The following is a 115,343-nucleotide window of genomic DNA, read 5'->3' on the forward strand; positions in this document are numbered from 1 at the left end:
GCGCTTTATACGGAAAAGGATACTTAAAAGCCTACCTGGACCAGAAAGCCAATATATCCATCCACTGGATATTATTTGTTGTATTGCAAATGGCAATGCTATGGGTCTGCATGGCCCAGCAAGGTTTGGTTTTCCTTATAGCCTGGGAAATCATGTCGTTGTCCGCCCTGTTACTGCTCATGTTTGAACATGAAAAAATTGAAACTTTAAACGCGGGAATCAGGTACCTGGTGCAAACGCACCTTGGGGTAATACTGCTTACAACTGGTTTTATATGGCTGTATTCCGCAGAAGGCTCATTCGAATTCAGTGCGATTGATAAATTCTTCAGGCATCACCCAAACCAATGGCTTTTCCTGCTCTTTTTCCTTGGATTTGGTTTTAAGGCCGGGATTGTCCCCCTGCATACCTGGCTGCCTTATGCGCACCCTGCCGCACCATCACATATATCCGGAGTAATGTCTGGTATCCTGGTAAAAATGGGTATTTATGGGATTTTAAGAATTACGACCTTTCTGCATACAGGTTTTTTTCAAATAGGGACCGGCATCCTCCTTGTTGCCATAATAACCGGACTTTACGGGATCCTGAATGCGGCAATGCACCGTGACCTTAAACGAATGCTTGCGTATTGCACTATTGAAAATATTGGCATCATCTTCCTTGGTATGGGTATAGGATTAATTGGAAAAGCAACAGGAAATCTGGTACTGGCTTCCATTGGATTTGCCACTGCCTTATTGCACACCCTTAACCATGCCCTGTATAAATCCCTATTGTTTTTTACAGCAGGTAATATTTACCAGCAAACACATACACGCGACATGGAGAAATTGGGAGGGCTGATAAAAAACATGCCTGGATCGGGCCTTATGTTTCTTATTGGCAGTATTGCAATTGCAGGGCTACCGCCTTTTAATGGTTTCGTTTCTGAATTTCTTTTATATACCGGCATTTTTATTGGCATCAAATCAATTGGTGTACACTATGTAACTATAATGATCACCTCCTTTGCCAGCCTGGCCCTTATCGGTGGTATCTCTATGCTAACATTTACAAAATCTTTTGGCACTATTTTCCTCGGTAATCCACGAACAGAATTTCACCGGCAACCCCGTGAGGTTTCACTGGCCATGTTATTACCCTGCTTCCTTATTATTTGCATAATGCTTTCCATTGGACTCCTGCCGCAATTCTACTTTTCATTGGTCCAAAATGTCGTTCAGTTATTTGTACCGGTGGTCTCAACGGAAATTAATTTCATTCCTGCCGCCCTGACTTACAGTTTAGCCGCCATTGGAAAATATGCCCTGCTATTTATATTGCTTTCTATTACCATACTTATTATAAGGAAAATAATTTCCCGCGAAAACACAAAGCCGGCTGTAACAACATGGGCCTGCGGATATCCGGCCCCCACCCCAAAGATGGAATACACCGGCAAATCTTTCTCAAAGTCACTTGGCAAATTGTTAAACTTCATAGTACCTGAGGGGAAAAAATACAAGGAAATTCAAACAGGTGAAATCTTCCCCAAAAAAAGAAAGTATGCTTCACATTACATGGATGTCATTGAAACGAAAATATTTAACAGTATCATCGACAGGATGCTGTATTCCCTGAATTATTTCAAGTTTATCCAGAATGGAAAAATACAGGCCTATATTTTATACGGCATCTTTTTTATAGTACTGGTTTTTATAGGAACAATATTCAAACTAATCTGATGGGCATCCTTTCGGGGTTCATAGTAATTCTCCTTTTAGCGGTCCTGCTGGTTCCATTTATGGAGGTTCAGCGGAAAGGATTAATTTCTGTGGCAGCCGTAATCATTTTAGCCATGCTCTCCGGCATTCCGGCTATACGGGCACTTGCCGGGCATGATCTCGAATATATATTTCCGGGATCATTGGCAACAGGCAGGATTCCAATCAGGATTGATGCCTTATCAGGCTGGTTTATCCTGGTTATCAATTTCACTTTTATAACCGGTGCCATTTACGGCCTGCAGTATATGAAAGCATACCGCACACAAAAAGCCAGCCTGACCCTTCATTGTATTAGTTATGTATTGGCACACGCAGCATTAATAAGTATATGCGCAATTCAAAATTCAGTCATATTCCTGGTCGCATGGGAAATAATGGCATTATCTTCTTTCATATTGGTAACCTTTGAAAGTAAGAAAAACGAAACCCTGAATGCAGGAATAAATTTCCTGATACAGTCACATGCCTGCATTATGCTGCTTACAGTGGGCTTTATCTGGGTGGCATCAAAAACAAACTCGTATGACTTTACAGCTTTCACATCATTCACCAGATCGAATACACAACTAACAGGACTTGCTTTATTTCTCTGTTTCCTTACCGGCTTTGCTATAAAAGCCGGCTTTGTGCCCTTCCATACCTGGTTACCCTATGCCCACCCTGCCGCACCCTCACATGTATCTGGTGTAATGTCTGGCGTAATTATTAAAATCGGGATTTATGGCATCCTGCGAATGCTGCTGCTGATTAAAAATGATTACGTGGTAATTGGCTATATAATTTTATTCCTTTCAATAATTTCCGGCATTTATGGTGTAATGCTGGCCATTATACAGCACAACCTGAAAAAACTATTAGCCTACCACAGCATTGAAAACATCGGTATAATAGGAATTGGAATAGGCCTTGGATGTATAGGGATTGGAAAGGGCAATAACCTTTTAACTTATTTAGGATTTGCAGGGGCTTTACTGCATACACTTAATCATTCCCTATTCAAATCACTGCTATTTTATGGAGCTGGTAACATATACCAGTCAGCGCACACCGTGGATATAGAAAAACTGGGCGGGTTGGGTAAACAAATGCCGCATACCTCATTGCTGTTTTTATTGGCCTCCTTAGCCATTTGTGGATTACCCCCTTTCAATGGCTTTGTTTCCGAATTCCTGATTTACAATGGGATGTTCAAGGGATTACAGGGATTTGACAAACCAATGCTCTCATCATTTATTTTCGGCATATTCGCACTGGCACTGATTGGAGGGCTGGCCATGTTATGCTTCACAAAAGCATTTGGCACCATATTTTCAGGAAGGCCCCGCCATCATTTTCAACAGGCTCCGCAAGAGGGCCATTCCTGGAAATTAATTCCCATGTATGCTGTTGTACTGTTGATTTTGTTGATCGGATTGTTTCCCGCAATATTTATAGCGGCTATTTCAAAACCACTTGAATTATTCACACATATCCAGGATTTAAATAATCACCCGCAAATAGTAAAACTCTCCGGGTCAATATCCATGATAGGAATAAGTGCGGCATGTTTCCTACTCCTAACCGGATTAATCTTACTAATCAGAAATCGCATATCCAATGCTGCAAAGCAAGAACCAGGCATTACCTGGGGCTGCGGGTATGCTGGCAATACTCAAAAAATGCAATACACGGCAAGTTCTTTTATCCGCACATACAGGAAACTGGCTGAGCCAATGCTTTCCATACAAAAAAGGAAAACGGAGCTAACCGGAATATTCCCACAAAAAGGCGCACAGGAAACCAGGCCTTACGATAAACTTGAAGAATGGATAATTGATTACCCTTTACACCAGTTAAAGTTATTTTTCAACCGATTTACTTTTTTACAGAACGGGGACATACAGTTTTATATATTGTATGGGATCGCTTTTATCACCCTGGTCTTATTGGTTCCGCTGGCATTTGATTTCCTGAAAGGATTCATTAATTTTTTAAATACGATTTAAAAAATGACAAGTTTTATACTGATACTACTCGCAAGCATATTCTTTACAGGAATAGTCAACCGGGTAAAGAGCATAACATCAGGCCGCAAAGGCCCAGGGATTTTACAGCCTGTAAAAGATGTAATCAGGCTGTTTAAGAAAAAACCGATTTACAGTAAAACAACCAGTTTTGTCTTCCAGGTAGCACCAGGCATATATTTCGCATCTGTAATTATGGCTATCATGATAATACCACTTGGTGAATTAAAAGGGATCATATCATTTGATGGCGACTTTGTGTTTTTCGCGTACATACTGGGCATTGGGAAATTCTTCAACATCATCGGTGCTTTGGATACAGGCAGCAGTTTTGAAGGAATGGGAGCCAGCAGGGAGGCATTATTTTCCATGTTTGCCGAACCAGCATTTTTCATCCTTATGGGGTCATTTGCATTACTTACAAACCATAGCTCATTCCAGGAAATATTCACTTCCATGCATTTCGGTTCTTCCATTACCTATGTCCTAGGCGTACTTGCAACAATAGTACTGGTCATGATTGCACTGGTAGAAAACAGCAGGATGCCCTTTGATGACCCCAAAACCCACCTGGAACTAACAATGGTTCATGAAGTAATGGTACTTGATAACAGCGGCTTTGACCTCGGCCTTATTTCACTTGCCACAAATTTAAAATTCGCCATGTATGGCGCTTTGATCGCCAATCTTTATATGGGGAATTTCCCACTGTACCTTACAATACCGATTTTCCTTGGTATCCAGTTTATGTTTGCAATCAGCGTCGGAATACTGGAATCATTTACAGCCAGGTTCCGGATGAACCGTAACCCTCAATATATACTGGTTCTATCGTCTGTTTCATTACTGATTTTTTTAGGTGTTTTACTGGTGCTGGGAGAGTTCAGATAATAATTACCTAATTTAAAATATTATGACAAATGCCTTATTGATCATATTCACGATAACCCTGTTATACCTGGGCATTGCCCACCGGTTGCTTACTTATATCAAGATCCTTGCATTCCAGGGTATTTTACTATTCGGTATAGCTTTTATTTCACTTATAGAAATCAATGCCCTGAACCTTGCTTTTGTTTTATTGGAAACCATCATTTTCAAAACTATCGCCATCCCGCTATTCCTTAACTATATTATCCAGAGAAACAGGATTACAAGAGATGCCGAACCTTACCTGCCCAATTTCATTTCATTGATCATAATTACATTAATAATTATATCCACCTTCCTTTTATCGAATGAAATTGCCGATTCCAGGATCAGTAAAATCTATTTCGTGGTTGCACTGTCAACATTATTTGCAGGACTTTATATAATTGTTACCCGGAAAAAGATCATTACCCATGTAATGGGTTACCTGGTAATTGAAAACGGGGTATTTATCTTATCCCTGGCCGTTGGCAATGAAATGCCTATGCTGGTGAACCTGGGCATATTACTGGACATCTTTGCCAGCGTTTTCATACTGGGCATATTCGTAAACAGGATCGGGGATATCCTGAAGGATGTAGACGTTGATCAGTTAAAAAGCTTAAGGGACTAAAATTAATAACACAAAGGATGACGGGAATTTATTTAATTGGCGGATTCAGCTTAAGTGTGTTAATATTCCTGAACAGGAATAAGTTTATAAATTACTTATTGGTGATTGCTTTCCTGTTTTTACAAATTGGTTTCACGATTTATGAATACCTGCATATCGATGAAACTGAACTGAATTACTTCAGCGCCGATTCACTGGGAATATTGCTGCTGGCTACCTTAACAATTATCAGCATTCCTGCTATGTACCACAGTTATGTATACCTTGGGAGTAAACAGGATAACCCAAGGCACACAGCCATATATTTCGGTGCCATGGTAGCATTACTAACAGCGATAAGCGCTGCTTACCTGTCCAACCACATTGCAGTTACCTGGATTTTTGTAGAACTTACCACACTAAGCGCTTCCGCCTTAATTTATCACCGCAGGAACAACAGGTCCCTTGAGGGAACCTGGAAATACGTTTTTGTTTGTGCCATCAGCATTACCCTGGTGTTTATCGGTATTTTATTTTTAAGCTTTACTTTACAGCAGGCAGGGACCGATGACCTCTCGTTTAGTAACCTTTTGAAAAATGCCACCGGGTTAAATGTATTCTGGTTAAGACTGGCATTCATATTCATTTTTACCGGGTTTACCGCAAAATTCGGACTGGTTCCGATGTACACGGCAGGAATTGATGCAAAAGACAAGGCGCCATCACCGGCAGGCGCTTTGATGTCAAGCGTTTTGATGAATGTGGGATTTGTAGGCATTTTTCGTTTTTATACCATCGTTTCACGTACTTCCATTCATAGCTGGGCCAATCATGTAATACTGATAGCAGCCATCCTGTCCATTTTCGTAGCTACTGTTTATATGACCAAAATGAAAAATATCAAACGCATGTTTGCTTACTCCAGTATCGAACATGCCGGTATCGTCATGCTGGGATTGGTAGCAGGTGGGGTTGGGTATTACGCTGCAGTTTTACACATAATAATACATGCCTTTATTAAATCAAGCTTATTCTTCCAGCAAGGGCAGATTTACCGCATCTATAAAAGCAAAAGTATTTATGATGTGGGCAATTATTTTAAATACAACCTTACCGGATCCGTTGTGATGCTGGTAGCTTTCTTTTTCGCAACGGCCATGCCGCCATCCGGACTATTCATTAGTGAATTCATGATCTTCCGTTCCTTATTCGATGCCAGCTACCTTTGGTTATTGATTATAGTTATGCTATTACTGACTGTAATCATCTGGGCATTTGCAAAAAATATCTTTAAATTATTGTTTTCTCCCCCGGTTGGATTTAATGAAGAAGGGATTGAAAGAATTAGTCCGGCTGAATCTTTGTCACAGTTTATTTTACTTGGTTTGTCTGTTTACCTGGGACTAAACCCGCCGCAGGAATTTGTTACACTAATACAGGAATCCATTAAAAACCTACCACATTAACATGAGCCATATCAGTATCAGTAATAATGAAACCATTCCCCTGTCATCCATCCCCGAGCTGGATTACCCGGCATTCCTGGAACAAAATATCCTTTCCCTGAAAAACAGTGCCGGCTCACACTGTGTGAACTATTATGGCATTCCCTGGAACGACAATGTCAGGTTAATCTGCTGTATTGCCAATGATGAATTAAGCTCCATCAACATTTCATCAGCTTTGGTGGAAACAGGTAAACCATTTAACACATTCTCCAAACAGAATCCAGCATTTGAAAAATTTGAACGGGAGATCCACGAAAATTTTGGCATTCAATATACAGACCACCCCTGGTTAAAACCAGTCCGTTACCCTTTTAACAGGTATAATAAAAACGAAAATATTACTGACTACCCATTTTTTTCAATCGACAGTGAAGAGCTGCATGAAGTTGGTGTTGGACCAATACATGCAGGCATCATTGAGCCGGGACATTTCCGTTTTATATGCAATGGTGAGCAAATCCTTCATCTCGAAATCCAGTTGGGCTACCAGCACAGGGGAATAGAACAATTATTTATAGAAAAGAAGAAATTACTGCAACGCGCTACCCTGGCTGAAAACATAGCAGGTGATTCTGTCGCCGGCCACACAGTCGCTTTTACAAACCTGTGGGAAAGTATGTGTAATTACCAGCCGGGGAGGGACTTGCAATTATCCAGGACACTGGCTTTGGAACTCGAGCGGATTGCTGTACACACAGGAAATTTAAGCGCCATGTGTACTGATATAGCTTATCAACTGGGTAGTGCTGTTTATGGCAGGCTGAGGACACCAATCATAAATTTCTTCCAGCGATGGTGCGGTAACCGGCTGGCAAAAGGATTAATCCGTGCAGGGAAAACCAATTTCCCTCTTACCAATGAACTGGCTGCTGAATTAACAACTTTATTGAATGCATACGAACGGGACTTTGAAGAAATCTCAGAGGAATTATTCAATTTGCCCAGCGCTTTGGCAAGATTTGAAAAAACCGGGGTCTTAACCAGGGAACAGGCGGAAAATTTAGGCACAGTAGGTATCTCAGCCCGGATGAGTGCCCTTGAAAGAGATATCCGCTATTCACATCCCCATGATTTATACCGGGAATTAAACCATCAGTTACTGCTAAAAAATCATGGTGATGTTCATTCAAGGGCCCGCTTACGGAAAAGGGAGATCGATCAGTCGATAGCCTATATCCGAACGCTTATTCAATCAATTCCAGGTGCCGGCACCCAAAGCGTTCAATTAGCAAGTCCAAGTCCAAATAGTTTTACCCTCTCCCTTGTTGAAGGCTGGAGAGGGGAAATTTGTCACGCTGCTGTTACCGGGGAAAACGGGGAACTTATCCATTATAAAATAAAAGATCCTTCCTTTCATAACTGGATGGGATTAGCCCTGGCCGTGAGGAATAATGAAATTTCTGATTTCCCGATTTGTAATAAAAGTTTTGACCTCTCCTATTGCGGTCATGACCTGTAACTAAAAATGAGGAATTAACATGTTAGATAACCTGAAAATACTTTTTCACCAGGGTAAACAATACATCCCGGATATTACCACCGCGGAATTACCCGGCATATTCAGGGGCAGGCCGGAAATCAGCACAGAAAAAGTCAATGAAGCTGAATTAGTGGACATATGCCCTACCAATGCAATAACCGCAGGCCCGGTGTGTATTGATTTAGGAAAATGTACTTTTTGCGGGGAATGTTCATTTTCATTTCCCAATAAAATCCAATTTTCCCGTGATTATAAAATCTCGGCCAATGAACGCAGCAAACTGATCATCCGGGAAGGCATCAATGAACCGGTTGAACTGAATCCTGCAGTAATAAGAAAAGAAATTTCAGACTATTTCAGCGGTTCCCTGAAGTTAAGGCAGGTGTCAGCCGGTGGGGATAATAGTTGTGAAATGGAATTGAATGCCTGCGGTAATGTGAATTTTGATATGGGCCGTTTCGGGATAGAATTTGTCGCCTCCCCCAGGCATGCCGACGGAATTGTAATAACTGGCCCCATTACCGAAAATATGGCCCAGCCACTGCAAATTTGTTATGATGCTATACCGGAACCCAAAATAATTATCCTGGCCGGTGTTGATGCCATCAGTGGAGGGATATTTGAAGGAAGCCCTGCATTAAACAGAAGTTTTTTGTCTGCCTATACCATTGACCTGTATGTTCCAGGCAATCCTGTCCACCCACTCACTTTCATTAATGGCGTGCTTGAACTGATCAAAAAAAGAAACTGAGTTGAATTTAAACAAAATACCAAATTATTTAGCATTTCTCCTACCTTTACCGGCACTATCATTGCCAACATGTACCTCAATTGCAAAACCTATTTCAGCCTTCGATACGGCACTTTCAACACCGAAGAACTGGTCAAAACTGCCGTAGAAATGGGAATTGGCGCACTGGCCCTCACCAATATCAACAATACCAGTGACGCCTGGGACTTTTACCAGCATTGCAACACATATTGCGTAAAACCTATACTGGGCGTGGAAATAAGGAATGAAGAAAAAACCTGTTATATCCTGCTTGCGGTTAACGGGAACGGATTCGCCTGGATTAATGAATTTTTATCTACCCACCTGCAACAACAGGTACCCTTCCCCGAAACCGCAAGTGGCAACCCATTTTTTAATGACCCCTCCGATGGATTTGTTATTTATCCTTTCACAGCAACACCTCCGGACAACTTATTGGAAAATGAATATATCGGGCTTCAAATGGCCCATATTACTAAATTATTTAGCTATCCGGTGGCTGCTTTCCGTCATAAACTTGTAGTACTGCACCCGGTAAGTTTCCAGGATAAAAAGCATTTCAATGCCCACCGGTTACTCCGCGCCATCGAACACAACACACTCCTGTCTAAACTCAGCAAATCCCAGCAGGGCGATGCCGGAGAAGTATTTGTGCCACCCGCAAAGATCCTTGAATCATTTGCTCAGTATCCCTTCATTATCACCAATACTTACAGGCTCATGGAAGCAGTACAACTGGACATGGACCTGCACACCGACAAGAACAAAAAAAACCTGAGTGCGACGCTTGAAGATGATAAAATTTTCCTGGCCAAACTGGCTACAGACGGGTGTATGAACCGCTACGGCAAACGCAACAGGGTTGCCCAGGAAAGGGTTAAAAAAGAACTGGCTATAATTGACCAGTTAGGATTTAACGCTTATTTCCTGATTACCTGGGATATTATCCGCTATGCGCAAAGCCGGGGCTATTATTACGTGGGCAGGGGCAGCGGCGCCAATTCCATCGTTGCCTATTGCCTGCAGATAACCGATGTTGACCCGATTGAGCTGGACCTCTATTTTGAACGGTTTCTAAACCCATACCGAACATCCCCACCAGATTTTGATATCGATTTTTCCTGGCTGGACCGCGATGATGTTATAGATTATGTGTTTAAGCGCTATGGCAAAAAACAGGTGGCACTTCTTGGCATGGTCACCACTTTCCAATACAACGCATTAATCCGCGAACTGGGAAAAGTTTTCGGGTTACCAAAGGCGGAAATCGACCAGCTTGCGGTGAAAGGTTATTATTCCCGCAACAGCAAATTCGAACCCAATAAAGCGGAAGACCAGATCCAGCGGCTCATATTGCAATACGGCAAACTATTGGTGAATTTCCCAAACCACCTCAGCATCCATCCGGGTGGCATGCTCATCAGTGAAGCGCCAATTTACCAGTACGCTGCAGTTTATATGCCGCCCAAGGGTTTTCCCACTACCCAGATCGATATGTTCGTGGCCGAAAATATTGGCCTGTACAAACTGGATATACTCAGTCAGCGCGGGCTCGGGCATATCAAAGAAGCGCTTAGGCTTATCCGGGAAAACCAGCAGGTGAGTGTCAATATCCATGATATCGAGTATTTTAAAAAAGATAAAAAAGTTAAAGACCAGATCCGGAACGTTGACACCATCGGGTGTTTTTATATTGAGAGTCCGGCGATGCGACAGTTATTGAAAAAACTGGAATGCGATGATTACCTGACCCTGGTTGCTGCCAGTTCCATAATTCGTCCGGGTGTTGCCAGCAGCGGTATGATGAAAGCCTATATCGAGCGCTACCATAAACCCGATTCTTTCGAATATATCCACCCCGTGATGAAAGAACTGCTGCAGGAAACATACGGGGTAATGGTGTACCAGGAAGATGTGATCAAAGTGGCACATCATTTTGCCGGCCTCGATATGGGGGAAGCCGATATCCTGCGCCGGGCAATGAGCGGCAAATACAGGGGTAGCAAAGAGATGGACCGTATCCGGGAAAAATTCTTTGTAAACTGCCGGGAAAGAGGTTATGAGGATGCTATAAGTAAAGAAGTATGGCGACAGATAGAAAGCTTTGGAGGCTATAGTTTTTCAAAAGCACATTCCGCTTCCTTTGCGGTTGAAAGTTACCAGAGCCTGTTTTTGAAAACCTATTACCCCAAAGAATTCATGGTGGCAGTGATTAATAATTTCGGTGGATTTTACCGCACGGAATTGTATTTCTATGAATTGCATAAAACCGGTGCATGTATTCACCCACCCTGTATTAATAATAGCGACTGGCTAACCAATATTAAGGGAAATGATGTTTATACCGGCTTCGTTCACCTGAAATCACTGGAACGTACAGCCGCAGATAAACTGGTAGAGGAAAGAAAGAAAAATGGCCCCTACCTGCATTTGCAGGACCTGATCGAAAGGACAGCGTTGGGAAAGGAAAGCCTGAATATACTGATCAGGATTAATGCCCTTGCTTTTACCGGGAAACCAAAGAAAGAGTTACTATGGGAGGCAAATTTCCTGCAGTCGCACCAGCAACAAAAAGTCCCGCCAGAACCCCGACTATTCCGGGAACCACCCCTTAGTTTTTCTTTACCTGAATTGCCGGTTTACCCACTGGAAGACCTGTATGACCAAATGGAATTAATGGATTTCCCTTTACACAGCCCTTTTCCCATGGCTGACGATGATCCGGCGAAATATACTGCGGCGGCTGATATGCACTGCTACCTGGGACAGAATATTACCATGATGGGTTACCTGATCACTTATAAGCCGGTACGCACCATTAAAGGTGATACGATGTGCTTCGGCACTTTTATAGACGCTTCCCTGAACTGGATCGACACCATTCATTTCCCGGATAGCCTTTCCCGTTACCCCCTGAATGGCAATGGATTTTACAGGCTCACCGGCAAAGTGGTACAGGATTTTGGCGTGTACAACCTTGAAGTGCAGCAGCAAAAGAAAATCGGTTTAAAAAAAAGGACTGAAGAAATGAGTTATGCTGGCTAACCCCGACAGACATATTGCCCACTTCGACCTGGATGCTTTTTTTGTATCGGTAGAATGCCTGAAAAACCCGGTACTTAAGGGCAAGCCGCTAATTGTTGGCGGATCCGGCGACCGGGGTGTTGTTGCAGCATGCAGCTACGAAGCAAGGCAATTTGGCATCCACAGTGCCATGCCCATGAAACTGGCCCGGCGGCTTTGCCCCCATGCCCTTATCATCAGTGGCGATATGGAAGACTATAGCAAATATTCCAGACTTGTTACCGAGATCATTGCCGAAAAAGTACCCATTTTTGAAAAATCATCCATTGATGAGTTTTATATCGACCTCAGTGGTATGGATAAATATTTTGGGTGCCGGCTCTTTACCACTGAACTCAAAAAAACAATCACCAGGGAAAGTGGGTTACCCATCAGCTGGGCATTAGCGAGTAATAAGCTGGTCAGCAAAGTAGCTACCAATGAAGTAAAGCCGAATGGCCAAATGGAAATCCCCTTCGGAGGGGAAAAATATTTCCTGGCTCCACTTCATATCGGAAAGATTCCCGGCATCGGAAAAGAAACATCTGCCTTACTGGAAAAGATGGGTGTAGAAACCGTACGCACGCTAAGTGAAATACCTGTTGTTATGCTCCACAATTTATTAGGCAAAACCGGTATAGAATTATCAAGGCGGGCTAATGGCATTGATGAAACACCGGTTGTCCCTTACCGCGAGCAGAAGTCCATTTCAACAGAACAAACCTTTCCTTCCGATACTATTGATATGCATTTCCTGCAATCGCAACTGGTCAGAATGACGGAAAGCATTGCTTTTGAACTGAGAAAGCAAAACAAGCTGACCGGTTGTGTTACAGTAAAACTTCGATATGCAAATTTTGATACGGTCACAAAGCAATGCAGTATAGCTTATGCAGCTGCAGACCATATACTGTTATCAACCGCCCGGTCACTTTTTGAGCAATTATATGATCGGCGGATGCTTGTCCGGTTGCTGGGCATCCGGTTCACACACCTCATACCCGGCAATTACCAGATCAGCCTTTTTGATGATACACAGGAAATGATCAGGCTATACCAGGCCATCGACAGTGTTAAGATCCGTTTCGGGGAATCAAAGCTAAAGCGTGCCGGTGGAGCCTGATGCCTTAACCTTCAGGTTCATCCAGCCGATAGACACAAAAAGGCAAATAGCAGCGCCCAGTAAAAATTCATTGGTCCGTGGAATAGATACATAAAACATAGCGGTAATCCCCTGGGCCATTAAAGTTAATTCAGTCAATAAAATACCTGCAATAAATAATACCACCGAAACAGGCAACTGGTCCTTCCTGAGGGGAAAATTATTATGCTGCATCAACCAGCCTATCGCAAAGAGGGAAACGAATCCCAGTAAAACCAGGTGAAGGTAACCAATCACCACAGGCCTGTAAGCAAACGCATAAGGGCTGAGGGCCGGGATTACCGATAAAGCCTGAAGGGTAAACTTTATAGTCAGAGCGGTCAGGGATAGCATCCAGATAGCCTTAACTGCACTGGAACCAATAGCTGAACGTGTAACAGGATATACATGGATGGCAATTCGCAAAAAAGCTATCATCTGAACAGCTGCAGCAATGCAGGCCGTTGCATACATCCAGCCCGGCAGTTGCATCCATAAAGCCGATAAAAAAAAGGCGGGAATTGTAGCCAGTGCCAGGTACAATAAGGGCTTCTGCAATTCCTGGTGCATCTCCAATGGCATAAGGTGTAAAAAAAGGGCAATGATGGCAAAGAAAAACCAGCCATTATACTGGAAGTGCAGGTAGAAATAAACTGACCCGAAATACAGATCGGGGTGATTCACTTTATTGGCCATTAACCAGGCCAGGAAGAAGGTACCCACTGCAGAAATCACCAGGAATACCAGCGACCATTTTGTAGCCAACCTGATCATTGGGCTGATTTCCCCGATCATGCTATCCTTCCAGTATAAAACCGCAAACCACCAGCCCAGGAAAACAGAGATAGTTGAAAAACAGATAGATACAGGACCATATCCCTGGAATGGGAAACTGCAGAACATACCGTATGCAGATAAAAAATTAAATAACAACAGCCGGTCATATTTCGGGGCCAGGTTATCCGGCAATTTGCCCACCAGTGCGGCCATCAGGAAAAGGCTGACCCATCCTGCAAAAGCAAAATGCGAATGGGCATGCAACATAAATTTGAAATTCAGCCAGGGAATTGAAATCAGGATTTTTAATCGTAGTAAAACGCCAGCAGCAGAAACCAGGAAGAAATTGAATAAAGCCAGCCTGCACCACTTTTGTCCGGTTGCATTCATGAGCATACTTTGTCACAAATCAACCAAATCCATGCCCGGCTAAAGATGATTGAAATCAGGTTTAATAAAAAACTTTACCCCTTTGTATTTTCAGGGAGCCTCTTTCGTGCAGGTGCCTGATGGTCCTGATTACCGTTTCCACCCTTAATCCCGTCATATCAGCCAATTGCTGCCTGGTTAAATGGAGTTTGCACAAGCTATTACCGATTCCACCCCTTGTCCTTTTATAATAATTGAGCATGGTGGAAATCCTTTGCTCGGGGTTATTATACGCTAATTCGCGAAGTGTCTGGAACTTAAAGCGCAATCGCGATACCAATAACTTTGTGAAGCTGAAATGGATATCAAAACTGGATTTGATCATTTGAAGGAAACTTGATTTACACAAACGCAGTAATACACAGTCTTCATCAGCAATTGCTGTGGCTGCATATGGCTTGTCATCAAATAGGGGCAACTCGCCAAAACATTCCCCCGATTCTATCATTACCTGGATAAACTCCCGGCCTTCCTCATTAATATTTACCCACCTAACCCTTCCTTCAATTATTTGATAGTAAAAACTGGCATTAGTACCCTCAAGAAAAATAATCTCGCCTTTTGCCACCTTTTTATAAGTAGCTCCCCAAGTCAAAAGCACATCTTCAGGAACAATTGGTTCAGCAATCATTGGTATTATTTTATGTTCCAAAATTAACCAAACTTGTTACCTGGCAAATGACGGCGATAAGTCCTAAAGATGAATATGAACAGGCACCTTACATGAGTAAAATCAATTAGCCCTATGATAATGATCAGTCTGGCAAACCTTCTGCCAATTTATGCGCAGAATCATATTTGCTCTTTCGGCGTCGGTTTAATCTTGTACCAGTAAATTCATCAAAACTCCTATTATGAAAAAGTTTTTATTGCTGGCAGGTATGGTTTCCTTAATATATGCCTGCGGAGGCGGTAACAAGGAAGAGAAAAAAGAGACCCCGGCTACAGCGGAAAGCACAGAAAGCGCACCTGCTGCCCCTGCCGATGAAAAAGGGATCGGCAAATTCACAAAAGTTGATTTGGGTGATAAACTGGATGCCGGTATGGCCCAGGCCGGGAAAGGCATTTTTGATATAAAATGCTCTGCCTGCCATAAACTAACCGAAGAAAAACTGGTTGGTCCGGGTTGGAAAAATGTTACCCAGAGGCGTAAGCCGGAATGGATCATGAATTTCGTTACCAACGTTGATGAAATGCTGAGCAAAGACCCAAAAGCCCAGGCCCAGCTTGAAATTTGCCTGGTGAGGATGCCCAACCAAAACCTCACCGATGATGACGCCCGCCATATTCTGGAATTCATGAGAATGAATGACGGAGTTAAATAAAGAAGCCCTAAAACAATCAATATATGACCCATATTTTAAAACAACCGATTCTCTTGCTGGCCGTATTGCTGGGTATCAGCTTTCAGTCCTGCAAGCCCAAAAGCACCACATCAGCCGTTAGCGGCGATGCAGCTGTAAAAGCCTATGTACCACCTGGCAAATACGACGAATTCTACAATTTCCTCTCAGGTGGATTCAGTGGACAAATGAGTGTGTACGGATTGCCCTCCGGCCGGCTTTTCAGGGTTATCCCGGTATTCTCTGTTGACCCGGAAAAAGGCTATGGTTACAGTGAAGAGACAAAACCCATGCTGAATACATCCCATGGTTTCATTCCCTGGGACGACCTTCACCATACTGAGCTGTCACAAACCAACGGAGAAATTGATGGTCGTTGGATTTTCGGTAACGCGAATAACACGCCAAGGGTAGCCAGGATTGACCTGACTACATTCCGTACCGCCGAAATCATTGAATTGCCAAACAGTGCAGGAAACCACTCCTCTCCCTTTACTACAGAAAATTCAGAATATGTAGTAGCAGGAACCCGTTTTAGCGTACCGGTAGATTATGTTAACGGCGATGTGCCCATTAACACCTATAAGAAGAATTTCAAAGGCACGCTCAGCTTTATCAGCGTAAGCAAGGAAGGCGCAATGGATATTGCATTTCAGTTGCTGTTACCCGGTGTAAACTTTGACCTTAGTCATTCCGGGAAAGGCCCCAGCAGTGGTTGGTTTTTCTTCAGCTGTTACAATAGTGAACAAGCCAATACACTTTTGGAAGTAAACGCTTCACAAAGGGATAAGGACTTTATCCTGGCAGTTAACTGGAAAAAAGCCGAAGAGTACCTGAAAGCAGGCAAAGGCGTAAAACAAAAAGTACGCTATGCACATAACACCTATGATGAAAATACCCACAGCGCGAAAAGTGAAATCAGGGAAGAAGTAACTGTACTTGATGCCGTTGCGCTTAAGGATATTTGTTATTTGATCCCTTGTCCGAAGTCGCCGCACGGTTGCGACGTAGACCCAACCGGTGAATACATTGTTGGTAGTGGAAAACTTGCCGCACTGATTCCTGTTTTCGCTTTCTCAAAACTCCAGAAAGCCATTGCTGATAAAACTTACGAAGGTGAATATGAAGGTATCCCTGTAATTAAGTATGAAGCCGCATTATACGGTGAAGTTAAGAAACCGGGATTAGGCCCATTGCACACAGAATTTGATGGAAAAGGAAATGCCTACACCTCATTCTTTGTGTCATCTGAAATCGTAAAATGGAATATCAAGGATCTTAAGGTACTGGACCGCGCACCTACTTTCTATTCAATCGGCCACCTTTGCATCCCTGGCGGTGATACAAGAAAACCAAATCCAAAATATGTGATTGGTTATAATAAAATCACCAAAGACCGCTACCTGCCAACTGGCCCTGAACTATCCCAGAGTGCACAGATCTATGACATCAGCGGCGACAAAATGCAGTTGATCAACGACTTCCCGACAATAGGGGAACCACACTACGCACAGGCAGTAGCTGCAGACCTGCTTATGAAAAATTCCAGGAAGATCTATAAGATAGAAGAAAACAAAAATCCTTACGTTTCCAAAGGTGAGAAAGAAACCAAAGTGGTGCGGGAAGGCAATAAAGTACATGTTTACATGACTGCAATCCGCTCCCACTTCTCTCCTGATAATATTGAAGGCGTTACAATGGGAGATGAAGTCTATTTCCATGTTACCAACCTGGAACAGGATTGGGATGTTCCCCATGGATTCGCTGTAAAAGGAGCACCTACTGCAGAATTGCTGATCATGCCTGGTGAAACCCAGACCCTGAAATGGGTTCCTGAAAAAACCGGTATTTACCCGATATATTGTACCGATTTCTGTAGTGCATTGCACCAGGAAATGCAGGGATATGTAAGGGTAAGTCCAAAAGGCTCTAATGTTCCAATAACTTTCAGCCTGGGTACAAACACTGCTGCTCCGGAAGCGACCGATAAAAAAGCTGCTCAATAAAATCAAGAACCATGCATAAAAGACTCCATACAGCTACCCGGGTAATTTGCATTGTATGCGCAATAGGAATAGCAGCAGTAATTTTCCTGCCCATCTGGAGAATAGAATTATCTGCACCACAGTACCCTGAGGGACTGGTTATGCAGATATTCGCCAGCAAACTGGGTGGCAATGTGGAAGTCATTAACGGACTGAACCACTATATTGGCATGAGCCAGATCCACGAAAAGGATTTTGTGGAATTCCAGGTTTTACCAGTAATATTTGTCACACTGGCAGTGTTTGGTTTACTCACTGCGATCATTAACCGTAAATGGTTCTTTTATGCATGGTTTATTTTTTTCGCTTTGTTCGGCATTGTTGCCATGATGGATTTCTATCGCTGGGAATACAATTATGGGCATAACCTTAACCCGACAGCACCAATTGTGGTGCCCGGTATGGCTTACCAGCCACCGCTGATCGGGTACAAACAACTATTGAATTTCGGGGCTTATTCCATACCGGATTCGGGGGGCTGGATTTTTATCGGCGCGGCCGTATTGCTTTTGTTTTGCTTTTGGCTGGAAATCAGGAAAATCATTAAGATCGGTAAAACAATTCCTGTAGTAGTAATGGTACTGCTTTTTTCAAACGGATTGATCTCCTGCAGTACCGGTCCTACTGAAATCCCATACGGAAAAGTACCCTGTGATTATTGCAAAATGACCATATTGGATAAAAAATTCGGAGCTGAACTGGTTACAGCAAAAGGGAAGATGATGTACTTTGACGACCTGCATTGCCTGATCAGTTACAAAAAGGAAAATCATTTGACAGATAAAGACATTGCAGGCATCTATATTTCAGACTATGCCGGAAGCGGGCAACTTGTCAGAGCCGGTGAAGCCTTTTATGCAAGCGGCGAATCCATCCACGGCCCAATGGGTGGTAATATTGCCGCATTTCTTCACGCCGACGACCGAAACAAATACCTCGGCGAGCAAAAAGCTGTTGCAACTGATTGGAAAACCATAGCCCAGCCATGACCCTTCATTTCAAATCAATACTTATATTTTGGGGGTTACTGTTTTGTACAATAGCCCGGGCAGCCACTATTACAGTTTATCCCAACCAGACAATCAATGCAGCGGTACAGCAGGCTAAACCGGGCGATGTAATCAGGGTAATGCCTGGCACTTACCGGGAAAAAGGGATCATCATTAATAAACCCATTATATTGATTGGTGTGGATCACCCGGTGCTGGAAGGTGAACACAAGTACGAAATCCTCACTATTATTTCCAATAATGTAATTGTCCAGGGATTCACTATACAGCATTCCGGCTATTCCAGCATGGATGAACTGGCTGCCATCCGGTTAAAAAATGTTTCCCATGTAAGCATCCGCAACAACCACCTGCTGAATAATTTTTTTGGCATCTATTGCCAGCATGCCGATAGCTGTGTAATAAGCGGAAACCAGATTGAAAGCGACGGCACAAGTGAGCTGGAAAGCGGAAACGGTATTCATGGCTGGAAATGTGATCACCTGATCATAGCTAACAATTCAATTACGGGTCACCGTGATGGGATTTACTTCGAATTCGTAACCAACACCCTGATCTTCCATAACAACAGCTTTAAAAACATCCGGTACGGCCTGCATTTTATGTTTTCACACAGCGATACTTATGTGAAAAATATTTTCAGTAATAATGGCGCCGGGGTTGCGGTTATGTATAGCCACAAAGTAATTATGCACCAGAATGAATTCAGGGAAAACTGGGGCAGTTCTGCCTACGGACTGCTCATGAAAGAAATTACAGACAGTCATGCTGAAGGAAACCTGTTTTACCGGAATACCTCAGCAGTTTATATGGAAGGAAGCAACCGCATACATATAATCCATAACCGCTTTTTGCACAATGGCAATGCCATAAAACTGCAGGCGTCCTGTGAAGACAACATTATTGAACAGAATAACTTTTCCGGAAACAGTTTCGACGTATCTACCAACGGATCGCTGGTATTAAACCGGTTTTCCAAAAACTATTGGGACAAATATGAAGGGTATGACCTCAATAAAAATGGTATCGGTGACGTCCCTTTCCGGCCATTAAGTATTTATACACTTATCGTCGAAAGGAATGCAACCGCCATGATGTTGTTCAGGAGCCCGATTGTAAACCTTCTGGAAAGAGCAGAAAAAATACTGCCAGGCATTACGCCGGAAAGCCTGAAAGATGATGAACCCCTTATGAAACCATTACCGTTATGATCATCGCAACTAATGTTAATAAACGATTTGGCAAACTTCAGGCGCTGGATAATGTATCGCTGAATTGCAACAAGGGACAAACCATTGCCCTTATCGGACCGAATGGATCCGGGAAGACCACATTTATAAAATGCCTGCTGGGCATGGTAATTCCGGATAGCGGATTCATTACAGTAAACAATAAAAATATCAGCCACGACTGGCACTACAGGAAACAAATCGGCTATATGCCACAGATGAGCCGATTTCCCGAAAACATGACCATTGAACAGGTGATTGATATGGTGAAAGATATCCGGTCAGACGCAAATGAAAGTATGGATGAGGAATTGCCGGAAGCATTTGGTTTAAAAGCCCTGTATGGCAAAAGGATGCGCACACTTTCAGGAGGTACAAGGCAAAAAGTAAGTGCCTGCCTGGCATTCCTGTTCAACCCCGACATACTGATCCTGGATGAGCCAACAGCCGGACTGGACCCGGTTTCCAGCGAAATCCTTAAAGAGAAAATTATATCTGAAAAATCAAAAGGCAAGCTGACACTTATAACCTCGCACGTACTAAGCGACCTGGATGACCTGGTTACCGAGGTGGTGTATATGCAGGATGGAAAACTCCGCTTCCACTCACCACTTACCAAGTTGCAAAAAGAAACCGGAGAAGAGAAATTGAATAAAGTGATTGCACGGATTATGCAAAACCAATAAACGGCCACATGAAAAAGATCATTAAATATATTTTACTGGATATTCTCAGAAATAAAATAATCATTGCTTATACCCTGCTGCTTATGGTTATTTCAATGAGCCTGTTCTTACTGGAAGATAATGCCTCGAAGGCAATGCTTGGGCTATTGAATATTACCATCATTATTGTTCCATTGGTAAGTATTATATTTTGCACGATTTACATGTATAATGCTTCTGAATTTATTGAGTTACTGATAGCGCAACCCATCCGGAGAACCAAATTACTAACCGGGGTTTACCTCGGCCTTGTGGCCTCCCTTTTCATAGCAACCCTTATTGGCATCGGGATTCCTGTATTTATTTATAGTCCGGATACCAGTGGTTTCACCCTGCTGTTTACAGCGATCGCCTTAAGTACTGTATTTGCTTCACTGGCCTTACTTTCTGCAGTTATGACGCGCGATAAGGCAAAGGGAATTGGTTTGGCTTTATTATTATGGTTTTATTTTTCTTTCATTTACGACGGGTTGGTGCTCATGATCCTGTTCCAGTTTGCAGATTACCCAATGGAGAAAACCATGCTGGCCCTTAGTATGCTGAATCCTATTGACCTTGGAAGGATTTTATTGTTGCTGCAACTTGATATATCTGCTATGATGGGATTTACGGGTGCGCTTTTCCGTGATTTCTTTGGCAGCAGCCAGGGAATTATATTCGCTGCCGGAAATATCATCCTCTGGATGATCCTCCCGGCACTGCTGGCCATCAATAAATTTAAAAACAAAGACCTATAGGTTTATGGATAAAAAACATGATATCAGGAACCGGGCTGATATAGAATCACTGATCACCCGGTTTTACGATTACGTGCAGGTTGATCCTGTAATCGGGCATTTCTTTACGGAAGTGGTGAAGGTGAATTTTCAAAAGCATTTGCCTGTAATGTTCGATTTTTGGGAAAATATTTTATTTTACTCGGGCAATTACAACGGCAATCCAATGGCCGTTCACAAACACCTGCATAGTCTACACCCCTTAACAAAAGAAGACTTTGAACACTGGTTGAAATTATTTAAAGCCACTGCCCACGAGCATTTCGAAGGCCCGAATACAGAACTGATCATACAAAGGGCTATGTCTATAGCTACTACAATGGAAATAAAATTATTACACCCTTCTTCCTTTTCCTGAGAATTGAAAGAAGGGTGTAAAATGGTTTTACAAGGAGTATTATTTTGCAGGAGGAAGCAATACTTCATCAATTACATGTACAATACCATTGCTTGCCTGGATAGAAGCGAGAATATGTGCTTTACCATTCACAGTTACCTTTCCGTCTTTCACCTGTAAGGTGATATTATCTCCATTAGCCTGGCCCAATACCTGGCCATCGGTCATTGATTCTGTTTTGATGCCACCAACATATACATGGTATTGTAAAATATTGGCAAGACTCTCTTTATTTTCCGGCTTCATCAGGTTTTCAAGCGTTCCGGCTGGGAGTTTATCAAATGCGGCATTAGTTGGCGCGAAAACAGTGAACGGCCCTGCATTTGATAATACATCAACTAAACTGGCAGCCTGGATAGCTTTAACCAAGGTAGTGTGCTGGTCGCTGCCTATGGCCACTTTAACGACATCCTTTTGTGATTCTTCATCTTTCACTCCGGACTGGCCAGCCTGTGTTGTTGCTGCCTGTGCAGGTTCAGTTGATGCCTCTTTTTGTTCCGGGGCATTTGTGCAGGCTGTTACCATGGCTAAACTTACGAGACATGTGATAATTCTTGCATTGCATTTCATATTGCGAAGTTTGTTGGGTTGAAAAATATCCCTAAACTAATCAGTAACATACCTCCAGAATATGATTCTACGCATAGTGCAAAAAAAAGCAGGCAGTAGAAACTACCCGCGTTACACACATGAGAAAAAAAAAGTTTACGCCTGATATTGCATATCGTGCAAGGGCTTTTTGTTGATCATTTGCATCAATTTTTGTTCCATATCTTCATTACGGTGATTGTACCTGAATTCACACTCTTTAATATGCAGGTAAAGAGTATTGCGGTTCAATCCCCTGAACTTTATTAACCGGTTCCGTGTCAATCCCCAAAATCCCGATATTTCATCATTATTGGTCTTCATTGCATGGCTGCCAAAATTATCCCGGCGGTATAACCGCCAATTGGAAAAATCAGCCACTGCGTGGATATTATCCATTTTTACCAGGGAGTCGGCGGTTTTCTGTTTCTGCCACTCTAAAACCTGTTCTTTAGAAATTTTAGTGAGCCCGGTTGAAAACACCAATCCATTCCACCGGGTAAATCCATAAAATGGCGTTACTGGTATTCCGTCCGGTGCTTGGAAAAGAGTAATGGAGTTTTCCGGAAGTTGCTGCTGTGGAAAGGCTTCATCGCAAAACAGGGCAAGCCTGGTGCGAATCATTTTTACATAAGCGTTGATGGTTATCCGGCTTACCCCTGTTATACCCGCAATTTGTGTGGCAGTCAGGTCTTCACAAAACAGGTTAACAATTTCCCTGCATTTGCGTTCCGACAGGTGGGCACCTTTAAGCATTTTATTCTTCATCTGGAAAGGTTTGGTTACATCGGTTTAATACGAAGAGTTTCGCAGATGAATATCTGAATTAATCAGGGCATATAAAAGCTAAAATACATAAGTGGAAAAAAGAAGGGGTGAACCGGCAGTTTATTTTGTCAGCAAGTTTTCAAGTCTCTGCCGCAACTTTTCCGGAGTTGGCAACATGGCATTTTCCAGCCCCAAATTCAAAGGAACGGCCGGAAGGTTCAAGGCACCCATTACTTCGACCGGAGCATCGAGCCATTTGAAGCAATTATAGGCGATACGGCCTGCCAATGCCTCAGCAAAGGAGTTATTTTGCTGTTCTTCAGTAAGCACCAGGCACTTCCCATGCTTTTTTACTGTTGCATACACCATTTCTTCATCTAACGGGTACAGGCAACGCAGGTCAAGAACTTCAACTTGTCCGGGTAAGGCGGCAGCTGCTGCCTTGGCCCAATATACACCCATTCCGTAGGTAATTACGCAACAGCTGTCGCCCTCTTCAACCCGCAATGCAAATGCAGGTAGTGCGATGGCTGCTTTTCCCAACGGCAATATATAATCGCGGGATGGCTCTTCCATCCGGGCTGATTCTGTTCCCGGCACTTTACTCCAGTATAATCCTTTGTGTTCCAGCATAACTACCGGATTTGGATCCAGGAAGGCAGCTTTCATAAGTCCCTTCATATCAGCTGCATTAGAAGGATAAACCACTTTAATGCCTTTGATGGATAGCAGCATTGATTCCACACTTCCGCTATGGTAAGGTCCACCGCCTCCATAAGCACCCACTGGCACCCTGATAAGGGTTTGAACCGGGAACCTGCCGCAGCTTAGGTAACAGGATTTAGCGATTTCTGAAACCAGCTGGTTAAGTCCGGGGTAGATATAATCACCAAACTGCACTTCAACAATCGGTTTAAGTCCCACTGCGCTCAAGCCAACAGTTGATCCAATAATATAAGCTTCCTGTATTGCTGTATTAAAAACCCGGTGTGTCCCGAACTGTTCAGCAAGTGTTACGGCTTCCCTGAAAACACCACCCAGCCTTCGGCCTACATCTTCGCCGTAAAAAATTGCTTCTGGGCAGGTTTCCATAATTTCCCGTATTGCCAATAATGCGGCGTCCACCATCATGATTTTATCCCGCAATCCCGGGGTCCTTAAACCGCGTTCTTCCAGAACCGGTGTTGGCACAAATACAAATTCTGCCACTTTTGCGGGATCTGGTTCGGGGGATTCGATGGCCTGTTGAAAAGCTGTTACAATTTCCTGTTGGGCCTGTTTCTCTATCTCTGAGAGTGTTAATTCAGAAATGCCCTTCCTCCTTAATTTCCCCCTTACTATCAGCCGCGGATCTGATTTGGAGGCTTCGGCCAAATCTTCTTCGGTCCGGTAAAACTCTTTTCTTACCCCGCTGGTATGGTGCCCCAGCAAGGGTACAGTTGCCTGCACCAAAAAGGGCCTCCGCTCTTTCCTGATGGTATCGAGTACCTGCTCCAGTACGATGTAGCTTTCTTCAAAATCGCTGCCGTTGATCCGCAACCTTTCCATGCCAGGAAAAGCCCCTGCATAGGTCCAGGCATCCGCAACACGCGATTCCTCTGCCCGGGTACTAATACCCCATTGGTTATCCTGCACCAGGTAAAGGATGGGCAGCTGGTGTAGAACGGCAAATTGAAAGGCTTCGCTTACCTCCCCTTCATTAACACTGGCATCCCCCATGGAACAGACCACCACAGGCAGTTGTCCGTTTTCAGTCTTTTTAAGCGTTCCTGGCAGGTGTTGCTCCTTATATTTAACTCCCTGGGCCAATCCGGTTGTCGGTATAGCCTGCATGCCGGTAGCACTACTTTGGTGGATGATTGTTGGTTTATTATTTCCCCTGGAATTGGGATGGGCATAATATTCCCTCCCCCCGGTAAAAGGATCATCCCTTTTGGCCAGTAATTGAAGCATCAATTCAAGAGGGGTAAATCCAAGGCCCAGTAAAAGGCTTTCATCGCGATAATATGGACTCACAAAATCTGCCGCGTCCAGGTGGTATGCAAGGGCAAGCTGGATGGCTTCGTGACCGCGTGAGGTTGAATGGACATATTTACAAACAGAACGGTGTTGTTCGTAGGTATCAGCCATATGCTGCGCAAGGCACATATGGTGATAAGCTCTTTGTAAAATTTCAGGTCCAATCATAACAGGTGTAGTCGATCGCAAAGATAAACGAACACCTGTTAGCGGAAGTTGTGTATATTCTATTTTATTTCAACACTGAACATGAGCTGGTCGTTCATATACCCTTCCAACTCATCTCCAACAACACATTCCCCTACACCAGCCGGGGTGCCGGTAAACACAAGGTCACCGATATTCACAGAGAAATAATTGGAAATATGGGCAACGATCTGGTCAAAATTAAAGATCATAAGATTGGAGTTCCCCTGCTGTACGACCTCTTTGTTCTTTTGCAGGCTGAAACTGATGTCTTTTTTATTCTTGATCTCGTCGAGGTTTACCCATTTGCCGATAACGGCTGAGTTATCCCAGGCTTTGGCCTTTTCCCAGGGAAGTCCTTTTTCCTTGAGCTCATTTTGTATGTCGCGGGCGGTAAAATCAATGCCGGTAGTGATGGCATCGTAATATTTACTCGCATAACGGTCTTGTATATACTTTCCGTTTTTACAGATCCGCAAAACGAGTTCGCATTCAAAATGCAATTCATTGGTGAATTCCGGATAATAAAAAGGGGTATGCGATTGAAGCAGCGCACTTTTGGGCTTCATAAATACAACCGGTTCATCGGGAACATCATTTCCCAATTCCTTGGCGTGTGCCACATAGTTACGGCCTATACAGAATATCTTCATATTCAATAAGGGTTTAATGATTGAAAAATCATAGATTATCAGCGGACCTCAACGGCCCTGGAATTACATAGGTATTATTGAATAAAGGCGAAAAACTGCCTGTGGTTTGCGAAAATAACCATTCAGTAGCAATATTCATAACTTGTACACCACATTGTTGAACTGATTCATGGTAGTGGCCAGTCCGGCGGCTACAAATTGTTCAATCAGTTCTACGCATTTCATGCCCTTAAACACAACCAGGGGCCATTCTTCAGCGGTCCATTTGCCCAGTACGTAGTCGGCCTGGCGGCCTTTGGGGTAATTATTCCCAATCCCAAACCGCAATTTGGGGTATTCGGTTGTGCCTAAATGTTCCTGGATGCTCCTAAGGCCGTTATGTCCGCCGTCGCTTCCCGATCCCCGGACCCGCAGCCTTTCCAGCGGCAGGGCCAGTTCATCTACTACAACCAGTACATTTTCAAGGGGTATATTTTCCTTATCCTTCCAGTATTTAACAGACCGGCCGCTCAGGTTCATGTAGGTAGTTGGTTTTATACAAACCAATTGCTTCCCCCGCACCTTTATTTCTGCAACATCTGCCAGGCGGTCGGCCCTGAACCGGCCCTCGTGCTTTTTGACCAGTTCATCAACAATATCAAACCCGATATTATGTCGGGTATGGGCATACTCTTCGCCGATATTGCCCAGTCCAACAATCAGAAATTTACTCATTCCGGAGAGTTATGCGATTTGGGGGAAAGATAAGGCGATTTGGTGAGCAGTGAACAGTAAGTAGTAAGCCGCAAACAAAAAAATGCACCCTTCAACAGGATGCATTTAACTAGGTTATGCTTACCGCTCACGACTTACTGTTTACGGCTTACTTCACTTATTTCTTACCCTTATCAGCAGCTTCTTCCTGCTTCAATTGGCGGGTCATTACGATAGAAGCGATAGGAATACGGGGTGAGTTCAAAATCTCCATATTCTCTGCCTTTACATCTTCTACGCGGATGTTCTCGTTCAGGTCAAGGTTAGTAATATCAAGTTCAATACTTGCTTTCAGGTATTTCGGCAGGGTTTTCACTTTCAATGACTTGATCTTGGTTACCAGCTTTCCGCCTTCTTTTACTCCTTTTGGCGCACCTGTAAGGTGCAGGGGTAAAGTGGCGATCACTTTTTTGGTTTCAACCAGTTCAAGCAGGTCCACGTGGGTCAGTAAATCTGAAACTTTGTCAAATTGCAGGTCTTTGAGGATGCAGCGATACGTTTTTCCATCAATTTTCACTTCTGCTAACTGAAATTCCGGGGTGTACACCAGAGCCTTAAAAGCCTTGGCTGGGGCAACGAAATTAATTTCGGTTGCGCCTCCATAAATTACACCTGGCACTTTTTCCTCAGAGCGAAGTTGGCGGGTGGCTTTCTTCCCGGTTTCGGTCCTGAGTTGTCCTTCGATTGTAATTGTCTTCATTGTTGTTGTATTTAAAAAAAATTATTGCTCCTTTTGCGCTTCCTTCCTTTGCGAATGGATGAACAGGCTGGTAATACTCCGCTGTTCAAAGGCATTCCGTAACGCCACACCAAACAAATCTGCTACTGATAATACTTTGATCTTATCGATCTGCTGCTTCAGTGGAATTGTATCACAAACTACCAGTTCTTCCAGTACACTGTTGCCTATATTTTCATAGGCTTTGCCACTAAGTACCGGGTGCGTACACATCGCCCTTACACTCCTGGCCCCCTTTTCGAGCAGTAATCCTGCACTCTTGGCAAGGGTTCCGCCTGTATCACAGATATCATCAATAAGAACTACATTTTTGTCGGTAACATCTCCGATTACCACCATGCTGGCTATTTCGTTGGCCCGTTTCCTGTGCTTGTCACAGATCACCATTTCGGCATTGAAATAACTGGCAATTTCCCTGATCCTGTTGGCGCTACCCACGTCAGGGGCCGCAAAGGTAAGGTTTTCCAGTTTTAAATGCTCTATATAAGGAATAAAAATCACTGAACTGTCCAGGTGATCCACCGGTATATCAAAGTAGCCCTGTATCTGCGGGGCGTGTAAGTCCATGGTTACCACCCTGTCTGCCCCTGCCGCCGTCAGCATATTGGCGATTAGTTTCGACCCGATGGCTACCCGTGGTTTATCTTTCCGGTCCTGCCGGGCATAACCGTAATAAGGAATTACCGCGACGATTTTATAGGCTGAAGCCCGCCGTGCCGCGTCTATCATCAGTAACAATTCCATCAGATTGTCTGAAGGGGAAAAAGTGCTCTGCACCAGGAAAACTACATCCCCGCGGATACTTTCCTGGTAAACCGGCTGAATTTCCCCGTCGCTGAACTTCTGGATATTGATCTTACCCAGGGGAATGCCATAACTATTGGCGATCTTTTCTGCCAGGTATTGCGAACCGGTACCAGAGAAAATTTTTGCGGTGGATTGCATAGTAACGTGTTGGTGCGGCGAAGATAACCAATGGACCAAAAAGAAAATAGGGCCAACAGAAAAAGGTTGTGTTTGTGCACAACCTTTTTTAACTATTCAAATTTTGGTTTATCGTGATGCTACCAATACCCGGCTTCCGGTGGAACTGACGGAGATTTTAGCGGTACTGTTATCAGCCCCTCTATGACCACTTACGGCCTTGAAAATAGCTGAACAAATAAAAATGGAAAAGAATAGCGCAACAATGTAAATCCCAATGCAGAATAACATTGATTGGAAGCCTCCCAGGGTGTTGAATGTACGGGCGTTCATAGTTGTGAATTTTTTGGTTTTTCGTCTGGATAAATTGGATATTGGATAAAGGGTTAAAACCCTCTATAATGGCATAAAATTATTTTATAATCTTACTCCATGCAAGAGCGGAACTACTCAATTAAATCATGGGCAAAAGACGATAGGCCAAGGGAAAAACTACTTAGTAAAAACCCTATGGCCCTTAGTGATGCAGAGCTGATTGCTATTTTACTGAATAATGGCAGCCGCGACAAATCCGCGCTGGACCTTGCCCGTGAATTGATGCAACTGGGACGCAACAACCTGCAGGAACTGGGCAAACTTTCGGTTTTTGACCTAATGACGATTAAAGGAATCGGGGAAGCCAAAGCGGTTATTATTACTGCCGCACTGGAATTAGGCCGTCGCCGGCAGGCTGCCCTGGCCCTGGAATGCCCGGTCATAACCGGCAGCCGCGATGTTGCCCTTTACCTGCAGCAACTGTTCCAGGACCACCACCATGAGGTTTTCGTTGTGCTGTTCCTGAACCGTGCCAATAAAATCAGGCACTTTGAAATTATCAGTTCCGGGGGGATAACAGGCACAGTGGCCGATCCCAGGATGATCATGAAAAAAGCGATTGAACAGGAAGCAGTGGGTTTAATCTTAAGCCATAACCACCCCTCCGGCAACCTTCGTCCCAGTAAAGCAGACGAGGACCTGACCTACAAAATAAGGGAAGCCGCGAAACTGCTCGACATCAGGGTAATGGACCATATAATCGTTAGTACCGAAGGATATTTCAGTTTTGCCGATGAAGGGCTGCTATAAGGTAAAATCAGGCCTGGGCAGCCGGACCACCAAAATTCATGGGAATCTGTACTTCTTCCAGGTCCTTGATATCGCCATTCACTTCTTCAAAACGGTCAATATTATCGATGAGCGCTTTCATGAACCGTTTTGCATGCTGTGGCGTTAAAATAATTCTTGATTTAACCCGGCTCTTGGGCGTACCAGGCATAACATTTACAAAATCAATCACGAATTCTGCGTGAGAATGGGTAATGATCGCAAGGTTGGCGTATTCACCTTCTGCCATTTCTTCTGATATCTCAATATTCAGCTGGTTGTTAGGACTGGTATTCTCCATGTAATAAGTTTAAAGGGACAAAGCTAATAAGAAAGCGCTATTGAACAGCTACCCGGTGATCATTAACTGGCATTTCCATTCTGATTTGTGTGATCCACTGATTTCATCATTGCCTGAACCTATTGTATGCCCCTTCCCATAGCTTGTTTGTGACCAGCGCAACCACCATTGCAATTGCCAATGCCGCCTATTTCCGATCCGCCCTGGTTTACCCTGTACCTGAAGGTAATATCGCAAACCCTTATCATAAAAGGAAGGTATCGAAAAGGAATACAGGAGATCACGCTCGTAGGCATAGATCCGGGAATTATAACCACCGGTATGAAAATATTGCAGGCGGGCGGCTAAGGCCAGGGATAGTTTGCGAACCTGGTACCGCCCATCCAGAAATGCGGACCAACCAGTCTCGCGACCAGCAACACTGGAATACCAGGTAAAATCGGTCCTTGCTGCAACAATTAATAATGGATTAATTATCCTTTCTGCATGCCATCTCAGATTTGCATGTTGAATATTTAATGGAACAGGAATAGGATCGTCATTATTTTCAGGCTTCCCTGATGTCCGGTACCTTAAGTAGGTTTCCCATTTCTTTCGGCGCACCCAGGTTAACTGCATAAAGTATTCCTTTCCGAAAACTGGGGCCGTTGCCCTGAACCGCAGCCAGGGAAACCGGAAATAGTCAGCATACGCCTGCAATTGCCAGCCCGGCAATGGCGTTAACCTGAATCCGGCATAAAAACCGGTTTCATTTGTCACTTCGCTGTTCTCCAAAAAACTATGCGCATATAAGGCCTGGTAACCGGGCTGAACATGGCGGTACACCAGGGAAAGGTCTGACTTATGGTGAATGCTTAACACCATGCCCTGCAGGAATGCATAACCGGTTGCACAAGCTGCTCCCTCACCGAAAAGGAAAACATTCCGAAAAACATAACTATAATGAACACCCGAATTAAACCATTGGGCTCCCCTGATGGCGTATTTATTATAGGGCCTGTCCACCGGCATAAAAGGAAGGGAAAACTGGTATTTGATAACGCTGCCACCTAAGCGAAAATGGTTTGTAGTATACTGCAAAACTGTCCCGTAGGCATATTGCGTAATACTATTCCTGTCGGCCAGTTCACCTGCCGTGCGGTGGTATCCGCTTTGGGAAATGCTGCTGAAACCTTTAGTGCCATCTGCTCCTTCCACCAGGTTAGCGGTAAGTTTTCTCGCTGACCCGAAAAAAGTTGCTTCCCAATGCCCCGACTGAAATTGCAGCGCAACACCCCGGTGAAAATTCCATTCCCCGCCCGATCTGTAGGGCTGCAAAAGGTTGCCCTGGTGATAAACATTCATTGCTTCACTGGTTTTTCCAAAAGCAAGTCCCTGCCATTGCACCAGGCCCTGGCCAATATTCAATACATAATCTCCCAGTGCAATTGTTTTCAGCAAACCAGGCCTTCGCATAAATACATGGAAGCTGCTGAAGTCACCTGGCTTCTCCCCTGCATCTTTATCGCCTGCTATTCCCCACCACAACTGCTGCTTATACTGATAGGTATACCGGTAAAACAAACGCGCGCTACTTCCAATGTAAGCAGCCTGCTTAGCACTGTCGGCAATAAATCCTTTTGCCTTTTCCAATATATTACTGCTGCGCATTAACAACTGGTGTTGTCCTTTGGCAACAAGAGTGCGGTATTCTTTATCACCGCCGGTGTCTTCCCTGAAACTGAGATAGGGCAATATTTTCCGTATGGTGCCGATATCCCAATATGGGATAGCCTGCAATTCATAACGATTGCGTAAAATACCGAACAGGTTGCGGTACTGCAGGAATGAACTGATTTGCATAGGCGACAAAAAAGATAATTCTTTCAATTGCTCTTCAGTGACATGGTTTACGGAAATGGGTCGTCGCAAATAATTCACCAGCACCTGCTGAAGCTGGTCATTGTCGGGCTCCTGGTCATTAGCTTCGGTAGCTGCTTCCAGCATGCCGGCAACTTGCTCAGAAGGCTCCTGCGCGAGACCGCTGAAATGCAAAATAAGCAACAGGCTAATATATATTATCCTGTTCATGTGCCGCTGTTTTCTGCTTTTTTGAAATGCCCAGTACCAACCCCGGGCTCCAGCCAATCTGGGGATGCCATTCGCTGTAAATCCGAAGGCTTATTGCCTTATGGAAATAACCGGATTCGAAACCATATCGCAATGGATTGGATTGTATACGGATAGCCAGCCTCCAGGCTTCAAGTAGTTGGTATTGCAGAGAAATGCTTGCAACTAAACCCTCATAAACTGTGAAATAGACACTCCCATCTGTGTACAACTGGCCGCTCCAGTCCTTCCCCATACCACCACCTATCAGCCACAGCCTTGAAGTTTTATACGGTAATTGAATTGCCGCGCTATGATAAAAAAGGCCGGCGGAAAACCCATTATTGAACCACTGGAGACCAGTCGCAGCCTGCAATCCGGACCTTGCCGAAAAACCGCTGAACTTACCGGTCAGGTATAGAAAACTAACCCCAAGCTGCCAATGGGAATTGAGGTGCAGGCCATAGCCTAACCCATAATGGATTTCGTTAAAACTGGCATTACCGAAACGACTGATAACAAGTCCGGCACCGCTGCCATTTGCTACCGGCCAACCGGCAAAAGCCTGCAGCTCTGAAAGTTCATTAATATAAAATGGCTTTTGTGAAACCAGAAGTAAAGCCGGCCTGGACAGACTTGCAAATGCAGCAGGATTCACAAATGGAGCAGCAGGAGAATTAAAAATATGGCTCCAGGTCCCAGCAGCGGGCTGCCAACCCTTTAAGGTTAAATAACCATTTTGTGCCTTTGCTGTAAAGAATAATAAAAATGTACCAACTAACGCCCTGACAATTTTCATAGGCACAAGAAAGGACTTCCTGCTGGCGGGGACAAGAGTGATTGAACGGTAAAATAAACAGGAAGAAACGGTTCTTATTCCTGGGCAAAACGAACAAGTTCAACAACTTCCTGCATACTACGGAAATTTGTTTTATGCTCTTTTGCATATTGCAATACCTGGTCAGTTTTCTTCCCGAATATATGGGCGATCTGTTTTTCGTTATTTGCCTTATACAATTTTTCGCCGTCCTTAATCCAATAAATCGTTACAACAGTATAGTTTATATCTTCCCTTACCTGCCCGTTAACATAAACATCTGTTACCGTATTAAACACCGTATTCTGGTCCTGCTTTCCGCTTGTGATATGGTCGACGGTGGCCACTTTGTGCAAAGGCTTTGCTTCATAAGACACCACCAATGGCAGGGGAGTATAATCAATGAGCATGTAAAATTTCATCCCAACAGGTATAAAAAGGTTGTGTTGAAGGTATACTGTATCAACATCTTCAATATTGGTTAGGGTCATTGATTTCTGGTCTGCATAGTATACAATGGATTGCTCAAATGCATTATAGTTCAAAGAGGCCGTTGTTCTTTGACCGGATTTTAACAGCACCATTCCATCTGAAAACCCAGGATAAAGAAATCCCGCATCAACCATTGTTTTCTGAACAGCCTGGTATTGGGCTTGTGCAGAGTTCAGGTTTATAATTACTAATATGGTCAATAGCCGTTTCATACTAAAAGGATTATTATACAAAGATGACGATAATAAAATAAAAAAGAACAGGCTACCAAAACTGGTAACCTGTTCAAAACTAGATTTAAAAAACAGTTTTACTTATAGTATATATCAGTACAGTTCCGGAATGCTGAACCGTTGAAAACTACATAATTGATAGTTATATGCGTGTAGTCCGCATTTACAACAACAGTAGGTTGGGTAACCATAGTGATTCCGTTATCTGTAAATGCACCTTTAATTTCATCCGGAGCAATAACTGCATTAAATTCAGATAAAACACCCGCCGCATTTTTAAAAGTAAGCAGGTAGTTAGGCTGTACATAATATCCAGTTGGCATTTTAATGCTTGTTGGGTTTACAGGGGAGAATACAGTTGTTTCCCCTGTAAAAGATCCACCTGCAGGGGCACCACTTCCGTCCTGGTTATTTTTCCTGATAAAGTCCCAGCCCCATGTTCCTGCAAGGGGGTTACCAATAACATGGAAATAAATTGTACCAAAATTACTGCTGATGGTCTGACCGCTGGCATCAGTAACCACAACAGGTAACATGTAACTTTTTGTAATATCAATTTTAGAAGGATAGAAGACTATCTCCATGGGAACAAAAGCTGTACCCGCTTTAATTACACCGGAAGTAGCAACGAAATCATACAAAGAATCCGGCATGAGTTCGTAAGCGATTGAATCCGTTGAGAAATGGTCCAATACTTTAGATTGGTCCACACCAATAGTTACAGCTATGTCAGAACTTGGAACAACTCCACTAATTGCAACATTGTAATGGGCAGTGTCCTTTTCGTCAGTACCTGGGTAAGTTAATGCACCACCGGAAAAATATTGCATGCCAGAGTTGATGGTTGTTCCGCTACCATTTTCAATAAACTGAAGGGTAACAACTTTACCAGTCAAATCATTCGGATCGACATTCATTGCCCCCTGCTTCAAACATGAAGCCAGGCCTAAAGCAACTGCTATGAGGGGGAGAATTATTTTAAAATATTTTTTCATATTCCTAACTATTTTAATAAAATTATTGAGCCCAGAAAATTAAGGAAGCCGTCGGCGTAATTCCGGTTGGCATATTCGCTCCATTATAAGATCCTTCTGAAGTCGGATACAGAATCCTGGTAGGTAATTTATCAGGACGGGGACTTTCAGAAACAATTGATGCGAATGTGGTGTAATCATCACCCGGCGTTTTAATAGTTGGGTATTGGGTGCGGCGATAATCATTCCATGCTTCCTGGCTGTTTACAAAATTCAGCGCTATATATTTTTGGGTAATAATGGCTTCAATTTTTTGTTCAGTAGTGGTAGCAAAATCAAAATTCACCAACGGACTTGAATAATTATCAGTGAAGTATTTATTTGCATCGGCATCAGGATTACCGCTGATAGACTTATTAGGAAGCTGGTACAAATAATTAAAAGAAGCTTTTACACCTTTTTGAAACAGTTCTTTTGCATCACCAGAAGATAAAATACCTCTAACAACAGCTTCGGCCTGCAGGAAATAGCTTTCCGCAGCAATCATAACAGGGAATCCGGCATCAGGTCCTTTTAACACTCCCGTAGTATTACCCGAAGATTTTCCATCACGGTTGTCAGATGGGTACCAGAAACTTCCACCAGGGCTCTTCTGGATATCATCACCTTCATGTCCGAGCCTGTTTGTACCCGTATTAGGGAACAGGTAATAGATTGCTTTACCACGTCCGGTATCGGCTAATGTATGACCATCATACATACCCATAATAAAGGTAGTAGGAATCCAAGCCTTGTTACCAGGGGTACCAGTATAATCAAACGCCCAGTTAGACCATTTAGGATTTTGCTTATTTGCATCACGAACATAACCTGGATTGATGAGTGCATCAGTTTCCAGGAATCCGGCGGGATCAAAAGAAGTGTTGGTAAAAGTTACTTTTCCATTACCACGCACCATCAGCCTTAGTTTAATGGTATTGGCCAATTGCAACCATTTGTTCATATCACCACCAAACATAACATCTGATTTGCCTAAATCAAGTACTGTTTCTGTAGTAGACATTCCTTCATGAATGGTAGCGATTGCAGCATCCAGTAGAATGGCAAGGCTATCATAAACAGCCGGACCCAGATCGTATTTAGGGGTCAGGATATTGGCCCCTTGCAATGCTTCAGAATAAGGAACATCATTATTAGCATCTACCAGCAATTGGAATTCAAATGCTTTCATGATATTGGCTGCAGCATTAAAATTACTATACAAAGGTAATTGGCCCTCCTTTTTAGTGTAATTGATAATAGCCTGGTAATCATTCAGGTTATCATAAGTAGCAGGCCAAAGGTTTGTATACTCTGTTGTGAAGAGATAGGTAATGTTTGCACCAAAACCGCCATAACCGCCGGCATTGGCACTATAGCCACCTATTTGTGCACCCATTGTATTGTAACCATTGAGAACACTGGCCGTATTGGTCAGGGCCTGTGGTAAAACCAGTTCAGCCGTTGCTGTTGTTGCCTGGTTGGGATTATCATTAATATCCAACTGCTTTGAGCAGGAGGTTCCCAATACCGCAGTTGCAACTATAAAACTTGCAAATATTTTTTTCATAATTATATATTTTATTGACGTTTCCAAACAAATTCAATAGTAATTACTTACTTCTGGCTTGCTTAGTTATACATCAATTTCAGGGTACTGCATTAGAATTTTAAAGAAATGGTTGCTCCATAAAAACGTGATGGTGGTGCAGAGTCCAGACCAGTAATACCAACACCATTGTTATCAACACCGGAAGTGCTGTACTCAGGATCAGTATAGAGGTTATCCTTTGCCATCCACAGGAACAAATTTCGACCCTGCAGGCTAATGGTAGCTCCTTTAAATACTTTGGTAGATGCCAGAGTTTTTGCAGGTATGTCATATGAAATAGACAATTCCCGCAATTTCCAGAAATCACCATTAGTTACGTAGTTTGAAGTTACATCCCTGTTGATACCATCTGTCCAGAAACCGTTGTTACCATTTCCATTGGCAATTGCAACAGTTTTATTTTCAATATATACCCCTGGTTTGGTTGGGTCTTCATACACTGAATTCGGGTATACAAAGCTCTTCCTGTCGTAGGCAGCTGTCCTGAAACCGGTACCAGACCAGTCCATTTCTGTTCCCATACTATTGAAGATTTTGTAACCGGCGCGGTGTTCAAAGAGGAAAGCCAAACGGAAATTTTTGTAACGAACCTGGCCATCAAGGCTAAGCCTGTTTCTCGGTGTAGCATTTCCCAGAACAATAATCTGGTCAGTTTTTGAAGGCAAACCTGTGGTTGCGTCAACAATAACCTTCCCTTCAGTAGTCCTCTTATAATCAAATCCCATAATAACCGGAAAAGAATATCCTGCTACCGCATAAGAAGCACCGGATCCTGCTGCAGAAAGGGAAAGTTTAGGCAGGTCAGCACTGATATAGTTTACATTGTTTTCCAGGTAAGTATAGTTACCACCAACAGTGATGTTCCAGTCTTTATTCCTGAAAGCAACAACGTGGGCGGTTACCTCAGCACCTTTACTCTGGGTTTGACCTGTATTAGTTAACAAACTACTAAAACCGGTTGTGGTTGAAATAGAAGTCCTAACGGTTTGGTCATCTGTTTTTGTATTGAAGAAAGTTACTGTAGAAGTGAAGCGATCAGAAAACAAGTTCAAATCAAAACCGGCTTCAAATCCCTTGGTAATTTCAGGTCTGAGGTTGTTGGACACCAACCCGTTGTCAACACCATAACCAGCTAAGGTTCCATAAGGGAAGCCATTGCTTGGAGAATAGGTAGGCATCAATTGGTAAGCACCAAAATTAACACCATCACCCAGGTTTACGTTACCGGTTTTTGACCAACCACCCCTAACCTTCAGGTAACTGATTACTTTGCTGGAATGGAGCATATCAATTGCATCACTGGCAATGAAAGATCCTTCAATAGATGGGTAGAAGAAAGAACGGTTAGCTTCAGCCAATCTAGAATCCCAGTCGTTACGGCCAGTCGCCTGTAAGAACAGGAAATTCTTATAGCCAATATTTATTTTTCCATAAGCACCATATTGCCTTGTCATATAATTGGACTCAGCTGCATATGGAGTACCAACCCCGTTGCTCACATTGAACAAATCAGGAATAATCAATCCATTTGCCGCGACATTTACATATTTCGACTGGTTCTGGTTGAATTGTCCACCAGCCACTATACCGAAGTTGAAATCACCCTGCCGCTTGTTGTATTGTGCAAACAGGTCAGTAACCAGGTTGGTTGTATAGGCCATTCCGTCAGAAACTGAAGCCGGGATATCAGATTTAGAACTCTGGTCTGTATTCTCAGCATATGTAGTATAATTGAAGGCACCTACAGTATTCTTACTCGAAGCATTCCTGGTAGAAATACCTTGGCGGGCAACGAAATCCAAACCTTGGATCGGGGTATATTTTAACTCAATATTCGCAGTCAAATAATCATTCCGCTGTTTGGAACGGTAGTTATCTTTTGTGAAATAAGGGTTTTGGTACCATGGGTTATAGAAACCATTGGGATTTGCAAACTTATCAGTTTGCCAGTTTTTATATTTGGTGATATCCACGTTGGAAGGCATGTTCAGCATATTACCATACATGCTACCTGTTTGGGTAGTGATATCATACCTGTTTTGTGTATAACCTGAAGAATAGGTAAACATTAAGGTCTTACCCAGTCTGCGAGTACCGTTGATCCGAACGTTAGTCCTGTTGTATTTATCAGCAGGAGTAGTTCCTTCAGCAGAAACATATTGTCCGGATAAATAGAAAGTTGAATTCTCGTCACCATTAGAAACAGAGAAATCAGTCTGGCTGGTCAGCCCTTTTTCCCAGAATTTATTATGGCCATCATTATAGGCATAAACTGCTGAGTCCTGGGATCCATCTTCAAGGGGCGGTCCTAAGGGTCTTTTCACACCATCAAACCTTGGTCCATAAGACTGGTTTTCCAGGTAGTTGAAAACAGGATCACCACTTGAATTAACACCATAAGCAGTACCACCAGCACCAAATTCCCTTTGGATCTTTGGAAAGAAGGCCACTTGTTCCTGTGTTACAGTTTGAGAAAGACTAACACTTGTTACACCTTTCTTTCCTTTTTTGGTAGTTACAATAACCGCACCGTTAGATGCCTGGCTACCATATAATGCTGCAGCACCGGCACCGTTCAACACTACGATATCCTCAACATCTTCAGGGTTAAGGTTACCCAGTACCGTGTTCGGTACCACTACGTTATCCAATACAACAAGTGCCTGGTTATTACCAGTCAAAGAGCGCTGGCCCCTTAACACCAAACGGTAGCTTGGGTTAACACCACCACCGGTTCCACTGATCTGGAAACCGGCAACTTTACCCTGCAGGCCACCGGCAACATTGGTTGCTTTTGCCTGGTTAAGCACTTCGCCTTTTACCTGGGTAGTTGCACTTCCAAGTTCTTTACGCCTTGATTTAAGACCACCGGCAGTAACAATTACTTCTTCCATTACGGAACCGGTTAGTTTAACAGACACAATGCTCACCCCTTCAACAGATACTTCTTTAGTTCCGAATCCTGCAGAAGAAATGATAATTGCTGTTTCCTTGTCTACGTTAATCTTAAAATCACCCTGTGCATCGGCAGTAACCATGGTTTTCCCATCTTTTACCTTAACCGTTGCAAAAGGGATGGGCTGCCCTTTATCATCAGTGACCTTTCCAGTCACTGTTTTTGCTTGCCCGAAGGATAGCCCGCATAACAACGTGGCCATCACTACCAGAGATAGGAGTTTTCTCATGTTTGTGTGTGTTTAAAAATAGAAGTTGTGAAATTAGGGAGTAAATCCTTTGTTAAATTTGTTGAAAAGATAATTATTACGGTAAATAATATAGAAAGTGTATTACTTATCAAATAACCATCATTCGAACTCCCATTTAACCAAGACTTAACTTTGCCATGGATTGCTGCATCCTTGTTAAAAAATCTCCAAAATCAGCTTGTATAAAAGCCAAATATTCTATAAAAATCATTCGGCCTGAAAGGATTAACCGGCTAATTTGGGACAATTCTTTTCTTTTCCCCCTTCAATTTGGCTTATTACCTTTGCGCCATGAAAATTTTAGACGGACAACTGGTCTCCCGGGCCACAAAAGACGAACTGAAAATCAAGGTTGCGCAACTGGTTACAGAGGGAAAAAAAATACCACACCTGGCAGCCGTATTGGTAGGTAATAATGGCGCCAGTGAAACCTATGTTGGTGCAAAAGTTAAATCCTGTGAAGAAATAGGCTTTAAATCCACTCTGGTGCGCCTCGAAGAAAATATCAGCGAGAACAAATTACTGTCAGTCATAGAAGACCTGAACAACGATCCCGATATTGACGGAATCCTGGTCCAGCTTCCCCTGCCGAAACATATATCCGACGAAAAAGTGATCAATGCCATTCATCCCTCTAAAGATGTAGATGGTTTCCACCCTATAAATGTGGGCAAAATGGTCCAGGGACTGGATACTTTTATCCCGGCTACCCCATATGGCATTATGCTGATGCTTGAATATTATAAGATCAATACCAAGGGCCTCCATGCTGTGGTGATTGGCCGTAGCAATATCGTTGGCCGCCCCATGAGCATCCTGCTTAGCCGCTCGGGCCAGCCGGGTAATTGCACGGTAACCCTTACCCATTCCCATACCCGCAACCTGAAGGAGCTTTGCGAGTCGGCCGATATTATCGTTGCCGCCCTGGGTATCCCCGAATTTGTAAAGGGGGATATGGTTAAGGATGGCGCGATAGTTATTGACGTAGGCATTACCCGCGTACCAGACCCATCAAAAAAATCGGGATTTGCCCTTAAAGGAGATGTTGATTTCGCTGAAGTTTCACCAAAATGCAGCTTTATCACCCCGGTACCCGGAGGCGTTGGCCCAATGACCATCGCCGCCCTGATGAAAAACACCTTTAAGGCCTGCGTTGATAAAAACTAACCGACACATATATATTATATATATCACAATTATTAATTGTCAGTCTTGAAAACATTGCCCGTTATGGAATCCTTCTACACCCTGCAGGGGGAGGGATATCACCAGGGCCGGGCTGCATATTTTATACGGCTCGGTGGCTGTGACGTGGGTTGTGTATGGTGTGATGTGAAAGATTCCTGGGATGCTGATAAACATCCCCAGGTTCCAATAGACCAGATTGTTGCAGAGGCTGCAGCTTTCCCGGGAAGACTGGCTGTTATTACCGGCGGCGAACCGCTGCTGCACCAATTGGATGAACTTACCCTCGCCCTGAAGGCAGCCGGATTTGAAACTAATATTGAAACTTCGGGCTCCAGCCCGATGAGTGGACACTGGGACTGGGTTTGCCTTTCCCCGAAGAAATTCAAGTTCCCCCTGCCCGAAGTTGTTGCTGCTGCCGATGAATTGAAAGTGGTCATTTTTAACAAATCGGATTTTAGCTGGGCTGAACAATATGCTTCCCAGGTAAAGCCCGGCTGCAAACTTTATCTCCAGCCAGAGTGGGATAAAAAAGACCAGGTAATGCCCCTTATTATTGATTACATAAAGAACCACCCCAAGTGGACATTGAGTATTCAGAGCCATAAATATATTAACGTACCATAAGGCGTAAGCAGTGAACGGTAAGTCGTAAATTGGTTTTATAGGTAATTTGAGACAGGCCAGTATAGGACTAGCATATGGTAAATTCGCGATCCACTAATTTGGCCTAAATTTCGTTCTACTACTATTATTGTCACCTATGCAAAAGCACATTATACCCATATTATTCTTTTTCCTACTGACTTCCCCAATTTTCGCCCAGGTATACAAGCCCGAAAAAGTAAGTCCCAAAGCAGTTAAGCTCTACCAGGAGGGAATCCAGCTGGCAGAAAACAACCTTTTCAGGGAAGGCATTGCCAAACTGCAACAGGCAGTGGGCATTTATCCGGGCTATGCAGACGCATGGTTATCTATTGCCGGAATGTATGGCGAACTCAAAGATTATGACAATTCCATCTTAAATTACCAGAAAGCGGAAGCGATTGACTCAGACTATTTCCGTGATTACAACCTGCCGTATTCCATAAACCTTGCCGGCAAAGGCCGTTTCGAAGATGCCCTGCATGCCGTGAACCGCTTCATGACCGTCAATAACCTTAATGAAGCCAGCCAAAGGGCAGCTGCTTACCGGCGCCGCTGTTACCAGTTTGCCATTGACCAGGCAAAAAATCCGGATATCGCTAATTACATGTTCAGCCCGGTTAACCTGGGCGATAGTGTAAACAGTGCTGTCTCTGAATATTACCCAGCCCTAACCATCGATAACCAGCAACTGATTTTCACCCGCCGGGTAAATAACTATAATGAAGACTTTTATGAAACCAGGCGCAATGGCAATAATTGGAGTGCGGCCCGTGGACTTACCGGCATGATCAACTCAAACCTGAATGAAGGGGCGCAGTCAATCTCCCAGGATGGCGAATGGCTGATATTCACAGGCTGCAATTTTCCTGAAGGCATGGGCAGTTGCGACCTGTATATTTCTTACCTCACGCCTGATGGCTGGAGTGAACCAGAAAACCTGGGTAACAAAATCAATACGGATGCCTGGGAATCTGCACCCAGCCTTTCACCCGACAAACGCGATCTCTATTTTGCCAGCCGCCGGCCCGATGGGTATGGTGGCAGTGATATTTATGTAAGCCACCTCTTACCAGGCGGCCGGTGGAGTGAACCTGAAAACCTTGGTCCTGAAATCAATACCAGCGGGGATGAAAGTTGCCCGTTTATCCATGCCGATAACCAGAGCCTGTATTTCACCTCAAACGGATTGACCGGTTATGGTGGTGACGATTTGTTCATGGCCCGTAAAGGGCCAAAAGGCAGTTTCAGCCTGCCCCGTAACCTTGGTTACCCCATCAACACCATAGAAAACGAAGGCAGCCTGGTGATTACTGCTGACGGCAGCACCGCTTATTATGCAAGCGACCGAAGTGACAGCAGAGGCGGACTCGATTTATATACTTTCACCATGAGGCCCGACGTTCGCCCGATAAAAACCCTTTGGGTAAAAGGTCGGGTACTGGATGCGAAAACAAGTAAAGGATTGCCTTCAGCTGTTGAACTAACGGACATAAGCACACGACAATTGGTTAGCAGGATCCAAACAGACGAAACAGGCAACTACCTGATCACATTACCTGTTGGCAGGGACTATGCCTTTAATGTAAACCGGAAAGGCTACCTGATCTATTCTGAAAACTTCCCGCTAAGTGAGAAAGCGCCTGATTCAACCTATCATATTGATATACCGCTGCAACCCTTAACGGCCAATGCAACCGTAGTACTGAAGAATATTTTCTTTGATATTAACAGCACCAACCTGGGCAATAATTCTGCTGCAGAACTTGACCAGCTGGTACATTTGCTTAAAGAGAACCCAACACTCCAGATACAAATAAACGGGCATACTGATAATGTGGGAAAGGCAGCGGATAACCTGACACTTTCCAATGGCCGTGCACAATCTGTTGTAGCCTACCTCATCAAAAGTGGCATCGATGCCAAAAGGCTTAGATTCAAGGGATTTGGTGCTACCCAGCCCATTGCTGATAATACAACAGAAGAAGGCCGTGCAAGCAATCGCCGCACAGAATTGAAGGTTGTGGCAGATTAACCGTTTTTTCACGCTGGCAGGAACTGATCCGGAAGGTTATTTTTAACCAAAAGACCTTATGCCTTCCGAAAAAATGTTCCAGGTTGCACTTACTCTTGTACCTCATATCGGATATGTACATGCGAAAACACTGGTGGAACATTTCCATAGTGCTTCCGCCATATTTTCTGCGAACATACGGGAACTGGAATCCCTTGAAGGAATAGGTGAAATAAGGGCCAGGTCTGTCAGGCAGTTCCAGAAATTTGGCGACTGCGAAAAGATATTGCAGCAGGTAGAAGCACATGAACTTGAGACCCTTTTCCTTGGGGATGAAAATTATCCGCCCCGTTTGATGAACTGTTATGACCCACCCACACTGTTGTATTGCAAAGGAAATATTTCACTGAAGAACCAGCGCACGGTGGCCATCATCGGAACCCGGCACCATAGCGAATACGGCCGGCAGCAAACTGAGAAATTCGTAAAAGAACTGGCGCAGAAAAATATAACAATTATCAGTGGCATGGCTTATGGAATAGATGGACTGGCCCATAAATCGGCCATCAAGTATGGGTTGCCTACCATTGGCATACTGGCACATGGGCTTGATGCCATTTATCCCCCGGAACATTATAGTTTGGCCAGGGATATATTGAAACAAAATGGAGGTCTGCTTACAGAATTCCCGATCGGGGTCAAACCCGAGAAACACCATTTCCCTATTCGGAACCGGATCGTTGCGGGACTAAGCGAGGCTGTTGTAATAATGGAAACCGGCATTAAAGGCGGCAGTATGATCACCGCATCGCTTGCCACGGGTTACCATAGTGAAGTCTATGCGTTCCCAGGCAGGGCGGGTGATACAAAAAGCAGCGGCTGCAATTTGCTGATCAGGAAAAACAAGGCAACACTTATAACCGATGCGGCTACATTCCTGACCGAAAAAGCCTGGGGTGATGGAAGCGCTAAAGCAGGGGTCCAGACACAAATTCCCCTGCCATATGACCTGGATCCGGCCGAGAATATTATTTTGCATTTGCTGAGTGTACATGCGGTTTTACCTATCGATGAGCTTTATATTAAAACAGGTCTAAGCGCAGGCATGGCAGCCTCGGCGATATTGTCGCTGGAGTTGAAAAATATCATAGAAATGATGCCGGGAAAGCGTTACAGGCTTTGCACCTAGACTTTTCAAAAAAATGATTTGGCGCGAATTTACCGGCTGCACTATCTTTGCACATGGCAATAAGAAAGAACTCCACCCCCCACCTGGATCTGTCACACAAATTTTTTGGAGAAGGGCTGACCTTCGATGATGTTCTGCTGGTTCCTGCTTACTCGCAGGTTTTACCCCGCGAAGTAAATATCAAGACCAGACTCACCAAAAGTATTAGCCTGAATGTCCCGATGCTCTCAGCAGCTATGGATACAGTAACTGAAGTCAACCTGGCCATTGCACTGGCCCGGGAAGGCGGTATCGGTATTCTCCATAAAAACATGAGTATTGAAAGGCAGGCCGAACAGGTTCGCAAAGTAAAAAGAAGTGAAAGTGGCATGATTATCGACCCGGTAACCCTGCTGGAAGACGCCACAATCAGTGACGCCCTTCGCCTGATGAAAGAAAATAAAATCGGTGGTATACCCATCATCGATAAGAAGAATAAACTGATGGGGATTCTCACGAACCGAGACCTTCGTTTTGAAACCGTTCGCTCTAAAAAAGTGAGCGAAGTGATGACGAAAACAAACCTGGTTACTGCACCCGAGGGCACCGACCTGAAGAAAGCGGAAAAAATCCTGCAACAATATAAGATCGAAAAATTACCGGTGGTTAAAAAAGACGGCACATTAGCCGGACTGATTACTTACCGCGATATACTGCAACTGCAAAGTTTCCCGCACGCCAATAAAGATGGTTATGGCAGGCTGCTGGCAGGTGCCGCAATTGGCATTACCAAAGATATGCTCGACCGAGTTGCCGCCCTGCAGCATGTAGGCGTTGATGTTATTACCTTAGACAGTGCCCATGGTCATTCAAAAGGGGTTATAGAGGCCCTTAAAAATGTAAAAAAGAATTTCAAGACACTCCAGGTTATCGCCGGAAATGTGGGTACAGCAGAAGGCGCAAGGGCGCTGGCAGAAGCCGGAGCGGATTGTGTAAAAATTGGAATTGGCCCGGGGTCTATCTGTACAACGCGAATCGTTGCAGGATCCGGTGTTCCACAACTCACGGCTATCATGGAAGCCTACAGCGCATTAAAGCCATTAGGTATTCCGTTGATTGCGGATGGTGGTATCCGTTATACAGGCGATATGGTGAAAGCCCTTGCTGCCGGTGCCGATTGCGTAATGATGGGTAGTATTTTCGCCGGTGTGGAAGAGAGTCCGGGTGATACCATCATTTATGAAGGCCGAAAATTCAAGGAATACCGTGGTATGGGATCTATTGGCGCCATGGCCCAGGGTTCCAGCGACCGCTATTTCCAGGATGTCGAGGATGACATTAAAAAACTGGTACCAGAAGGCATTGAAGGCCGGGTAGCCTATAAAGGATACCTTAAAGAAGTGGTAGCACAATTTGTAGGCGGACTTCGGGCTGGTATGGGTTATTGTGGTGCCAAAGACCTGGAAACCCTGCAGTCTTCTGCACGCTTTACCAAAATCACCAATGCCGGCATGCAGGAAAGCCATGCTCACGATATCGATATCACAAAAGAAGCACCGAATTATTCCCGTAAATAACCAGTTAGCATAACCTAACCAAATGGTTAAATAGCAGACAGTTTGAATGGTTATCTTTAACCATTCAAACTAAAATGCTGTTGTCTTGAAAAAGCTGCATCCCGTTATTTTATCTGTTTCATCCGGATTATTGTTAGCAGCCGCATGGCCGCCTTTGCCCACTACCTTACTTATCTTCCTTGCTTTTATACCACTTTTCTTCCTATTGGAAAAAGGACTGTCCAGGTTTCGTTTCCTGGGCTGGGTTTACATTTCTATGATCATATGGAATTCGATCACCACCTGGTGGATGTGGAATTCCACTGGTCCGGGTTCTGTTGCAGCTATTGTAGTGAATAGCCTGTTCATGTGTTTACCCTGGCTGGCGTTTTACAATGCGCACAAAAGACTGGGACCCAAATACAGCTACTGGACTTTCATTGCCTGCTGGATGACCTTTGAATATATACATCTCAACTGGGAACTCAGCTGGCCCTGGCTTACACTTGGGAATGTTTTTGCAACCCGGCCCGAATGGGTGCAATGGTACCAGTTCACAGGAACAAGTGGCGGATCATTATGGGTTTTGGTTATTAATGTTCTGCTTTTCAAAAAGGTACTTTCTGCAAGCAGTAACCGAAAATTACTTAAAAGGTCCCTGCCTTTGTTTCTTATAGCCACAATAGGTATTCCACTGGCTTTTTCCTATATGGTAAGAGCTTACAATATGCAATTGGATGCCGCTGCTAAAGGTAGTAAAACCCTAAATAACATTGTAGTAGTCCAGCCCAATATCGATCCCTACCAGAAGTTTGAAACCGGCACCCAGGAAGCCCAGTTGTCAACACTGATACGCCTGAGTGAAGCCGGCATTGACAGTAATACGGCCCTGGTAGTTTGGCCCGAAACCGCTATCAATTTGCCTAATGGTATTGAGGAAGACAGTATCAGGAAAAATTACCTGGTCAATCCTGTGTGGGGATTCCTGAAGAAGCATCCCCATGTAAAACTATTATCCGGTGTTGAAGGGTACCGCATGTACCGGGGTGGGGAACATACTGTTTATTCAAGGCAAATACCTAACACAGATATATGGTATGATGCTTTTAATACCGCTGCAATGCTTGATTCCACGGGAATCATTATGCGTTACCATAAATCAAAGCTGGTACCCGGAGTTGAAATGCTGCCCTCCTTCCTCCGTTTTATGGGTCCCTGGTTTGAGCAGTTTGGTGGCACAACGGGTGGATATGCCAGGCAGGATGAAAGGACAGTACTAAAAGATCCCTCAAATAGTTATGCCATTGCTCCGGCTGTTTGTTATGAAAGCATATATGGTGAATTCATGACCGGCTTTATAAGGAGGGGCGCCAATATTATTTGCATTATCACCAACGACGGTTGGTGGGGAAACACCAGCGGGCACAAACAACACCTGTCCTATGCGCGGCTGCGGGCTATTGAGAGCAGGCGTTGGGTAGTACGCAGCGCTAATACCGGCATAAGTGCATTTATTGACCCATATGGAGAAATCCTGCAACCCCAGCCCTGGGCAACGGAAGCGGTAATTAAACAGGCTGTTCCTGTTCGTGACCATCTTACTTTTTATGTAAGGTTCGGGGATATAATCTCTAAAATTATGATTGCATTGGCGATTATATTGTTGGGTTATTCCACCTTTGTAATGGCCACCACCATAAGAAGGAAAAAAACGGCAATATGATGAATTATAGCACTATCGGAAATGGTCAACCGCTGGTATTGATTCACGGCTTTGGGGAAGACAGCCGTATCTGGGAGCAGCAGGTTGAAGTATTGCAGCTTTCTTGCAGGCTGGTCATTCCCGATTTACCGGGAGCTGGCAAATCGCCTTTAACATTACCCTTAAGCATTGACTCAATGGCTGATGGCATTTTGGCCATTTTAGATAAAGAGAAGATAGAAAAAGCAATAATCATTGGGCATTCTATGGGTGGTTATATTACCCTCGCCTTTGCTGAAAAATACCCAGGCAGGTTAAAAGGATTCGGCCTTATCCATTCTACGGCCTATGCCGATAACCCTGTTAAAAAGGAAGCCCGGTTGAAAAACATTGAATTTATCCGGCAACACGGTTCCGCTACTTTCCTTGCCTCGACCTTTCCCAACCTGTTTGCCTTAAAAAACAGGTCGGCAATGGTGAAAACCATAGAAAACCTGGCTTGCAGCAATGCTTATATACCATCGGCGGCACTAATTGCGTTTACAGAAGCTATGATGGCCCGTCCGGATCGCCGGGAAATACTCCGGAATATAAAAATCCCGGTACTTTTTATCGTTGGGCAGGAAGACCAGGCTGTTCCCTTTGCTGACAGCATGCAACAGGTCTATCTTCCTGATTTGTCCTATATTCATATACTCAAACAATCCGGCCATATGGGCATGTTAGAGGAAAATGAAAAATGTACCCAAGCCATTTTGCAGTTTGTGCAGATGGTGCGGTGAGCAGCTATAATTAGACATATGAAAACATGCGGCTTACTACTTCTTGCTTTTCTCGCTGCAATTACAACTGCAAATGCTGCGCATATCCGCGGAGGTGAAATAACCTACAAATACCTGGGCCCCGGATCCGACGCTGGCACATCAAAATATGAACTGACCCTTAAATTATACGTGGATTGCCGGGCGAATAATCCAGGACAACTGGACGAATCCATAAATTTCACCATATTTGATAAAGCAACCGGTGGGTATGTTTCACCGGCAGTCTTTGCGCCTTTTACTTCGGAAAGATATATTCAGTATGACCCAAATTCCAATCCGTGTATCCTTAACCCGCCAAGGGATATTTGTTACCGTTTGCGATTCTACCAGGCAACTGTTACACTAAAGAATTCAGCACAGGGATATACCGTTGCTTTCCAGCGCTGTTGCCGGATTGCTGATATTATAAATGTTGCAGGAAATAGTGGTAATACCGGGGCAACCTATTCCTGCGAAATCCCTGGTACTGATGTATTGGGCAATGCACCAATGAATTCAAGCCCGATTTTTAATCCAAATGATGCCATTGCAATCTGTGCCGGCTCTGCATTTACTTTTGATTTTTCGGCAACTGACCCCGACGGGACAGATGTGATGGTTTATGCCCTTTGCGATGCTTACAAGGGTGGCGGTACCACTCCAGGTGAATGCACCAATTGTACTTCACCTTCTCCAACTTCAAATCCCCCATTTGAAAAAATTTCTTACCGGCAGGGGTATTCAGGAGCTTCCCCTCTTGGTCCCAATGTTAAAATTGATGCGAAAACCGGTTTGTTGTCGGGATTTGCGCCAAGGGTCGTTGGACAATATGTGGTTACCGCTTGTGTCAGTGAATACCGTCAGGGAAAATTGATTAATACCCACCGCAAAGACATCCATATATCCGTATCGGATTGCCAGCCCCTGAAAGCTGTGCTGGATCCTGATTACCATTTTTGTGACGACTTCAACGTAACCCTGCAGAACGGCCAGGTTAATCCGTCTGGCTCTACCTATATCTGGAATTACGGGGATGGAACCAAGCCCGATACAGTAAAAACCGCATTGGGCCAGGTGCAACACCAATACGCAGATACCGGGACCTATACAGTAAGCCTTTTCATTTCCCTCGCAAATGGCCAATGTATTGACCAGACAACTACGCTTGCTAAAGTGTATCCCGGATTTTTTCCTGGTTTCCTGAAAACGGGCTCCTGTTTATTAACGCCATTTAATTTTATTGATACAACTAAAACCCGCTATGGCAAGGTAGATAAATGGACCTGGGATTTTGGTGATGAAACAACAGATGCAGATGTTTCCAGCTTGCAGAGACCAAGTTATAAATACAATTCTCTTGGTATAAAAGCCGTTACGCTCACCGTTGGCAATAGCTTTGGTTGTTTAAAAACAGTTTCAGAAGAAGTCGAAGTGAGAGACAAGCCCTCACTGGTACTGCCCTTCAGGGATACGCTTATTTGCAGCATCGATACCTTGCAATTAAATGCCACTGGTCCGGGTACCCTGAACCCTCAATACAACTGGACTCCCCTTTACAATATCATTACCCCGAATAGCCCTAACCCATTAGTATATCCGAAAACTAATACATACTATACCGTGAGGCTTTCAGACAACGGATGTACGGCGGTTGATTCAGTACATGTGCGTGTAGTAGACCAGGTAACATTAGGTGTCAGCAATGACAGCACAATATGTTTAACTGACCCGGTGCAATTGCATGCTTCCGGAGACGGATTGAAATTCTCCTGGACGCCAGCTGCTACACTTAACGATGCAAGCCTTCCTAACCCGATTGCAACACCAACTGCCACTACAACCTATACAGTAATAGCCAGTATTGGAAAATGCAATAAATCAGCAAGCATTGACATAAAAACTGTTCCTTATCCTCTGGCTCTTGCTGGTGACGATGTGGTAATTTGCTATGATGATACAGTTGCGCTGCATGCAACCATTTCCGGATCGGCTTTTAGCTGGTCGCCTGCAAGCACCCTGATTGGAGCTAATACTACAGACCCCCTGGCCCATCCTTTGCGTTCTACAAAATATACCCTGACGGTAACGGATAATATCGGTTGTCCCAAACCAGGCATAGACACTGTTACTGTGTTTGTTAAGCCGCTGGTAAAAGCATTTGCCGGAAATGACACAGCTATTGTTATAGGTCAGCCCCTTCAATTGCAGGCAACGGGAGGCGAAATTTACAACTGGAGCCCCGGTACGGGATTGAATTTCACCAATATCTCCAACCCGGTTGCAACGCTATCGAAAAACCAAACCTACTCTGTACGTGTCAGTACTATTGAAGATTGCTTCGCTTTTGATACAATCAACATCACTGTATTCACAACAAATCCTGATATTTTTGTTCCCAACGCCTTTACTCCTGGGGGGGCTACAAATAATATTTTCCGTCCAAAACCAGTAGGTATATCAAACCTTGATTATTTCAGGGTTTATAACAGGTATGGTCAAATGGTGTACAGCACTTCAGAAGTTGGACGGGGCTGGGATGGAAGGATTAGCGGAGTGATGCAGGGCACCGGTACCTATGTGTGGATGGTTCAGGGAAAGGATTTTACCGGAAAAACGATTACCAAGAAGGGTACAATGGTGTTGATAAGGTAAAGAAATGAATTGTGAATGGGCAAGTAAAAAAAGAATAGAGATTCCATGAAAAATATAGTGTTGGTTACTGGTGCAACCTCTGGTTTTGGGAAAGCATGTGCAGAGAAATTTGCAGCAGAAAAGTATGCGGTAATAATTACAGGTCGCAGGCAAGACAGGCTGCTCCGTTTACAGCAGGAAATTGAATCGAAATACGGCGTCGCCTGCCTCCCCCTTTTATTTGATGTACGCGACAAGAAAGCAGTTTTTGACATTATTCAATCTATTCCTGAAGAATGGCAATCCATTAATATCCTTGTTAATAATGCAGGGTTAGCCCTGGGCCGCGATTACTTTGAAGAAGCTGATATGGATGATTGGGAAACCATGATCGATACCAACCTGAAAGGCTTATTATATGTAAGCCGGGCCGTCCTGCCTTTTATGATCAAAGCTGGTGTAGGTCATATCATCAATATTGGTTCTATTGCTGCAAAGGAAGTGTATGAAAAAGGAAATGTTTATTGTGCCTCCAAATCTGCCGTAGATGCTGTTTCACAGGGTATGCGGATTGATTTGTTACGACATGGTATAAAGGTAACCGCAATTCACCCTGGTGCAGTGGAAACGGAATTTTCCCTGGTTCGTTTTAAAGGAGATGCAGAAAAAGCTGATGCAGTTTATGCCGGCTACAAACCCCTAAATGCAAAAGATATAGCCGACACAGTATGGTATTGCGCTTCATTGCCTGCACATGTTTGTATTAACGACCTGGTGATTACATGCACCGCCCAGGCGAACGCTACTATTACTTTGAAAAAATTCAGTTAGTGCAACTGCTATTAGTTATAATACCCTTTATCGAAATCCGATAATTACTGTGCCAATGAAATCCTTATTTGCAATCCGGCCCGGGTTGTTGTAATTGGCGCCGAGGTTGAGATTTTGGGCTCTGTCCGGCGCTGGTCGAAGAACAACCGAAGGTTGATGCGGTTATTCAATACGTAATCGATGGATGGCGAAATGGTGATCACCTTTTGACCGGCGGTTGGAAGTGCGGTCTCCTGATCGAGACGGCTATTTGCCGTGGCATCATCCCGCAAACTAAAATCCAGCTTTACACTCAGGTCATTCGACAATTCCTTGGCAGATTCTTTCATACCCGGCAACTTAAATTTAAAGGGCATTTTCAAACCTCGTGTCCTGTAGCCGATGCCAATAGTAAATTCTTTTGACCTTGCTTCACTCAACTGAAAATCTATAAGACTCAGGCTGAGCATACGGCTTTTTTTGTATTCAAACCTCGCCAGAAGCTGGTTTGTAAATTGCATGTCGATATCAATCAATGGGGCGAATGCTTCTGAAATGGTAATATTCGGCACCAGGAAATAAGGATAGAAATTTCCAGTAGCAGTATCTATGAATCCAGGCGCATTATAGCTCAACGGATCCTGGTACAAGAGATTATTGTTAAAACTATTCATTCCCAGGGTGCTGTTATAGCCATGGGTAATAGTAACACTGGTAAAGGTTTTTTCCAGGCCCGGAATCCGCGTCAGTCCTGTGTAACTAAGCCTCCAGTTCGGCATAGGAAATATACCCTGGAATGGATTTGAACGCACATTGGAATTTTCTTCCTTCACAAGTGGAATGGTATGGGGATCTTTATTCGTGTATGCTGCAATAAACGATGGGATCAATACATCCTGCGAATAGCGGCCATACCCGGTATAATAACCATCTGGTAAAAACTTTTTGTTGTCTGGCAATTCATTCCAGTACTGGTTTTGCTCTGCATTCCTTTGTGAAAGGATGATCCTGTTATCCTCGAATCGCTTAAAGGTCTCCGTTACCTCATTCGGCTTGAATTTTCCAAACAAAGTCTGGAATGAAATAAAAGTTACACTAAATGAACCTGCAACGTATGGGCTAAGATGTGCAAAACTACCATTGCCCACAGTGTCTTTATACAATTCAGAATAATTTTTTCCAAAGGTCTTGTCGAGGTTTATATCAATAACAAGGTCCCTCACCGGAATTAATTGTGCAGTTATACTTAACCGTTGGTTAAAGTCCTGCCGGTTCAGGTTATTAAGCAGCGGATTAGTTGTAATAAGGTTTCGATGTGCCAAATTATTGATGAAACTGGTATCAGGCTGCTTACCAAATACAAATCCCCAACCCGGCGCATTGGAAGACGGGTTCATACCCAGTATTTTCGTACTGTCGGTATAACCAGCCAATGCGGTAGTTCCGATCTCACTATACTGAATACTAACCCTTTTTACAGAAATAATTAATCTGCCAATAACTTTTACAACTGTGGGCAGTTGTGGCAAATCATTCGGATCACGCTTTACTTTTTCTTTCTTCCTGCCACCGTTTGTACTATCAACTCCTTTCTTAGACGCAGTTGGTGCGGGCGCCGCAGGTGCTGCATCCCAGTCCAGCGCACGCAGGTACCTCGACTTATTATATAACCTCGTAAGATCCATTTCGCTGGTAAGATTTTTCTCCTGGGCATTGCCTACAAAATTCCCAAGGCTTTTCGCAAACGGATCAAGTGAGGCCGAAAGCCAGTTATAGCGGGCCAGGTAGCCTATACGAACAGTTGTCCAGTCAAGTATTGGAACTTTGGCCGTCGGCAGGGTATATGTAAGGTTTGCCGTATGGTCATAGGTAACATTTCTTCCACCCTTCCAGAATAATCCCCACATTTTCTTCTTCTGTTCCTGGTCAAGCCTACCCGAATCTTCATCCACCCTTGCACGGTTAACTGCAGTGAAATCAAAATTCAAGGACCGGGTTATATCCCAGCGTAAATTATAATAACGGTCAAACGTGAAATACTTGTCATAAGTTTCGGGTATAACACCTTTGGGTCCGCCTACATTCCTTGGCCTTATGGCTCCGAACTGCCTGTTCACATCACTCCGGAAACTCAATAAGGATGGGGCATAATTAATATTAAAATCCTTCACCAGGTCCAGCCATTTTGAACTGTTTTTCATAGACTTCTTGAAGGGTTCCCAATACTTTGGCGTCGTTGTGAAATTATAACCCAGCCCTGCACGGTGCCGGCTCATTTCTTCTGATTCTATCAATGGACTATACCGCTGTGTTTTTGTAAGTGAGTAACTGACATCAAAATTTTCAAGACTGTATATTTTTTGTTTCTTACCATTGGTATTCACCTTTCGTACGTTGGTGAAATTGATGGTTTTGGTGGTTGTTAAATCAATTGATTCCTTCCTGATAGAATCGCGGTTTGATCCAGCCGCATCCAATTTACTTTTTAATTTTACATCCAGGTCATAAGGGTCGAATTCAGGCGTTAGTACAACCTGGGAATATCCAGCATACACAGGTATAGAAATGCCTGCCTTTGCCGGCAACAATTTACCTAATTCCAGATTTGTAGCAGCATCAAACTGGGTGAAGTCTTCCTTGCTCCTTTCATTTGCGCGCTGTTCCAGGTTACCAAAACCTACACTGCGTGCAGCGCCGGATAAAGACACAGTACCGAGATCGGCCATTTTAATATCCACCCTTCCGGTTGCAGCCCATCCCAGGTTTTCATTGATTTCTGACAACCGTAATTCATTAAACCATGCTTCAGTACAAACTGTTCCGGTTGTATTGTTTACTATACCCAGGAACATTCCCCGTACTTCACCCATATTGGGATTTCCAAAAATCGCATACGTTTTACCGTCAGCATCAGTTTCCTTATAATAAAGATTGGGTTGGCCAACATTATTCCTGCGGATCTTCAGGTCGATAAGTCTCTGTATAGTAAGATCGAGTTCATTTTCCAATGGCCAGACAATATCGGCTTTCGCATCAGAGTATTGGCCTTCCGGTGTGATTTTAAGGGGAATCCTCACTTCATAGTAGTTACCAACAAAGTCATTCCCGATCCGGATAATTGCAGAAAGGTCATTGTCCTTCACTGCCGGTGAACCAATAACACTTTCAGCATGCACAAACATTTTCAATTGTCCGTACTGACGTAAATCAAGGTTCAGGGTTTTGAAAACGCCCCGGCCTTCACCTCCTTTTAGTCCGCATAACTGTATGCTCATGGCCTGCTCATTTTGCTGGATGTTCACATTATTATTACTGCGTTCCTGCACACGCTGAATGCCCGGAGGAATCACATAGTTCACCGGCCTCCGACTGGCATTCTCTTCAATATTCACAGCAAGCACATTAAAACTGGTGGTATTATTCGCCGGCAGGGGTTTATAAATTCCTGTTGTATCCAGTTCAAAAGAAAAGCGACGCCACTGGTTCCTTACCAGCTCCAGTTTGGCGAAACGGGTTACAATTGAATCTTCAAACCCGGTCATGAACATCCTGATAAAACGGATAGATTTAAAATCGGGAATTTCGCCAACCTTTTTTTCATAGTCAGCTACGGGAATACGGAACAAATACCATTTCTGGTCCACCCCATCGGAAGTAAACTCCCTTTTATCTGTGATATAGTTTTGTCCAACTGTTAAACTTTGCGGGGTAAGCTGCACTTTATACTGGAAATATTCCTCAAGTTCATTCAGGGTATTATCGTGGTTAAGGTCTTCCTGGTCTGGATACAATGTAAATGCTGTCGTTACTGTTGAATTATTATCTGCAATAGGCGAGTTACCATGCGGATTATTGATCGCTTTATAGCGTGCAAGTATGTCTGCTTTTGTATCGTCGTAAGACTGGTCACGGTAGTTCTTGAAATTATCATTTGAAGGGTCTTTCTGGGCAATTTGGTATGCTTCTGAACCTGTACCAAAATTTGCTGCTAACTGGTTTAGGTAACCATTGAACTTCCTTCTTTCATCATCGTCATTCAATCCGTCGAATCCAACATCCTGGTAAGGCCGGTCTGACGGGTCATTGCTGAAAGCAGTGGTCACCTGGATCGGGTTATTAGGTACCCTTCCCCATTTGGTGGAAGAATCTACTGCTGCCTGGATATTTGGTGTGGGTAACCCGTTTTCGAAAAAACGCCGACCATCTTTTAATACGTCTTCAGATACGTTACCGAGGTTAAAATAAAGCTGTCCACCCGGACTATTAGGTTGTTTTAAAAAAGGATCCTGCATCCAGAATTCAATAAATTCCACATTACCGGTTTCAAAGTCAACCTGGTCCAGTGCACGCATAATACCACCCCATCTTTTGGAGGGGTTCAGCAGTTTTCCGTTCGGCGCAACACTACCCTGACGTGCGTCAAAATTATATGGCCCTCTTTCTGTTGGATAAAATGCCATATCAAAAGTAATCAGCTGGGCAGTTCCATAGTCCGGTGTTTTAGCAGGAAACAATTGCTGCTGCAAAATTGCCTTAATCCTTGGGTCGGAATAATCCTGGTAACCTGATACAGGGTTATTAGGCGACCGTTTATCCTGTAAAGTGGGTTCAATATTGTACCATGAAAATTTAGCGCGGTTAAATCCATAGGCAAGGGAATCTGTATATGACCCCTCCGGAAAAAGTCCGTTGCCCTGGGGTGTTGAGGCAATTGACCAGTTTATCAATGGAAAACGCAGGTCAATTGTATTTCGGGTTCCTTCAAAATCATCAATATATATCAAGCCAGAGCCGCCTTTTCCAATTTGCGGTGCATGGCCGGGTTTCAGGATTGCACCTTCCCCATAAGCCGTTATTGTACTCATTTGGTTGGTGGTATAAAATGGGATCTTGTCGAGCCAGCGGGTCAGGCGGGGTGCTTCTGCATGGTAACTAAAATCCATTCCGTACATTTTGTTACGGATGGGGTCTTCATTATAATTCATCTTGGTAAAAAATGGTTGCTCACCAAGCCCCACCATTTGTCCGCCAATGGTTAACGATTCCTTCGCAGAATTTTTGATCTGGTAATCCCAGCGCAGGCCCATGTAATTCCGCTGCTGGACACCGAATGTGGCATTGTTTTCAAATTGCACATTCACTGGTATGCCCGAATTCAGGATTGCCTGGTTAATAATCTTTACCGACCCGAGGTTATAATCAACTATATAATCGATGCCCTCCACCAAGTTTCGGCCGCCCGCTGAAACGCTTACAGATCCTTGCGGAACATTAAATGCGCCCAATGAAATATCCGTAGAAGCCTGCCCCTTGGCAGTTCCGCTAATGATGTAACGGTCGAGATTGGCATAGGTTTTGGCAATTTCCTTAATCGTATCGTAGAGTGGTTGGAAGATATACTTATCGCGAAGTTCCTGCGATGCGCCCTGGAAGGCGATACTGTCCAGGTCGCGGCCAAAAGGTTCGAGCAAAGGGAAAATAACCCTTGCCTGGTTGGAGATCATAGTATACCCTTCAATATAGTCAAATACACCATCAGGTTGCGGGTCGCGGTTATTATTCAACCGGTCGAGGTTAAGTATAGTAATCAGGGGCACCCCGGTTTTCGGCCCTTCCGGCAAATACCTTTTTGTACCCAGGCTGGGTTCTTCATATAATACGTTCAATTTGAAATCGGTGGGCTGTATGCTGGAAATATAGCCCCCATCGCGGGTACGCAATGCATACACGTTTTTCATCATCAGGTCAAAAATGGGCAATACCGTTCTTTGTGATGTTGCTTTAAGCAATTTCAGGAACAGCACTTTGGGGTTACCTGCAATAATTGCGGTGGTATCAGGGGGTATATCCTGAGAAAACTCACCTACCTGGTATATTTTCCCATTGTAGGTATATTGAAAGGCAACGCCCAAAACTTCATCGGACTGAAGCGGCTGGTTCAGGGAAATGAACCCCACCTGGGGATTAAAGTAATAATCTGCTGGTCCCAGTTTCCGGGCAAAGGTCTTTTCAAAATCCTGCACGGGTTTCAGGCCAAGGCTGGCCAGTTTGGTGGTCACCTGAGCAGAATTCCGGCTGCTCGGATCGCTTATCAGTGCGTTATAGAGCCCGTTAACTGTATTGGACGGAAGGATTTCGGGACCTGGTGTTGCAGGATAATTATAAGGATTTTTTTCACCCAGGTCGGCAAGGGCTACCACATCACGTGTTTCAGTAGTAGCGCCGGTCCGGTTTGTCACCCACACTTCAATACGCAAAATATTGGTCAGGGAGTTCACCGCAGGAAGGTTACCCATTGCCTTATTAAATCTCTGCCTGAAATATTGCGCCAACAAGAAGTGCCGGTTCTCTTCATAGTCATCGGCTTTAAATTCGAACTGGGTTGTGGCGGCACCACCAATTAATCCCAGCGATTGCCGCTGGGCGCGCTGGTTGGCCAATACTGTAGTAATAAATAATTTACCAAACTGCAGTTGGGTTTTAATACCAAACAAAGACTGTGCACCTGGAATCAGGGATCCTTTAGTGGAAAATGCTACGTTACCAGCTTCAACGCGCTTAATAATTTCATCGGATGTACCGGTATAATCGAGCTTCAGCTGATTTTCAAAATCAAAATTGGCCTGGGTATTATAAGATATCGGGAGTTTCAGTTTACTGCCCACATTACCAAGTACACTCAGGTTGGCATTCATATCAAAGTCAAATCCACCGCTTTTGCGGGCCCGCTCGGGAAGTGTCGGGTTTTTTATATTTTGTCCCTGGTATCCTGCCGTGATATCCACATTGCCCTGGGGCCGGATATCAATTTTTCCATTACCGAAAATGCGATTGAAAAAAGACTCCGAGATATTAAGTTTGGGCTTGATCCTTTTCCGGTTCAATTCACTAAGCACATCTGCCCTTTTTCGGAAATACTCCTCCTCCTGTTGTTTGGCGCTGAAACGGAGGTATTCCTCAAAACTCATATAGGTTGGGGTACGGTAATATTTGTTGCCAATTTTTTCAATAATAAAATATTGGCGGGTAGCGGGATCATACTCAACTGTCCTTTTGAGGTTCGATGGGTCTTTCAGGTCGAAAGGGTTCCGGTTGGGCTCTCCAATCGGGTCTGACCTGCGGTCTTTAAGAGGAAAGGGCAAAGTATCGAGGGCCTTTTGCTTTGTGGGATCTTGCTGCCAGGTATGCGCAAACGCTAATTGACTACTACTGAATAAGGTCAGCAGCAGCATAAATATCCATCGCACACAACGGTTCAAATGATTGCCCACAGTCTTTTTCCCAGGTAATTAGTTAAGTAGAAATGCTACTATAGGCTTAGAGATTTTTAAGTGCTGATTTAATAATGTCTTCAACTTTACCGGACTGCTGGTTGCCACTGAGTACTTTGCGGAGGGCCATTTCAGCAGCCGGACGTGCAATACCCAATGCCAATAAAGCATTTAACGCATCCTGCTCAGCTGTATTGCCTGAGGAAACTGAATTATTCACTTCCAGCGACTGGCGGGTAAGCTTATCTTTCAATTCCAATATTATCCGTTCTGCCGTTTTTTTGCCAATACCTTTTACAGCCTCTAACTGACGGGCATTCCCCTGGATAATAGAACGGGAAATTTCATCAGGTTTCATGGAAGAAAGCACCATACGGGCTGTTGATGCACCAACCCCATTTACACCAAGTAATAAAAGGAACATTTCTTTTTCTGCCGGTTCTGCAAAACCATAAAGGATATGTGCATCTTCCCTGATATGAAGATAGGTAAACAATTGTCCCTGTTTCTTCTCCTGTATGGCCCCATAGGTATTTAATGAAATAAAAACCTCATATCCTACACCCTGTACATCAAGGTGCACATAGGTTGGTGTTATTAAACTGAATTGTCCCTTCAAGTAAGCGATCATAGGTGCAAAATAAACTATTCACCACTTGCTACCAACTACCCTGCCAAAGCTTGTTGAGGTTACCATCAAATTGCCTTAATTTTGGGCGCTTTTGAAATTTAACGCATGACCAATAAAATTACAGCCGCCATCACTGCTGTTGGCGGATTTGTTCCTGAAGACAAGCTGACCAATTTTGATTTGGAGAAAATGGTGGACACCAATGATGAATGGATCCGCACCCGTACTGGCATTTCAGAACGCCGCATCTTAAAGGGTGAAGGGAAAGCGACTTCAGACATGGTGGTTCCTGCGGTACTTGACCTTTGCCGGAAAAGAGGCATCGAACCATCAGAAATAGATTGCATGATAGTGGCAACCGTCACCCCCGATATGGTTTTTCCGGCCACTGCAAATATTGTTTGTGATAAAATTGGCGCCATAAATGCCTGGGGATTTGACTTAGGTGCCGCTTGTTCCGGATTTCTTTTTGCCCTGACAACAGGCGCTTCTTATATAGAAAGCGGCCGCTATAAAAAAGTTGTGGTTGTAGGCGCTGATAAAATGAGTGCCATCATAGATTATACCGACCGTAATACCTGTGTGATTTTTGGAGATGGTGCCGGTGCCGTTTTACTGGAACCCAATACTGATGGATTTGGTGTTTTAGACAGCATCCTGAAAAGTGATGGCAGCGGCAGGCATTACCTGAATATGAAAGCAGGCGGTTCCGCCCACCCTGCGTCTATTGAAACCGTAACAAACCGGCAGCATTTCGCTTACCAGGAAGGAAAAACTGTTTTCAAATTTGCGGTAAAAGGGATGGCCGATGTAAGCGCTGAATTATTAGAACGAAATAACCTCACTGGTGAAGACATTGCCTGGCTGGTACCCCACCAGGCTAACCTGCGCATTATTGATGCAACAGCAGCCCGAATGGGACTGGACCACGACAAAGTGATGATCAATATCCAACGTTTTGGCAATACCACAGCCGGAACAATTCCACTTTGCCTTTGGGAATGGCAAAACCAGCTCAAAAAGGGCGATAACCTTGTTTTAGCTGCTTTTGGCGGGGGCTTCACCTGGGGTGCCACACTGGTGAAGTGGGCCTACTAGAAAGGTTCGAAGGGGTTTGTTTTTTCTAAATCAGCTCTCCTCCTCATAATACAGTTTGTAAAACTTCTTCCCCGTTTCTTCGTCATAGCCACGTTCAATAAGATCACGGCGTCCATGGATATAAACGTGAAAATTCTTGTCCAGCTTTAAAACAGTCTTAAAAAGCCTGGCCTGTTTTTTCAAGGCCATCCCGTTAATATCGAAACTTTCATCAATTGCATAATTACGGCTAGCTTCAAAATTTTTTTTATAGTCCATAAATGTATCAACCACATCGGGGTGATGGATCACTTCATCTGCAAATTCCTGCAAATTAAACTGCTCCCTGGTTTTGAAATAATCCATGGACTTATTCAGCAGGTCTATCTGGTCAGATTTTGACACATCGAATTTTTCAGCATACTCATTTTCAATGAACAGTTTACAGAGACCCAGGGCCTGGTTGGTATGGTGATAGCTATCAGAATACGGCTTAACCTGCAGGAAATCATTTACCCAGTATTGTGTGTCCTGCTGTTTATTAGTATTATCCACTACACATACCTTATACCCGTCATTTTCATTGGTACGGAAAACCAGGCAGCCTTTATCAAGTTTATTGATATTGATGCCGTCTTCGGCAGAAAGTTCCCAGCCTGAACCATGCGCAAAAACTTTCAGGAAGGTCTCCTTGGTTTCTGACTTGAAAATACCCAGTGCTTTTCGCTCCTCGCCTTCAAAAGATATTTTATCAAATAATGCCACATAAAGTTCCCCTTCTTTAACCCGGACATGTGTTGATTTCTGGTATAGGAGCTGGGCCAGGTAAACTGATTGCTGCTGAAAGGAAGCCGGGTCATCGAAAACCTGCTTCACATAAGCATATACTTCATTCATATCCAGGTTACTGATATGGGTAAAATGGTAGCAGTCATGTTCATTGAAGGGCGCCAGGAAATAACGGCAGAGCAGGCCACGTACAATTTCATCGTTCAGGGTAAGGGCGTTGGCAGATAGCTTCAGTTCTTCTCCGCGGGTTGGATTGCCAATTTTATGAACAATGGCTTTTTCTAAGGTAACAGCATCGATTCCGGTCATGGCGCGAAGATAGCTTCTTTGTCATTTCTTTCCACTAAGGTGCGGTTCTCCTGCAATTCCTTAAAGCGGCTCCGGAATCGTTTGAAGGCTTCCCATTCCTGGAATGGCTGCAGCGGATAACCCGGATTTCCAAGAGTGGTATGCTGTAGCAAAGATTGGTTATGGAAAAAGCCAACAGAACCCCAAACGATCCTGTCTTCTTCTTTAGGGGGATAAACAATTTCATATTCCTCCATACAAACCAGCTGGTCATTATCAAGATAAAATACTTCCTGGTGTTCGAGGGAATCAACAAAATAATGCACTTCAAAAATAATTACTTTTCGGTCTTTCAGTGTATAATGCCAAATCTCATTAATCCGTCGGTTCGCGGGATTGAATTTATTGAGCCGGAATGTGTATTGTGACATCAGGGAAAGGCTATCGGCAATTTGCACCACACGATCAATTTTCGCGCGCCAGTCGGCCGCCTGGGCAAATGAAAATACTGGCAGGAAAACAAATCCTGCAGCAATAATCCATGTACCAGGATACCGGTATGATTTGGGCCTTTGCATATAATAGTACTGGATTAGAAGTTACGAAAAAATGAGGAATTATTCACCCTTCACTTCACGCGCCCAATGTACAAAATCAGTTTGCGGAATTGCATTCACCTCTAGTGAACGAAGCATGGTCACCAATTGCCCGCGATGATAAGTGCCATGGTTGAAAAGATGGGCGATAACCTGGTATAGTGGCTGTTCAAATTTATCGCCCTTGCTATTGGAATATTCGAACAGGCTGTGCAGTTCTTCTTCGCCGGTTTCCTTTACCCATTTTTCCCATGCAGCGTCCTGTGCCAATAAATGATCAATTAATTCTTTTGTAGTCCCAGAAAAATATTTCGAAGGAATATTAATTGGGGACGCTGCCTGCACCCTTTGCCACCAAATACTATCTGCATCCCACATATGCAGCAAAGTTTTATGCAGGGAAGGGAAACTTCCCGGAACAGTCCTGGTAAAGTTTACAATATCGAGGGTCAGAATGCAGTCAGTTAATTGTGTATTGGCCCAAATATTGTAAGCAGCAAATTCCTGTAAGAGCGACTTCATGGTTTTGAGTTAAATTTGGAGATTCTCTTAAAATTAAAAGTTGTTTACCGAATGGCGAATAAACAGTTTAAAATGACCGGAAAGGGTTCTGTAGCAGTACATGGCGGCAATGAACCTGATCCCAAATATGCCCATCTTACGCCAATTTACGCGAGCTCCACATTTTATTTTGACACTGCCCAACAAGGCATGGAAAGATTTGCCGGCAGCGATAAAACCCAGATTTATTCCCGTTGGGGGAACCCCACCCATACTGTGGCGGAACAAAAGATCGCGGCCCTTGAAGCACATGGACTAAGCAACGAAAAAGGGGAACCGCTTGAGCTCAAAGCTTTATTACATGCAAGCGGACAAGCAGCAATGACTACCCTGTTCATGAGCAATCTTTCTGCCGGGGATGTTGTGCTCACACATTATTCCCTCTACGGAGGCACCCAGGAATTGCTCACCAAAGTTTTGCATGAAAATGGCATATTAACCATCATTGCCGATCTGCGCGACCCCATTAAGGCAGAAAAAGCAATGCAGGAAAACCCGGCCATCAAAATGGTGCATATTGAAACTCCTGCAAACCCGACCCTTCAATGCATAGACCTTGAAATGATTACCAACCTTGCCAGGCGATATAAACTGCTGGTAAGTGTAGATAATACTTTTGCCACGCCCTACCTGCAGCAACCATTCAGGTATGCAGTTGATTTTGTATTTCACTCCACTACGAAATTTCTAAACGGTCATGGAACGGCGATAGGTGGCGTACTTTTAGGACGCGACCTCTCTTTTATGGCAGGCAAGGCCTGGAAATGGTATGCATTATTGGGGGGCAATGCCAACCCATTTGATGCTTACCTGCTCACACAAGGAATGAAGACCCTGGAATTGCGGATGGACCGGCATTGCAGCAATGCAATGGCAGTAGCACAATACCTTGAAAAACATCCTGCCATTGAGAAAGTCATTTATACCGGTTTAAAATCCCATCCCGATCATGCTGTGGCCATGAAACAAATGCGCCATCCGGGTGGTATGTTAAGTTATGAATTGAAAGGTGGTGTAGAAGCAGGAAAAAAATTCATCGACCGGCTGCAATTATGCACCCGGGCCGTTTCGCTGGGCACAGTAGATACATTGATTTCTCATCCTGCTTCCATGTCGCACGCCGGCATCCCTAAAGCTGAAAGGGAAAAATATGGCATTACCGACGGACTCATCCGAATGAGTGTAGGCATTGAAAATATTGAAGATATCCTGGAAGACCTTCGCCAGTCACTGGAAGGATAAGCCGGTATTCACGATTTACTATTCACGATTCACACCTCCCTCCCCATGATCTCTATAAGAAAAGCAACTCCAGAAGACTGTCCAAGGCTACTCGAACTTATCCGGGAACTTGCCTATTATGAAAAAGCCCCCCGGGAAGTAACTGTTACCCTGGATCATTTCATCGATAGTGGTTTCGGCCTAAACCCTGTTTGGTGGGCCCTTGTAGCTGAAGTAAATGGCAGGATTGAAGGGTTTGCTTTATACTATATACGGTACAGCACCTGGAAAGGCCAACGCATGTACCTGGAGGATCTTTTGGTAACAGAAGCCATGCGGGGAAGAGGATTAGGCAAAATATTATTTGACCAACTCATTGAAGAAGCCAGGGAAAAAGGATTTAATGGTATTTCCTGGCAGGTGCTGGACTGGAATGAACCGGCAATTAATTTTTATAAAAAATTCCCCACCAAATTTGATGGGGAATGGATCAATTGTTCCCTGGAAATTTGAAAAGCAATTTTGTATCAGTTAATACCGTCAACCACCATTGTTTTATCAATCTTGGCTACCAGGCCTTGTAAAACTTTACCTGGTCCCACTTCTGTAAAACGGGACGCTCCATCTTTAATCATGGACTGAACGCTTTGTGTCCACCGGACAGCACCAGTCAATTGGTTGATCAGGTTTTCCTTGATCTCATCTTTATCGAGTACAGCCCTGGCCACTACGTTTTGGTAAACGGCACAGGTGGGTTGCTGAAATTTTGTTGCTTCAATTGCGGTTCTCAGTTCTTCACGTGCTGGTTGCATAAGTGGGGAATGGAAAGCACCACCAACTGGCAATACCAACGCCCTTTTTGCACCTGCAGCTTTCATTTGTTCACAGGCAATCTCAATACCTTTTACAGATCCGCTGATTACCAGCTGGCCCGGACAATTATAATTTGCAGGAACAACTACTTCGCCCGTTTCTGCATATACTTTCGCACAAATCTCTTCAACTTTTGCATCATCCAATGCCAGCACCGCGGCCATGGTTGAAGGTTGCAATTCACAGGCTTTTTGCATGGCATTGGCCCTTAAAGAAACCAGCCTCAGTGCATCTTCGAAACTCAAAGTACCATTTGCAACCAGGGCAGAAAACTCACCCAGGGAGTGCCCTGCCACCATATCCGGACGATTCTGTTCGATACTGCGGTATGCAATAACGGAATGCAGGAAAACTGCAGGTTGTGTAACATTGGTTTTGCGCAGGTCTTCTTCACTTCCACCGAACATGATATCAGAAATACGGAATTTTAATAGTTCATTGGCCTGCTCAAAAAGTTTCTTCGCAAAAGCGCTATTATTATAATGCTCTTTCCCCATACCCGGGAATTGGGAACCCTGACCAGGAAAAACATAAGCATGCTTCATAAATGGACTATTAATGATGGGCAAAAATAAAAAAGTTTGGCAGGCTTCCAACCGATCTGCCAAACCATTCTGAAAATAGTTCCCAATTATGTGCAGTTAACTAAGCTTTGACGTAATAAGCTTGGTGAACTCACTACGTGTTTCCGCCTTTTCAAATTCACCCCAAAAAGCCGAAGTTGTGGTTACTGAATTTTGTTTTTGCACCCCACGCATCATCATACAAAGGTGTTTGGCTTCAATTACCACCGCTACACCAATAGGGTTCAGTGATTCTTTAATAGCATTAAGGATTTGTGTGGTAAGCCGCTCCTGCACCTGCAGGCGCCTGCTGTACACATCCACTACCCGGGCAATTTTGCTAAGGCCGGTAATATGTCCGTTGGGTATATAGGCGATATGTGCCTTTCCGAAAAATGGCAGCATATGGTGTTCGCACATACTGTATAATTCAATATCTTTTACAATAATCATCTCGCTCACCTGTTCAGTGAATTTCGCCGAATCCAGGATGGCTTTTGCATCCATCTGGTAGCCTTGGGTAAGGTATTGCATAGCTTTCGCCAATCTTTCCGGTGTTTTTTGCAGCCCTTCCCTATCCGGATCCTCTCCTAGCAAGGATAAAGACTTGCGGTAACTTTCCATCAAACCAGAAGTAATATCTTCTTCATACTGTTCAACCTTGTGATATGCCATTATTTTTCTTTTAAATCTTCAGCAGTTAAATTTCTGATCCATTATATTCAACAAAATTCCTTTCTGTTTCGTACAACCGAACCATCAGCTTCTGGGCAGGGTCAATATGGGGTCGCAGCAATTCGTAAATCACTATAGCGATATTTTCAGCGGTTGGGTTTACTGACCTGAATTCTTTTGTATCGAGGTTAAGGTTCCTGTGATCAAACCTGTTGAGTACCTCACGGGTAATAATATCTGACAATACTTTCATGTCAATCACAAAACCAGTAACAGGATTTGGCTCACCAACCACTTTCACCACCAAATCATAATTATGCCCATGGTAATTGGGATAACTGCATTTCCCGAAAACTGCAAAATTCTGCGCATCGTCCCAATCAGGGTTATGCAGCCTGTGGGCAGCATTAAAATGTTCTTTTCTAAAGACAGCTACTTTTTTTCCCATAATTTTTTATTACCGGGTGCTAAATTTTTCCGGAAGTGTGCCGGGCAACTTGTTTAGCGTCGCGTGCAATGAAGACTAACAAGCCTGAAAGTGTATTGTTTAAAAAAATAATTTTCCTTCTGGCAAAAGGCTAATTTACAATATCTCCCCGATTTGAACGGATTTGCGACATTTGCCCATAAACCTCAAGGCATGCATTGTTTATTGGTCGCTTCAACCGCTGCAGAAATAACCCCATTTACAGAACACCTGGCCGGTACAGAAAAGCTCGACCATATCGATTTTGATATAGATATCCTGATTACAGGGGTTGGCAGTAATGCTGCAACCTACAACCTAACCAGGTACCTTCAGGTAAAACGCCCGGATTTGGTCATCCAGGCCGGGGTAGCAGGATGTTTTTCTGCTAAAACCAATCTTGGGACAGTTTTCGCGGTAACCCATGATGTATTTGCTGACCAGGGAGTACAGGAAAAATCGGGGTTCAGGGATATTTTCGACCTCAAACTGGCTTCTCCCAATGAGTTACCCTACAAAAAAGGGGTATTGGCTAATCCTTATGGAAGCATGGTTAAAAGAACCAGGTTAAAAAAAGCGCGGGCGGTGACCGTTAATGAAATCACAACCCAAAAGAAAAAGTCGGCATATTATATAGAAAAATACCGGGCCGAAGTTGAATCAATGGAGGGAGCCTCCCTGCATTTTGTTTGCCTCCAGGAGGAAATTACTTTCCTGCAGATCCGCTGTATCTCCAATCTTGTTGGCGAAAGAAATAAAAAGAAATGGAACCTTCCCCTTGCCATCGAAAATCTGAACAAGGAACTGATCCGGTTGTTAGAATCCCTTTAATCCTTTACCATGACAATTTCCCTGGGCTTTTCTCCATGTCCGAACGACACTTTTATTTTTGATGCGCTCGTAAATGGCCTTATTGATAAGGACCCCCTGGAGTTTACGCTTGCCCTGGAAGATGTGCAAACTCTGAACGAATGGGCTATTGCAGGGAAGCTGGATTGTACTAAAATAAGTTATGGGGTATTGCCTCTTGTTCAAGACAATTACCGACTATTGGAGTCAGGGGGTGCACTTGGAACGGGAGTTGGGCCTTTGCTCATTGCCAGGCAGCCTGTGCCTTTGGAAGAAATCCCGCATTTGCGTATAGCCATTCCCGGTAAAAATACCACAGCCCATCTTTTGTTTTCAATGGCATTCCCCGATGCGAGAAAAAAGGAATTTCTGGTCTTTCATGATATTGAACAGGCTGTCCTCGATGGCCGGGCAGATGCAGGGGTAATCATCCATGAAAACAGGTTTACATATGCCCAAAAAGGGCTCCATAAATTAATCGACCTGGGCGAGTACTGGGAACAGCAATTGAATTGTCCCATTCCACTCGGAGGTATTGTGGCCCGGAAAACACTGCCTGCCGAAACCATTCGGCAATTAGACCGGCTCATCGCAGAAAGTATCCGGTTCAGCTGGAAACAATATCCGAGGCTATCTGATTTTATCCGCAAACATGCCCAGGAAATGAGTGAGGAAGTGATGCGCCAGCATATCAATTTATATGTGAACGAATATTCCCAGGCCTTAGGCCCCAACGGACATAAAGCAGTAGAACAACTACTGGTTACATACAAAAAACTACAAGGCTGATTTACCTTTCAAAGCAATACTGTATTGTTCAAGGCAACGCTTGCGTGCAAACTCGTGGTCAACAATGGGTATGGGATAATTGAAACTGTCCAGTTCAGGCACCCATTTTCGGATATATTCGCCCTGCGGGTCAAATTTTTTAGCTTGCAAATATGGATTGAATATCCTGAAATAAGGTGCGGCGTCACAGCCACTTCCCGAAGCCCATTGCCATCCTCCATTATTAGCGGCAAAATCATAATCAAGTAATTTTTTTGCGAAATAGGCCTCGCCCCATCTCCAGTCGATCAGTAAATGCTTGGTCAAAAAAGAAGCAACGATCATGCGTACCCTATTGTGCATATAACCGGTCGCGTTCAGTTCCCGCATCCCTGCATCTACAATCGGGTAGCCCGTGCGGCCTTCACGCCAGGCGGTAAATTCGGCTTCATTATTACGCCAGGAAATTAAATCGTATTCAGCCCTGAATGCCTTACCCCTCGACACTTGCGGAAAATTCCAGAGGACCATCTGGTAAAATTCCCGCCAGATCAGTTCATTCAAATATGTATCATTCAATTCGCGCGCCCTGGCGACAAGGTGCCTGATGCTTATTGTACCAAACCGCAAATGAACGCCTAACCTGGAAGTCCCTTCAATGGCCGGAAAATCGCGTTGCTCTGAATATTTCCTTGCCATTTCTGTTTTGAGCATTTTGCCAGGGAAAGGTTGATCCAAAGGTTCAAAACCCATCGATGCCAGCGTTGGCAATGGTTTCCGGGCTTGTTGTAAAAATGCTGTATAGTGTTTTTGTACAGGAAACTGCGCAAAATCCTGGGGCTGCAGGGCTGCTTTCCAGCGTCGGCTATAGGGAGTAAAAACTGCATAGGGCTTACCACCCTCCTTTACCACTTCAGTTTTTTCAAAGATTACCTGGTCTTTATAATGATGAAAAGTGGTGCCATGCTGTTGTAACAATTTTTCAACGGCAATATCACGGTCTTGTGCATATGCTTCGTAATCATGGTTAGTAAAAACCTGCTGTACGGAATAGTCTTTGAGCAATTCTTTAAACATGGCCGTGGGTTCACCATACCGGACATCAAGAGTGCTACCCAGGGTTACCAGCTTTTCCTGCATCTCTTCCAGGGCCTGGTGAATGAATTCTACACGTCGGTCTTTTCTATCTTCCAGGTCATCCAAAATATTCTTGTCAAAAATAAAAACGGGCAAAACAGGAAGGCCGCTGCGTAATGCATGGTAAAGGGCTGCATTGTCGGTTAGCCGGAGATCGCGGCGAAACCACATTATGGCAATAGGTGTATGAGGCATCCGGGAATTTAAGGTAGAGAACAAAATGACCAGCTATTGGTTCAGCAGACTTTCAACCAGCTAAAAAAAGTGGCCGGATAAATTGTTCATACAATGAGCGGGTAAATTCCTTACCCAGTCTCTTTTCGTTCAAACTACCAACCCACCGGATACCATAGGTAGAATTTGTGAGAAATATTTCATCTGCAGACAATAATGTATCGGAAGTTAAAGCCCCATCAATAAAAGGAATATTATTTTCAGCCATTTTATCCAGCAGGTACCTCCGCATTATACCGGCAACAGGTCCTTCTGGCAGGGATGGCGTTATAATTTTACCATCTGTCACAGCAAAAATATTGGCAATTGTGGTATCACAAATCCGGCCATTGGTATTCAACAGTATGGCGTCGTTCCATTTCTGGTGCTTGGCTTCCAGGGCACCCATTATGTAAGGCAGGTAATTATTGGTTTTACAATTGGCCAAAATGTCTGCTGCTTTTTGGGCTTTGCCATGAATGCCTATTACCAGGCCATTCTCATTCCAATGGTGATTTGCTTCAGGTAATGCCCAGGTTTGGATTACATGATGGGGATAATGGTTTTCGGGATCATGCAATCCGCCGTTGCCGCGGAATACCATCAACCGCACCCGGCCAAGATGGGCGTGCCCATTTCTATGGGCCAGCTGCAAAATTTTATCGAGCAGGTAGCCGGGTGTAAAATAACCCGGACAATCAAATTCCAGAAGGCGCAGTGCCGCAAACATTCTTTCCATATGCCATTCCCCCAACTGGAGCTGGTCGCGGTTAACTTTCATGGTTTCAAATATGCCATCACCATACCGCAAGCCGCGGCTACCGGCACCAACAATTAATTTATCATCGCGGTAGAACTGGCCATCATGAAAAAGTAAATGGGACATGGTTTAGAATGTTTCAATCCTAAACCTACAACAGATTTACTTTCCCCGCCCACTTAACTATAAACGGAGTTGATTTTGCTTTATCAGCTGGCGGGTAATTACGCCTATAACAACCAAAATTAATCCGGCCAGCAAGACCGGAATAACCGGAAAGAGCATCAGCTGCAGCTTTACAGAAGCAGCTGATCCGAAATTTGAAGTATTTATTTGCATGGAATAAGGTTATGCCAGCAAACCTACTAATTTCATGTTATCCAAATATGAAGAAAACCATCCTTTCATACCCGTATTTTTCCCCTTGCTACTTAGTAGTATCCAAATCAGTCTTTAAATTTCTTCTTTAGCTCTGCCAGCTTGGACTGGAAGGGATTATTGGCCACTGGCTGGGGCTTTTTTTCAGGTTGCCTGTAGCTAGCCGATTCCTTTCTTTGGGGGGCCGCTTCCCTTTTCCCAACAGCCGGCTCTTTTTTCAGGTGCTCTTTCATGGATAACCCTATCCTTTTCCGGGCGATATCGACTTCAGTAACAGTCACAGTTACCTTTTGCTGCAGTTTCACCACCTCGGCAGGATCACTGACATAAGTATTGCTTAACTGGGAAATATGCACCAACCCGTCTTGCTTTACGCCGATATCCACAAAAACCCCAAACTTGGTGATATTGGTAATAATTCCCGGAACCACCTGCCCCACTTTAAGGTCTTCCATAGTCTTAATAGTTTCATCAAAGCGGAATTCCTCAATTGGTGCCCTGGGATCGCGGCCCGGTTTTTCCAGTTCTTTCAAAATATCATCAATCGTGAATTCACCCACAGTTTCACTGATATATTTCTTCTTATTGATTTGGCGGCGCAATTCTGGTTGCTTAACGAGGTCTGCAACAGAACAACCTAAATCTTTGGCCATATCTTCCACAACATGGTAAGCTTCGGGGTGAACGGCACTATTGTCCAGTGGATTAGCGGCGTCGCGTATACGTAAAAATCCTGCGCATTGCTCGAACGTTTTTGGCCCCATCAGGCTCACTTTCCTTACTTCATCCCTGGTATGGAAAGCCCCGTTTTTTGCCCTGTACTCCACAATATTTTTCGCCAGTGTTGCACTTAATCCGGATACATACATCAACAAATGTTTACTGGCCGTATTAAGGTCTACACCCACATGGTTTACGCAACTCTCCACCACTTTGTCGAGACTCTCTTTAAGGCGGGGCTGGTTTACATCATGCTGGTATTGTCCGACACCGATAGATTTCGCATCGATCTTTACCAGTTCACTCAGCGGATCCAGCAAACGGCGGCCAATACTAACGGCACCACGAACGGTAACATCATAATCAGGGAATTCCTCACGGGCAACATCAGACGCTGAGTATATTGAAGCGCCACTTTCATTTACCTGGAAAACGCTGATGGGTTTCCCGAAATCAATACTGCGCACCAATGTTTCTGTTTCCCGGCCGGCGGTACCATTTCCAATGCCTATTGCTTCAATATCGTAACGATCTGCCAGTTGCTTCAGGGTGCTTACACTACCCTGCCAGTCATTTTGCGGCGGATGTGGATAGATGGCGGTATTATACACAAGGTTGCCCTGCGCATCAAGGCAAACCAGCTTGCAACCGGTCCTGAATCCCGGGTCCAAAGCAAGCACCCGCTTTGTTCCCAGCGGAGAAGCCAATAGTAATTGCCGCAGGTTTTCTGCAAATACCCGGATAGCTTCTTCGTCAGCAGCCGTCTTACTACTCATCCTGAATTCATTCTCAATAGATGGTTTGAGCAGTCGGTCGAAACTGTCGGCGATTGCTTGCTTTACTTCAGCCGCTGCAACGGATGCAGGCTTAACAAAAATTCTTTCCAACGCATCTACACCTTCTGATTTATCGATATTGATATCCATTATCAAAAACCCTTCCTTCTCGCCGCGGCGTATGGCAAGGATGCGGTGAGACGGACAATGCGAAAGAGGCTCGCTGAATTCAAAATAATCGCGGTATTTCTGGGCATCTGCTTCTTCCTTTTTAGAATTCAATATGCGGGAAGCCAGTATAGCTGAATCCTGGAATTGTTTACGGATACTATTCCGGGCCTGCTCATTTTCAGCAATCCATTCTGCAATAATATCCCTTGCACCCTGTAAAGCTTCCTTCTCATCTTTCACCTCCTCCGTTATGTATGCAGCAGCAGCTGCCTGCGGATCGTCCTGGCCCTGTTCGAAAATCAATTTCGCCAGGGGCTCCAGGCCTTTTTCCATAGCCTGAGTGGCGCGGGTTTTCCGCTTAGGTTTGTAGGGCAGGTAAATATCTTCAAGTGCGGTTGCATCCATACAGCCTTCAACCCTTGCCTTCAACTCTTCCGTTAATTTTCCCAGTCCTTCAATTGTCTTCAGGATTGTCTCTTTTCGTTTATCCAGTTCCGTGAAATATTTTACTTCTTCTACTATATTATTGATGGCAACTTCATCGAGATTGCCTGTCGCTTCCTTCCGGTACCTCGACATAAAAGGTACTGTTGCTCCTTCTGCCTGTAGTTCATATACATTATTGACCTGCTTTACGAATAAGGATAATTTTTGCGCGATGATATTAATATACTTCGGTTCCATTTGCTTCTTTTTCAGGATGGCAAATGTAGGGAAAAGATGGTGAGCGATAAACGGTAAGTCGTAAGCGGATTACCCCTTTTTGCTCACCGCTTACTGCTCACCCAAAATCATCCCCAGTATCCTGTTTACTTCGGCTGCCCGGTTCATCACCATCAAATGCCCGCCACCCTTAATGATATGTGTCGGATGAACAAATCTTACAGGCAGGAGCTTATCCGACGAACCATGAATATGGTAAAATTTACCATGTGTTTCAGGTCCATCCCAGGTTAAAATGGCACCTAGTGCCCACCGAATAAAATGAGGATCAGTTTCGGAAATGATTTTCCTTAACAGTTCCTTGTCGTCCCGGGATTCTGTAGTGAATAACCTTTTAGCAAGGGATGCATTTTTAAACAAGCTGATGGGTATGATATTCTGGAGTTTTAATGGTGCAAGTATTTTAAAATATGGCGGAAGATTTTTCGGGGATGGCAAACTGGAAATGAGGATTGTTTTCGCCGGTTTAAATAACCGGCTGATTTCAGCTGCAAGCATCCCACCAAAAGATAAACCCACCATGACATAAGGCTCAGCAGTATTTATTGAATTTGCCAATCTTTGCGCATAATGTGGCAGGCTTTCTTCTTTGGCAGGTTCAAGCCAATCGATGTTCACCATTTCATAACCTCCTGGCAATTCAATGTTTTTGAACACACGCTTATCTGCCCCGAGCCCGGGTATAAAATACACTTTCATTGCACTCTTTCTTAAGCTTACCTTTGCCGCCAATAATGGCATTTATGGATATCAAAAACAACATCCTGGAAACGATAGGCAATACGCCTCTGATCAGGTTGAATAAAATTACGAAAGACATTCCGGGCACTATCCTGGCCAAGGTAGATTATTTTAACCCTGGTAACTCTATTAAAGACCGGATGGCGTTGAAGATGGTAGAAGTGGCTGAAAAAGAAGGCAAGCTAAAACCTGGCGGCACCATCATTGAGTGTACCAGTGGAAATACCGGAATGGGATTGGCCCTTGCCGCTATTGTGAAAGGGTACAAATGTATTTTCACCACTACGGACAAACAAAGTAAGGAAAAAATGGATATCCTCAAAGCTGTTGGTGCAGAGGTGATTGTTTGTCCCACGAATGTTGAACCCGATGACCCGCGCTCTTATTATTCCATTGCCCGCCGGCTCGCTAAAGAAATTCCGAATTCCTTTCATGCCAACCAATATGATAACCTGGCTAACCGGCTGGCGCATTATGAAACCACCGGCCCTGAACTATGGCACCAAACAGACGGTACTATTACACACCTTGTTTGTACGGCAGGAACTGGTGGTACTGTAACCGGCACTGCACAATACCTGAAAGAGAAAAACCCGGATATCCAGGTCTGGGCGATAGACGTTTACGGGTCATTGCTCACAAAATACTTCCGCACGGGCATAATTGATATGAATGAAGTCCATCCTTACGTATCTGAAGGTTTCGGTGAAGACTTTGTACCCGAAAACTACGACATGAGCGTGATTGATCATTTTGAACAGGTTACTGATAAAGATGGCGCCATCGTTGCACGGAGGCTCGCCAAGGAGGAGGGACTGTTCTGTGGTTATAGTGCCGGCAGTTGTTTGCAGGGTTTACTGCAGTTGAAAGAAAGGTTAAAACCAAGTGACGTAGTAGTTTGCATATTTCATGACCATGGGAGCCGCTATGTCGGAAAAATCTATAATGACCAATGGATGCAGGAAAGGGGTTTCCTGGATGTGAAGACATTTAAGGATATCGTAAGCGGTAGGGGTAAAAGCCAGAAGCTGATCAGTATTGAACCTACACACACCGTAGCAGAAGCGGTTGAACTAATGCGGAAATACGATATTGAACATATACCGGTTATATATAGCGACCAGATCCTTGGCTCAATAAGCGAAAACGGATTGTTCGGAAAAGTCTTTTCAAATCCGGATATCAAGCAGGCCGCGGTTCAGTCTGTATTGGAACCAGCCTTCCCGATTGTTGATTTCCAGACCCCGGTGGAGAAGCTCAGTACATTGATTAACAAGGAGAATGGAGCAGTTTTAAGCAAAGATGAAGTAGGGAATTTTCATATATTAACGAAGTACGACGTTTTACAGGCACTTGGCAAGTAAAGCGCTGAAATCACTAAAATGCAATCCGGGTAAGGCTTTCAGGCCACCCGGTTTTTTTGTGCGCCGGCATTTCGCGTAAAACTACGTTAGCGATTGGCGTATACTCACGTTTGTGTATTTGTACTTATTACGATTTCAGGGGTAAATACCGAAGTGTTAAAATTGAGCAAATGCGCTCTAGGCCAACAATTAAAGCGCCCCTACATTTGTATCAGAAGTTGATTGATAGTATTTCAATCGTATCCAATATCCAGAGAAACCGAATCCAGAAAAATCCAAAAGTCCAGAAATCCAAAATCGAATTCAATACCTAAGAAAAAAACCAGGAGAAAATCCAATATCAGTCAACTTCCTTTTTTATTCCTAAATCCTAAGAAAAAACCAAACTGTAGAAATCAGCATCCAATCCATTGAAAAACCGAACGCGAAAACCCATGAAACCAGAGCCAAAACCAATGTCCAGTAACCGAGCGTCCAAATCTCAGTAAGTTTAGAATTGGTTTCATGTATCCAATGTTCCGGTGAAAAAACCGACCAAGTCCTTTAAAACCACTTATCCAATCCTGGCGAATGCCATGAGATGAATCCGGTACCCTCCTGCCCTGCTGCTCGTCCAAGCTAGTAAGGCAGGGGGCCGAAAGTGGTCTCTTCTCCTTCCCTTTTACCTCCTTATTTTGCAGAAAATTTCCTGATGTCGCTGTTTACCGATCAAACCGGCAGGACTATTGATTTACCCGCTGTTCCCCGGCGGATTATTTCCTTGGTGCCTTCCCAAACAGAATATTTATATAACCTGGGACTTACAGATGAAGTAATCGGGATTACCAATTTCTGCATTCATCCAAATAGCTGGCGGAGCAGTAAAAAACGGATTGGCGGGACAAAAAACATCCATCTTGAGGAAATCCTGGCCCTGCGACCCGACCTGGTGATCGCCAATAAAGAAGAAAATGTAAAGGAGCAGGTAATGGCCCTGGCCGAAAAGTTACCGGTATGGGTTAGTGACGTGGCAGATTTGGACAGCGCCCTTGAAATGATGGCTGTTATAGGGCAAATGACCGGAAAGGAAATTGCGGGTGCAGGTATTTGCAGGGAAATCGTGTCAGGATTCGCACAATTAGCCAAATCTGCGCCAATCGCTCCTTTGCGTACTGCTTACCTTATCTGGAAAGATCCATATATGACTGTAGGCGGCGATACTTTTATCCATGATATGCTAACGCGTTGCGGATGCATAAATATATTCGCGTACGCGTCCCGTTATCCTGCCACCACCCTGGAGCAAATCCGCTATTCAGGCTTGCAATTAATACTGCTGTCTTCTGAGCCTTATCCATTTGGCCAAAAACATATCGCAGAGATTCAGGCAGAACTACCGGAAACCCAAATCCTGCTTGTCAATGGTGAATATTTTAGCTGGTATGGAAGCCGGCTGACCGGTGCGGCTGCATATTTCCAAAGGCTAATGAAGCAATTTCAAAAACCCTGGTAAAATCCGGGGCTTTTTCAACCTGCTATTTGACTCCGAAGCAGGCCTGTGTATTGTTTTTTCCCGTATTTTCCCTTAAATGTTAGCGAAATACTTCCATAATGATCAATCCCAGGGCGAAAGTGTAAAGCCTTCCCGCAAAAAACCGATGTTCCCGGTTGGGGAACAACTTCGTGCCTTCCTGAAATTACATGGTCGTGAGGTAAAACTACCTGTAGCTTACCGTGACCTGCAAAGATTCATCTACTCGGTTCCGCATAAAGACAAAGAAGGAAAGGATACCTTATGGGAAACCGTGGTGTATGATAAACGGGAGTGGGACTATATCCGCGAAGGGCTGGTGCGTATTTACGCCATCCTGAAAACGGAGGGTGACATGAGTTTCAGCAAGCACCTGGATGTATCCCGGATCGATTATTGCGCTTTCGGGAACTCACAACCTTTCCGCATCCGGATCGTCAATAAGTTCAACGATAATTACGACCATTATTATATAAAGATTGCCGATGCCTCCAGGATATACGGATTGGAACTGGAACATATGCTTTCACCCAACCGGATTACCTTCTTCACCAGCCACCAGACCCTTGTGGAGGAACATATTCCCGGTATTCCCGGTGACACCTTCATTAATCAATACCTGGACCGGTCCGATACCAATAAAATAAGGCTGGCCAAGGAATTTGTGAAATTCAATGAGCGCTGTTTTGTTCGCCTGCTGGGTGATATGCGCAGTTACAATTTTGTGGTAGATATCACCCCAGATATAGAAGACTTTCAATACCGTATCAGGGCAATTGATTTCGACCAGCAGTCCTATGAAGGCAGAAAAAATTTATACCTGCCCCAGTTTTTTAAGGAAAACAATCCTTTGGTAGATATGGTCCTTAAATACCTGAACAAAGACTCCATAGAACAATACCAGAGCGAAGAGAGGACGATGATGACCTTCCGGCTGGTAACGGCACGGTATCGTATGAAGGAAATTTTGGATATCATGGGACAGGATAAAATTTCAACCCCTGAGAAAATTTACCAGCTGGGACAGGAACTGAGTGATTTCCATGGCGGCAAACCCAACCTTTTAAAATGCCATTCAATGGGTCAGCTGGTGAAAGAACACCTCAAAGTGTGCCTGCGGAAAAACCTGCTGCTTATACCCCGGATCCAGGGAAGAACCGGGGATTAATACCCCGATTTAACCAAAATGCGGCCTATTACTGGCAGGTTCCTTATATTAGCGTTCTTTTTTACGATTGTATTTGCCTGTAGTGATTCTTAAAACCAACTAAAAAAACAGATGAAAAAGTACAGCGCCGGCGTATTATTCGGTGAAGAACTCGAAGCCTTATATAAGGACGCCAAAGCCAACAAATTTGCCCTTCCAGCGGTAAATACCATCGGTACAGATTCTATTAATGCCGTCCTGGAAACCGCTGCGAAAGTTAATTCCCCTGTAATTGTGCAATTCTCCAACGGAGGTGCCCAGTTTATGGCAGGGAAAGGAATGCCTAACGACCAGATGCAGGCGAATATTTCCGGTGCCATTTCCGGTGCACTGCATATCCATAATGTTGCCAGGTACTATGGTGTTCCCGTAGTGCTGCACACCGACCATGCATCCCACAAATGGCTTCCCTGGATTACTGCCTTAATTGATGCCGGTGAAGCTTATTTTGCAGAAAAAGGCACACCTCTTTTCAGTTCACATATGCTTGACCTTTCTGAAGAAAGCCTGGAAGAGAATATCCAGACTTCGGTACAATATTTCAAAAGGATGAAGCCCCTGGGAATGGGCATTGAAATTGAACTCGGAGTAACCGGCGGTGAAGAGGATGGCGTTGATAACAGTGGTGTTGAAAACGACAAACTGTACACTCAGCCACAACATGTTGCCTATGCTTATGAAGAGTTGGGTAAAGTCGGCAATTTATTTACAGTTGCCGCCGCATTCGGAAACGTGCATGGTGTGTATAGTCCGGGTAATGTTGAACTTCGTCCCGAAATCCTGCACAATAGCCAGATTTACATCCAGGAACAATACAAAACAGGTGAAAAGCCCGTGTATTTTGTATTCCATGGAGGAAGCGGTTCAGCAAAAGAACAAATTGCTGAAGCTTTGGGCTATGGTGTAATCAAAATGAATATCGATACCGATATGCAATGGGCATTCTGGGAAGGTGTTCTGGGTTACTACAAAAAGAACGAGGCTTACCTGCAAGGCCAGCTCGGTAACCCTGAAGGCCCGAATAAGCCCAATAAAAAATACTATGATCCACGTGCCTGGTTGCGCAAAGGCCAGGATACATTTGTAGCCCGTTTGGAAGAAGCCTTCCGGGACCTGAATTGTATTAACAGGAATGCGTAAGCGGTAAATCGTAAATCGTGAGATTTAGGAATGTATATGGAAGCTACCCGATCGGGGTAGCTTTTTTTTGCCTTATATAGAAGGAGCCGGTTTCGGCAGCAGGTTTTCGTAACTTTAATCAGGGTCGAATATTAAACTTTAAACCATGCCAGATAGTCGTATAACCTCGCTGCTGGGTGATAAGGCAGCCTACCTGCTTGATCATCAGTGTACCACCATCTCCCGGGCACAACTAACCCTGCCCTCGCCCAACCATATCGAGGAGGTATGGATGAACAGTAACCGGGGTAACCGGGTATTGAGAAGCCTTCAGCAATTGTTATCACATGGCCGGCTTGCTGATACAGGCTATTGTTCCATATTTCCCGTTGACCAGGGCATTGAACATAGCGCGGGTTCAGCCTTTGCACCAAACCCCATGTATTTCGACCCGGAAAATATTATCAAACTGGCTATTGAAGGCGGTTGCAATGGCGTTGCCTCCACTTTCGGCGTATTGGGAATCATGAGCCGAAAATATGCCCACCGCATCCCTTTTATTGTAAAAATCAACCACAATGAATTCCTGAGTTACCCTAACAGATATGACCAAACGATGTTCGGAACTATCCGCTCGGCATGGAACATGGGTGCCATTGCTGTTGGTGCCACAGTCTATTGGGGAAGTGCTGAAAGTACCCGCCAGCTCAGGGAAGTTGCAGAAGCATTTGAACTGGCACATGAGCTGGGTATGGCGACTATTCTTTGGTGTTATACCCGTAATGCTGCATTTAAAGTTGATGGCGTGGATTACCATAGTGCTGCTGATTTCACGGGTCAGGCCAATCACCTTGGCGTTACTTTACAGGCTGATATTATAAAACAAAAAATACCAGTCAATAATGGCGGCTACCTGGCCACAAAACATGGCAAAACCAGCAAACTTGTGTATGAAAAATTAACTACCGACCACCCGATTGATTTATGCCGCTACCAACTGGCTAATTGCTATATGGGTAAAATCGGGCTGATTAACTCCGGCGGGGAAAGCAAAGGCAGCAGCGATCTTGCTGAAGCGGTTGAAACGGCCATCATCAACAAACGCGCAGGCGGCATGGGATTGATTTTAGGCAGGAAAGCCTTTCAGCGCCCCTTCGCAGATGGCCTGGAATTGCTGCATGCCGTTCAGGATGTATACCTGGACAGGGAAATAACTCTTGCATAACCGTGAAGACTTTACACTTCCCCCGACATGCAGAATATTTCAAAATATTTATCTGGCTGCTTTTCAAACCATCCTACAAATTCTTTATAAGGCTGAAAGCTGCTAAACAAAAGAGTACGATCATCTTTTGAACAATTAAACCGCGCGCGGCTATCAAGTCGAAACAACAATTGCAGGCATTGCAAAGTTTCTGCATAAAATGCCGGAAGGTTGGCTTCAAAGCTCAATAGGGAAACAGGTTTTGAAAGTCCGCGCAATACTTCAAGTTCCAGGCCTTCTACATCAATTTTAATAAAATCGGGAAGACCGTAAACTTTTATCAGCTCGTCTAATGTAACCGTATGGATAGATTGAATGGCATCGAATTGTATTTGTCCCTCTTCATCTGTTAAGCCATGCAACATCTCTTTCCTTTTAACACTGAGTGTTGATAATGACCTTCCATGCGCCGGAGATAAAAATAACTTTGCAGTCCCTGTGCGATCAGATAGCGCATCACCCCTGACAATAACTTTTTTTTCCCCCTGGAAACGGGCAGTCAGTATTCTTAAATTCTCCGGATCTGGCTCACAGGCTACAACTCGGTTCCCCATTTGCAGGAATACAGCTGTCAGGTCGCCAACATTGGCGCCGATATCAAAAACCAACCCTTTTGAAATTCCAGGCAATTGCGAGTAATATTGGAAAGTTTGTTCCTGTTGCGTTTTTATTTCAGGGTGCCTTATGCGGGTGAAAAGCTTTCCAGGCCAGGAAAATTTCAGGAGGTAATACCAATATGGTTTATGGCGGGCCACTAAATGTCAATTTTCTTGCAGTCGATATAATGGCACTTTTTACAAAAATCGGGTGTTTCATTCTTCAGCCATTTTCGCCTGAAATCCTGGAAGCCTTCACTGTTAAGAACCGGCATTAGGCCTTGTTTAAATACATTCCCGAAACTGAGTTCCTTGGGGAATGGCTTTGCGCAACAAGGTGCCATTTCCCCATTCCAGCAAACATAAAAATGTCCCCAGGGTAAACTGCAGGTCTGGAACCCTTTTTCATTCCCCAAACCGCTCCAGGTGGTTTCTACTTTTGTTTTATATTGTTTCAGTCGCTTCACTTCTTCCTTAAAAGTTTCGCTCTGGTAAAAGTCATAATAGGAAATATCAGTACCGGAAATGCAGGCCAGGTTAAAAATGGTATAATTCACAAAACCAATTCCGGATTCTTCTGCGAATTGTACTACTTCAGTAAGGTGAAAAAAATTCTCTTTGGTCACCACCATGTTCAGCATTACAACTGTGCTGCTGTTGCGGCACAGATCAGCGATTTCCCGCACATTATTTTTGAACAGGTTAAAATCTGACTGGAGCCGGATGGCATTATACACTTCACCGATGCCATCAATTGAAATCTGGATGGTATCCAGCTTGCCTGCCAGGGCAGCAACTTTTTCGATAGTTTTTGGCAAAACGGCATTGGTAGAAATAGAAATTACAATGCCTTTGTTTTTGGCTTTGATATAATCGACAATCCGGTCAATTTTTTTGTACATCAGCGTTTCACCCATACCGGTTAGCCCAATGGAATCAACATAGGGCACAAGCTCATCGATCACTTTTTTGGCCTGTTCTTCTTCCATCAGGCCCATATCCATCTCTTCCCCATAACCATATTCCCTCGGACAAATGGTACATTTCAGGTTACAGCGTGCGCTTAATTCAAGCATCACTGTAGAAGGATGCGCCACCCTTGTTTGCCGCGCCGCTTTCAGGGCCAGGTGGTTCACCTTATTGGCAGAATAGCGGACAAAGTCGGCTCCTCCAGGTAAATGACTGGCTCTTTTCCACAAATTCTCAAAAAAACGTTTCGTCATCCCGGTATTCTTAATACACGAATATAAGTTGACTACTTTTATAAGACCAGTAAACCTGAAATAAAGCAGTATGAAAATTGCCTACATTCTTTTCAATGACATCACCTTACTGGATTTCATTGGATTGTATGACCCGATCAGCCGTTTAAAAAACCATTTTATGCCAGGCCTCCATTGGGACACAATAGCATTCACTACTGAAATAAAAGACAACAATGGCATTACCTTAATTCCAGATAAAGTGGGAACCAGCCTTGCTGCCTATGACATGGTGTTTATTCCGGGTGGCAAAGGTACCCGCCGGTTAATCCAGGACATACCCTTTATGAAATGGATAAAATCGGCGAATGATGTACCATTAAAAACTTCGGTATGCACCGGCAGCCTGATCTGGGGGGCAGCCGGAATACTTCAAAGGCGCAAAGCCACCACTCATTTTGCAGAATACGAAACACTGAAAAATTTCGGTTGCGATGTGCTGGCCCAAAGAATTGTTGACGATGGCGATATCATTACTGCCGGCGCCGTAGCTTCCTCACTTGACCTGGGTCTGTACCTTTGTAATAAATGGTGTGGCCGGGAAGCCGAAGAAATTATCAGGAAAAAAATGGATTACCACCCGGCCAATTTATATTAAAAAGCTTTATTGGGTTGCGATTTAGTTTCCACAGTCTCGGGCAACAGCACTGCTGTGTATACATTTTTTCCATCAAATAATTTCCTGGCAGTCAGCTGTATGTCCTTTACCGTTAACTTTTGCACCATCTGTTCGTATTGCAAAAAATATTTGGGATCTGAATGAATTGATCGCTGTTCCAGTAATTCGCTCAGCCAGGTCTCATTTTCCTTGATACTGGTTTTATACTCCTCCAGCCACTGCTTCTTAACTTTATCGAGGTAAGACTGCCCCGGGCCATTGGCAATAAGCTGGTTTATCTCGTGCCTGGCCGCTTTCAAAAGCGTATCAACTTTCTCTGGTCCGCAGGGCAATTGCAATACAAATGAATAATTGTTATATGGATACTTTTCTACACTGGCATACAAACCACCACCATAAATCCCCTGTATTTTTTCCCGCAATTCTTCAATGATCCTGATATTCAAAATTTCACTGATGGCCTGTGCCTTTAGTGACAGGTCATCACTGTAGGGCTGCTCCCCGGTATAGAAAGAAAGGATCAGGCTTTTCTGCTCCCTGCCTTTATTGACAACCAGTTTCCTGTTGCCTTTTACAGGCCTTACACCGTTGTCCCTGGGTTTAAAAACCTTGCCACTCGATGGCAAACTACCCAGGTAAGTTTCCAGCAGGGGCACCATGGAATCTATATTTAAACTGCCCACAAATACAAAATGCATTCCACTGGCATCTCCAATCCGCTCTTTATAAATGGCCATTGCCCTATCCAGGTTAACCTGGTCAAAATAAGCCGCTTTAGGCACAGAAACCGGAGCAAGTGGATTATTGTTATACATCACTTTAAACATGGTATCAATAAAAGCGTTCTGCGGATTGGAACTTAATGCCGCAACCTGCGATTTATTCCTTTGCACAAAAGACCTGAACAAGGTGGTATCCTTCCTCGGCTGGGTAACATATAAATGGATCAGCTGGAACATCGTTTCAATATCCTTCTTACTGGAATTACCCCTGAAACCATCTGAAATATCGCTCACCTGCGGATTCACCGCAACAGATTTGCCTGCCAGTGCTTTACGCAGGTCTGTCGGGCTGAACTCGCCCACACCCATAGCCGAAACAATCGGAACGGCATATTCTGCATTATAATGATCAGCAATTCCATAATAATTTTTACCACCACCACGTGTAGCACCCATTAATACCTGGTCATTTTTGAATTCGGTTGACTTAAGGGTAACTGTTACACCATTGCTCAGTTTGATTTCAGTAACCCCCATCGCCTTATTTTCAGTGCGGCTGGTTACCTTACCAGCCACCGGCTTAACTTTTAATAATTCTGTAGCTACTGCTTTTTCCTCGTAAGGCTTTATATCAGCCTTTTCTTTGGCACTGATGATGGCCAGTAAATCTGCCGGAGCCGGAACTTTCGTAGTAGTATTGTTTTCAGGACCAGTAACATAAACCAACCGGTTCGTATCAGCTGTTAACTGCCTGGCAATGGCATTTACTTCTTCCAGGGTAATACCCGGTACCTGTTCCTTATACAATGCATATTCCCGTGCAATACCAGGAATTGCTTCTTCACTTAAAAAATTTCGCACATACTCACCTACATATAATTCCGATTCGGTTTTATCGCGGTTATTATAAAGGCGCTCCATACTGCTGAGAGTTGATTTTTTTGCCCGCTCTAATTCCGCCGCAGTAAATCCAAAACGTTTTGCCCTTTCAATCTCTTCAAACAGGGCATCCAGCCCGCGTTTGATATCACCAGTTCCAACAGCTGCAAAAGCCCTGAAATTTTCATGGCCCCTGATGAAATTTCCAACTCCTGCGGCTGCTCCTACAAAAGGGGGATTAGATTGCTGGGTAAGTTCCTGCAGGCGCTGGTTTAAAAGGCTGGTAAATAATTGTTTGACCAGGGTAGCCCGGTAATCCCCCACTGTTTTATCGGGAGCCTCAGGTTTAACCGGGTAATTAATATTTATAGAATAATTGGTCGCTTCCTTGTCGGTAACCACCAACGCTTCACTTTTTGCATAAGTGGGTACAGTTACGAATTCACGTTTCCTTTCATTTACAGGATTAGATATCGCTTCGAAATGCTTTTTTATCAGCGCAAGGGCTGCATCCGGATCAATATCACCTACAACAACAACTGCCATCAAATCCGGACGGTACCAGTCCCTGTAAAACTTCCTGATCAATTCCGGTTTAAAGGTTTTGATAATGCTGTCCGACCCGATTGTGATGCGTTTTGCATATTTTGAACCTGCAAATAACTTCGGATAGATCTGTTTGTACATCCTGTCCTGCGCACCTTTCCCCAGCCTTGATTCTTCCAGGATAATGGGCCTTTCTGATTCAATGTCTTCATCCAGGTAAGTTACCTGGTGCGCCCAGTCTTCCAGTACCTGGAACCCTTTTTCAATATTGCCGGGCTTGTCGGTTGGAATGGGTAATATATATACGGTTTCATCAAAGCTTGTATAGGCATTCAGGTCACTGCCGAAGCCAACGCCAATATCCTGGAGGAAAGAAACTATATCATTTTTCTTAAAGTTTTTAGTGCCGTTGAAGGCCATATGTTCTGCCATATGCGCCAATCCAAGCTGGTCATCATCTTCTACAATTGAACCGGCATTTAAAGCAAGCCTCAACTCTACTTTTTGTTCGGGCTTCTTATTCTGCCGGATATAATAGGTAAGGCCATTGCCGAGCTTTCCGATCCTGACAGCCGGATCGGCAGTTAAAACTTCGTTAAGGGGCGTTTGTGCAATACCGATAGTTGCAACAACAAGCCCGAGGAAGAACAGGAATATTTTGGCGGGAAATAAAATACGAAGCATAAAATTAAATAATTGAAACAATCAATGAATTCACTAAAATAGCTGCATTCGAATATAATGCCCGAACAGTTTTGACCTCCGGGCTAAATTACCTGATTACCATGTGATTTAACGGGTAACCGTTTCAATAGGTTTTCCAACTGCGCCATTGGGCATTTGTATCCTGAGCAGTGCGGCAATGGTCGGGGCTATATCCGTCATATGCACTTCCTGGTTCGATTTTCCCGGCTTAATCATCCAGCCATACCATACTAACGGAATATGTGCATCATACGGATTCCATAATCCGTGGGTAGTGCCAGTCGCACCTTCATCCATATACTGGGGCAGGTAAACCACCTGTACATCACCCGAGCGGTCTGGCATATACCCGTTTGCCACCATTTCTTTTATATTAGCGGGTAGAGTTACCTGGGATAAATTCTCCAGTGAGATAGCCCTTGCAATGCCGGGTTGTCCCTGCATAAAATCAACTACCCGGCGGGTGATTTTTTCCAGGTCAAGTTTAAGGCTGTCAATCAGTTTATGGTTCAGGTAAACCTGGTTATTAAGCAGGTTGGATGCCATTTGGGCAGTTCCAAACTGTTTATAGAGGTCTGTGTTCAGGTTAGCCAGGGTATTAGTATTGTCAATGATCCCGGCCGGAATTTTATGTTCCGCCAAAAAACCGGGAACATGGGCCACCCCATGGTCAGCTGATAAAAAGAGGAGATACTGCCCTTTACCCACTTTTGCATCCAGGAAGTTGAGGAAATCGCCAAGGTCGGCATCAAGCCGCAGGTAACAATCTTCCGTTTCAACGGAATTAGGGCCGAAGGTATGCCCTATATAATCAGTGGAAGAAAGACTGACCGTTAACATATCGGTGAAAATTCCCTTACCCAGTGCCTCAGCGGTTATAGCTTCCTTTGCAACCTGTAGGGCCATGGTGTTACCAAAAGGGGTCTCTGCAATGGCAAAGTAATTCTTGCCGATCATTGGTTTAAGGTCATAAGGGAATCCTTTTACTTCAGGCCCTAAAGGCTTTCCCTCGTATGGCTGGAAGTCTTCCGCGCTGTTCACATAGGTGTTCAGGGGATACAGGGTATTCCAGCCCTGCTGGTAAAATTTATCCACCACTTTCTTGTCATTATAGGCTGAAAGCCATGCAGGAAGGGTATCACAGTAATACGATGAAGTGATCCATTTACCGGATGAATTGTCGTACCAGTAGGCCCCATTGGCAGAATGCCCGGCGGGAAGAATAGCCCCGCGGTCCTTAATTGCTATCCCGATTACTTTCGACCTGAAATTGGTAGCCAGGCGCAATTCATCTCCAATTGTGGTTACCAACAGGTTCCTGGGGCTCATTACGCCGGCCCCGCTGCTACTGCCCACTGTTTTTACGGTTTTATCCTCGGTACAATACACCACCCTGCCCAGGGACCGCTGGTACCAGGTGTTCCCGGCAATGCCATGAACAGCGGGGACCGATCCGGTATAAATGCCAGTGTGCCCGCAGGAAGTAATCGTTGGGGTATATGGTATAAGTGTATTTTCATTGGAAAAGCCCTGGCTCAGCAGCCTTTTGAACCCGCCATCTGCTTTATAGCGGTCGCTGTAACGATACAGGAAATCCCACCTCATTTGGTCAACAACTAAACCTACTACCAGTTTTGGCCTCAGGGGAACGGGTGAATTCTGGGCAAAGGAAACAGAAAGGGAAAAGGAAAAAAGTAAAACCAGGATACGGCGATTCATTATCAACTTGTTTTGCGCAAAGATAGTGCGGCAACAGGGGCAAAAAAGTTACCTTTGCGACAATTTTTAAACCAACAATCATTTTCTAGTATGGCAGATATCTTCGAAAAACTGGTGAAAGATGGTGGTCCGATCGGACAACACATGAGCAGGGCACATGGCTATTTTACATTTCCAAAGCTTGAAGGGGAACTGGGCAGCCGGATGACCTTCAGGGGAAAAGAAAGGATCGTATGGAGCCTGAATAACTACCTGGGGTTAGCCAACCATCCTGAAACGCGCAAGGCTGATACCCTTGCTGCCGAACGGTGGGGAATGGGCTATCCGATGGGCGCCCGCATGATGAGCGGAAACAGTGTTTACCACGAAGAACTCGAAAAAGTACTGAGTAGTTTTGTGCAGCGCGAAGATGCAATGCTGTTGAACTTCGGTTACCAGGGAATTATGAGTTGTATAGATGCGCTTATAAATCGCAGGGATATTGTAGTTTATGATGCAGAATGCCATGCCTGTATTGTTGATGGCATCAGGATGCACCTTGGCTATAGTTACACTTTTAAGCATAATGATATCGAGGATTGTGAAAAGCAGTTACAACGCGCCGTTAAGATGGCTGAAAAAACAGGCGGTGGTATTTTACTGATTACAGAAGGTGTTTATGGCATGAGCGGCGACCAGGGAAAACTGAAGGAAATAGTTGCCCTGAAAGAAAAATATGAATTTCGCATACTCATAGACGATGCACATGGTTTTGGTGCAATGGGACCTACAGGTGCCGGTACTGATGAGGAACAAAATTGCCAGGCTGGTATAGACCTTTATTTCTCCACCTTTGTAAAATCAATGGGAAGTATCGGGGCTTTCATTGCAGGCCGGAAAGATGTACTCGCTTACCTGCGATACAACACCCGCTCCCAGATATTTGCGAAAAGCTTACCTATGATTGTTGTTGAAGGCATGCTGAAAAGAATGGATATGCTTAAGACCATGCCTGAATTACGAGAAAAACTATGGACTGTTACCCGCACTTTACAAAATGGTTTAAGGGAAGGTGGATTCGACCTGGGAAAGACAAACACCATGGTAACACCGGTTTATATGAAAGGGGATGTTCCTGAAGCAACCGCTATGGTGCTGGACCTTCGGGAGAATTACAATATATTCTGTTCCATTGTTGTTTATCCTGTTATTCCAAAAGGACAAATCATATACCGCCTCATTCCAACTGCAGCCCATTCTGCTGAGGATATTTCATTGACACTAAAAGCATTCAGGGAAACAAAGGCAAAGCTTGATGCCGGGGCGTACAAAGTGGCCGAGATTCCTGATATGGCGGAAGCGATGTAGGGGGAATGGTGAATGGTGAATGGTGAATGGTGAATGGTGAATGGTGAATGGTGAATGGTGAATCAAAAAAAGCGGGCCGGATGGTCCGCTTTTTTTATGCCTTCGTCTTCCTATTCACCATTCACCATTCACTATTCACCAAAAAAAATCCCGCCTTGCGGCGGGATGCACTAATCAAATACCATTAACCATTAAACCTTATCCTATGAAAATTCAAATATAAGATGATAATTAGGTAACATTGGTTGCAGCATCATATTTTTTTTGGGGTAAATTGGCGTATTTGACTATAATCAAGCCAAACTAAGTACTTACTTGTCCGATTCAGTTACAAACATGTGTCTGAATGACACAAATAGGATGGTTTATGCTGATATTCTATATAAATTATAGGACAAAACGTTTGGCGTTTTAAACCATTGCAGGATTTGTTAATAGATATTAACAGTTACCAGCTGCCTTTAAATTTTTTCTGGTAATCAGGGAATGACTGTGTTTTATAGGCACCTTCCCCAAAGTACTTCACGATAAGTTCAAGCTCTTTTGGCTCAAGATATCCTGGTATAGGTTGCGGGTCTTCACCCGGAGCAGGTATGATTACTGTTGTGGGATAGGATAATTGCCCGGCTGACAAATAAAGGGCTATTTCATGTGTATTGTACTGGCTGTTGAAATTATACGCCTTCCCTTTCCACTCGAGGGGCGACTTTGATTCTGCATTCAGTTTAACAGTATAAAACTTTTCCTGCAGGTAACTGATCACTTTTTCATTGCGGTAAGTTTTCTTATCCATCACTTTGCACCAGCTGCACCAGTCTGTATACAGATCGATCAGCACAGGCTTTGGCGATTCATTGGCCGCTTTTTCAGCCTCAGCCAGGCTCATCCAGCGCATATCCTTGCCTGTTGAAGATTGCGCAATAACAGCCCCTGACAGCAACAATATTATAAATAGTGCGATAAACTTTGGCATGGTTAACTTTGTTAATATCAAAAATAACGAATTGGAATGCAAAGAATTGTTATAGCCATCACGGGAGCCAGTGGTTCTATATACGCTAAAGTTTTACTGGACAAACTTCTGGCTATCCCTGACCAGTGGCAGCAGTTAGCCGTGGTAATGACAGAAAATGCTAAAACGGTATGGGAAACCGAATTAGGCAATGATAGTTATACCAGCTATGCCGGCATCCAATTCTTTGATAAAAATGACTTTAATGCCCCTTTTGCCTCAGGTTCTGGCCAATATAACACCATGATCATCATTCCCTGCTCTATGGGCACAATGGGCAGGATTGCAGGCGGAATTTCAAATGACCTGATCACCCGTGCGGCCGACGTGGTCTTAAAGGAACGCAGGAAACTTATTTGCGTGATACGCGATACGCCTTATAACCTGGTGCATATCCGGAATATGGAAACCTTAACTCTCGCAGGGGCTGTTATCTGCCCGGCAACCCCCTCATTTTACAGCCGGCCGGCTACCATAGAAGAAGTAGCTGCTACCGTAGTTGACCGGGTTATTGACCTGGCCGGACTTTCAGTAAAGACTTACCGATGGGGCGGAGAATAGATTATATTTAATTAATTTACCATACAAATACTTCCCATTGTTCAATTTTGAGTATAATTCCTACAACTACAGGCAATACTTAGAGGAGCTAGCTGCCGCCCTGCATGCCAGGATTCATGACTGCAGGCTTACCTACCCCGAAAATTTTGCCACCGGTTACTCACAATGTATTGAACTGCCCAATGGTTTGCAGGCACTGGTTTCAGATTATACCCTCAACGACCAGTACTATACCAAGCGAAATAAAATCCCGCAGGAGTATTATGTGCTGCGGTATGAAGAAATATGGATCGAAGATGAAATGACCCTGAAAATTGACAATGACACATTAAAAACCCGCAACGAACACCATGCGGGTATTTACCTCACCAGTACCTTATTTGATCTTTCTTACCTGGGCCGGAAAGGATCAAGAATTAAAAGCATCTATATTATTTTCAATAAAGAATGGCTGGCCGAAAACCTGCGGATCAAGGACCCCGAAGATGTGCTGACTGCATACCTGAACCTCAAGACGGGTAGTTTTACCATCGAACCTATCGATAGTGAATACCGTAAATATTTCAACGAAATTTTACAGTCTGAAAAGGACAGCCCCCTGCATATTGCCACCGTCCAGAACCGCATCATGCTGCTGATAGAACGGTTTTTCAGCAGGCTCTATGAAAAAAGCGCAACGCTACTGGCAAGTCCGAAAATTTCCAAACACGATGTGCGGCAATTGATGCATGTTGAATCGCTGTTAACCAAAAACATACTCAGCCGGCCGCCAACTATTGAGCAACTGGCCCAGGAAGCAACCATGAGTTCCGCTAAACTGAAGAAATTATTCAAGGAAGTTTATGGCACCAGTATTTATGCTTACTACCAAAAGCAACGAATGGCTGTTGCCCGCGACATGTTATTGACCGGCAACTTTACTGTTAAGGAAGTTGGACTGAAAGTTGGCTATTCAAACCTTAGCAATTTCGCAACGGCATTCCGCAAAGAGTTCGATATTTTACCCAGTGAAATCAGGGCCTGACCATTATCGCAGGTCCACTTCCTCTACACCAGGGTATTTACTCTTATCAAAAACGAACATATCATCTGCTACTTTAGCTGCACCATTCAGGCTATTAACAGTATACGTGTATTTGTTCCCGTTTTTCTCAAGAACTTTTGTACTGTATATATTCTTGGATGCCTTATCAATATAAACATATACTTTATGAAAGGGCTTTGATTTATCTACCGGTGTCATTTCTATTTCCTGGATCGTTTTCGCACCCGTTTTTTTCTCGCCATTCAATTTGTAGAGAAAGTCTTTATCGTAAAAGTTGGTGAATAATTTCTGCGGGGTAATAGTGCCTTGCCCACCATCAAATTTGGTGATGGTAACCTCATTGGAGGCTTTATCGTAAGTCCACACATTTTTCCCGTCACAATAAATTTCCTGTCCGGTTATTATTACTTTATACTTGCCCGACTTCATGAAGACTGTCCCTTTTTTAACGCCCTGGACTTTCCCTTTTGCATCCTCTACCTGGAGGGTAAACTCAGATTGTACAGCAGGGTAGGTCTTAAATTTAGCGCTAACGCCATCCAGTATGGTTTTCGCTGCGGGATCAGTTTGTGCCTTAACCAGTTGGGGGAATGAAATACCTGAAACCAGGACTAAAACGGCTAGAATTTTCTTCATATTGACTTTTTTGGGCAATGGGTGCAAATATATCCTTTCAGATGGAATGATTAGACCGGTAGTTATATGATCCGATTAATCATTGCATCCGCTTTAACAAATATTAAGGCATTCCGGTCAGGTAACTTTCCAGTTCTACTTCAGTTTTAATCAATACATCCCTGGCCTTGCTGCCCAGGTTTGGCCCAACCACACCTGCAGCCTCAAGCTGGTCCATTAACCGGCCGGCCCGGTTATACCCCAGTTTCATCCGCCGCTGCAGCAGGGAAGTTGATCCAACCTGGTTTTGTACGATCAGCCTTGCCGCATCCTCAAACAAGGGATCTTTATCATTCAGGTCAAAATCCTTCCCTTCCATATCTTTTTCATCCACATATTCAGGCAGGAGGAAAGCTTGCGGATAACCCCGCTGGTTACCTATAAATTCGGTTACTTCCTCAACTTCAGGGGTATCCACGAAAGCACATTGTAAGCGGGTCAGTTCACCATTATACGAGATCAGCATATCGCCTTTTCCTATCAATTGCTCAGCCCCACCGGCATCAAGGATCGTCCGGCTATCAATTTTTGAGGATACTTTAAAGGCTATACGTGCCGGGAAGTTGGCTTTGATGGTTCCGGTAATGATGTTTACCGATGGTCGCTGGGTTGCAATGATCAGGTGGATACCAACAGCCCTTGCCAGCTGGGCCAATCGCGCAATGGGCATTTCCACTTCCTTGCCGGCGGTCATGATCAGGTCGGCGAACTCATCAATTACCAGCACAATAAATGGCAGGTACTGGTGCCCTTTATTAGGATTCAATTTTCGTTTGATGAATTTTTCATTGTACTCCTTGATATTCCTGGTATGGGCTTCCTTCAGCAGGTCGTACCTGTTATCCATCTCAATACATAGCGCATTGAGCGTATTGATCACTTTTTTGGTATCCGTAATAATAGCTTCTTCCTCGCCGGGCAATTTGGCCAGGAAATGTTTTTCGATGGTCCGATAAAGGCTCAACTCCACTTTCTTGGGATCAACCAGTACAAACTTCAATTGCGAAGGGTGCTTTTTATAGAGCAGGGAAACAAGTATGGCGTTTAGTCCAACTGATTTACCCTGACCGGTTGCACCAGCCATCAGCAGGTGCGGCATCGCCGCAAGGTCTACAATGAAATTTTCGTTATCTATTTTTTTGCCAATGGCAATCGGCAGGCTGAAATTACTGTGCTGGAACTTTTCAGAAGTCAGCAGGGTTTTCATGCTGACTACCGTCTTCTTTACATTTGGCACTTCAATACCAATTGTTCCTTTACCCGGGATGGGTGCAATGATCCTTATGCCCAATGCAGCCAGGCTAAGGGCGATATCGTCTTCCAGGTTTTTGATGCGGGAAATCCGCACTCCGGCTGCAGGTACGATTTCATACAATGTGACCGTCGGGCCTACAGTTGCACTGATTTTCTGGATCTGGATATCGTAGTTCTTAAGGGTATTGATGATCTGGTTTTTATGGGCTTCCAGCTCGGCAGGGTCCTGGACTATTTTTTCACTGCCATGCGTCTCCAGCAGGTCCATACTTGGATACTTGTAATCACGCAGGTCGAGGGTAGGCTCATAAGGTGCCAATTCTTCCGCTTTTACCAAACCTTCTTCACCGGGCTCTTCCGGGGTTTCAGGAACAGTTTTGATTTCCAGTTCCAGGTCTGCGGCAGGGTTGGCATTCAATACCGGCTGGGGAACCGGCTTGCTGACCGGGGCAACGACCGGTGGCATTTCTACATAAGCATGGGGTATTTCAGGCACTTCGGTCTCCTCTTCTTCGAGGTCATCTTCTGTGAGAGGTTGATTTTTTTCAATGATCTCGAGGGCCAGCTCTGGTTCTGCAACCGGAGGCATCACCACTACCCCACCTTCTTTCTTAAGGCTATTCTTTTTTTCTACCGGCTCTTCAATGAAAAGCTTTGGTTCGTCAGTTGCCGTTTGCCTGGGATCAGCCACTGCTAAGTCCTCAGCCGTTTTATTCCGTACCGGCAGGCTGGGCAGGTTCGGCATTTGGGGCACATTGATCGTGGGATTGAATCTCCAGATAAAATAAGCAACACCACCTGCCAGTAAAATTGCCGCTGTACCAATAGTGCCCAGGAAACTGGCCATCCAGTCACTGATCATTTTCCCAACAGCCCCACCCCATGAAAACGTACTCTTTCCAAAGAAAAAAGCCAGCGTAATACTGAAATAGAGCAGGCCTACTATTACATAACGGATATTCCGGGTAAGGCGGAAGAGTTTTTTGCCAAAAAGGAGGTTAGCGCCGGCAACAAAAAACAGGCTGCAAATAAAATAGGAAGCCAGCCCGAATCCTTTGTAAAAAAAGAAATGCGACACCCAGGCACCAAGGCGGCCCAATAAATTCGACACTTTGATATCATCGGCAAATAAAAAATGACTGCCGCCTTTAAATACTTTATCCTGGTCTTCCTGCCAGGTAAACAGGTAGGAGGTAAATGCGATGAAAAGAAATATCGCCAGCAGCAAAAGCACAGCTCCGGTGATTTTCAGCGTACGCTCATCTTTCACCAGCGACTGCATGGCTACCTTCTCTTCCTTCTCTGGCCTTAGATCAACAGGTTCGGGTATTGGTTTCTTCTTAGTCTTCAGCTTATTTGCCATACCCACAAATATACATTCACACCCAAAAGAAATTGTATTTTGTAAGCGGGGTTTTACAATACATTATTGCGTATGCCTATTTCTTTGCAGTTCCGGCTCAAAAACCAGTACTTTTTCCTGGTGTTTTTTTTGTTTTTATGCAGCAACAGGCTCTTTGCCCAGTCGCAAAGCTTCCAATTGGATACCATCAAACTGAGCAATATCCGTTTATCGCAAAATATTTCGGGCCAGACAGCACTATATATAGATAGTTCCGATAATATACAAACTGAACATTTACACCAGCTGCCTTCCCTTCAAAGGATCCCGGTTTCCATGGGCAGAAAACTGCCTGTCCGGTTTGTAGGCAAAAACAGTTACCTGCAATTCAATATCTGGAATGATGCTGATTCAGCTGCTCATATTTTTTTCCTGCCAGGTTTTTATTGTAACACCATAACCCTGTTTAAATACAACGCAGCCACACAACAATTCGATGCCCTGCCCAGGCTTCCCGGAAATAAGCAATCCAGGCAGGATATCGTCCGCAGGCTCGACCTTGCCGCTGGTGAAAGGGCTACTTTTATAGCCGAACTGGGATTTTTTAAAACCACCGTAAACGCCATCACACCAACCCTTTGTTATGATTTTTTCCTGCCTTCATTACTGAACCAGTTACAGAATGAAAGAAAACTGAATTCCATTATCACCTACATGGTTTGCGGCATTATGCTGATGATGGTTTTTTATTCGCTGGCAGGTTATTATACAAGTCGCCGCATGGAGTTCATTTATTATGGTTGTTATACCTTTTTATTGGGCCTCATGTTCTTCTATAAAGCTTATTTCTATAAAATACCTACTGAGGCAAATTTCTTCTTTGAAAGCTATTTCGATTTTATCATGCAGGGTACCGGTACAATTTTCTATTTTATTTTCCTGAGGAACTTCATCAATACAAAAAACGAATACCCGCTTTTAAACAAGGTTTTATATGCCCAGCAGGTTATCACGGTTTTGGGCTTGGTCCTTTTTACCTACCTGAATTTCTTTACCAATAATTTCTTTTTACAGAACCTGGTGGAAAACGGGGTGAAATATTCCTGGTCTGTATCTATTGTACTTTTTATTGGTTTCGCGATATTCAGGCAAAGCAGTATCCTGCTTTACCTGGCCATTGGCCATAGTTGCCTGTTATTAGGCGGGTTCCTTTCCCTTTACATGATCAATACCAGCTTCCGGTTCAATTCAACCCTTACATCGCTGGCAAATGATTCCCTGTTCTGGTATGAAATGGGTATTCTACTGGAACTGGTTTTTTTTATGGTTGCCTTGTCCTTTAAAAACAAGCAGGAGATTGCTGCCAGGGCAAGGGAAAAAGAACGGATCCTGATGGAATATGAAAAGTCGGCCATTGAGAGAAAAGTGGCGATCCTCGCCGCGCAACAGGAAGAGAGGAACAGGATTTCTGCAGATATGCACGATGAGTTGGGATCGGGTGTTACTGCCATAAGGTTACTCAGTGAATTAGCCAAAGCCAAAATGAAAGACAATACCCTGCCGGAGATCGAAAAAATTTCTAATTCCGCCAATGACCTGATCACCAAAATGAATACCATCATCTGGACCATGAAAAGTTCTAATGACACGGTAGACAATACAATCGCTTATGTAAGGGCTTATGCTTCAGAATTCCTGGACAATACCGATATTACCTGTAAAGTGGAATACCCCGAAGTAATCCCCATAATTGAACTTACCGGTGAAAGAAGACGGAATATTTTTTTGTGTATTAAGGAAGCCCTGAACAATATTGTTAAACATGCCGCGGCCTCGGCAGTTACGATAAGGTTTCAAATCGGGCCACAACTGGTAATTACTATTTCTGATAATGGAACCGGGCTAATCCCGGAAAAACTGCGCTATTTCGGAAATGGCATTACCAATATGCATAAACGAATGGAAAGTATCGATGGGCATTTTAATATCCGCAATGACAAAGGAACAACTATAATGCTGAGCGTGCCATTGGGCTAATCTGTGGTATGATTGACCTTTATGGTTACACCTGCTTCAGCCAACCGGTAATGCTCATACGCTGGCGATTTGCCGGGGTAACTTCATGCTCCATTTCCTGGCTGTTAAAGAACACCGCCGTCTGTGCATGCGGCTGTATTTTCCGTACGCCCGATTCGGGATACACCAGTAACTGCCCGCCATCTTCCTCCAGCCAGTTCTCATTCAAATAATTGATTAATGAATACTTCCGGTTGTTATCGTTTTGGAACTGGTCTTTATGGCGTTTGTAAAAACTGCCTTCGTCATAAACCGCATAATGGAACTCATATGCATTGATACCGGTATAGCAGGTCTGGTTCAGGTAGCTGATAAATTCTTCGACCTGCAGCAAAAACTCCTGCTCAAAAATATTGCCATGGCTTTTGTCTAACCAGTAAATTTTATCGGACCGCATTTTCTGGCTGGCATCCTTTACGTTATTATTGCCAATCCCGGCAGCTATCATATTCTCCTGCTCTCCCAATTGCCGGATATGCTGCTGTAATCCGCCGGAAAGGGATTCGGATAAAAATCCGGCATCGATGCCTATATCATTGTCAAGGAAACTATCAATCAGCACATCAAACGGGTTGCTCATGGAATGGAATAAGTGAAGGAAGATAGGCTTTCTGAGCTATTTTTTATTTATATTTCCTTAACACTAACGGCCATGTACCACAAGATTAAAAAACACACCCATATACTTTTACACCCGACCAAAGAGGAATCCCGCTGGGACAAGGTTATTAACGGGTTTATCATCATTTTGATTTTGCTGAACCTTGTGGCTGTTATCCTGGAAACAGAGCCTGAACTTGCAACAAACCATGCAAAACTCTTCCATGACTTTGATGTTTTCTCTGTTTTTATTTTCAGCGTGGAATATATCTTAAGGGTCTGGAGTTGCACCTATGAAGCCAAATACAAACACTGGCTTTGGGGAAGGCTCAGGTATATGTTTACCTGGGGAGCGCTTATCGACCTCGTTGCCATCCTTCCTTTCTATCTTGGCACGGTTAAACTATTTGACCTGAGGGAACTCCGGTTATTGCGCCTGGTCCGTTTGCTGCGGATATTCCGGCTTACCAGTTATATGAAATCTGCGCAGGTTATTGCCAATGTTTTCAAAAACAGGTTCCAGGAATTACTGATCAGCCTGGTATTAACATCCGGACTTATTATAATCGCTTCCTGCCTTATTTATTTTGCTGAACATACGGCCCAGCCGGAAAAATTCGGCAGTATTCCAAGGACTCTTTGGTGGTCAGTAGTTACCCTGGCAACCATCGGGTATGGTGATATGGTGCCCATTACCGTAACCGGCAAGATCCTGACCGGCATCATTGCCATGGCAGGTGTAGCGTTTTTTGCATTGCCGGCTGGAATTATAACGGCAGGTTTCCTCGAAGAGATCAGGAAGGTAAAAAAGCATCATACCACAATATGCCCGCACTGCGGATTGCCAATTGAACATGAAGTACATGCTGATCATTAAAATATCTACTCCCAAATATTATACAACAATGAAACTGCCTCAATCAATCCTGGTTCTTTTCCTGTCTTTAACTTTTGCCCGGGCCGACGCACAAGCCGGCTATAATGAAGAGATCAAACAATCTGCAATCCGATTTATCAATACCCTCGACCCGGCACAAAAAAAACTGGCCCTGCTGTCTTTTGAAGATACTGCCCGGACGAAATGGAATAACCTTCCCGTTGGATTGCGCCCACGTGCAGGTATCAATATCGGCAAGATGACCGATGACCAGCGTAAATTATTTCATCGCATCCTGTCTGTCTCGCTGAGTTCACAAGGCTACCTGAAAGCTACCAGCATACTGCACCTCGATAATTTATTGAACCTCTATTACGACAGTATGTATTACCGCAAGGCAATCAGTGACACCATGTACAAATTCCTGCAGGACCTGCAATGGAGCCACCGCAATTTCTACCTGGCCATATTCGGAAACCCAACCGGTCCGGTCTGGGGCTATAAAGTGGAAGGACACCACCTGTCTGTCAACTTTACCTTCGTGAATGATAAACTTTCTGTAACCCCATTCTTCATTGGAACGGATCCTGCGGAATACCCTAATTCCGAGTATGCCGGCTGGCGGGTACTCGGACAGGAAGAAGACCTCGGTATAAAACTGATGTCGTCCCTATCTCCTGCACTACAGGAGAAAGCGACCATCAGTAAGCAGGTTCCCGCGGACATCATTACAGGTGCAGAAAGCGGCAAACGACTCATAGACTACCAGGGCATCAAAGGTGCAGAAATGAGCAAAGAACAAAAGGCTATCGCGCTGTATATCATCCGCGAATTTGTATTCAATATGGAATATGAAAAGGCATTGATAGAATACGATAAAATCATTAAGGCGGGCGTAGATAAAATTTATTTCGGATGGATTGGCCCCGTAGAAGAAACCAAACCCCATTACTATGTGCTGAATGGACCAACATTCCTGATTGAATTCGACAATAATGGCTTCATGGGCAATGCCAATCATATTCACGCCATCTGGCGCGAGAAAGGCAACGAGTATGGTGAGGATGTGTTGAAAAAGCATTACATGAGTGAAAAACACTAGTCATCTCCTTTACTCAATCCACTTGATGATTCACCCATAAAACCACAACAGTCGCGCATTTACCAGCGCAAGGGTCCATTCACTCAGTAATTTCATAATACAAAATACCTGAGGGCCCATTATGAAAAAAATATTCCTGATTACTGTATGGTTATCCTGCTTTATCCTTCAGGGTTACAGCCAGGTTACCAATGCGTTCAAAACAGACAGCACCAGGCTCGACAGCCTGAAAAGGACGCTACCCGCAGCTAAAGGCAGTGACAGGGTAGACCTGATGAACTCCATTGCAGGCAAAACCCTCTTAAATGCAGGCGGTAGTCCCCGGAAAAGAATTGATACCTGCCTTTTTTATTCCGGGATAGCATACAAAGAAGCTGAAAAGCTGGGTTACAAAAAAGGAATGGCAATAGCCTTATTGTCCTTAGCCGGCGTTGAAGCCGGCATGAACCAACCCGTGAAGGATGAAGCTACCAAGGTAAAAGATATGCGGAAAGCCTTAACCATAGCACAAGAATTAAATGATTATAAACTGCTTGGCATGGCTTATGCAGCATTGGCCTATATGCCTTCAGTAAGGAAGGATTTTAACCTGCATGTGGACTATTATAAAAAGGCCATAGATTATTTTTTAAAAGCAGGTGACACTTTAAATGCAGCCGAAATCAGCAACTGGTTTACGGGTGATTATGAAGAAAGGGGCGAATATGAACAGGCCTTCGACTATGCAAAACAAAGCGTGGACCTGTCAAAAAAGGCCGGCACAGATTTCTCCATGAACTGGAAACAATTTCTTGTACAATTTTCATTAGAGAGCATGGCCGAATTGTACTCTTTTGCGGGTGATTATGCAACGGCCATGAGCTATATTAAGGAGAATGCCCGGTATGGAAAGGAGAATAACACCGATTGGGATAATATGGACCTGGACATTGCTAACCTCTTTTCCAAAATGGGCAAATATGATTCTGCAATGGCTTATGTAAATAGGGTGGACACCAATTCTCCTCCGGGTTTGTTTCCCGGAAGGAAAGCTGCCCTGGCGCAAATCTACCTGAACGGAACTAAGGAATACGAAAAGGCAATACCGCTTTTCCAAAGCTGCAGTGACACCGTAAGGAAATACTTTCCCGACAGCGTTTACGCTACGGCAAGGTATTCCATTTACATTGGCCAGGCCTATGACGGATTGAAAAATTATCCTGTTGCCCTGAAATATGCCAAAGAAGGCGTGGGCTTAGCTGAGGAAAAACAACAGCGCCCTATTTTGATGGACGGATACCAGGTACTTTCATCCATCTACCACCATCTCGGGAAAAATGACAGCGCTTATGCCTGTCTTATGAAATTCAACGCGATAAAAGACTCTATCCAAAACAAACAATTTTTATTGCGGATCTACAACTCCAAAAAAGATGCAGAGGATGAAAAGAAAAAGGCGCAGATTGGCTTACTGATGAAAGACAATAAGATAAAACAACAGCAACTTAAGGAAGAAAGCCTTATGAAAAACTTTTTGTTTGTTTTCCTGATCGCCCTCGTTTTAACAGGCATTTTTATTTTCAGGACCTTAACTTTAAAAAGGAAAAATGACAGGCTGCAAAACAGCAAGCAGCAAGCGGAACTGCAGGAAAAGGCAACACGCTTAGAAATGCAGGCCCTGCGCGCCCAGATGAACCCGCATTTCATTTTCAATTGCCTTAGCTCGATTAACTGTTTTATCCTGGAAAATGAAACGGAAAAAGCATCAGATTACTTAACCCGGTTTTCAAGATTAATCCGAATGGTGCTTAACAATTCAGAGAAATCGCTGATTTCCCTGGACGAGGAATTAAAGATGCTTAAACTATACCTCGATATGGAGCGATTGCGGTTTGAAAATTCCTTTGACTATAATATCACTTACACAAATGACGTAGATGCAGATACAGCATTAGTTCCGCCATTATTGTTACAACCATTTTGTGAAAATGCCATCTGGCATGGCCTTATGAATAAGGAAGGGCAGGGACACCTGAATATTACTATCAAAAAGGAAAATGAATACCTGAATTGCATTATAACGGATGATGGCATTGGAAGGGCAAAAGCCCGCGCATTAAATACCGGATCAGCGAAAAAAGAAAAATCCATGGGCTTGAAAATCACCACGGAACGTTTGTCGCTTTTTAACCAGGACAAGGACCTGCATTCCTTTTATGAGATAGATGATATTATTGATAGCAATGGGCTTATGACCGGAACAAAAGTGAGTATAAAGATCAGGCATAAAAATATTATGGAAGCCGTTGCTTAATTTTATACAATATGATCAAGGCAATCATTATAGATGATGAACCTAATTGCTGCAAAACACTCTCCCTGCTTTTAAACCGCTATTGCCCGGAGGTCCAGGTAACTGGCGTTTTTAATAATGGGAAAGATGCACTAAAAGCTATTGAGACCGCATCTCCTGACCTTGTTTTCCTGGATGTGGAAATGCCGAAAATGAATGGGTTTGAAATGCTTGAACAATTACCCGCTATTAATTTTCACCTCGTCTTTACCACCAGTTACGACCAATACGCCTTAAAAGCATTCCGGTTCAGCGCCATTGATTATTTATTGAAACCTATTGACCGGGAAGAGCTGCAAAACGCAGTGCGCAAAATCGTTAAACGGAATGAAATAACCGGCGCCGAACAGCTCCAGGTGCTGTTTCAAAAACTGCATCACCCTGCTGCCTCAGTTTCAAAAATAGCCTTGCCCACCATGGAAGGGTTGCAAATGATCCCGGTTAATTCGATCATAAGTTGCGAAGCCAATGATAATTACACAACACTGGTCCTCAAAGGCAACAAAAAACTGGTAGTGTCCATCACACTTAAAGCAGTAGAAGATTTGCTCGATGATTACTCCTTCATCCGGGTACATCGCTCCTTTCTTGTAAATATTGATGAAGTGGAAAAATTTGTCAAAGCCGATGGCGGCTATGTGGTAATGAGCGATGGCCAGCATATCTATATTTCGAAAAACAAAAAAGAAGAACTCCTGCAAAAATTGCTAAAAACCAGGGGATAATAATTCCTTGCTTTTCTATTCCCTCAATAGTTTCCGCAGATCAATGCCTACTCAATGTAGTTTGCTCATTCTGCCTGGCTTCATTCAGTTCATTTATCGAGATTTAAAGACCATCAAACTGAATAGCCATGAACAGTACAACTCCATTTGCAGGTAACCTGATTTTCATGTTGCTATGCATCCTGTCATTGGATACTAATGCCCAGACAAACATCCATGGAAAAGTAGTGGACACAACGGGCAAACCCATTCACCAGGCGAATGTATTGTTGCTGAACGCCAAAGATTCCGTGTTGATAAAAGGTAAGCTCACCAATGAACAGGGCATTTTTGTTTTTGAAAATATCAATCCCGGCAAATACCTGATCACCTCTACCTATACCGGCGCTAAGCCAGTATTTACACCGCTCATCAATATCACCAGTCTCGATAAGAATATTGACCTCGGCAGTATTATGCTGGCTGAAACCGCCATGGAACTAAAGGAAGTTACTGTTGTGCGTAAAAGGCCACTTTATGAACAAAAGATTGATCGCCTGGTCATTAATGTGGCCGCTGGCATTACGTATTCGGGACTTACAGTTTTGGATGTACTGGAGCGTTCACCAGGGATCACGGTAAACAGGTTAAGCGGATCTCTTTCCATCAATGGGAAGTCTGGGGTGATTATAATGATCAACGGAAAAAGGAACTATATGGACCTGGCTACTGTGTTGCAGATGCTTTCAGGACAACCTTCCAATAATGTGGAACGCATTGAAGTGATCACCACGCCTCCCGCCAATTACGACGCAGAAGGCAATGCCGGCATTATCAATATCGTACTCAAATCAAATAACAAGTATGGCACCAATGGCTCCTATTCACTGATGGCAGGATATAGTAAAGCGGAACAGAACAGCGCAAGTTTGAATATCAACCACAGGAAGGGCAAGGTGAATATTTTCGGGAATTATTCTTTTTCGAGGTATCACCTGCAGCAGTTCTGGACTAATTACCGGTCTATTGTTTTCGATGGAGTTCCCAAAGAAAATTATTCCGAAAACAACCGGGATGCGGTTGAAGCCCAGCACAATGTCCAGGCGGGTATTGATGTCGAACTTAGCAAGAAGACCATCGTTGGGGCCCTTGTTTCAGGAAACTACAGGAATTGGAGCATGCAATCCCTGAACAATGCCATAATTAGTTCAAACAAGCAGGTAGATACTACCGTTAAAGTGGATAACAACGAGGTACACAATACCTTGTATTACGGAGCCAACCTGAACCTGCAGCACAGTTTCAAACCTGAGGAGAAACTAACGGTCAACCTGGATTTCCTGCATTACAAAGACAAAAACCCAAACACCTATTCCAACAATTATTATAATCTTCCCGGGGCCTTCCTGTACAACGAAAACGTGAGAAGCAGTAAGGTCACACCACTGACATTCTGGGTTGGATCTTTGGATTATACCCGGAAACTTTCGAAGAAAATGGACATGGAAGCAGGCCTAAAGGGAACTACCTCCCAATCATTGAATGATGTAGGGGTAAGCACCCTTGTGCAAAATGACTGGATAACGGATTCCCTCTACTCCGGATTGCATAATACCCACGAAAGTATTGGTGCAGCTTACAGTAGCTTCAACCTGAATATCTCGGAAAAAACATCCATGAAATTCGGGCTGCGTTATGAATATACACATACCAGGATTAGCGCTGATTCAAAGGATGGAGGTGTAAAAAGGGATTATAGTAATTTATTCCCGAGCTTATTCTTTTTGCACAACATTAAAGAGGACCAGTCTGTAAATTTCACCTACAGCAGGCGGATATGGAGGCCCAGCTTTTCCGACCTGGCGCCATACGTGATCTTCCTTGACCCCAAAACATTCAGTACAGGGAACCCGGCTTTACAACCTGCGATCATCGATGCTGCCAGCACCGCCTTTACCATAAAAAACAAGATCATTACATTCTCTTACGATCATATCAGCCACCTCATAAATGAGGTACCGAAAATTGATGAAGCGACCAACAAAATGGTGAAAGCAGTACAGAATTCACAAGGCGCCCAAAGTCTTTCCCTTGGACTTTCGCTACCCTTTACCATCAGTAAATGGTTCAACATACAGAACAACCTGACCGGAACCTGGAGCCAGATGAATGCATTCTATAAGGCAGCTGTAAAAACAGAGAATTTTGGTTATTACCTGAACTGCGGCCAGAATTTTATACTACCTAAGGATTTCTCCATAGGCTTGACGGAATATTATAATTCGGGCAGCATATGGGGCCTGTATCATTTTAAACCTTCAGGTTCGGTGGATATCGGTGCGCAAAAGAAACTGGGCAAATCCAGGTCTGTATTATCATTGAATTTGAATAATGTTTTCAATACACAGACAGGCCGCATTTATGCTGATATCCCCGAACAAAACCTGGTGATCAGGATTAATCAAACCTACAGTTATCCGGCGATCAGCTTAACATTCATCAAGAACTTCGGAAACGATAAGGTCACCGGCAAGCGGGAGCGATCAACCGGCGCTGAAGATGAAAAGAACAGGGCGAATTAACAAACAGGCCTCTACAAATTTTCGTTCACACATCAACCGCCGCAATTCGTCATAAGAATCCACCGTTCGCTGGTTCTGGTTTCAAACCATACCGTTTACAGCCTAGTTTCAGATATCAGAATGCCGATTCTTTTTAGTAAATTATTAATCATTTAACCGGCATTGCTGATTCCATTATGAAAAAGCAATTATTGATCATTGCAACCCTTACTGCATTTACCCTTAAAGCACAATGCCAGGACAAGAATTTAAACTATAAATACAGCCTGATCCTGGATAGCCTTAAAGCCAAATTACCTGCATTAAAAGATAGTGCCAGGGTGGACTGCCTTAATGCCATAAGCGAAACCTTTGTGTATTTGTATAATTCCTATAACTCTCCGGGATTTAAGACCAGGGGCGACTCAATGTCTAAATATTCTGCAATAGCCTATAAAGAAGCTTCAGGTTTAGGGTACAAATATGGAATGGGCATTTCACTTTTAGATCTTGCCTTGGCTAGTCGTATAGGGGATAATAAAGATTCCACATCCATTTATAACAACCGGAAAGCCATGGCTATAGGAAAAGAAATCCAAAATGAAAAACTCCTTGGCCTAACTTATTTAGACAGGCCCGAAGGGGATAATATGGAAAATTACAAGCAAGCCCTTTACTATTTCCAAAGAGCCGGGGACCAGAAAATGGAATTGGAAACCCTGACCAATATCGTCTGGGATTATACCAATGGAGAACAGAGCGTTGAAGGTATTGACTATGCAGAAAGAGCTATCCAGGTAGCCCAAAAAATAGTTCCATCCACTCCCTGGGAAGATGAAATGGTTCAATGGTCATATAAAAATATGGCTGATTTGTATAAGACCGCAGGTGACTACCAAACGGCCCTGGATTATGTCAGGAAGAGCGATATTTATGGAAAGGCAACTGATGGGATGAAAGAAGATATCAGCTTTTCCGAATTGTACTACCTGATGGGAAAGTATGACTCTGCCGCATATTACTGGGACTTCTGGAATAAAGATTATGCCACTTATCATTTTGGCCACCAGGCCTTTGGAAATACATTAAGAGGCAATATCTATTTAAAAAAAGGAGATTATGACAAAGCAATTGCGATGTTTAATTTAAGCCTTAACGCATTCAGGAAAGACGGGAAATATAATACGAAAAACACTTACGGCCTGGCCAGGCCAATGTTGGCAATGGGAGAAGCATATGCGGCCAAAAATGACAATAAAACGGCATTAAGTTATGCAACCCAGGGTCTGGGTTACGCCATGGCGAATAATATTAATCAATCAAAGATTAATGGATTTGAATTAATATCAAGGATATATTATAAACTCGGAAAAAGCGATAGTGCATACCTGTATCTAAGGAAGTATATCACGCTTAAAGATTCCGTACAGAACAACCAGTTTATATGGCGCCTTAACAATTATAAAAAAGCAGCAGCAGACGCCAATAAAGAGGCCCGCATTGGGTTTCTGAACAAAGACAACAAAATAAAGGAACAGCAATTAAAACAAGAGGCAACATTTAAAAAATTCCTGATAGCGGTTTTTATTTCAGTTATACTGGCAGGATTATATGTTTTCAGAAATCTCACCCTGAAAAGAAAAAATGAAAAACTAGAAAGTGAAAAGAAACAGGCTGAACTTTACCGGCAGGCAGCAGAACTTGAAATGCAGGCCCTGCGCGCACAAATGAACCCGCATTTTATTTTCAACTGCCTTAGCTCTATCAACCGCTTCATTTTAAAAAATGAAAGCAAAACAGCATCCAATTACCTGACGCGTTTCTCCAGGCTGATTCGCATGGTACTGATCAATTCACAAAAACCATTGATAACCCTGGAAGATGAATTGCAAATGCTGCGCCTTTACCTCGACATGGAGCGCCTAAGGTTTAAGGAATCCTTTGATTTCAGCATCACTTTTCTCAATGCCATGGATGACGATAATATCTTCATTCCGCCGCTGTTACTTCAACCTTTCTGTGAAAACGCCATCTGGCACGGGTTGATGCATAAAGACGGACAAGGGCGTCTTGATATCACCCTTAGTTTAGGGAATAACATCTTATATTGTACCATCACAGATAACGGTATTGGCCGTGAGAAAGCCGAAGAAATCAAGAGCAAATCAGCGGAAAAGGAAAAATCAATGGGATTGAAGATTACCACTGAACGGCTGGCCTTACTGAACCGTGAAAAAGGGGTGCATACATCTTATCAAATGGAAGATTTACTGGATGAAAATGGAAATCCTTCAGGGACAAAAGTCCATTTAAGAATAAGTTATAAAGAATCAGTGGAAGCGATTATTTAAAAAAATAACCAGCTAATTCATGATCAGGGCAATAATAATTGACGATGAACCATATTGTTGTGAAGCATTAGCAACAATGCTGGAAGATTATTGTCCGGAGGTGGAGATATTGGGCACTTATCACAATAGCATAGATGGCCTGGCTGCCATCCGGCAGAAGTCGCCCGACCTTGTTTTCCTGGATGTAGAAATGCCGAAGATGAATGGCTTTGATATGCTGGCACAACTTCCTACGGTTAATTTTGAAATCATCTTCACCACCAGCTATGACCAGTATGCGCTGAAAGCCATCCGGTTCAGCGCCATTGATTATCTGCTAAAACCTGTCGACCAGGAAGAACTGGTGAAAGCGGTCCAAAAAGTTATCCAACGATCCCAAAAACCAATTGCGCAACAATTGGAAATACTACTGCAGAAAATACACAATCCCTCAACGCCCATAAGTAAAATGGCCATGCCCACCATGGAAGGATTGCAAATGATCCAGGTAAACCAGATCATCAGTTGCGAGTCAGACAGCAATTACACAATACTTCACCTGAAAGACAAAAAACGAAAAGTCGTTTCTTCCACCTTAAAAGAAATTGAGGAATTACTGGAAGAACATTCATTCCTCCGTGTGCACCGCTGTTACCTTGTCAACCTGAACGAAATTGAAAAATACATGAAAGGCGAAGGCGGGTTCCTGGTAATGAGCGATGGCTCTACCGTGGATGTTTCCCGTGGCAAGAAAGAGTTATTATTAAAAAAGCTTTTACCCGGATAAGCCTATAATCCATATTTATCCACCATATAAACCAGGTTGGCCATATTAATAGCACCCAATTCGAGTTCACGTTTATTCACTTCTTCAAACTTGTCGTTTGCTGCATGGTGGTGGTCAAAATACCTTTGCGAATCGGGCATCAGCTCCCCTACCGTAGCACCCAGGGCCCGCAGGCTTTCCACATCTGCCCCTGCTGATCCTATTTCAAAAGCATACACACCGTAAGGGATGAACAGCGGCATCCAGGACCTGAGCCTCGCTAATTTGTCTGCATCAGCCACCAGGCTGAAACCCCGTGGCGTAAATCCGCCGGCATCCGATTCTATAGCCAGTATATGATGTTTGTTTTCTGCCTTTGCAAACGCCGTATACCGGTTACTACCCGAGCCGCGGTTTTCCTCATCTGTAAACAATACTACACGGATGGTACGTTTCGGACGTATGCCTAATTTCCTGAAGACCCTGATCAACTCCATCGTTTGTACACAACCGGCGCCATCATCATGCGCGCCTTCGGCAAGATCCCAGGAATCAAGATGGCCACCTATCGTAATGACCTCATTGGGAAATTCACTGCCTCTCAACTCAGCCACTACATTATGGCCAATGGCATCCGGGAGCGTTGTACATGTAGTCCGGAAATATAATTCAGCACTATTGTTACGCTGCAATTCATCCGACAGCAAATCACCATCCCGGGTGCTGATGGCAACGGCAGGCACTTTCGGGAAGGAGTCATTGTAGCCCATGCCGCCGGTATGCGGATAATCGTCGATGCTGCTGGAAAGCGACCGGATGACTGTTCCAACCGCACCATACCTGGCAGCCTTCGAAGCGCCGGTCCACCGATACTGCGTGGTTTCAAAATAGCCCTGTGTCGTTACGACATGGGTCGGGTTAAACCGGACATTGAAATATACTATCCTGCCCTTAATACCTTTCTCACCCAGTGCATCGAGTTCATCAAAGGAATGCACTTCCACCACCTTTGCCTTTATACCCTTGGTTCCTGTTCCCATTGAATTGCCCAGTGCGCAGATACGCAAAGGCATTTTACTGCCATTACTTCCTGCTATCCAGGCCGTTTCCTTCTCTCCCCGCACCCAATGCGGCACTTTTGTGTCCTGCAGGTAAACAGTATCAGCGCCCATTTCTTTCATCATCCGGAAGGTTTCCTTTTCTGCGCGTACCATTTGCGGGGAGCCGCTTAACCTCGGTCCGATTTGCTTACAAAGGATTCTTAAATTGCCATAGGCCTGGCCATTCGTCAGGATATCATCAGCAATTCTCCTGAAGGCCAGGGAATCTGCTTCCTGGGCATTGGCCACGGTATATAATCCAAAACAAATACAGCTTAAGAGGAGAAATTTTCTCATAACTTAGAAACTAATCATTAAATATACTTATGTCTTCATCTTCCAGGCGAAAATTTATCCGGCAGCTCAGCACAGCCGGACTGGCCATGACTGCCGGGTCTTTCAATATCCTTAAAGCCAATACGGGTATCAGGGAAGAGATTTTACCGATGCCGCAAAGATTCAGCGCCAATGACCGGATACGGGTCGGACTGATTGGCACGGGCATCATGGGCAATGCCGACATAAGTACCGCATTGAAAATTCCGGGGGTGGAGTTTGTTGCTGCATGCGACCTGTACAAAGGAAGGTTGACTGCTGTCCAGGAAAAATATGGCAACCAGGTTTTTACAACCAGGGATTACCGTGAGCTCCTGGCGAAAAAAGATATCGACGCGGTGATTATAGGAACGGCAGACCTGTGGCATTCGCGCATATCCATCGACGCGATGAATATGGGTAAACATGTGTACTGTGAAAAACCAATGGTGAAAGAAATCTCCCAGGGGCATGGGGTGATTGAAACAGCAAAAAAAACCAATAAAGTAATCCAGATCGGCAGCCAGGGCATCAGCGGACTGGTTCACCTGAAAGCAAAGGAATTATATGAAGCTGGAGAGATCGGTAAACTGAATTGTATTGATGCCAGCATCGACCGCCACAGCGCTATGGGTGCCTGGCAATACACTATCCCATCAGATGCTTCGCCGGAAACGGTTGACTGGGACCGTTATATTGCCGGTTTGCCCAAACAGCCCTTCGACGCAAAGAAATTTTTCAGGTGGCGGAACTACCGCGAATTCGGGACCGGTGCGGCAGGTGATATGTTTGTGCACCTGCTCACGGAAATCCATATGATCACCGGGTCGAAAGGGCCTTCGCGCATTTATTGCAACGGCCAGTTGAGTTACTGGAAAGATGGCCGCGATGTACCCGATGTAATGAATGCATTGATGGACTATCCTGAAACACCCGAACATCCGGCCTTCCAGGTAAACCTGCGGCTTAATTTCGCCAGTGGTGTTGGTGATGGCTACCGGCTGCGCTTCATTGGCGATGAGGGAGCCATGGAAATTGGCGATGACCTTACCATTACCCATGACCTGTTACCGAAAGCCCCGGGTATAGGCTATTGGGATGCACTGGGCACTTATCCAAAAGCCATGCAGGACAACCTGCAGAAAGCCTATGATGAAAAATATACTGCAGCTGATAAAGCAAAACCTACTAAAGACCCGATCCGTTATAAGGCACCGGAAGGCCATGATGAACATGTGGAACATTTCAAGAATTTCTTCAACGCGGTGCGTACCGGTGGAAAGGTTGTGGAAGATGCCGTATTTGGTTTTCGCGCTGCTGCGCCCTGCCTCGCCTGCAATGAAAGCTATTTCCATAAAAAGCTGGTGAACTGGGATCCGGTAGCTATGAAACTGGTGGTGTAAAAAACAAACTATGAATAAGAAAATCTGGTTGGCTGAACCCGAGCAGCATGATTTTCCAGCTGCATTAGATTACCTTGAATTATTGTTTCCGGTAAGCATTGCCGCAGAAATTGTCAATCGCCTCGAAAAAAGTAAAACAGTCAATAAAAAAGCAAAGGATATACTTCGCGCCAGTGAATTACCGCTGTTACCCAGGGACAATATCCATGTGAAAGAAAACATGCAAAAAGTAAAGAAAGGCAAAAAGTTATCGCCGGTATTACTGGTAAGGGACGGGAAATTAATTATAGCTGATGGGTACCATCGTGTGTGTACCATCTATTACCTTTCAGAAGACCTTGAAGTGCCGTGCAGGATAGCAGATAAGGATTAAGGTCATAGAAAATACCTAAACAATAAGTTATGGATTACGAAATATTAACCCGGTTTTTATTAGCAGCCTTATGGGGCGGATTGGTTGGCGCAGAGCGTGAATACAGGAGCAAGTCCGCGGGGTTCCGGACGATGATCATGATATCAATGGGCTCCTGCTTTTTCACCATGATGTCGGTACTGATAGGTGCGGGTACCAGTTCAGACCGCATTGCCTCAAACATTGTAACCGGTATTGGTTTTTTAGGCGCCGGTGTCATCTTCATGGGCGAGAACCGTATAAACGGTATTACCACTGCGGCGACTATCTGGATGGTAGCTGCAGTGGGCATGGGAATTGGGTCTGGTTATTATTTTTCTTCCGCCTGTGCCAGTGTGTTGGTATTAATTGTCCTGACAATCTTACCTCGCTTTGAAAGTAAAATCGAAACCTTAAACCAATCGAAAACTTACCATATTCGTTGCACATTTGCGCCCAACAGGCAGCAGCATTTTGAAGAATTGTTTCAACAGTTCAACCTGAAATACAAATTAGCCAACGAAAATAAGGAAGGCAATGCCTTAAGTATGTCCTGGCAGGCCCAGGGCCGGGCAAAGAATCACAAAAAATTTGCGGACGCAATAATGGTGGATGAACTGGTAGAAAGGTTTGAGTATTGAAAATGACCAAATTCATTCTGAAACATGTTATATATCATATAATATGTTTGCTTGCATCAATATATTGCATACCGGTTTTACTAACCGGCTATTGTTGTTATTGCACCCAATAACACACAACCTCATTCACATTAAACCTTAACAAAATGGGAACAACAATGAAAGGGCTCGTTTACGGCGGACCCGGAAAAATAGAACTGAAAGAAATACCCAAACCAGCTATTGAAAAGCCCACAGATGCATTGGTTAAAATCTTAAAAACAACTATCTGCGGCACCGACCTTGGTATCCTGCATGGCAAAACACCAAGTTGCAAACCAGGCACAACACTGGGCCATGAAGGCGTAGGTGTAATTGAAGAAGTGGGCCAGGCAGTCCGTAGTTTTAAAAAAGGCGATCATGTGATCATCTCCTGCATCACATCCGATGGCACCTGCGAGTATTGCAAAAAACAAATGTATTCCCATTGCGAAGATGGTGGCTGGATATTGGGTCATTTAATCAATGGTACGCAGGCGGAATATGTACGCATCCCACATGCAGATAACAGCCTGCATCATATCCCCGCCGGAGCTGATGAAGAAGCCCTGGTGATGCTAAGCGACATATTGCCCACCGGCCATGAGATTGGTGTGCAGAATGGACAGGTAAAGCCCGGTGACACCATTGCTATTGTTGGTGCCGGTCCAATCGGTATGTCCGTACTGCTGACTTCACAGTTTTATTCACCGGCAAAAATCTTTATGATCGACCTGGATGAAAACCGCCTGAAAGTGGCTAAAACATTCGGGGCAACCGTTACCATCAATTCGGGAAAAGAAGATGCCGTAAAGAAAATCATGGGTGAAACAAAAGACGGCGTGGATGTAGCTATTGAAGCTGTAGGCATGCCTGCAACTTTCGATATTTGCCAGCAGATCATTCGTCCAGGCGGACATATTGCGAACGTTGGCGTACATGGCAAAAGCGTGGACCTGCAAATTCAAAACCTCTGGATCCAGAATATTACTTTAACAACCGGACTGGTCAATACCAATACTACGCCGATGTTGTTAAAAACAGTTACATCCGGGAGAATTGATCCTAAAAAATTAATCACCCATCATTTTAAACTGAAAGATATCCTTCATGCTTACGAGGTATTTGGTAATGCATCAAAAGAAAAGGCGATGAAGGTTATCATAGAGCCATAATGATTTACCCCGGAGTAAAGATTTACTCAGGCTACTACATTCTGCACGGTTCCCTGCTGGAAACTCCTGATCAGTTTAACGATCCCATCCAGCAGTTGAATCCGCGATTGCTGTGATGCCCAGGCCAGGTGGGGCGTTACATGGCAGTTGGGCAGGCTGGTCAACAGGTCATCAGCCGGCGGCTCTGCAGATAACACATCAACTATCGCAGTAAAAGCCGGATGGGCCCGCAGGTGTGCCGCCAGGGAGGATTCATGAATAAGTCCGCCCCTGCCTGTATTGATCAGTAACGCATCCTGTTTCATACTGGCAAGACTCGCAGCATTGATGATTTCTTTCGTTGTATTGTTGAGCGGGGCATGCAGGGTCAGGACATCAGCCTGCCGGAAAATTTCTTCCAGTGCCACAGCCTGTGTATAAGAATAATCACCTGGAATGGGATAGGCAGTATGGGCGAGCACCCGCATGCCAAAAGCATGTGCCAGGCTTGCCACCCTTTTGCCGATAGTGCCGAATCCTATAATCCCCAGCGTCTTTGCAGAAAGGTTTTGGATGGAGTGGTCATAAAAACAAAAATCCTTTTGTTGCTGCCACCTTCCTTTGGATGTTTCCTGGAAATAGTGAGCCAGTTTGTGGTAGTGGGCCAGCATGGCGGCCATCACATACTGGGCTACGCCCTCCGTTGAATAGGCCCTAACATTACTCACCGGAATGCCACGTGCAGCGGTAGCTGCCAGGTCGATATTGTTATAACCTGTTGCGGCCACAACAATATATTTCAGGGTTTTGGCATGGCTGAGCAGGCTTGCCGTGACCTTATGTTTATTCACGATCAGGATATCGGCATCAACTACCCTGGCGGCTTCTTCGGCAACAGTAGTAAATGGATACAACTGCAAATTACCAAGGGCTTGCAGTGCAGCAAAAGAAAGATCATTTACTGCATTCAGGGTATGGGCATCAAGGAAAACTATTTTCATCTGGTATACAGGTATTTCGAAAAATGAACAATTTAATTTCAGGTTATATTTTCACAAAGATCTTTTTCCGGTACAATATATACAGGAAAACCCAAACCAGTACCAACGCACCCAGGCTCTGGAACACCAGGTGCCAGGCCTCCGGACTATTCACATACAAGCCTTCAAACAGCAACTTCGAGGTAAACCCAAAATCTATAAAATGATAGGCCAGGTAAATGGTGATGCTGTTCATACCGATCACCACAAAAAAGAAAGCCCATTTTTTAAATTGTAAAATATCAATCACCCAATAAAATAAAGACAGGAGCAGGAAAGACATCCCACCCGTTAACATGATGAATGAACTGCTCCAGAGTCTTTTGTTAATAGGGAAATGCAGGTTCCATACCAGGCCAATGCCGATACATATAACGCCAAACAGGAGCAAGTTTTTCAGTTTGCTATAGGCAGCAATTCCTGGCTCGCTTAATACATCGCCGGCAATGCTGCCCATTATCGCCAGGCATAATGCCGGTAATTGTGTAAACAAGCCGTTCTCATCGAATGTACCCTGCAATAAACGGCCTGGCAGTATGGTGCGGTCGATATAGCCATGCAGGTTACCTTCAAAAGAAAGATCACCGGCACCATAACCCGGCACTGGAATCAGGAACATCGCAGCATAATAAAACAATAATATGCCCGCTGCCCATAGCATCCGTGCCTTTGTCTTAAAATTCAGGTACAATACTGTGGTCACAAAGCCGGCAATAGCGATGCGCTGTAATACCCCACCGAGGCGTACATGCGGCCAGTCAAAAAACGGGAAGGGTGTATTTTTTTCCAGTATCCCCAAAGCGATTAAAATCAACATCCTTTTGAATGCCTTCCTGTACAAATCCGCTTTGGGCAGGCCTTTTGCCAGTGCGGCATTCAATGAAAAAGGAATCGATACAC

Annotated in this window: 91 protein-coding genes (2 of these 91 cut by a window edge); 52 read left to right on the top strand and 39 right to left on the bottom strand. The window is 44.1% G+C overall.

The features are described from left to right. From LAQ65_RS08220 to dinB, 9 genes are all read left to right on the top strand, one after another. Positions 1–1,727 carry the 3' portion of a proton-conducting transporter transmembrane domain-containing protein gene (locus tag LAQ65_RS08220; protein ID WP_224116468.1) on the top strand. Its footprint begins 277 nt before the window's first position, so only the last 1,727 of its 2,004 coding nucleotides appear in the window; its start codon lies beyond the left edge, outside the window; the stop codon is at positions 1,725–1,727. Further along, positions 1,727–3,754 (top strand): proton-conducting transporter transmembrane domain-containing protein, encoded by a 2,028-nt coding sequence (locus LAQ65_RS08225; protein ID WP_224116469.1) that lies wholly within the window; start codon positions 1,727–1,729, stop codon positions 3,752–3,754. Before LAQ65_RS08220 ends, LAQ65_RS08225 begins: the two co-directional genes overlap by 1 nt. Before the next feature lie 3 nt (positions 3,755–3,757). Next, entirely contained in the window at positions 3,758–4,663 is a 906-nt protein-coding gene (locus LAQ65_RS08230) for a respiratory chain complex I subunit 1 family protein (RefSeq protein WP_224116470.1), read from the top strand. A 22-nt stretch (positions 4,664–4,685) separates the two neighbouring features. After that, a complete protein-coding gene (locus LAQ65_RS08235; RefSeq protein ID WP_224116471.1) occupies positions 4,686–5,315 on the top strand; it encodes an NADH-quinone oxidoreductase subunit K in 630 nt (209 codons plus the stop codon). A 17-nt stretch (positions 5,316–5,332) separates the two neighbouring features. Then, the gene (locus LAQ65_RS08240) at positions 5,333–6,760 is read left to right on the top strand and encodes a proton-conducting transporter transmembrane domain-containing protein (RefSeq protein WP_224116472.1); all 1,428 of its coding nucleotides are present in this window, start codon (positions 5,333–5,335) and stop codon (positions 6,758–6,760) included. Position 6,761: 1 nt separating this feature from the next. Continuing rightward, entirely contained in the window at positions 6,762–8,261 is a 1,500-nt protein-coding gene (locus tag LAQ65_RS08245; RefSeq protein ID WP_224116473.1) for a hydrogenase large subunit, read from the top strand. 19 nt (positions 8,262–8,280) lie between these two features. After that, entirely contained in the window at positions 8,281–9,033 is a 753-nt protein-coding gene (locus LAQ65_RS08250; protein ID WP_224116474.1) for an NADH-quinone oxidoreductase subunit B family protein, read from the top strand. Positions 9,034–9,102: 69 nt separating this feature from the next. Beyond that, positions 9,103–12,099, top strand: a complete 2,997-nt coding sequence (locus LAQ65_RS08255) for a DNA polymerase III subunit alpha (protein ID WP_224116475.1) — start codon at positions 9,103–9,105, stop codon at positions 12,097–12,099. Further along, positions 12,089–13,240 (top strand): DNA polymerase IV, encoded by a 1,152-nt coding sequence (gene dinB, locus LAQ65_RS08260; RefSeq protein WP_224116476.1) that lies wholly within the window; start codon positions 12,089–12,091, stop codon positions 13,238–13,240. The genes LAQ65_RS08255 and dinB overlap by 11 nt, the downstream gene beginning before the upstream one ends. Here the strand turns inward: dinB and LAQ65_RS08265 are convergent. Together LAQ65_RS08265 and LAQ65_RS08270 are read right to left on the bottom strand one after the other, a co-directional pair. Next, positions 13,217–14,425, bottom strand: a complete 1,209-nt coding sequence (locus LAQ65_RS08265) for a hypothetical protein (protein WP_224116477.1) — start codon at positions 14,423–14,425, stop codon at positions 13,217–13,219. The two genes, dinB and LAQ65_RS08265, sit on opposite strands and share 24 nt — an antisense overlap. 61 nt (positions 14,426–14,486) lie before the next feature. Next, positions 14,487–15,095, bottom strand: a complete 609-nt coding sequence (locus tag LAQ65_RS08270; RefSeq protein WP_224116478.1) for a Crp/Fnr family transcriptional regulator — start codon at positions 15,093–15,095, stop codon at positions 14,487–14,489. A 223-nt stretch (positions 15,096–15,318) separates the two neighbouring features. Between LAQ65_RS08270 and LAQ65_RS08275 the strand changes: the two genes are divergently transcribed. Genes LAQ65_RS08275 through LAQ65_RS08305 form a run of 7 tightly spaced genes read left to right on the top strand, consistent with a single transcriptional unit; the run spans position 15,319 to position 21,950 of the window. Further along, positions 15,319–15,789 carry a c-type cytochrome gene (locus LAQ65_RS08275; RefSeq protein ID WP_224116479.1) on the top strand — a complete coding sequence of 157 codons (471 nt, stop codon included), beginning with the start codon at positions 15,319–15,321 and terminating at the stop codon, positions 15,787–15,789. 23 nt (positions 15,790–15,812) lie between these two features. Further along, positions 15,813–17,813 carry a Sec-dependent nitrous-oxide reductase gene (gene nosZ, locus LAQ65_RS08280; protein ID WP_224116480.1) on the top strand — a complete coding sequence of 667 codons (2,001 nt, stop codon included), beginning with the start codon at positions 15,813–15,815 and terminating at the stop codon, positions 17,811–17,813. A gap of 11 nt (positions 17,814–17,824) precedes the next feature. Further along, positions 17,825–18,841, top strand: coding sequence for a nitrous oxide reductase accessory protein NosL (locus LAQ65_RS08285; RefSeq protein WP_224116481.1), 1,017 nt, complete (start codon positions 17,825–17,827; stop codon positions 18,839–18,841). Beyond that, positions 18,838–20,073, top strand: coding sequence for a nitrous oxide reductase family maturation protein NosD (nosD, locus tag LAQ65_RS08290; RefSeq protein WP_224116482.1), 1,236 nt, complete (start codon positions 18,838–18,840; stop codon positions 20,071–20,073). Before LAQ65_RS08285 ends, nosD begins: the two co-directional genes overlap by 4 nt. After that, the gene (locus LAQ65_RS08295) at positions 20,070–20,777 is read left to right on the top strand and encodes an ABC transporter ATP-binding protein (protein ID WP_224116483.1); all 708 of its coding nucleotides are present in this window, start codon (positions 20,070–20,072) and stop codon (positions 20,775–20,777) included. Before nosD ends, LAQ65_RS08295 begins: the two co-directional genes overlap by 4 nt. 8 nt (positions 20,778–20,785) lie before the next feature. Next, positions 20,786–21,553, top strand: coding sequence for an ABC transporter permease subunit (locus tag LAQ65_RS08300; protein WP_224116484.1), 768 nt, complete (start codon positions 20,786–20,788; stop codon positions 21,551–21,553). A 4-nt stretch (positions 21,554–21,557) separates the two neighbouring features. Then, entirely contained in the window at positions 21,558–21,950 is a 393-nt protein-coding gene (locus LAQ65_RS08305) for a group III truncated hemoglobin (RefSeq protein WP_224116485.1), read from the top strand. Positions 21,951–21,989: 39 nt separating this feature from the next. Here the strand turns inward: LAQ65_RS08305 and LAQ65_RS08310 are convergent, their stop codons facing one another. The 7 genes from LAQ65_RS08310 to LAQ65_RS08340 form a co-directional block, all read right to left on the bottom strand. Further along, a complete protein-coding gene (locus tag LAQ65_RS08310) occupies positions 21,990–22,559 on the bottom strand; it encodes a fasciclin domain-containing protein (RefSeq protein WP_224116486.1) in 570 nt (189 codons plus the stop codon). Positions 22,560–22,694: 135 nt separating this feature from the next. After that, positions 22,695–23,345 carry a hypothetical protein gene (locus LAQ65_RS08315; RefSeq protein ID WP_224116487.1) on the bottom strand — a complete coding sequence of 217 codons (651 nt, stop codon included), beginning with the start codon at positions 23,343–23,345 and terminating at the stop codon, positions 22,695–22,697. A gap of 120 nt (positions 23,346–23,465) precedes the next feature. Then, positions 23,466–25,532, bottom strand: coding sequence for an alpha-ketoacid dehydrogenase subunit alpha/beta (locus LAQ65_RS08320; protein ID WP_224116488.1), 2,067 nt, complete (start codon positions 25,530–25,532; stop codon positions 23,466–23,468). Between the two features lie 59 nt (positions 25,533–25,591). Next, positions 25,592–26,203 carry a fumarylacetoacetate hydrolase family protein gene (locus tag LAQ65_RS08325; protein WP_224116489.1) on the bottom strand — a complete coding sequence of 204 codons (612 nt, stop codon included), beginning with the start codon at positions 26,201–26,203 and terminating at the stop codon, positions 25,592–25,594. A gap of 135 nt (positions 26,204–26,338) precedes the next feature. Next, complete coding sequence (gene pth / locus LAQ65_RS08330; RefSeq protein ID WP_224116490.1) at positions 26,339–26,917, bottom strand: aminoacyl-tRNA hydrolase; 579 nt, start codon at positions 26,915–26,917, stop codon at positions 26,339–26,341. Positions 26,918–27,074: 157 nt separating this feature from the next. Then, positions 27,075–27,656 (bottom strand): 50S ribosomal protein L25, encoded by a 582-nt coding sequence (locus LAQ65_RS08335; RefSeq protein ID WP_224116491.1) that lies wholly within the window; start codon positions 27,654–27,656, stop codon positions 27,075–27,077. Between the two features lie 21 nt (positions 27,657–27,677). After that, entirely contained in the window at positions 27,678–28,640 is a 963-nt protein-coding gene (locus tag LAQ65_RS08340; RefSeq protein WP_224116492.1) for a ribose-phosphate pyrophosphokinase, read from the bottom strand. A 411-nt stretch (positions 28,641–29,051) separates the two neighbouring features. On the opposite strand from LAQ65_RS08340, the gene radC reads away from it, so the two are divergent. After that, positions 29,052–29,744: a RadC family protein gene (gene radC / locus LAQ65_RS08345; protein ID WP_224116493.1), complete on the top strand. Its 693-nt coding sequence runs from the start codon at positions 29,052–29,054 to the stop codon at positions 29,742–29,744. 7 nt (positions 29,745–29,751) lie between these two features. Here the strand turns inward: radC and LAQ65_RS08350 are convergent, their stop codons facing one another. From LAQ65_RS08350 to LAQ65_RS08380, 7 genes are all read right to left on the bottom strand, one after another. After that, complete coding sequence (locus tag LAQ65_RS08350; RefSeq protein ID WP_224116494.1) at positions 29,752–30,063, bottom strand: DUF3467 domain-containing protein; 312 nt, start codon at positions 30,061–30,063, stop codon at positions 29,752–29,754. 48 nt (positions 30,064–30,111) lie between these two features. Beyond that, a complete protein-coding gene (locus LAQ65_RS08355; RefSeq protein ID WP_224116495.1) occupies positions 30,112–32,133 on the bottom strand; it encodes a helix-hairpin-helix domain-containing protein in 2,022 nt (673 codons plus the stop codon). Next, a complete protein-coding gene (locus LAQ65_RS08360) occupies positions 32,111–32,950 on the bottom strand; it encodes a hypothetical protein (RefSeq protein ID WP_224116496.1) in 840 nt (279 codons plus the stop codon). Before LAQ65_RS08360 ends, LAQ65_RS08355 begins: the two co-directional genes overlap by 23 nt. 74 nt (positions 32,951–33,024) lie before the next feature. Beyond that, positions 33,025–33,672, bottom strand: coding sequence for a hypothetical protein (locus LAQ65_RS08365; protein ID WP_224116497.1), 648 nt, complete (start codon positions 33,670–33,672; stop codon positions 33,025–33,027). Positions 33,673–33,770: 98 nt separating this feature from the next. Beyond that, entirely contained in the window at positions 33,771–34,688 is a 918-nt protein-coding gene (locus tag LAQ65_RS08370) for a DUF1735 domain-containing protein (RefSeq protein ID WP_224116498.1), read from the bottom strand. A gap of 22 nt (positions 34,689–34,710) precedes the next feature. After that, the gene (locus LAQ65_RS08375; RefSeq protein WP_224116499.1) at positions 34,711–36,276 is read right to left on the bottom strand and encodes a SusD/RagB family nutrient-binding outer membrane lipoprotein; all 1,566 of its coding nucleotides are present in this window, start codon (positions 36,274–36,276) and stop codon (positions 34,711–34,713) included. Between the two features lie 92 nt (positions 36,277–36,368). After that, positions 36,369–39,503, bottom strand: coding sequence for a SusC/RagA family TonB-linked outer membrane protein (locus LAQ65_RS08380; RefSeq protein ID WP_224116500.1), 3,135 nt, complete (start codon positions 39,501–39,503; stop codon positions 36,369–36,371). Between the two features lie 312 nt (positions 39,504–39,815). On the opposite strand from LAQ65_RS08380, the gene folD reads away from it, so the two are divergent. From folD to LAQ65_RS08425, 9 genes are all read left to right on the top strand, one after another. Beyond that, on the top strand, positions 39,816–40,691 hold the full coding sequence (gene folD, locus LAQ65_RS08385; protein ID WP_224116501.1) for a bifunctional methylenetetrahydrofolate dehydrogenase/methenyltetrahydrofolate cyclohydrolase FolD: 876 nt from the start codon (positions 39,816–39,818) through the stop codon (positions 40,689–40,691). Between the two features lie 63 nt (positions 40,692–40,754). Then, entirely contained in the window at positions 40,755–41,336 is a 582-nt protein-coding gene (locus tag LAQ65_RS08390; RefSeq protein ID WP_224116502.1) for a 7-carboxy-7-deazaguanine synthase QueE, read from the top strand. A 136-nt stretch (positions 41,337–41,472) separates the two neighbouring features. Next, complete coding sequence (locus tag LAQ65_RS08395) at positions 41,473–43,389, top strand: OmpA family protein (RefSeq protein WP_224116503.1); 1,917 nt, start codon at positions 41,473–41,475, stop codon at positions 43,387–43,389. Between the two features lie 58 nt (positions 43,390–43,447). Beyond that, positions 43,448–44,557 (top strand): DNA-processing protein DprA, encoded by a 1,110-nt coding sequence (gene dprA, locus LAQ65_RS08400; protein WP_224116504.1) that lies wholly within the window; start codon positions 43,448–43,450, stop codon positions 44,555–44,557. A gap of 53 nt (positions 44,558–44,610) precedes the next feature. Beyond that, entirely contained in the window at positions 44,611–46,113 is a 1,503-nt protein-coding gene (guaB, locus tag LAQ65_RS08405) for an IMP dehydrogenase (protein WP_224116505.1), read from the top strand. Between the two features lie 85 nt (positions 46,114–46,198). Next, positions 46,199–47,815 carry an apolipoprotein N-acyltransferase gene (lnt, locus tag LAQ65_RS08410; RefSeq protein ID WP_224116506.1) on the top strand — a complete coding sequence of 539 codons (1,617 nt, stop codon included), beginning with the start codon at positions 46,199–46,201 and terminating at the stop codon, positions 47,813–47,815. Continuing rightward, on the top strand, positions 47,812–48,576 hold the full coding sequence (locus tag LAQ65_RS08415) for an alpha/beta fold hydrolase (protein WP_224116507.1): 765 nt from the start codon (positions 47,812–47,814) through the stop codon (positions 48,574–48,576). The genes lnt and LAQ65_RS08415 overlap by 4 nt, the downstream gene beginning before the upstream one ends. Before the next feature lie 18 nt (positions 48,577–48,594). Further along, on the top strand, positions 48,595–51,249 hold the full coding sequence (locus LAQ65_RS08420; protein ID WP_224116508.1) for a PKD domain-containing protein: 2,655 nt from the start codon (positions 48,595–48,597) through the stop codon (positions 51,247–51,249). A 45-nt stretch (positions 51,250–51,294) separates the two neighbouring features. Continuing rightward, positions 51,295–52,059, top strand: a complete 765-nt coding sequence (locus LAQ65_RS08425) for an SDR family NAD(P)-dependent oxidoreductase (protein ID WP_224116509.1) — start codon at positions 51,295–51,297, stop codon at positions 52,057–52,059. 44 nt (positions 52,060–52,103) lie between these two features. Here the strand turns inward: LAQ65_RS08425 and sov are convergent, their stop codons facing one another. Beyond that, on the bottom strand, positions 52,104–59,285 hold the full coding sequence (gene sov, locus LAQ65_RS08430; RefSeq protein ID WP_224116510.1) for a T9SS outer membrane translocon Sov/SprA: 7,182 nt from the start codon (positions 59,283–59,285) through the stop codon (positions 52,104–52,106). 70 nt (positions 59,286–59,355) lie between these two features. Continuing rightward, complete coding sequence (gene ruvA / locus LAQ65_RS08435) at positions 59,356–59,940, bottom strand: Holliday junction branch migration protein RuvA (RefSeq protein WP_224116511.1); 585 nt, start codon at positions 59,938–59,940, stop codon at positions 59,356–59,358. Positions 59,941–60,045: 105 nt separating this feature from the next. Here ruvA and LAQ65_RS08440 point away from each other — a divergent pair, with 105 nt between their 5' ends. Further along, the gene (locus tag LAQ65_RS08440; RefSeq protein ID WP_224116512.1) at positions 60,046–61,038 is read left to right on the top strand and encodes a beta-ketoacyl-ACP synthase III; all 993 of its coding nucleotides are present in this window, start codon (positions 60,046–60,048) and stop codon (positions 61,036–61,038) included. Between the two features lie 30 nt (positions 61,039–61,068). Here LAQ65_RS08440 and LAQ65_RS08445 read toward each other — a convergent pair whose 3' ends face one another. The 3 genes from LAQ65_RS08445 to LAQ65_RS08455 are packed head-to-tail and all read right to left on the bottom strand — an operon-like array spanning position 61,069 to position 63,212. After that, the gene (locus LAQ65_RS08445) at positions 61,069–62,115 is read right to left on the bottom strand and encodes a nucleoid-associated protein (protein WP_224116513.1); all 1,047 of its coding nucleotides are present in this window, start codon (positions 62,113–62,115) and stop codon (positions 61,069–61,071) included. Then, positions 62,112–62,672, bottom strand: a complete 561-nt coding sequence (locus LAQ65_RS08450; RefSeq protein ID WP_224116514.1) for a hypothetical protein — start codon at positions 62,670–62,672, stop codon at positions 62,112–62,114. The genes LAQ65_RS08445 and LAQ65_RS08450 overlap by 4 nt, the downstream gene beginning before the upstream one ends. Positions 62,673–62,711: 39 nt before the next feature. Then, positions 62,712–63,212 carry a DinB family protein gene (locus LAQ65_RS08455; protein ID WP_224116515.1) on the bottom strand — a complete coding sequence of 167 codons (501 nt, stop codon included), beginning with the start codon at positions 63,210–63,212 and terminating at the stop codon, positions 62,712–62,714. A gap of 51 nt (positions 63,213–63,263) precedes the next feature. Between LAQ65_RS08455 and LAQ65_RS08460 the strand changes: the two genes are divergently transcribed. Beyond that, on the top strand, positions 63,264–64,493 hold the full coding sequence (locus LAQ65_RS08460) for a trans-sulfuration enzyme family protein (RefSeq protein WP_224116516.1): 1,230 nt from the start codon (positions 63,264–63,266) through the stop codon (positions 64,491–64,493). A 45-nt stretch (positions 64,494–64,538) separates the two neighbouring features. Beyond that, positions 64,539–64,985 (top strand): GNAT family N-acetyltransferase, encoded by a 447-nt coding sequence (locus LAQ65_RS08465; RefSeq protein WP_224116517.1) that lies wholly within the window; start codon positions 64,539–64,541, stop codon positions 64,983–64,985. A gap of 14 nt (positions 64,986–64,999) precedes the next feature. Here the strand turns inward: LAQ65_RS08465 and fabD are convergent, their stop codons facing one another. From fabD to LAQ65_RS08480, 3 genes are all read right to left on the bottom strand, one after another. After that, positions 65,000–65,890: an ACP S-malonyltransferase gene (gene fabD, locus LAQ65_RS08470; RefSeq protein WP_224116518.1), complete on the bottom strand. Its 891-nt coding sequence runs from the start codon at positions 65,888–65,890 to the stop codon at positions 65,000–65,002. A gap of 96 nt (positions 65,891–65,986) precedes the next feature. Further along, the gene (gene folE, locus LAQ65_RS08475) at positions 65,987–66,583 is read right to left on the bottom strand and encodes a GTP cyclohydrolase I FolE (protein ID WP_224116519.1); all 597 of its coding nucleotides are present in this window, start codon (positions 66,581–66,583) and stop codon (positions 65,987–65,989) included. Positions 66,584–66,608: 25 nt separating this feature from the next. Beyond that, a complete protein-coding gene (locus LAQ65_RS08480; protein WP_224116520.1) occupies positions 66,609–67,031 on the bottom strand; it encodes a 6-pyruvoyl trahydropterin synthase family protein in 423 nt (140 codons plus the stop codon). Between the two features lie 192 nt (positions 67,032–67,223). Here LAQ65_RS08480 and mqnB point away from each other — a divergent pair, with 192 nt between their 5' ends. Both mqnB and LAQ65_RS08490 read left to right on the top strand, forming a co-directional pair. Continuing rightward, on the top strand, positions 67,224–67,880 hold the full coding sequence (gene mqnB / locus LAQ65_RS08485; protein ID WP_224116521.1) for a futalosine hydrolase: 657 nt from the start codon (positions 67,224–67,226) through the stop codon (positions 67,878–67,880). A gap of 9 nt (positions 67,881–67,889) precedes the next feature. Then, positions 67,890–68,687, top strand: coding sequence for a 1,4-dihydroxy-6-naphthoate synthase (locus LAQ65_RS08490; protein ID WP_224116522.1), 798 nt, complete (start codon positions 67,890–67,892; stop codon positions 68,685–68,687). On the opposite strand, the gene LAQ65_RS08495 is transcribed toward LAQ65_RS08490, so the two are convergent. The 4 genes from LAQ65_RS08495 to LAQ65_RS08510 form a co-directional block, all read right to left on the bottom strand. After that, complete coding sequence (locus LAQ65_RS08495) at positions 68,676–69,998, bottom strand: cryptochrome/photolyase family protein (RefSeq protein ID WP_224116523.1); 1,323 nt, start codon at positions 69,996–69,998, stop codon at positions 68,676–68,678. The genes LAQ65_RS08490 and LAQ65_RS08495 overlap by 12 nt on opposite strands. Before the next feature lie 52 nt (positions 69,999–70,050). Then, positions 70,051–70,902, bottom strand: coding sequence for an aminotransferase class IV (locus LAQ65_RS08500; protein WP_224116524.1), 852 nt, complete (start codon positions 70,900–70,902; stop codon positions 70,051–70,053). Between the two features lie 320 nt (positions 70,903–71,222). Then, positions 71,223–73,505: a Tex family protein gene (locus LAQ65_RS08505; RefSeq protein WP_224116525.1), complete on the bottom strand. Its 2,283-nt coding sequence runs from the start codon at positions 73,503–73,505 to the stop codon at positions 71,223–71,225. Between the two features lie 90 nt (positions 73,506–73,595). Continuing rightward, positions 73,596–74,243, bottom strand: coding sequence for an alpha/beta hydrolase (locus LAQ65_RS08510; RefSeq protein ID WP_224116526.1), 648 nt, complete (start codon positions 74,241–74,243; stop codon positions 73,596–73,598). A gap of 44 nt (positions 74,244–74,287) precedes the next feature. Here LAQ65_RS08510 and LAQ65_RS08515 point away from each other — a divergent pair, with 44 nt between their 5' ends. From LAQ65_RS08515 to LAQ65_RS08535, 5 genes are all read left to right on the top strand, one after another. Beyond that, positions 74,288–75,649: a pyridoxal-phosphate dependent enzyme gene (locus LAQ65_RS08515; RefSeq protein ID WP_224116527.1), complete on the top strand. Its 1,362-nt coding sequence runs from the start codon at positions 74,288–74,290 to the stop codon at positions 75,647–75,649. Between the two features lie 691 nt (positions 75,650–76,340). After that, positions 76,341–77,141: a helical backbone metal receptor gene (locus LAQ65_RS08520; RefSeq protein ID WP_224116528.1), complete on the top strand. Its 801-nt coding sequence runs from the start codon at positions 76,341–76,343 to the stop codon at positions 77,139–77,141. A 76-nt stretch (positions 77,142–77,217) separates the two neighbouring features. Continuing rightward, the gene (locus LAQ65_RS08525; protein ID WP_224116529.1) at positions 77,218–78,327 is read left to right on the top strand and encodes a hypothetical protein; all 1,110 of its coding nucleotides are present in this window, start codon (positions 77,218–77,220) and stop codon (positions 78,325–78,327) included. A gap of 111 nt (positions 78,328–78,438) precedes the next feature. Then, positions 78,439–79,506, top strand: a complete 1,068-nt coding sequence (fbaA, locus tag LAQ65_RS08530; protein WP_224116530.1) for a class II fructose-bisphosphate aldolase — start codon at positions 78,439–78,441, stop codon at positions 79,504–79,506. Positions 79,507–79,651: 145 nt separating this feature from the next. Further along, the gene (locus LAQ65_RS08535) at positions 79,652–80,710 is read left to right on the top strand and encodes a class I fructose-bisphosphate aldolase (RefSeq protein WP_224116531.1); all 1,059 of its coding nucleotides are present in this window, start codon (positions 79,652–79,654) and stop codon (positions 80,708–80,710) included. An 11-nt stretch (positions 80,711–80,721) separates the two neighbouring features. Here the strand turns inward: LAQ65_RS08535 and LAQ65_RS08540 are convergent, their stop codons facing one another. Together LAQ65_RS08540 and LAQ65_RS08545 are read right to left on the bottom strand one after the other, a co-directional pair. After that, positions 80,722–81,504, bottom strand: coding sequence for an FkbM family methyltransferase (locus tag LAQ65_RS08540; RefSeq protein ID WP_224116532.1), 783 nt, complete (start codon positions 81,502–81,504; stop codon positions 80,722–80,724). Continuing rightward, complete coding sequence (locus tag LAQ65_RS08545; protein ID WP_224116533.1) at positions 81,504–82,568, bottom strand: radical SAM protein; 1,065 nt, start codon at positions 82,566–82,568, stop codon at positions 81,504–81,506. Before LAQ65_RS08545 ends, LAQ65_RS08540 begins: the two co-directional genes overlap by 1 nt. A gap of 70 nt (positions 82,569–82,638) precedes the next feature. On the opposite strand from LAQ65_RS08545, the gene LAQ65_RS08550 reads away from it, so the two are divergent. Then, positions 82,639–83,205 (top strand): DJ-1/PfpI family protein, encoded by a 567-nt coding sequence (locus LAQ65_RS08550; protein WP_224116534.1) that lies wholly within the window; start codon positions 82,639–82,641, stop codon positions 83,203–83,205. On the opposite strand, the gene LAQ65_RS08555 is transcribed toward LAQ65_RS08550, so the two are convergent. Both LAQ65_RS08555 and pafA read right to left on the bottom strand, forming a co-directional pair. Further along, entirely contained in the window at positions 83,202–86,057 is a 2,856-nt protein-coding gene (locus tag LAQ65_RS08555; RefSeq protein ID WP_224116535.1) for a M16 family metallopeptidase, read from the bottom strand. The genes LAQ65_RS08550 and LAQ65_RS08555 overlap by 4 nt on opposite strands. A gap of 108 nt (positions 86,058–86,165) precedes the next feature. After that, entirely contained in the window at positions 86,166–87,797 is a 1,632-nt protein-coding gene (gene pafA / locus LAQ65_RS08560; protein ID WP_224116536.1) for an alkaline phosphatase PafA, read from the bottom strand. A gap of 90 nt (positions 87,798–87,887) precedes the next feature. Here pafA and LAQ65_RS08565 point away from each other — a divergent pair, with 90 nt between their 5' ends. Continuing rightward, complete coding sequence (locus LAQ65_RS08565) at positions 87,888–89,144, top strand: aminotransferase class I/II-fold pyridoxal phosphate-dependent enzyme (RefSeq protein WP_224116537.1); 1,257 nt, start codon at positions 87,888–87,890, stop codon at positions 89,142–89,144. Between the two features lie 448 nt (positions 89,145–89,592). Here the strand turns inward: LAQ65_RS08565 and LAQ65_RS08570 are convergent, their stop codons facing one another. Next, positions 89,593–90,117 carry a thioredoxin family protein gene (locus LAQ65_RS08570; protein ID WP_224116538.1) on the bottom strand — a complete coding sequence of 175 codons (525 nt, stop codon included), beginning with the start codon at positions 90,115–90,117 and terminating at the stop codon, positions 89,593–89,595. Positions 90,118–90,153: 36 nt separating this feature from the next. Between LAQ65_RS08570 and LAQ65_RS08575 the strand changes: the two genes are divergently transcribed. Then, the gene (locus LAQ65_RS08575; protein WP_224116539.1) at positions 90,154–90,717 is read left to right on the top strand and encodes a UbiX family flavin prenyltransferase; all 564 of its coding nucleotides are present in this window, start codon (positions 90,154–90,156) and stop codon (positions 90,715–90,717) included. Between the two features lie 37 nt (positions 90,718–90,754). Continuing rightward, entirely contained in the window at positions 90,755–91,741 is a 987-nt protein-coding gene (locus LAQ65_RS08580) for an AraC family transcriptional regulator (protein ID WP_224116540.1), read from the top strand. A 3-nt stretch (positions 91,742–91,744) separates the two neighbouring features. Here the strand turns inward: LAQ65_RS08580 and LAQ65_RS08585 are convergent, their stop codons facing one another. Beyond that, positions 91,745–92,398 (bottom strand): LolA family protein, encoded by a 654-nt coding sequence (locus LAQ65_RS08585; RefSeq protein WP_224116541.1) that lies wholly within the window; start codon positions 92,396–92,398, stop codon positions 91,745–91,747. 103 nt (positions 92,399–92,501) lie between these two features. Next, positions 92,502–95,054 (bottom strand): FtsK/SpoIIIE family DNA translocase, encoded by a 2,553-nt coding sequence (locus tag LAQ65_RS08590; protein ID WP_224116542.1) that lies wholly within the window; start codon positions 95,052–95,054, stop codon positions 92,502–92,504. A 72-nt stretch (positions 95,055–95,126) separates the two neighbouring features. On the opposite strand from LAQ65_RS08590, the gene LAQ65_RS08595 reads away from it, so the two are divergent. Beyond that, positions 95,127–97,070, top strand: a complete 1,944-nt coding sequence (locus LAQ65_RS08595) for a sensor histidine kinase (protein ID WP_224116543.1) — start codon at positions 95,127–95,129, stop codon at positions 97,068–97,070. A 25-nt stretch (positions 97,071–97,095) separates the two neighbouring features. Here the strand turns inward: LAQ65_RS08595 and LAQ65_RS08600 are convergent, their stop codons facing one another. After that, a complete protein-coding gene (locus LAQ65_RS08600) occupies positions 97,096–97,689 on the bottom strand; it encodes a 2OG-Fe(II) oxygenase (RefSeq protein ID WP_224116544.1) in 594 nt (197 codons plus the stop codon). 72 nt (positions 97,690–97,761) lie between these two features. Here LAQ65_RS08600 and LAQ65_RS08605 point away from each other — a divergent pair, with 72 nt between their 5' ends. The 7 genes from LAQ65_RS08605 (at position 97,762) to LAQ65_RS08635 (ending at position 108,402) form a co-directional block, all read left to right on the top strand. Next, positions 97,762–98,586, top strand: coding sequence for a potassium channel family protein (locus LAQ65_RS08605; RefSeq protein ID WP_224116545.1), 825 nt, complete (start codon positions 97,762–97,764; stop codon positions 98,584–98,586). A 28-nt stretch (positions 98,587–98,614) separates the two neighbouring features. Then, positions 98,615–99,688, top strand: coding sequence for a DUF3500 domain-containing protein (locus tag LAQ65_RS08610; protein WP_224116546.1), 1,074 nt, complete (start codon positions 98,615–98,617; stop codon positions 99,686–99,688). Positions 99,689–99,809: 121 nt separating this feature from the next. Beyond that, positions 99,810–101,981: a tetratricopeptide repeat-containing sensor histidine kinase gene (locus LAQ65_RS08615; protein WP_224116547.1), complete on the top strand. Its 2,172-nt coding sequence runs from the start codon at positions 99,810–99,812 to the stop codon at positions 101,979–101,981. Between the two features lie 11 nt (positions 101,982–101,992). Further along, on the top strand, positions 101,993–102,745 hold the full coding sequence (locus LAQ65_RS08620) for a LytR/AlgR family response regulator transcription factor (RefSeq protein WP_224116548.1): 753 nt from the start codon (positions 101,993–101,995) through the stop codon (positions 102,743–102,745). 128 nt (positions 102,746–102,873) lie between these two features. After that, positions 102,874–105,306 (top strand): outer membrane beta-barrel protein, encoded by a 2,433-nt coding sequence (locus LAQ65_RS08625; protein ID WP_224116549.1) that lies wholly within the window; start codon positions 102,874–102,876, stop codon positions 105,304–105,306. Between the two features lie 176 nt (positions 105,307–105,482). After that, positions 105,483–107,636 (top strand): tetratricopeptide repeat-containing sensor histidine kinase, encoded by a 2,154-nt coding sequence (locus LAQ65_RS08630; RefSeq protein WP_224116550.1) that lies wholly within the window; start codon positions 105,483–105,485, stop codon positions 107,634–107,636. Between the two features lie 19 nt (positions 107,637–107,655). Beyond that, entirely contained in the window at positions 107,656–108,402 is a 747-nt protein-coding gene (locus tag LAQ65_RS08635; RefSeq protein ID WP_224116551.1) for a LytR/AlgR family response regulator transcription factor, read from the top strand. Positions 108,403–108,404: 2 nt separating this feature from the next. Here LAQ65_RS08635 and LAQ65_RS08640 read toward each other — a convergent pair whose 3' ends face one another. Continuing rightward, positions 108,405–109,778 (bottom strand): M20/M25/M40 family metallo-hydrolase, encoded by a 1,374-nt coding sequence (locus tag LAQ65_RS08640; RefSeq protein WP_224116552.1) that lies wholly within the window; start codon positions 109,776–109,778, stop codon positions 108,405–108,407. 29 nt (positions 109,779–109,807) lie between these two features. Between LAQ65_RS08640 and LAQ65_RS08645 the strand changes: the two genes are divergently transcribed. From LAQ65_RS08645 to LAQ65_RS08660, 4 genes are all read left to right on the top strand, one after another. Continuing rightward, positions 109,808–111,199 (top strand): Gfo/Idh/MocA family protein, encoded by a 1,392-nt coding sequence (locus tag LAQ65_RS08645; protein ID WP_224116553.1) that lies wholly within the window; start codon positions 109,808–109,810, stop codon positions 111,197–111,199. Positions 111,200–111,209: 10 nt separating this feature from the next. Further along, on the top strand, positions 111,210–111,572 hold the full coding sequence (locus LAQ65_RS08650; RefSeq protein WP_224116554.1) for a hypothetical protein: 363 nt from the start codon (positions 111,210–111,212) through the stop codon (positions 111,570–111,572). 29 nt (positions 111,573–111,601) lie between these two features. Next, positions 111,602–112,231 (top strand): MgtC/SapB family protein, encoded by a 630-nt coding sequence (locus LAQ65_RS08655; protein ID WP_224116555.1) that lies wholly within the window; start codon positions 111,602–111,604, stop codon positions 112,229–112,231. 146 nt (positions 112,232–112,377) lie between these two features. Then, entirely contained in the window at positions 112,378–113,424 is a 1,047-nt protein-coding gene (locus LAQ65_RS08660) for a zinc-dependent alcohol dehydrogenase family protein (RefSeq protein ID WP_224116556.1), read from the top strand. Between the two features lie 26 nt (positions 113,425–113,450). Here LAQ65_RS08660 and LAQ65_RS08665 read toward each other — a convergent pair whose 3' ends face one another. Then, complete coding sequence (locus LAQ65_RS08665) at positions 113,451–114,404, bottom strand: D-2-hydroxyacid dehydrogenase (RefSeq protein ID WP_224116557.1); 954 nt, start codon at positions 114,402–114,404, stop codon at positions 113,451–113,453. 43 nt (positions 114,405–114,447) lie between these two features. Continuing rightward, a protein-coding gene (locus LAQ65_RS08670) for an acyltransferase family protein (protein WP_224116558.1) crosses the window boundary here: on the bottom strand, positions 114,448–115,343 show its 3' portion. The gene runs 226 nt beyond the window's last position; 896 of the gene's 1,122 nt are visible here — the last part of the coding sequence; its start codon lies off the right edge, out of view — the gene reads right to left on this strand; its stop codon occupies positions 114,448–114,450.

Origin of the sequence: Flavihumibacter profundi, from assembly GCF_020076305.1 — a bacterium.
Lineage (GTDB): Bacteria > Bacteroidota > Bacteroidia > Chitinophagales > Chitinophagaceae > Flavihumibacter > Flavihumibacter profundi.

Coding starts and splice junctions, on each gene's coding strand:
- LAQ65_RS08350 (WP_224116494.1), bottom strand. CDS start 30,063: ATGGAGAATACCAGTCCTAACAACCAGCTGAATATTGAGATATCAGAA.
- LAQ65_RS08535 (WP_224116531.1), top strand. CDS start 79,652: ATGCCAGATAGTCGTATAACCTCGCTGCTGGGTGATAAGGCAGCCTAC.
- fbaA (WP_224116530.1), top strand. CDS start 78,439: ATGAAAAAGTACAGCGCCGGCGTATTATTCGGTGAAGAACTCGAAGCC.
- LAQ65_RS08320 (WP_224116488.1), bottom strand. CDS start 25,532: ATGATTGGACCTGAAATTTTACAAAGAGCTTATCACCATATGTGCCTT.
- LAQ65_RS08645 (WP_224116553.1), top strand. CDS start 109,808: ATGTCTTCATCTTCCAGGCGAAAATTTATCCGGCAGCTCAGCACAGCC.
- ruvA (WP_224116511.1), bottom strand. CDS start 59,940: ATGATCGCTTACTTGAAGGGACAATTCAGTTTAATAACACCAACCTAT.
- LAQ65_RS08255 (WP_224116475.1), top strand. CDS start 9,103: ATGTACCTCAATTGCAAAACCTATTTCAGCCTTCGATACGGCACTTTC.
- radC (WP_224116493.1), top strand. CDS start 29,052: ATGCAAGAGCGGAACTACTCAATTAAATCATGGGCAAAAGACGATAGG.
- LAQ65_RS08595 (WP_224116543.1), top strand. CDS start 95,127: ATGCCTATTTCTTTGCAGTTCCGGCTCAAAAACCAGTACTTTTTCCTG.
- LAQ65_RS08630 (WP_224116550.1), top strand. CDS start 105,483: ATGAAAAAGCAATTATTGATCATTGCAACCCTTACTGCATTTACCCTT.
- LAQ65_RS08575 (WP_224116539.1), top strand. CDS start 90,154: ATGCAAAGAATTGTTATAGCCATCACGGGAGCCAGTGGTTCTATATAC.
- LAQ65_RS08225 (WP_224116469.1), top strand. CDS start 1,727: ATGGGCATCCTTTCGGGGTTCATAGTAATTCTCCTTTTAGCGGTCCTG.
- LAQ65_RS08250 (WP_224116474.1), top strand. CDS start 8,281: ATGTTAGATAACCTGAAAATACTTTTTCACCAGGGTAAACAATACATC.
- fabD (WP_224116518.1), bottom strand. CDS start 65,890: ATGAAGCATGCTTATGTTTTTCCTGGTCAGGGTTCCCAATTCCCGGGT.
- LAQ65_RS08565 (WP_224116537.1), top strand. CDS start 87,888: ATGGCAGATATCTTCGAAAAACTGGTGAAAGATGGTGGTCCGATCGGA.
- mqnB (WP_224116521.1), top strand. CDS start 67,224: ATGCATTGTTTATTGGTCGCTTCAACCGCTGCAGAAATAACCCCATTT.
- LAQ65_RS08370 (WP_224116498.1), bottom strand. CDS start 34,688: ATGAAAAAATATTTTAAAATAATTCTCCCCCTCATAGCAGTTGCTTTA.
- LAQ65_RS08665 (WP_224116557.1), bottom strand. CDS start 114,404: ATGAAAATAGTTTTCCTTGATGCCCATACCCTGAATGCAGTAAATGAT.
- LAQ65_RS08295 (WP_224116483.1), top strand. CDS start 20,070: ATGATCATCGCAACTAATGTTAATAAACGATTTGGCAAACTTCAGGCG.
- LAQ65_RS08270 (WP_224116478.1), bottom strand. CDS start 15,095: ATGATTGCTGAACCAATTGTTCCTGAAGATGTGCTTTTGACTTGGGGA.
- LAQ65_RS08570 (WP_224116538.1), bottom strand. CDS start 90,117: ATGCCAAAGTTTATCGCACTATTTATAATATTGTTGCTGTCAGGGGCT.
- LAQ65_RS08235 (WP_224116471.1), top strand. CDS start 4,686: ATGACAAATGCCTTATTGATCATATTCACGATAACCCTGTTATACCTG.
- LAQ65_RS08355 (WP_224116495.1), bottom strand. CDS start 32,133: ATGAACAGGATAATATATATTAGCCTGTTGCTTATTTTGCATTTCAGC.
- LAQ65_RS08660 (WP_224116556.1), top strand. CDS start 112,378: ATGGGAACAACAATGAAAGGGCTCGTTTACGGCGGACCCGGAAAAATA.
- LAQ65_RS08285 (WP_224116481.1), top strand. CDS start 17,825: ATGCATAAAAGACTCCATACAGCTACCCGGGTAATTTGCATTGTATGC.
- LAQ65_RS08650 (WP_224116554.1), top strand. CDS start 111,210: ATGAATAAGAAAATCTGGTTGGCTGAACCCGAGCAGCATGATTTTCCA.
- LAQ65_RS08325 (WP_224116489.1), bottom strand. CDS start 26,203: ATGAAGATATTCTGTATAGGCCGTAACTATGTGGCACACGCCAAGGAA.
- LAQ65_RS08440 (WP_224116512.1), top strand. CDS start 60,046: ATGACCAATAAAATTACAGCCGCCATCACTGCTGTTGGCGGATTTGTT.
- LAQ65_RS08340 (WP_224116492.1), bottom strand. CDS start 28,640: ATGCAATCCACCGCAAAAATTTTCTCTGGTACCGGTTCGCAATACCTG.
- LAQ65_RS08425 (WP_224116509.1), top strand. CDS start 51,295: ATGAAAAATATAGTGTTGGTTACTGGTGCAACCTCTGGTTTTGGGAAA.
- LAQ65_RS08450 (WP_224116514.1), bottom strand. CDS start 62,672: ATGCAAAGGCCCAAATCATACCGGTATCCTGGTACATGGATTATTGCT.
- LAQ65_RS08420 (WP_224116508.1), top strand. CDS start 48,595: ATGAAAACATGCGGCTTACTACTTCTTGCTTTTCTCGCTGCAATTACA.
- LAQ65_RS08265 (WP_224116477.1), bottom strand. CDS start 14,425: ATGAATGCAACCGGACAAAAGTGGTGCAGGCTGGCTTTATTCAATTTC.
- LAQ65_RS08605 (WP_224116545.1), top strand. CDS start 97,762: ATGTACCACAAGATTAAAAAACACACCCATATACTTTTACACCCGACC.
- pafA (WP_224116536.1), bottom strand. CDS start 87,797: ATGAATCGCCGTATCCTGGTTTTACTTTTTTCCTTTTCCCTTTCTGTT.
- LAQ65_RS08445 (WP_224116513.1), bottom strand. CDS start 62,115: ATGACCGGAATCGATGCTGTTACCTTAGAAAAAGCCATTGTTCATAAA.
- LAQ65_RS08525 (WP_224116529.1), top strand. CDS start 77,218: ATGTTAGCGAAATACTTCCATAATGATCAATCCCAGGGCGAAAGTGTA.
- LAQ65_RS08585 (WP_224116541.1), bottom strand. CDS start 92,398: ATGAAGAAAATTCTAGCCGTTTTAGTCCTGGTTTCAGGTATTTCATTC.
- LAQ65_RS08390 (WP_224116502.1), top strand. CDS start 40,755: ATGGAATCCTTCTACACCCTGCAGGGGGAGGGATATCACCAGGGCCGG.
- LAQ65_RS08515 (WP_224116527.1), top strand. CDS start 74,288: ATGGATATCAAAAACAACATCCTGGAAACGATAGGCAATACGCCTCTG.
- dprA (WP_224116504.1), top strand. CDS start 43,448: ATGCCTTCCGAAAAAATGTTCCAGGTTGCACTTACTCTTGTACCTCAT.
- LAQ65_RS08380 (WP_224116500.1), bottom strand. CDS start 39,503: ATGAGAAAACTCCTATCTCTGGTAGTGATGGCCACGTTGTTATGCGGG.
- dinB (WP_224116476.1), top strand. CDS start 12,089: ATGCTGGCTAACCCCGACAGACATATTGCCCACTTCGACCTGGATGCT.
- LAQ65_RS08310 (WP_224116486.1), bottom strand. CDS start 22,559: ATGAAATGCAATGCAAGAATTATCACATGTCTCGTAAGTTTAGCCATG.
- LAQ65_RS08655 (WP_224116555.1), top strand. CDS start 111,602: ATGGATTACGAAATATTAACCCGGTTTTTATTAGCAGCCTTATGGGGC.
- LAQ65_RS08615 (WP_224116547.1), top strand. CDS start 99,810: ATGAAAAAAATATTCCTGATTACTGTATGGTTATCCTGCTTTATCCTT.
- LAQ65_RS08275 (WP_224116479.1), top strand. CDS start 15,319: ATGAAAAAGTTTTTATTGCTGGCAGGTATGGTTTCCTTAATATATGCC.
- folE (WP_224116519.1), bottom strand. CDS start 66,583: ATGGCATATCACAAGGTTGAACAGTATGAAGAAGATATTACTTCTGGT.
- LAQ65_RS08480 (WP_224116520.1), bottom strand. CDS start 67,031: ATGGGAAAAAAAGTAGCTGTCTTTAGAAAAGAACATTTTAATGCTGCC.
- LAQ65_RS08315 (WP_224116487.1), bottom strand. CDS start 23,345: ATGAAGAATAAAATGCTTAAAGGTGCCCACCTGTCGGAACGCAAATGC.
- LAQ65_RS08335 (WP_224116491.1), bottom strand. CDS start 27,656: ATGAAGACAATTACAATCGAAGGACAACTCAGGACCGAAACCGGGAAG.
- LAQ65_RS08635 (WP_224116551.1), top strand. CDS start 107,656: ATGATCAGGGCAATAATAATTGACGATGAACCATATTGTTGTGAAGCA.
- pth (WP_224116490.1), bottom strand. CDS start 26,917: ATGAGTAAATTTCTGATTGTTGGACTGGGCAATATCGGCGAAGAGTAT.
- LAQ65_RS08640 (WP_224116552.1), bottom strand. CDS start 109,778: ATGAGAAAATTTCTCCTCTTAAGCTGTATTTGTTTTGGATTATATACC.
- LAQ65_RS08555 (WP_224116535.1), bottom strand. CDS start 86,057: ATGCTTCGTATTTTATTTCCCGCCAAAATATTCCTGTTCTTCCTCGGG.
- LAQ65_RS08460 (WP_224116516.1), top strand. CDS start 63,264: ATGGCGAATAAACAGTTTAAAATGACCGGAAAGGGTTCTGTAGCAGTA.
- LAQ65_RS08490 (WP_224116522.1), top strand. CDS start 67,890: ATGACAATTTCCCTGGGCTTTTCTCCATGTCCGAACGACACTTTTATT.
- LAQ65_RS08500 (WP_224116524.1), bottom strand. CDS start 70,902: ATGTCCCATTTACTTTTTCATGATGGCCAGTTCTACCGCGATGATAAA.
- LAQ65_RS08230 (WP_224116470.1), top strand. CDS start 3,758: ATGACAAGTTTTATACTGATACTACTCGCAAGCATATTCTTTACAGGA.
- LAQ65_RS08375 (WP_224116499.1), bottom strand. CDS start 36,276: ATGAAAAAAATATTTGCAAGTTTTATAGTTGCAACTGCGGTATTGGGA.
- LAQ65_RS08365 (WP_224116497.1), bottom strand. CDS start 33,672: ATGAAACGGCTATTGACCATATTAGTAATTATAAACCTGAACTCTGCA.
- LAQ65_RS08465 (WP_224116517.1), top strand. CDS start 64,539: ATGATCTCTATAAGAAAAGCAACTCCAGAAGACTGTCCAAGGCTACTC.
- LAQ65_RS08395 (WP_224116503.1), top strand. CDS start 41,473: ATGCAAAAGCACATTATACCCATATTATTCTTTTTCCTACTGACTTCC.
- LAQ65_RS08455 (WP_224116515.1), bottom strand. CDS start 63,212: ATGAAGTCGCTCTTACAGGAATTTGCTGCTTACAATATTTGGGCCAAT.
- LAQ65_RS08305 (WP_224116485.1), top strand. CDS start 21,558: ATGGATAAAAAACATGATATCAGGAACCGGGCTGATATAGAATCACTG.
- LAQ65_RS08625 (WP_224116549.1), top strand. CDS start 102,874: ATGAACAGTACAACTCCATTTGCAGGTAACCTGATTTTCATGTTGCTA.
- LAQ65_RS08610 (WP_224116546.1), top strand. CDS start 98,615: ATGAAACTGCCTCAATCAATCCTGGTTCTTTTCCTGTCTTTAACTTTT.
- guaB (WP_224116505.1), top strand. CDS start 44,611: ATGGCAATAAGAAAGAACTCCACCCCCCACCTGGATCTGTCACACAAA.
- LAQ65_RS08240 (WP_224116472.1), top strand. CDS start 5,333: ATGACGGGAATTTATTTAATTGGCGGATTCAGCTTAAGTGTGTTAATA.
- LAQ65_RS08520 (WP_224116528.1), top strand. CDS start 76,341: ATGTCGCTGTTTACCGATCAAACCGGCAGGACTATTGATTTACCCGCT.
- LAQ65_RS08360 (WP_224116496.1), bottom strand. CDS start 32,950: ATGAAAATTGTCAGGGCGTTAGTTGGTACATTTTTATTATTCTTTACA.
- LAQ65_RS08550 (WP_224116534.1), top strand. CDS start 82,639: ATGAAAATTGCCTACATTCTTTTCAATGACATCACCTTACTGGATTTC.
- LAQ65_RS08505 (WP_224116525.1), bottom strand. CDS start 73,505: ATGGAACCGAAGTATATTAATATCATCGCGCAAAAATTATCCTTATTC.
- LAQ65_RS08620 (WP_224116548.1), top strand. CDS start 101,993: ATGATCAAGGCAATCATTATAGATGATGAACCTAATTGCTGCAAAACA.
- LAQ65_RS08600 (WP_224116544.1), bottom strand. CDS start 97,689: ATGAGCAACCCGTTTGATGTGCTGATTGATAGTTTCCTTGACAATGAT.
- folD (WP_224116501.1), top strand. CDS start 39,816: ATGAAAATTTTAGACGGACAACTGGTCTCCCGGGCCACAAAAGACGAA.
- LAQ65_RS08510 (WP_224116526.1), bottom strand. CDS start 74,243: ATGAAAGTGTATTTTATACCCGGGCTCGGGGCAGATAAGCGTGTGTTC.
- LAQ65_RS08590 (WP_224116542.1), bottom strand. CDS start 95,054: ATGGCAAATAAGCTGAAGACTAAGAAGAAACCAATACCCGAACCTGTT.
- LAQ65_RS08245 (WP_224116473.1), top strand. CDS start 6,762: ATGAGCCATATCAGTATCAGTAATAATGAAACCATTCCCCTGTCATCC.
- LAQ65_RS08300 (WP_224116484.1), top strand. CDS start 20,786: ATGAAAAAGATCATTAAATATATTTTACTGGATATTCTCAGAAATAAA.
- nosZ (WP_224116480.1), top strand. CDS start 15,813: ATGACCCATATTTTAAAACAACCGATTCTCTTGCTGGCCGTATTGCTG.
- LAQ65_RS08415 (WP_224116507.1), top strand. CDS start 47,812: ATGATGAATTATAGCACTATCGGAAATGGTCAACCGCTGGTATTGATT.
- LAQ65_RS08545 (WP_224116533.1), bottom strand. CDS start 82,568: ATGACGAAACGTTTTTTTGAGAATTTGTGGAAAAGAGCCAGTCATTTA.
- nosD (WP_224116482.1), top strand. CDS start 18,838: ATGACCCTTCATTTCAAATCAATACTTATATTTTGGGGGTTACTGTTT.
- LAQ65_RS08495 (WP_224116523.1), bottom strand. CDS start 69,998: ATGCCTCATACACCTATTGCCATAATGTGGTTTCGCCGCGATCTCCGG.